The organism is Chryseolinea serpens (assembly GCF_900129725.1).
In the GTDB taxonomy this organism is placed as follows: Bacteria; Bacteroidota; Bacteroidia; order Cytophagales; family Cyclobacteriaceae; genus Chryseolinea; species Chryseolinea serpens.
The window spans coordinates 461,371-576,713 of sequence record NZ_FQWQ01000003.1 but is presented as its reverse complement, the minus strand read 5'-3'; the positions used below and the strand labels follow the sequence as shown (position 1 = coordinate 576,713).

Annotated in this window: 101 protein-coding genes (2 of these 101 only partly in view); 52 read left to right on the top strand and 49 right to left on the bottom strand. The window is 51.8% G+C overall.

Going from position 1 to position 115,343, the window contains the following annotated elements; all coding sequences use genetic code 11:
- On the top strand, nucleotides 1–108 hold the 3' portion of the coding sequence (locus tag BUB30_RS22190) for a hypothetical protein (protein ID WP_073138306.1). It extends 195 nt beyond the left edge of the window; 108 of the gene's 303 nt are visible here — the last part of the coding sequence; the start codon falls outside the window, past its left edge; it ends in the stop codon at nucleotides 106–108.
- A gap of 81 nt (nucleotides 109–189) precedes the next feature.
- On the top strand, nucleotides 190–366 hold the full coding sequence (locus BUB30_RS35245) for a hypothetical protein (protein ID WP_178377170.1): 177 nt from the start codon (nucleotides 190–192) through the stop codon (nucleotides 364–366).
- Nucleotides 367–522: 156 nt separating this feature from the next.
- Here the strand turns inward: BUB30_RS35245 and BUB30_RS22185 are convergent, their stop codons facing one another.
- Nucleotides 523–897, bottom strand: coding sequence for a SnoaL-like domain-containing protein (locus BUB30_RS22185; protein ID WP_084138312.1), 375 nt, complete (start codon nucleotides 895–897; stop codon nucleotides 523–525).
- A 463-nt stretch (nucleotides 898–1,360) separates the two neighbouring features.
- On the opposite strand from BUB30_RS22185, the gene BUB30_RS22180 reads away from it, so the two are divergent.
- From BUB30_RS22180 to BUB30_RS22170, 3 genes are all read left to right on the top strand, one after another.
- Nucleotides 1,361–3,070 carry an ATP-binding protein gene (locus tag BUB30_RS22180; protein WP_073138304.1) on the top strand — a complete coding sequence of 570 codons (1,710 nt, stop codon included), beginning with the start codon at nucleotides 1,361–1,363 and terminating at the stop codon, nucleotides 3,068–3,070.
- A 165-nt stretch (nucleotides 3,071–3,235) separates the two neighbouring features.
- A complete protein-coding gene (locus tag BUB30_RS22175) occupies nucleotides 3,236–5,596 on the top strand; it encodes an ABC transporter permease (RefSeq protein ID WP_073138302.1) in 2,361 nt (786 codons plus the stop codon).
- A 189-nt stretch (nucleotides 5,597–5,785) separates the two neighbouring features.
- The gene (locus BUB30_RS22170) at nucleotides 5,786–6,616 is read left to right on the top strand and encodes a hypothetical protein (RefSeq protein ID WP_143165035.1); all 831 of its coding nucleotides are present in this window, start codon (nucleotides 5,786–5,788) and stop codon (nucleotides 6,614–6,616) included.
- Nucleotides 6,617–7,206: 590 nt separating this feature from the next.
- Here the strand turns inward: BUB30_RS22170 and BUB30_RS22160 are convergent.
- Nucleotides 7,207–7,995 carry a hypothetical protein gene (locus tag BUB30_RS22160; protein ID WP_073138296.1) on the bottom strand — a complete coding sequence of 263 codons (789 nt, stop codon included), beginning with the start codon at nucleotides 7,993–7,995 and terminating at the stop codon, nucleotides 7,207–7,209.
- Nucleotides 7,996–8,519: 524 nt separating this feature from the next.
- Between BUB30_RS22160 and BUB30_RS22155 the strand changes: the two genes are divergently transcribed.
- Nucleotides 8,520–9,083 (top strand): YciE/YciF ferroxidase family protein, encoded by a 564-nt coding sequence (locus BUB30_RS22155; protein WP_073138294.1) that lies wholly within the window; start codon nucleotides 8,520–8,522, stop codon nucleotides 9,081–9,083.
- Nucleotides 9,084–9,389: 306 nt separating this feature from the next.
- Here BUB30_RS22155 and BUB30_RS22150 read toward each other — a convergent pair whose 3' ends face one another.
- Nucleotides 9,390–10,271: an AraC family transcriptional regulator gene (locus BUB30_RS22150; RefSeq protein WP_073138291.1), complete on the bottom strand. Its 882-nt coding sequence runs from the start codon at nucleotides 10,269–10,271 to the stop codon at nucleotides 9,390–9,392.
- Between the two features lie 186 nt (nucleotides 10,272–10,457).
- Here BUB30_RS22150 and BUB30_RS22145 point away from each other — a divergent pair, with 186 nt between their 5' ends.
- Nucleotides 10,458–11,582, top strand: coding sequence for a PfkB family carbohydrate kinase (locus BUB30_RS22145; RefSeq protein ID WP_073138289.1), 1,125 nt, complete (start codon nucleotides 10,458–10,460; stop codon nucleotides 11,580–11,582).
- Nucleotides 11,583–11,639: 57 nt separating this feature from the next.
- Here the strand turns inward: BUB30_RS22145 and BUB30_RS22140 are convergent, their stop codons facing one another.
- Nucleotides 11,640–12,854: an aromatic ring-hydroxylating oxygenase subunit alpha gene (locus BUB30_RS22140; protein ID WP_073138287.1), complete on the bottom strand. Its 1,215-nt coding sequence runs from the start codon at nucleotides 12,852–12,854 to the stop codon at nucleotides 11,640–11,642.
- Nucleotides 12,855–13,089: 235 nt separating this feature from the next.
- Here BUB30_RS22140 and BUB30_RS22135 point away from each other — a divergent pair, with 235 nt between their 5' ends.
- The 3 genes from BUB30_RS22135 (at nucleotide 13,090) to BUB30_RS22125 (ending at nucleotide 16,257) form a co-directional block, all read left to right on the top strand.
- Nucleotides 13,090–14,271: a Gfo/Idh/MocA family protein gene (locus tag BUB30_RS22135; protein ID WP_221408776.1), complete on the top strand. Its 1,182-nt coding sequence runs from the start codon at nucleotides 13,090–13,092 to the stop codon at nucleotides 14,269–14,271.
- Nucleotides 14,272–14,340: 69 nt separating this feature from the next.
- Nucleotides 14,341–15,084: a glucosamine-6-phosphate deaminase gene (locus BUB30_RS22130; RefSeq protein WP_073138285.1), complete on the top strand. Its 744-nt coding sequence runs from the start codon at nucleotides 14,341–14,343 to the stop codon at nucleotides 15,082–15,084.
- A gap of 6 nt (nucleotides 15,085–15,090) precedes the next feature.
- Complete coding sequence (locus BUB30_RS22125) at nucleotides 15,091–16,257, top strand: MFS transporter (protein WP_073138283.1); 1,167 nt, start codon at nucleotides 15,091–15,093, stop codon at nucleotides 16,255–16,257.
- 3 nt (nucleotides 16,258–16,260) lie between these two features.
- Here the strand turns inward: BUB30_RS22125 and BUB30_RS22120 are convergent, their stop codons facing one another.
- A complete protein-coding gene (locus BUB30_RS22120) occupies nucleotides 16,261–17,139 on the bottom strand; it encodes an AraC family transcriptional regulator (RefSeq protein ID WP_073138281.1) in 879 nt (292 codons plus the stop codon).
- A gap of 168 nt (nucleotides 17,140–17,307) precedes the next feature.
- Between BUB30_RS22120 and BUB30_RS22115 the strand changes: the two genes are divergently transcribed.
- The 4 genes from BUB30_RS22115 to BUB30_RS22100 all read left to right on the top strand — a co-directional run bounded on the left by BUB30_RS22115 (nucleotide 17,308) and on the right by BUB30_RS22100 (nucleotide 28,604).
- The gene (locus tag BUB30_RS22115) at nucleotides 17,308–20,361 is read left to right on the top strand and encodes a SusC/RagA family TonB-linked outer membrane protein (protein WP_073138279.1); all 3,054 of its coding nucleotides are present in this window, start codon (nucleotides 17,308–17,310) and stop codon (nucleotides 20,359–20,361) included.
- 18 nt (nucleotides 20,362–20,379) lie between these two features.
- Nucleotides 20,380–21,858, top strand: coding sequence for a RagB/SusD family nutrient uptake outer membrane protein (locus BUB30_RS22110; protein ID WP_073138277.1), 1,479 nt, complete (start codon nucleotides 20,380–20,382; stop codon nucleotides 21,856–21,858).
- 78 nt (nucleotides 21,859–21,936) lie between these two features.
- Nucleotides 21,937–25,257 carry a VCBS repeat-containing protein gene (locus tag BUB30_RS22105; protein ID WP_073138275.1) on the top strand — a complete coding sequence of 1,107 codons (3,321 nt, stop codon included), beginning with the start codon at nucleotides 21,937–21,939 and terminating at the stop codon, nucleotides 25,255–25,257.
- Nucleotides 25,254–28,604: a VCBS repeat-containing protein gene (locus tag BUB30_RS22100; RefSeq protein WP_084138311.1), complete on the top strand. Its 3,351-nt coding sequence runs from the start codon at nucleotides 25,254–25,256 to the stop codon at nucleotides 28,602–28,604. The genes BUB30_RS22105 and BUB30_RS22100 overlap by 4 nt, the downstream gene beginning before the upstream one ends.
- Here BUB30_RS22100 and BUB30_RS22095 read toward each other — a convergent pair.
- The 4 genes from BUB30_RS22095 to BUB30_RS22080 all read right to left on the bottom strand — a co-directional run bounded on the left by BUB30_RS22095 (nucleotide 28,571) and on the right by BUB30_RS22080 (nucleotide 31,100).
- Complete coding sequence (locus BUB30_RS22095; RefSeq protein WP_073138273.1) at nucleotides 28,571–29,191, bottom strand: hypothetical protein; 621 nt, start codon at nucleotides 29,189–29,191, stop codon at nucleotides 28,571–28,573. The two genes, BUB30_RS22100 and BUB30_RS22095, sit on opposite strands and share 34 nt — an antisense overlap.
- Nucleotides 29,192–29,261: 70 nt before the next feature.
- Complete coding sequence (ypfJ, locus tag BUB30_RS22090) at nucleotides 29,262–30,119, bottom strand: KPN_02809 family neutral zinc metallopeptidase (protein ID WP_073138271.1); 858 nt, start codon at nucleotides 30,117–30,119, stop codon at nucleotides 29,262–29,264.
- A 144-nt stretch (nucleotides 30,120–30,263) separates the two neighbouring features.
- Nucleotides 30,264–30,665, bottom strand: coding sequence for a DUF1761 domain-containing protein (locus tag BUB30_RS22085; RefSeq protein WP_073138269.1), 402 nt, complete (start codon nucleotides 30,663–30,665; stop codon nucleotides 30,264–30,266).
- A 42-nt stretch (nucleotides 30,666–30,707) separates the two neighbouring features.
- Nucleotides 30,708–31,100, bottom strand: coding sequence for a VOC family protein (locus BUB30_RS22080; protein WP_073138267.1), 393 nt, complete (start codon nucleotides 31,098–31,100; stop codon nucleotides 30,708–30,710).
- 125 nt (nucleotides 31,101–31,225) lie between these two features.
- Between BUB30_RS22080 and BUB30_RS22075 the strand changes: the two genes are divergently transcribed.
- Nucleotides 31,226–32,278 carry a sensor histidine kinase gene (locus tag BUB30_RS22075; protein ID WP_084138309.1) on the top strand — a complete coding sequence of 351 codons (1,053 nt, stop codon included), beginning with the start codon at nucleotides 31,226–31,228 and terminating at the stop codon, nucleotides 32,276–32,278.
- Nucleotides 32,279–32,317: 39 nt separating this feature from the next.
- Nucleotides 32,318–33,061 (top strand): LytR/AlgR family response regulator transcription factor, encoded by a 744-nt coding sequence (locus BUB30_RS22070; protein WP_073138265.1) that lies wholly within the window; start codon nucleotides 32,318–32,320, stop codon nucleotides 33,059–33,061.
- A 119-nt stretch (nucleotides 33,062–33,180) separates the two neighbouring features.
- On the opposite strand, the gene BUB30_RS22065 is transcribed toward BUB30_RS22070, so the two are convergent.
- Genes BUB30_RS22065 through BUB30_RS22055 form a run of 3 tightly spaced genes read right to left on the bottom strand, consistent with a single transcriptional unit; the run spans nucleotide 33,181 to nucleotide 37,575 of the window.
- Nucleotides 33,181–34,479, bottom strand: a complete 1,299-nt coding sequence (locus BUB30_RS22065) for an amidohydrolase family protein (protein WP_073138263.1) — start codon at nucleotides 34,477–34,479, stop codon at nucleotides 33,181–33,183.
- A 9-nt stretch (nucleotides 34,480–34,488) separates the two neighbouring features.
- On the bottom strand, nucleotides 34,489–35,859 hold the full coding sequence (locus tag BUB30_RS22060) for an amidohydrolase (RefSeq protein ID WP_143165034.1): 1,371 nt from the start codon (nucleotides 35,857–35,859) through the stop codon (nucleotides 34,489–34,491).
- A gap of 21 nt (nucleotides 35,860–35,880) precedes the next feature.
- Nucleotides 35,881–37,575 carry an amidohydrolase family protein gene (locus BUB30_RS22055; RefSeq protein WP_073138259.1) on the bottom strand — a complete coding sequence of 565 codons (1,695 nt, stop codon included), beginning with the start codon at nucleotides 37,573–37,575 and terminating at the stop codon, nucleotides 35,881–35,883.
- A gap of 332 nt (nucleotides 37,576–37,907) precedes the next feature.
- On the opposite strand from BUB30_RS22055, the gene BUB30_RS22050 reads away from it, so the two are divergent.
- From BUB30_RS22050 to BUB30_RS22035, 4 genes are read left to right on the top strand one after another with little or no spacing between them, the layout of a single operon-like run.
- Nucleotides 37,908–39,377 carry a hypothetical protein gene (locus BUB30_RS22050; RefSeq protein WP_073138257.1) on the top strand — a complete coding sequence of 490 codons (1,470 nt, stop codon included), beginning with the start codon at nucleotides 37,908–37,910 and terminating at the stop codon, nucleotides 39,375–39,377.
- A 36-nt stretch (nucleotides 39,378–39,413) separates the two neighbouring features.
- Nucleotides 39,414–40,520, top strand: a complete 1,107-nt coding sequence (locus BUB30_RS22045) for a sensor histidine kinase (protein WP_084138308.1) — start codon at nucleotides 39,414–39,416, stop codon at nucleotides 40,518–40,520.
- Nucleotides 40,517–41,566 (top strand): histidine kinase, encoded by a 1,050-nt coding sequence (locus tag BUB30_RS22040; protein WP_073138253.1) that lies wholly within the window; start codon nucleotides 40,517–40,519, stop codon nucleotides 41,564–41,566. Before BUB30_RS22045 ends, BUB30_RS22040 begins: the two co-directional genes overlap by 4 nt.
- On the top strand, nucleotides 41,566–42,345 hold the full coding sequence (locus BUB30_RS22035; protein WP_073138251.1) for a LytR/AlgR family response regulator transcription factor: 780 nt from the start codon (nucleotides 41,566–41,568) through the stop codon (nucleotides 42,343–42,345). The genes BUB30_RS22040 and BUB30_RS22035 overlap by 1 nt, the downstream gene beginning before the upstream one ends.
- A gap of 7 nt (nucleotides 42,346–42,352) precedes the next feature.
- Here BUB30_RS22035 and BUB30_RS22030 read toward each other — a convergent pair whose 3' ends face one another.
- The 5 genes from BUB30_RS22030 to BUB30_RS22010 form a co-directional block, all read right to left on the bottom strand.
- Nucleotides 42,353–42,898: a hypothetical protein gene (locus tag BUB30_RS22030; RefSeq protein WP_073138249.1), complete on the bottom strand. Its 546-nt coding sequence runs from the start codon at nucleotides 42,896–42,898 to the stop codon at nucleotides 42,353–42,355.
- A gap of 95 nt (nucleotides 42,899–42,993) precedes the next feature.
- Complete coding sequence (locus BUB30_RS22025; RefSeq protein ID WP_143165033.1) at nucleotides 42,994–43,551, bottom strand: hypothetical protein; 558 nt, start codon at nucleotides 43,549–43,551, stop codon at nucleotides 42,994–42,996.
- Nucleotides 43,552–43,633: 82 nt separating this feature from the next.
- A complete protein-coding gene (locus BUB30_RS22020) occupies nucleotides 43,634–43,981 on the bottom strand; it encodes a translation initiation factor (protein WP_073138245.1) in 348 nt (115 codons plus the stop codon).
- Nucleotide 43,982: 1 nt separating this feature from the next.
- Nucleotides 43,983–44,780, bottom strand: a complete 798-nt coding sequence (locus tag BUB30_RS22015) for a J domain-containing protein (RefSeq protein WP_073138243.1) — start codon at nucleotides 44,778–44,780, stop codon at nucleotides 43,983–43,985.
- Between the two features lie 89 nt (nucleotides 44,781–44,869).
- Nucleotides 44,870–45,727 (bottom strand): universal stress protein, encoded by an 858-nt coding sequence (locus BUB30_RS22010; protein ID WP_073138241.1) that lies wholly within the window; start codon nucleotides 45,725–45,727, stop codon nucleotides 44,870–44,872.
- Nucleotides 45,728–46,024: 297 nt separating this feature from the next.
- Between BUB30_RS22010 and BUB30_RS22005 the strand changes: the two genes are divergently transcribed.
- Nucleotides 46,025–46,942, top strand: a complete 918-nt coding sequence (locus BUB30_RS22005) for a cation diffusion facilitator family transporter (RefSeq protein WP_073138240.1) — start codon at nucleotides 46,025–46,027, stop codon at nucleotides 46,940–46,942.
- Between the two features lie 38 nt (nucleotides 46,943–46,980).
- Here the strand turns inward: BUB30_RS22005 and BUB30_RS22000 are convergent, their stop codons facing one another.
- From BUB30_RS22000 to BUB30_RS21985, 4 genes are all read right to left on the bottom strand, one after another.
- Nucleotides 46,981–47,307, bottom strand: a complete 327-nt coding sequence (locus BUB30_RS22000) for a DMT family transporter (RefSeq protein WP_073138237.1) — start codon at nucleotides 47,305–47,307, stop codon at nucleotides 46,981–46,983.
- A 72-nt stretch (nucleotides 47,308–47,379) separates the two neighbouring features.
- Nucleotides 47,380–48,420 carry a DUF4421 domain-containing protein gene (locus BUB30_RS21995; RefSeq protein ID WP_084138307.1) on the bottom strand — a complete coding sequence of 347 codons (1,041 nt, stop codon included), beginning with the start codon at nucleotides 48,418–48,420 and terminating at the stop codon, nucleotides 47,380–47,382.
- Nucleotides 48,420–49,211 (bottom strand): META domain-containing protein, encoded by a 792-nt coding sequence (locus BUB30_RS21990; protein ID WP_084138306.1) that lies wholly within the window; start codon nucleotides 49,209–49,211, stop codon nucleotides 48,420–48,422. Before BUB30_RS21990 ends, BUB30_RS21995 begins: the two co-directional genes overlap by 1 nt.
- A gap of 120 nt (nucleotides 49,212–49,331) precedes the next feature.
- Nucleotides 49,332–51,107, bottom strand: coding sequence for an outer membrane protein assembly factor BamB family protein (locus BUB30_RS21985; RefSeq protein ID WP_073138234.1), 1,776 nt, complete (start codon nucleotides 51,105–51,107; stop codon nucleotides 49,332–49,334).
- Nucleotides 51,108–51,316: 209 nt separating this feature from the next.
- Here BUB30_RS21985 and BUB30_RS21980 point away from each other — a divergent pair, with 209 nt between their 5' ends.
- Complete coding sequence (locus BUB30_RS21980; protein ID WP_073138232.1) at nucleotides 51,317–51,790, top strand: FKBP-type peptidyl-prolyl cis-trans isomerase; 474 nt, start codon at nucleotides 51,317–51,319, stop codon at nucleotides 51,788–51,790.
- A 99-nt stretch (nucleotides 51,791–51,889) separates the two neighbouring features.
- Here the strand turns inward: BUB30_RS21980 and BUB30_RS35240 are convergent, their stop codons facing one another.
- The gene (locus BUB30_RS35240) at nucleotides 51,890–52,405 is read right to left on the bottom strand and encodes an MmcQ/YjbR family DNA-binding protein (protein WP_073138230.1); all 516 of its coding nucleotides are present in this window, start codon (nucleotides 52,403–52,405) and stop codon (nucleotides 51,890–51,892) included.
- Between the two features lie 30 nt (nucleotides 52,406–52,435).
- Entirely contained in the window at nucleotides 52,436–53,479 is a 1,044-nt protein-coding gene (locus BUB30_RS21970; RefSeq protein WP_073138228.1) for a PorP/SprF family type IX secretion system membrane protein, read from the bottom strand.
- A 296-nt stretch (nucleotides 53,480–53,775) separates the two neighbouring features.
- Between BUB30_RS21970 and BUB30_RS21965 the strand changes: the two genes are divergently transcribed.
- Nucleotides 53,776–59,106 carry a PKD domain-containing protein gene (locus BUB30_RS21965; RefSeq protein ID WP_073138226.1) on the top strand — a complete coding sequence of 1,777 codons (5,331 nt, stop codon included), beginning with the start codon at nucleotides 53,776–53,778 and terminating at the stop codon, nucleotides 59,104–59,106.
- A gap of 72 nt (nucleotides 59,107–59,178) precedes the next feature.
- Nucleotides 59,179–59,538: a peptidase associated/transthyretin-like domain-containing protein gene (locus BUB30_RS21960; RefSeq protein ID WP_073138224.1), complete on the top strand. Its 360-nt coding sequence runs from the start codon at nucleotides 59,179–59,181 to the stop codon at nucleotides 59,536–59,538.
- A gap of 68 nt (nucleotides 59,539–59,606) precedes the next feature.
- Here the strand turns inward: BUB30_RS21960 and BUB30_RS21955 are convergent, their stop codons facing one another.
- Complete coding sequence (locus BUB30_RS21955) at nucleotides 59,607–60,095, bottom strand: DUF456 domain-containing protein (protein ID WP_073138222.1); 489 nt, start codon at nucleotides 60,093–60,095, stop codon at nucleotides 59,607–59,609.
- A gap of 35 nt (nucleotides 60,096–60,130) precedes the next feature.
- Here BUB30_RS21955 and gloA2 point away from each other — a divergent pair, with 35 nt between their 5' ends.
- Nucleotides 60,131–60,520, top strand: a complete 390-nt coding sequence (gloA2, locus tag BUB30_RS21950) for an SMU1112c/YaeR family gloxylase I-like metalloprotein (protein ID WP_073138220.1) — start codon at nucleotides 60,131–60,133, stop codon at nucleotides 60,518–60,520.
- Nucleotides 60,521–60,529: 9 nt separating this feature from the next.
- Nucleotides 60,530–61,135 carry a DapH/DapD/GlmU-related protein gene (locus BUB30_RS21945; RefSeq protein ID WP_073138217.1) on the top strand — a complete coding sequence of 202 codons (606 nt, stop codon included), beginning with the start codon at nucleotides 60,530–60,532 and terminating at the stop codon, nucleotides 61,133–61,135.
- A 3-nt stretch (nucleotides 61,136–61,138) separates the two neighbouring features.
- Here BUB30_RS21945 and BUB30_RS21940 read toward each other — a convergent pair whose 3' ends face one another.
- From BUB30_RS21940 to BUB30_RS21910, 6 genes are all read right to left on the bottom strand, one after another.
- Nucleotides 61,139–62,035 (bottom strand): SMP-30/gluconolactonase/LRE family protein, encoded by an 897-nt coding sequence (locus BUB30_RS21940; RefSeq protein ID WP_073138215.1) that lies wholly within the window; start codon nucleotides 62,033–62,035, stop codon nucleotides 61,139–61,141.
- Nucleotides 62,036–62,097: 62 nt separating this feature from the next.
- Nucleotides 62,098–62,454 carry a group III truncated hemoglobin gene (locus tag BUB30_RS21935; RefSeq protein WP_073139615.1) on the bottom strand — a complete coding sequence of 119 codons (357 nt, stop codon included), beginning with the start codon at nucleotides 62,452–62,454 and terminating at the stop codon, nucleotides 62,098–62,100.
- A gap of 142 nt (nucleotides 62,455–62,596) precedes the next feature.
- Nucleotides 62,597–63,175 (bottom strand): T9SS type A sorting domain-containing protein, encoded by a 579-nt coding sequence (locus BUB30_RS21930; RefSeq protein ID WP_073138213.1) that lies wholly within the window; start codon nucleotides 63,173–63,175, stop codon nucleotides 62,597–62,599.
- A gap of 328 nt (nucleotides 63,176–63,503) precedes the next feature.
- Nucleotides 63,504–64,088: a hypothetical protein gene (locus BUB30_RS21920; RefSeq protein WP_143165032.1), complete on the bottom strand. Its 585-nt coding sequence runs from the start codon at nucleotides 64,086–64,088 to the stop codon at nucleotides 63,504–63,506.
- 241 nt (nucleotides 64,089–64,329) lie between these two features.
- Nucleotides 64,330–64,917, bottom strand: a complete 588-nt coding sequence (locus BUB30_RS21915) for an LON peptidase substrate-binding domain-containing protein (RefSeq protein WP_073138207.1) — start codon at nucleotides 64,915–64,917, stop codon at nucleotides 64,330–64,332.
- Nucleotides 64,918–64,949: 32 nt separating this feature from the next.
- Nucleotides 64,950–65,498, bottom strand: a complete 549-nt coding sequence (locus tag BUB30_RS21910; protein WP_394334005.1) for an adenine phosphoribosyltransferase — start codon at nucleotides 65,496–65,498, stop codon at nucleotides 64,950–64,952.
- A gap of 162 nt (nucleotides 65,499–65,660) precedes the next feature.
- On the opposite strand from BUB30_RS21910, the gene BUB30_RS21905 reads away from it, so the two are divergent.
- A complete protein-coding gene (locus tag BUB30_RS21905) occupies nucleotides 65,661–66,293 on the top strand; it encodes an ABC transporter ATP-binding protein (RefSeq protein WP_073138203.1) in 633 nt (210 codons plus the stop codon).
- Complete coding sequence (locus tag BUB30_RS21900) at nucleotides 66,290–67,405, top strand: hypothetical protein (protein ID WP_073138201.1); 1,116 nt, start codon at nucleotides 66,290–66,292, stop codon at nucleotides 67,403–67,405. The genes BUB30_RS21905 and BUB30_RS21900 overlap by 4 nt, the downstream gene beginning before the upstream one ends.
- 128 nt (nucleotides 67,406–67,533) lie before the next feature.
- On the opposite strand, the gene hutI is transcribed toward BUB30_RS21900, so the two are convergent.
- A complete protein-coding gene (gene hutI / locus BUB30_RS21895) occupies nucleotides 67,534–68,778 on the bottom strand; it encodes an imidazolonepropionase (protein ID WP_073138199.1) in 1,245 nt (414 codons plus the stop codon).
- 109 nt (nucleotides 68,779–68,887) lie between these two features.
- On the opposite strand from hutI, the gene BUB30_RS21890 reads away from it, so the two are divergent.
- Entirely contained in the window at nucleotides 68,888–71,164 is a 2,277-nt protein-coding gene (locus tag BUB30_RS21890; RefSeq protein WP_143165031.1) for a patatin-like phospholipase family protein, read from the top strand.
- Nucleotides 71,165–71,278: 114 nt separating this feature from the next.
- Here BUB30_RS21890 and BUB30_RS21885 read toward each other — a convergent pair whose 3' ends face one another.
- From BUB30_RS21885 to BUB30_RS21865, 5 genes are all read right to left on the bottom strand, one after another.
- Nucleotides 71,279–71,494, bottom strand: a complete 216-nt coding sequence (locus tag BUB30_RS21885) for a DUF6728 family protein (RefSeq protein ID WP_073138194.1) — start codon at nucleotides 71,492–71,494, stop codon at nucleotides 71,279–71,281.
- Nucleotides 71,495–71,508: 14 nt separating this feature from the next.
- On the bottom strand, nucleotides 71,509–73,482 hold the full coding sequence (ispG, locus tag BUB30_RS21880; protein WP_143165030.1) for a (E)-4-hydroxy-3-methylbut-2-enyl-diphosphate synthase: 1,974 nt from the start codon (nucleotides 73,480–73,482) through the stop codon (nucleotides 71,509–71,511).
- 81 nt (nucleotides 73,483–73,563) lie between these two features.
- On the bottom strand, nucleotides 73,564–74,928 hold the full coding sequence (locus BUB30_RS21875) for a Gfo/Idh/MocA family protein (RefSeq protein ID WP_073139608.1): 1,365 nt from the start codon (nucleotides 74,926–74,928) through the stop codon (nucleotides 73,564–73,566).
- Between the two features lie 287 nt (nucleotides 74,929–75,215).
- Nucleotides 75,216–77,651 (bottom strand): ABC transporter permease, encoded by a 2,436-nt coding sequence (locus tag BUB30_RS21870; RefSeq protein ID WP_073138192.1) that lies wholly within the window; start codon nucleotides 77,649–77,651, stop codon nucleotides 75,216–75,218.
- A gap of 231 nt (nucleotides 77,652–77,882) precedes the next feature.
- The gene (locus BUB30_RS21865) at nucleotides 77,883–79,259 is read right to left on the bottom strand and encodes a glucuronyl esterase domain-containing protein (protein WP_073138190.1); all 1,377 of its coding nucleotides are present in this window, start codon (nucleotides 79,257–79,259) and stop codon (nucleotides 77,883–77,885) included.
- 146 nt (nucleotides 79,260–79,405) lie between these two features.
- Here BUB30_RS21865 and BUB30_RS21860 point away from each other — a divergent pair, with 146 nt between their 5' ends.
- The 3 genes from BUB30_RS21860 to BUB30_RS21850 all read left to right on the top strand — a co-directional run bounded on the left by BUB30_RS21860 (nucleotide 79,406) and on the right by BUB30_RS21850 (nucleotide 81,048).
- Entirely contained in the window at nucleotides 79,406–80,137 is a 732-nt protein-coding gene (locus BUB30_RS21860) for an AraC family transcriptional regulator (protein ID WP_073138188.1), read from the top strand.
- Nucleotides 80,138–80,258: 121 nt separating this feature from the next.
- Complete coding sequence (locus tag BUB30_RS21855; RefSeq protein ID WP_073138186.1) at nucleotides 80,259–80,648, top strand: VOC family protein; 390 nt, start codon at nucleotides 80,259–80,261, stop codon at nucleotides 80,646–80,648.
- Between the two features lie 16 nt (nucleotides 80,649–80,664).
- Nucleotides 80,665–81,048: a helix-hairpin-helix domain-containing protein gene (locus tag BUB30_RS21850; protein ID WP_073138184.1), complete on the top strand. Its 384-nt coding sequence runs from the start codon at nucleotides 80,665–80,667 to the stop codon at nucleotides 81,046–81,048.
- Between the two features lie 25 nt (nucleotides 81,049–81,073).
- On the opposite strand, the gene BUB30_RS21845 is transcribed toward BUB30_RS21850, so the two are convergent.
- The gene (locus BUB30_RS21845; protein WP_073138182.1) at nucleotides 81,074–81,970 is read right to left on the bottom strand and encodes a serine hydrolase; all 897 of its coding nucleotides are present in this window, start codon (nucleotides 81,968–81,970) and stop codon (nucleotides 81,074–81,076) included.
- A gap of 91 nt (nucleotides 81,971–82,061) precedes the next feature.
- Here BUB30_RS21845 and BUB30_RS21840 point away from each other — a divergent pair, with 91 nt between their 5' ends.
- The 9 genes from BUB30_RS21840 (at nucleotide 82,062) to BUB30_RS21800 (ending at nucleotide 91,740) form a co-directional block, all read left to right on the top strand.
- Nucleotides 82,062–82,496 (top strand): nuclear transport factor 2 family protein, encoded by a 435-nt coding sequence (locus BUB30_RS21840; protein WP_143165029.1) that lies wholly within the window; start codon nucleotides 82,062–82,064, stop codon nucleotides 82,494–82,496.
- 11 nt (nucleotides 82,497–82,507) lie between these two features.
- A complete protein-coding gene (locus BUB30_RS21835; RefSeq protein ID WP_073138180.1) occupies nucleotides 82,508–83,416 on the top strand; it encodes an SPL family radical SAM protein in 909 nt (302 codons plus the stop codon).
- A 145-nt stretch (nucleotides 83,417–83,561) separates the two neighbouring features.
- Complete coding sequence (locus BUB30_RS21830; protein WP_073138178.1) at nucleotides 83,562–85,973, top strand: ABC transporter permease; 2,412 nt, start codon at nucleotides 83,562–83,564, stop codon at nucleotides 85,971–85,973.
- A gap of 133 nt (nucleotides 85,974–86,106) precedes the next feature.
- Nucleotides 86,107–87,735, top strand: coding sequence for an amidase (locus BUB30_RS21825; protein WP_073138176.1), 1,629 nt, complete (start codon nucleotides 86,107–86,109; stop codon nucleotides 87,733–87,735).
- Between the two features lie 211 nt (nucleotides 87,736–87,946).
- The gene (locus BUB30_RS21820; protein WP_073138174.1) at nucleotides 87,947–88,303 is read left to right on the top strand and encodes a hypothetical protein; all 357 of its coding nucleotides are present in this window, start codon (nucleotides 87,947–87,949) and stop codon (nucleotides 88,301–88,303) included.
- Between the two features lie 263 nt (nucleotides 88,304–88,566).
- Complete coding sequence (locus BUB30_RS21815) at nucleotides 88,567–89,436, top strand: alpha/beta hydrolase (RefSeq protein ID WP_221408775.1); 870 nt, start codon at nucleotides 88,567–88,569, stop codon at nucleotides 89,434–89,436.
- 196 nt (nucleotides 89,437–89,632) lie between these two features.
- Nucleotides 89,633–90,250 (top strand): SRPBCC family protein, encoded by a 618-nt coding sequence (locus tag BUB30_RS21810; RefSeq protein ID WP_084138303.1) that lies wholly within the window; start codon nucleotides 89,633–89,635, stop codon nucleotides 90,248–90,250.
- A 66-nt stretch (nucleotides 90,251–90,316) separates the two neighbouring features.
- Entirely contained in the window at nucleotides 90,317–91,402 is a 1,086-nt protein-coding gene (locus BUB30_RS21805; RefSeq protein WP_073138170.1) for an endonuclease/exonuclease/phosphatase family protein, read from the top strand.
- Nucleotides 91,399–91,740: a hypothetical protein gene (locus BUB30_RS21800; RefSeq protein ID WP_073138168.1), complete on the top strand. Its 342-nt coding sequence runs from the start codon at nucleotides 91,399–91,401 to the stop codon at nucleotides 91,738–91,740. The genes BUB30_RS21805 and BUB30_RS21800 overlap by 4 nt, the downstream gene beginning before the upstream one ends.
- Before the next feature lie 54 nt (nucleotides 91,741–91,794).
- Here the strand turns inward: BUB30_RS21800 and BUB30_RS21795 are convergent, their stop codons facing one another.
- Both BUB30_RS21795 and BUB30_RS21790 read right to left on the bottom strand, forming a co-directional pair.
- Nucleotides 91,795–92,274, bottom strand: coding sequence for a DUF6232 family protein (locus tag BUB30_RS21795; RefSeq protein WP_073138166.1), 480 nt, complete (start codon nucleotides 92,272–92,274; stop codon nucleotides 91,795–91,797).
- A gap of 28 nt (nucleotides 92,275–92,302) precedes the next feature.
- Entirely contained in the window at nucleotides 92,303–92,515 is a 213-nt protein-coding gene (locus BUB30_RS21790) for a hypothetical protein (protein ID WP_073139600.1), read from the bottom strand.
- A 323-nt stretch (nucleotides 92,516–92,838) separates the two neighbouring features.
- Here BUB30_RS21790 and BUB30_RS21785 point away from each other — a divergent pair, with 323 nt between their 5' ends.
- Complete coding sequence (locus tag BUB30_RS21785) at nucleotides 92,839–94,611, top strand: chloride channel protein (protein WP_073138164.1); 1,773 nt, start codon at nucleotides 92,839–92,841, stop codon at nucleotides 94,609–94,611.
- Between the two features lie 371 nt (nucleotides 94,612–94,982).
- On the opposite strand, the gene BUB30_RS21780 is transcribed toward BUB30_RS21785, so the two are convergent.
- From BUB30_RS21780 to BUB30_RS21770, 3 genes are read right to left on the bottom strand one after another with little or no spacing between them, the layout of a single operon-like run.
- On the bottom strand, nucleotides 94,983–96,233 hold the full coding sequence (locus tag BUB30_RS21780) for a hypothetical protein (protein WP_143165028.1): 1,251 nt from the start codon (nucleotides 96,231–96,233) through the stop codon (nucleotides 94,983–94,985).
- 51 nt (nucleotides 96,234–96,284) lie between these two features.
- On the bottom strand, nucleotides 96,285–97,145 hold the full coding sequence (locus tag BUB30_RS21775; RefSeq protein ID WP_073138160.1) for an anti-sigma factor family protein: 861 nt from the start codon (nucleotides 97,143–97,145) through the stop codon (nucleotides 96,285–96,287).
- Entirely contained in the window at nucleotides 97,135–97,764 is a 630-nt protein-coding gene (locus BUB30_RS21770; RefSeq protein WP_245804150.1) for an RNA polymerase sigma factor, read from the bottom strand. The genes BUB30_RS21775 and BUB30_RS21770 overlap by 11 nt, the downstream gene beginning before the upstream one ends.
- Before the next feature lie 426 nt (nucleotides 97,765–98,190).
- Between BUB30_RS21770 and BUB30_RS21765 the strand changes: the two genes are divergently transcribed.
- Entirely contained in the window at nucleotides 98,191–98,961 is a 771-nt protein-coding gene (locus BUB30_RS21765) for a class I SAM-dependent methyltransferase (protein ID WP_073138158.1), read from the top strand.
- Between the two features lie 21 nt (nucleotides 98,962–98,982).
- Here the strand turns inward: BUB30_RS21765 and BUB30_RS21760 are convergent, their stop codons facing one another.
- Nucleotides 98,983–99,291, bottom strand: a complete 309-nt coding sequence (locus BUB30_RS21760; RefSeq protein WP_073138156.1) for a hypothetical protein — start codon at nucleotides 99,289–99,291, stop codon at nucleotides 98,983–98,985.
- 605 nt (nucleotides 99,292–99,896) lie between these two features.
- On the opposite strand from BUB30_RS21760, the gene BUB30_RS21750 reads away from it, so the two are divergent.
- The gene (locus BUB30_RS21750; RefSeq protein WP_073138147.1) at nucleotides 99,897–100,907 is read left to right on the top strand and encodes a lipid A deacylase LpxR family protein; all 1,011 of its coding nucleotides are present in this window, start codon (nucleotides 99,897–99,899) and stop codon (nucleotides 100,905–100,907) included.
- Nucleotides 100,908–101,089: 182 nt separating this feature from the next.
- Here the strand turns inward: BUB30_RS21750 and BUB30_RS21745 are convergent, their stop codons facing one another.
- The 3 genes from BUB30_RS21745 to tilS form a co-directional block, all read right to left on the bottom strand.
- A complete protein-coding gene (locus BUB30_RS21745; RefSeq protein WP_073138145.1) occupies nucleotides 101,090–101,452 on the bottom strand; it encodes an SMI1/KNR4 family protein in 363 nt (120 codons plus the stop codon).
- Between the two features lie 298 nt (nucleotides 101,453–101,750).
- Nucleotides 101,751–102,680 carry a malate dehydrogenase gene (mdh, locus tag BUB30_RS21740; RefSeq protein WP_073138143.1) on the bottom strand — a complete coding sequence of 310 codons (930 nt, stop codon included), beginning with the start codon at nucleotides 102,678–102,680 and terminating at the stop codon, nucleotides 101,751–101,753.
- 249 nt (nucleotides 102,681–102,929) lie between these two features.
- Entirely contained in the window at nucleotides 102,930–104,267 is a 1,338-nt protein-coding gene (gene tilS / locus BUB30_RS21735; RefSeq protein ID WP_073138141.1) for a tRNA lysidine(34) synthetase TilS, read from the bottom strand.
- 86 nt (nucleotides 104,268–104,353) lie between these two features.
- Between tilS and BUB30_RS21730 the strand changes: the two genes are divergently transcribed.
- The 8 genes from BUB30_RS21730 to recN all read left to right on the top strand — a co-directional run bounded on the left by BUB30_RS21730 (nucleotide 104,354) and on the right by recN (nucleotide 112,114).
- Nucleotides 104,354–105,940 carry an OstA-like protein gene (locus tag BUB30_RS21730; protein WP_084138301.1) on the top strand — a complete coding sequence of 529 codons (1,587 nt, stop codon included), beginning with the start codon at nucleotides 104,354–104,356 and terminating at the stop codon, nucleotides 105,938–105,940.
- Nucleotides 105,941–106,123: 183 nt separating this feature from the next.
- The gene (locus BUB30_RS21725; RefSeq protein WP_073138139.1) at nucleotides 106,124–106,828 is read left to right on the top strand and encodes a T9SS type A sorting domain-containing protein; all 705 of its coding nucleotides are present in this window, start codon (nucleotides 106,124–106,126) and stop codon (nucleotides 106,826–106,828) included.
- Nucleotides 106,829–106,913: 85 nt separating this feature from the next.
- Nucleotides 106,914–107,729: an outer membrane protein assembly factor BamD gene (locus BUB30_RS21720; protein WP_073138137.1), complete on the top strand. Its 816-nt coding sequence runs from the start codon at nucleotides 106,914–106,916 to the stop codon at nucleotides 107,727–107,729.
- 4 nt (nucleotides 107,730–107,733) lie between these two features.
- Nucleotides 107,734–108,057, top strand: a complete 324-nt coding sequence (locus tag BUB30_RS21715) for a DNA-directed RNA polymerase subunit omega (protein ID WP_073138135.1) — start codon at nucleotides 107,734–107,736, stop codon at nucleotides 108,055–108,057.
- Nucleotides 108,058–108,069: 12 nt separating this feature from the next.
- Nucleotides 108,070–109,272 (top strand): bifunctional phosphopantothenoylcysteine decarboxylase/phosphopantothenate--cysteine ligase CoaBC, encoded by a 1,203-nt coding sequence (gene coaBC / locus BUB30_RS21710; protein WP_073139591.1) that lies wholly within the window; start codon nucleotides 108,070–108,072, stop codon nucleotides 109,270–109,272.
- Complete coding sequence (gene porD, locus BUB30_RS21705) at nucleotides 109,265–110,170, top strand: type IX secretion system protein PorD (protein ID WP_073138133.1); 906 nt, start codon at nucleotides 109,265–109,267, stop codon at nucleotides 110,168–110,170. Before coaBC ends, porD begins: the two co-directional genes overlap by 8 nt.
- Before the next feature lie 66 nt (nucleotides 110,171–110,236).
- The gene (locus tag BUB30_RS21700; RefSeq protein WP_073138131.1) at nucleotides 110,237–110,461 is read left to right on the top strand and encodes a hypothetical protein; all 225 of its coding nucleotides are present in this window, start codon (nucleotides 110,237–110,239) and stop codon (nucleotides 110,459–110,461) included.
- Nucleotides 110,462–112,114, top strand: coding sequence for a DNA repair protein RecN (recN, locus tag BUB30_RS21695; protein WP_073138129.1), 1,653 nt, complete (start codon nucleotides 110,462–110,464; stop codon nucleotides 112,112–112,114).
- A 17-nt stretch (nucleotides 112,115–112,131) separates the two neighbouring features.
- Here the strand turns inward: recN and BUB30_RS21690 are convergent, their stop codons facing one another.
- From BUB30_RS21690 to BUB30_RS21680, 3 genes are all read right to left on the bottom strand, one after another.
- Nucleotides 112,132–112,857 (bottom strand): YdcF family protein, encoded by a 726-nt coding sequence (locus BUB30_RS21690; protein WP_073138127.1) that lies wholly within the window; start codon nucleotides 112,855–112,857, stop codon nucleotides 112,132–112,134.
- A gap of 4 nt (nucleotides 112,858–112,861) precedes the next feature.
- A complete protein-coding gene (locus BUB30_RS21685; protein ID WP_073138125.1) occupies nucleotides 112,862–114,796 on the bottom strand; it encodes a RecQ family ATP-dependent DNA helicase in 1,935 nt (644 codons plus the stop codon).
- An 86-nt stretch (nucleotides 114,797–114,882) separates the two neighbouring features.
- A protein-coding gene (locus tag BUB30_RS21680; protein WP_073138123.1) for a substrate-binding periplasmic protein crosses the window boundary here: on the bottom strand, nucleotides 114,883–115,343 show its 3' portion. Its footprint extends 394 nt past the window's final position; the window shows 461 of its 855 coding nt (coding positions 395–855); the start codon falls outside the window, past its right edge; the stop codon is at nucleotides 114,883–114,885.

The window sequence follows — 115,343 nt, the reverse complement described above, 5'->3', positions numbered from 1 at the left end:
TTTAGTTTATCTGAAAAATTATATGTGCTTATTGGGGGGATTGCTGTCGTCTGGAACGCCGTTATTTCATTGTCCAAAATTATTACCAAACCAAAAGCCTTGGGTTAATTTTGTCTTCGGCCGACCTATTGCCGCTATTCTTAAGAAATAACTAAACAAAAGATCCTACCTCGAAACCCGCTTTCGTCTATGCGTCAGATCATAGGCAACGATCCCCAGCACGGGAACGGCAACGACGACGAAGGCCCAGCCTCGTTTGCGTTGGCATCTGCTTGTTTTGAAGACATCATTCAGGACAATCGAAGAAACGCAGCCATGCACAACGGCCGCCGCACTCAGCGCAAAACCTATCATACCACAGTTTAAAAAATTTGAACTTCGGAAAATTGAATTTCGGAAGTCAAGATTAACTGATGGCGAACGGCAGGTTAATAAATCTTTACGTGTAAGGTATTCATAAAAAAGCGCGGGTTTGCAAACCCGCGCCTGGCATTGGTTACTTAAAAAAAAAACGCTTAAAACTTAAAAGAAGAATTGCTCCAGAACAATTTTACCATCGCGCACCTCGTAGACGGCGATCTCGTCCATCTTCATCCGCGGCTGGCCCTTCACGGTCACGTCCATGCCCATCACACACGAGAAAAAGTTGCCTGCCACTTGCGGTTTGTTGGTGTAGCCGCCGTGCATTTCTTCCACGATGGATTGCCATTGCTGGGCTTTCTCTTTCACCTGGCCAAGGCCTTCCACATTCTGCCAGGTGGACGTTTCGGGCTCAACGCTTTTTACACTTTCGTCGTACAGCTCGTCCTGGATCACATCGAATTTTCCTTCCTGGGCCAATTCGAAGAAGCGATCGGCAACCTCCTGGGTTGTCATTGTTTTTTCTTGCGTTGTCATAAATATTTGGGGTTTTTATTTACTCAGGGAAGGTAGTCATAAACTGCGATTAAGCGGATGAAGTCTTTGTTAACGTTAAAGCCAAGACCGTATTCTGGGGAATGATCTCTACAACACCGGACCGAAAGGCTTATGGCTTTATAATCCTTGAGCACTTAATCCTAAAAAACGGCTCGCAATTATCGCTGGATCATGTTGCCCGTCGTGACGATAACGTGGCTCCAGAGATCCGGAGCACTCCTACAAAAAAACTATCCCCAACATTCACGCGCCAACACCAGGCCGCGGATCGACGGGATAGCCACCTTCGGAATGGGATGGCTGCTTATCGCTTCGCAACCTTCCCGGCCAAGTCTGTTCGCTAAAACTTCGCGCCGGAAAAAGCCATATCTTCCATTTTTTATAGCTAATTTTTATAGCTAACTATACTTGGTTAGACGCCTCAAGGGCGCACTTGACAAAAATGAACGGACCGAAGAACCGAGACGAGACACCGGGGGTATCGGGTAGAAATAGCCTGTCGGATATTCTGAAAAAGTTAACCGACTGGATTGCACCCCCTCCTACCCAAAGTGAAGAAATTTCAAGAAAGGCCAGACTCCTGGCGAAGATCGTTCTTTCTATTTTTGTCACGAACACCATCGGTTTTGTCGGGGCCCTGTTGGAGCCCAAGAATAAGCTAAGTGTAACGCTCATTTTCTATGGACTTGCTTATACCGCCATCATCGGGTTTGTGATCGTGCTCCGGCAGGGAAAGATCAAACTCGCGGGCTGGTCTTTAACCGTCTTCATGTGGTGCATCGTTGCGTTTGCCACACTTTTTTTTGGAGGACTGCAGAGTCAGGTACCGGTTGTGTTTGTGGTGGCGATCATGTTTATAGGCAGTTTTTTAGGCGGACGCTCTGCCGTGATCCTCGCCCTGGTGACCATTGCCTTTCTGGGGTTCGTCGCTTTCCTGGAGGTCAATCATTTGATGCCGGCGCAGCTTGGTCCGGAGTATTCCCCGATCAATGCATGGGGTGGTTTGTGCGTCGCCCTTCTGCTCATGGCCATGTTGCTTCAAAATTCGCTTGCTTCCATCAAGGAGAGCGAGGAGCGGTACCAGTTGGCCGTGCGCGGCTCGGCAGCCGGACTGTGGGATTGGGACATCAAGACCAACGAGGTCTACTACGGCCGGGGGCTCAAAGAAATACTCGGCTATGAACCCACGGAATTTCCGTACAATTCCGCCACCTTCAATGATGCCATTCACCCGGAAGATCTTCCATTAATAAAAGCGTCGCTCGACAAGCACTTTCTTTCCCCGGAGAATCGTTTTGATGTTGAATTCAGATTGCGGGTTAAAAACGGTGATTACCGCTGGTTTAATTCACAGGGCGAAGCGGTGCGAAATAAACAGGGCCAGCCCTATCGCATGGTGGGATCCATTGCCGACATCACCAAACGAAAACTCGCCGAAGAATCCATCACGCAAAAAAACGAAGAGCTGATAAAAATAAACGAGGAGCTGGACCGGTTTGTCTACAGCGCCTCGCACGACCTGCGCGCGCCCATAACATCGCTGTTGGGCCTCATCGAAGTGGCCCGCCTGGAAGACGACATCCTGTCCATCAAAAAGCTATTGAGCATGCAGGAGCGAAGCCTGATGAAGCTCGACAGTTTCATTTATGACATCGTGAGCTACTCGCGCAACAATCGGGTGGGCATCGAAATAGAGAAGATCGACTTCCGGTCATTGTTGGATAACATCTATGATCTACTCCACCATATGGAACCGGGCAAAGGCATCCGGAAAGAAATCGAGATCGATCCTGATCTTTGTTTTTATAGCGACAAGAAACGGATCTACGTGGTGCTCAACAACCTGATCTCGAACGCCATCAGGTACAGCGACCCCACAAAGGAGGATCCGTTCATTAAAATACAAATTGCAAATTCCGGAAATGGCGTCACCCTCCGCGTGATCGACAACGGCGGAGGAATCGACATGGAGTTCATCCCGAAGATCTTTGATATGTTCTATCGGGCCTCGGAGCGCAGCGGTGGCTCGGGCATCGGTTTATATATTGTTAAAGAGGTGGTTCAAAAACTTCACGGGACGATAGAAGTTTTTTCGCAGCGATACCAGGGAAGCGAATTCATTGTGCGGCTGCCGGATATGAAGGGGCGGTGATAGGCTTCAGACAAAGATGCTTGACCGAATCTGCCCGATAGTGAACAAAAATTCCCGATTGCGTACTGGTACAAAAAACGTTGACGCGAGCCCAGGCTTTCTGGATGGTATAGTGTGGCATTTCCTTTGGTACGCCTGGCACGTTGCCTAACCACTTTCCCGCCTATGCTTACCAACTATCTGAAAATTGCCATCCGCTCTCTGCTCAACAATAAAGTCTATTCCTTCATCAACATCATGGGCCTCTCCATGGGCATGACCGTGAGCATCCTGATCCTCATTTTTGTGGTGCACGAATATCGCTACGACCGCTTCCATGAAAAGGGCGACCGGATCGTTCGCGCAGAAAAACAGTTCTCGCGCGATGGGCGCTACAGCCTCTATGCCAACCCCGAGTTTGGGCCTACCATGATGCAAACCGATCCCAGCGTGATCAACTATGTCCGCACCTTTTCCATGGGACGAAAAGTGGTGAAGACCGACAACACCCACAAGTTTTTTGAAGACCGCTTTCTCTTTGCGGACACTTCCTTTTTTAGCATCTTCTCCTTTCCGCTCATCCAAGGCCAACGAAGCTCCCTGGCGCGACCCCTCACCGTGATCATCACCGAGCAGACGGCGTCGCGCTATTTTGGAAAAACCGACCCCATCGGCAAGTTCATCACCCTCGATGGGACCTATACCTTCGAAGTTACCGGCGTTGCCAAGAATCCTCCTTCTCATTCGTCTGTCCAGTTTGATTTTATCGCTTCCTTTCCGTCGCTGTTAACCATGCCCAACGAGCGGAACATCGTCTTGAACAATTCGTCGGGTTTTCCCACCTATCTCCTGCTGGCCAACGCGGATGCCATCACCGGGGTGCGGAAATCGATCCTTAAAACAACCTATACCAACGACCACATCACCTATTCCCTCCAACCGCTTTTTACCAATCACTTCAATCTGAATTTTGGCGACGTCGCCAACACGCGCTATGTTTTTATTTTTCTTTGCATCGCGTTGCTCATCCTGGCCCTGGCACTGATCAACTACATGAACCTCACCACGGCACGCGCTACGGCACGCGCCAAGGAGATCGGAGTGCGGAAGGTGATCGGGGCGAATCGAAAAACGCTTTCATTCCAATTCTATCTGGAGTCGGCATTGACCACCATCGTTGCCTTTGTGTTGGCCATTGCGCTGATCCAGGTTTTTAAACCCATCTTTCTAAATGTCCTGCAGCAAACTATCGACACAGCGTTCCTCACTTCGCCGGTGTTCCTGACTGTGGTGGCCGGCTTGCTTTTTTCCTGCGTCCTTTTAGCGGGTAGTTATCCGGCGCTTGTCCTCCCCCAGTTCAAGCCCGTCGAAGTACTGAATGGAAAATTCAGCAGCGCCAACAAAGGTGCGGGAATACGAAAAATGCTCACCCTATTTCAGTTCACCGTGTCGATCGCCTTAGCCATTTGCACGCTGGTGATGAACCACCAACTTCAATACCTGCAATCAAAAAACACGGGACTTCAACGCGACCAGGTAATGGTCATCCCGGTAGAACAATTTTCCAACGCTGGTTTAACCGCATTAAAAAATGAACTTCAACAACAGACCGGCATTGAAGGACTGGCGATGGCATCCGTTCCACTCTATCGCTCGACGATGCCAGGGCTCTCGATGGTCACCTCACCCGTTTCCCAGGAAAAAGCCGGACTAAAATGGATCATGGCCGACGAGCGTTTCTTTTCCGTGTTGGGCATCGCATGGCACGCGAAACCAGAGGCATCAACGCTCGAAGGAAGTCACATCGTCAACCAATCGGCAGCAGAAGCTTTGGGGATGACCACCTTTCCCAGCGCAGACGACCTGACCATGGGTGGAGATCACGCGCCCGCCGTCACGGGGAAAATCCTGGGTATGGTGAATGACTTCAACTTTGAGACCCTGCGCTCGCCCATCCAGCCTCTCATTGTCAGCGTGGTGGCGGACAGCTTTCTGGTTAAAAATGAAAGTCCATCGTTATACCTGCGCATCAACACCCACAGTGGTCTTCCCGATAAAATCGCGGCCGTTAAAAAATCATATGAAACTTACGCAAACGACACACCCTTCTCCTACTATTTTCTGGACGACGCCTTCAACGAACTACAGAAAGGAGAGCATCGCCTTAGCAAGATATTCACAGTGTTCACCGGCATATCGTTGTGCATCGCTTGCCTGGGGCTTTTCGGCCTGGTCACTTTTTCGGCAGAAAACAGGACGAAAGAGATCAGCATCCGGAAAGTGCTGGGCGCTTCTATGGCCAACATTCTTATGTTGCTCTCGTCGGAGTTGATTGTATTGCTGTTGCTGAGTATTGTTATAGGCGTGCCAATAGCGTGGTTTTCTATGAAAGACTGGCTTAGTCAGTTCTATTATCAAACCAACATACCGCTATCTTCGATCGTGGCGCCGGCTGTGGCGATCATCGCCATCTCCCTTTTTGTGATCTGGGCGAAGGTGGTACGGGTGGCGTTGGAAGATCCGTCGAAGAATTTGAAGCGTGAATGAAGCTTGGCCCCAGGCAACAACGCGGAATCAAAATATTAATCTGACGGTTCCAAATACATTATTTCTATCCCTCCGCAAGGATATGTTGACCGACGGGGTATGCGTAGCGTTGCATTTGTCCTTTCATTTGTGTTTATTGGTATACCGCTTAAAAGCGTTTTAGACATTCTCCACCCTCGCTCGTTACCTATGACTCATCCAGAGCCCAAAAAAAATCGCCTGCTGTCCCCGGTTGCACTCAGCATATTTAGTTTCGTTTTAGTGGTTGTCTTGTCGCAGTGTAGCAGCGATGATGACAAAACCTCCATTTGCTCGCCGGCCAATGTATTTACCGGAAGCGATTCGATAGTCTATGTTTACGATGGCAACAACCACCTGGCCGAGATCCAAACCTTAGGCGGGAAAACAGTCTCAGAGCGCTATGTGATGACCTACACCGACGGCAAGCTTACGCAGTGTACCCATAGCTTTCCCCAGGTCTCCGGCCCCGACCTCACGACCGAAACCTTCACGTTCAGTTATGGCAGCAATGGAAAGCCCGCCACGCGTACGTATGCACAAGGCAGTGGCCCTACGTTCGAAACCATCGTTTATTCCTATGACGAAAAAGACCGGCTTACCCAGCGGGTAACCAAAGTCTTTGACTCACCGATCATGAGCACGCGATATGAATACAACGGCGACAATGTTTCAAAAATATACTATGTACAATCCCCGGGAGATGACGAGATCCTGGGCGCTGAATTGCTGAACTTCGACAATCACCAGCGATTCTTTGCCGGATCGCCCGATCTCATCCTGGTGGAGACTTATATTTTCAATTATGAGCCCAGCATCAATAATGTCATGGCGATGAAGATCTCGGCTACCCCTGGAACCACTTATGGTGTAGCTTTTTCCTACACCTGGCAAATAGGTTACAACGAGCAAGGCTATGTAAAGTCCATCACCACCGTCAATTCAAACGGATATCTTTTTCCGATATTTACATTTTCGCGGATGAACTATACGTGCCGCTAGTCTCAGGGACATCGTCACAACGGTGAGGTTTTTGTTGATTGGATCTGTACCATCTTAAGGATGTCTTAGCTATTAATCTTATACATCAAGACTATAAACAAATAGGTCACCGGCCACCACAATATGGGAGGAACTAAAATCCACAACCATTTTGCTCGCTTTGAAAGATCCGACTCACCAACTACGATTGCTCCATAAAGGTACAATGGGAAACCCAGGACAACGGTGTAATAAAAAAGGGAGATCAGAAACGCGATTATGATGAACACTATTCCCACCGTTGGCTTTTTTTGTTTGTGTTGTGACGTCATTTTTTGTTTCGTTAAAACTCGGTCCTTTCGGTGGTCTGCGTAAAGGTAGGTCAATTTGGGATTTGGCGGACGTTGGAGTGGGTGGGGATGGATAGGTGGACTTGATTTTTATTGTTTGTTTTCTTGACCCCCGGGTCCGTCTTCGTCGGACCCACCCCCTTTGGGAAGGGGGTTGTTGGGGGGGGACGATGCCGGGGGAGTAGTGGGTGGCTCTCCACATTGTGGGTTCCCATCGCCCCGGCATAGTCTTCCGTCTTGGGGACTATGCTGCCGACAGTGTCACTGATATTTATACTGCCGCTGAATAATCGTACTCGCATTCGCATCGATCTGCGTATACGCCGACCGGTCGGGATAGTCCTGGTTGTTATAAACAAATATCGTGGGGGCATTGTATTGCGGCACGCCGTCCTGGATGAGTTCGGTGCTGATGATGTTGTTCAGGGAAAGCACTTCTTCAAAGCCTCCTACATAGGCAAACACCATGTTTTGTTTGGCAGGATTGTGTTTGTTGTCGTAGGTGTAGTTGTAGGTGGAATACAATTGTCTTTTGTCGTCGTACACGAGATAGCGGTCGTTGCGGGTCACGTTGCCGGCCTGCCATTGGTATTCAAACTCAAAGTGAAAGGTTGCCGGCTGACCCGCATTGTCTTTTGCGGGACTGAGTGTCTTGAGGATGACGTTGCCTGCATCGTCGTAGGCATAGGTGTTGGTGGAGTAAACTTCTTTTTGTCCCGATGCCGGGAAGCGGTATTCTATTTCTGAAACACGTTTGCCTTTATCGTCATACGTCAACTCGATCCGGCTGGCCACAACATCGCTGCTGATTACCTCGACGGAGACAAGGCGGTCGCCGTCGTAGTTGAATTTTGTGTAGGTCTTGGCGTCGGAGCTTATTTTAAAAGTGCTCAGCCGGTCGTTGTCGTAAGTATAGTATTGCGAGTAATTGGAACCGGCGATTTCGACGAGCTGGTTTTTCATCGGCGCATCATCATGGTTCTGACAACTAAAACAGATCAGGCAAATGCTGAGCGTCAGAAAAAAGAGATAGGGGAATCTTTTTGTCATACGAGTATCCCTAAACTTGTGGGATGTTGTGGTTAGCGAGCGTGGGGAGAATTGGGGTGCTCTATACAAATATAAACCATTTTAGTACTTATCAAAGGGGGGAATCAGTAGTCAGTAGTAAGTAGTAAGTAGCCAGCAGTCAGTAGTTGAAAGTCATATGTCTGGAAAATGTTCTCGTCATAAGACTTGGCTTCTGAATACTTGAATATCGAGCATTGAAGGCTGAGTGATTACCACAATTGGTCATTGAATGCCGAGTATTGAATACCAGCTGCCGATCACCGAAGATTGAAATTCTGGCTACTGACTACTGACTACTGGCTACTTACTCCTGGATTCTGGCTCCTCCCCAGGGGAAATAAGACATTCTTTGTAGAATAAATTCTACTGGCCTCACCAAACAATCCCTGTACTCGAATTTACAAACGGTGTTACAGGGTCCACGGAGCCGTTTACATTCTCCTTTTTTCCTGGCATCATAATGCCTGTAGGCTGGACATACATTCATTTAAACCACTGATATTATGTCAACAAAAACAGGAAAAACCACCGCCAAAAAAGGAAATGCATCGCAGTCGCAGGAAGACATCGATTCATCGTTGTTGAAATTCTTCACCGATGAGATCAAAGACATCTATTGGGCCGAGAAGCACCTGACGAAGGCGCTGCCTAAAATGCAGAAAGCGGCTACCTCCGAAGAGCTTCAAGAAGCCTTTGCCACCCACCTGGAACAAACCCAGGAACATGTTGTGAGATTGGAAAAAGTTTTTGAGCTCCTTGACGAAAAAGTCCAGGCAAAAAAGTGCGAGGCTATGGAAGGTCTTTTAAAAGAAGGAGATAGCATCGTTGAAGACACGGAAGATGGCACCGCCACCCGGGATGTGGGGCTTATTTTAGCGGCTCAAAAAGTAGAGCACTATGAAATAGCTACGTATGGAGCGTTAACGCAATTGGCAAAGACGCTCGGCCGTGAGGATATTGCTAATATTTTGGGCGAAACATTGGGCGAAGAAAAAGAAACGGACGAGCTTTTAACCGAGATCGCGGAGAACGATGTGAATTATGAAGCGAGTAAGGAGGAGGCTTAGGCTTTTTTTCTTCTTCGCCGCTGACTCTAATTGGAATACTGCTGAGGTTGGCGGGTTATGTTTTGGAGTGGGCTGCAAAGCTTCAGGATTTTGCCGGATTTCGTTTTACTAAGGACGAAGCATATCCGGTTATAGTGCGCTCGGAATTCGGGATGTCTTGAATTGCGAGCGCATTTCTTTAGATAATTTGTGCCTGCGACATGACGCTCAGCAGCCACTGGCTCCTGGACACCGAACACTAAATATTGAATTCTGAATACTAACTACTGGATACCGAGCCTTGAATTCTGGCTACTGGCTACTGTTTCACGCCACCATCGTCACCGCCGACTGCAACGTCTTCTTCGCCTTCACCTGGTATTCCTTCGGCGTGAGCTTCACGATCTTTTTGAATTGCTTGTAAAACGTCGACGGATTATTGAACCCGCACGAGAAACAAATCTCCTCGATGTCGTGGTTGCCGAATTCGATGAGGAGTTTGCAGGCGTTGGCGATGCGGATTTCGTTGAGGTATTGGAAATAGCTTTTGCCAGTGTTGAGTTTGAAGTAGCGGCAGAAAGAGGTTTCGGTGAAGTTGAGCAGGTTCGAAACTTGTTCGAGGGAGATGGTTTCCTGGAAATGTTCCTGGGTGTAGTCGAATACTTTGTTGATCTTTTCGAGATCGGACTCTCCCATCGCATCGTGTGTGAATTGAATGGAGTTGAGGGAGTCGAAGCGTTCTTTGCTCAACAGGTCCAGGGCCTTTAGGACGGAAACAACCGGAACGATGCTTTTGCCGGTGGTCATGGCCATGAACACGGGCAAGAATTTTTCTTTGTCGACTTTAAATTTCAGCCCCCTGCTGCTTCGCTTGAGCAGGTCTTCGACGGATTTGAATTCGCGGCTGTAGAAGAAGCGCTTGCCCAGAAAATCCTGGTCAAATTGCAGACAGATGAGGTTGGCTTCTTCGGACGTTTGGATGAGGGCGTGGGGCAGATTTTTGCCGATCATGAACAGGTCGCCTTCGCCAAAGGAATTCACGTAGTTGCCGGCCATGATGGTGCCGGTGCCGTTCAGGCAAAACAAAATTTCGATCTCGGCGTGGAAATGGAATGGCAGATTACACCCCGTAATCGCATTGATCAAAAAGGATTTCCCCGGGTGTTGGAGAAATATTTCTTGTGGTTTGCTGGTGGACTTCGCTTTCATACGCACTTAACCCATTCGATTTTACAACGATTGCATTGCAAAAGAAAGCCTTTCATATAAAATTGCAAAGAATTGGATAAAATAGCGGAGGAGTGTGAAAAAATGGCACAATACAAACTAGCCGTTAACCCCTACCTTGAATTGGCGTGAACGTGAAGAATCATAAGCCCCTGCTGAAACTACGCTATGCAAAAAATTTCTGAGAATGACATTTCAAGGTACGAAGAACGAATTCGCAACATACTTTCCACCAAGAAGGCAACCCTGGGATTCGATGGTTTTATAGATTCGATCGTCAAGGTAATACGTCAAAGGAGTTCGCCATCGGACACTTATTTTGAATCCAGTCGCGATTTCGCACAGTATATCCTGGAGAAAAAAAACAAAAATTTCTCCATCGAACTAAAGGAGCAAACGCTGAAGCTTGGTGGCAACATGCCCATCATGGCCAATGCGCTGGCCCGCCTGGGACCGCAACTGTCTTGCATCGGCGCCTTAGGTATGCCCAAGATCCATCCCGCATTTCACAAGCTGCCCCAAAACTGCACGCTCTACAGCATTGCGGAACCAGGGATCAGCACCGCACTGGAATTCCTGGACAACAAGATCATGATGGCCGACATGAAGGAAGTGGACAGTGTGGACTGGAGTCTGCTCAAAGAAATCATCGGCACGAAAGAACTGATCGAGCTTTTCTCGCACCGTGATCTTTTCTGTTTGCTCAACTGGAGCGAACTCCTGTTTTCGACCAGCATTTGGAAAGGCTTGCTGGAAGAGGTGTTGCCCTTCACCGCAACAATCACCCCTCCCATCGGTTTCTTCGATCTCTCGGACTGTTCGCGCCGGGACGATAAAGAAATTGCGGAGGCCCTGACCTTGTTAAAAGCTTTTTCAAAATACTGGCGCGTCACCCTGGGACTCAACCTGAACGAAGCCGATAGAGTTTATGACGTGCTGGTCAAGAACCGCAACCCGGCATTGGACGTGTGGGAGAAAGGTCAGCATATTTACGAATCACTGGGCATCCAAAACCTGGTGATCCATTGCGCTTCGAAAGCCGTTGCCTGGGACGATCAGGGAAAACATTCCTGGTCAAATACCCTGATCAGTACACCCAAAGTGCTGACCGGTGCGGGCGACAATTTTAACGCCGGCTTCTGCCTGGGATTACTGCTGGGTTTGGGAGGGACGGAGTGTCTGGAACTGGCGCACACGGTGTCCAAATATTACCTCCTGAATGGAGAAAGTCCAACGCTTCAACAATTGAATACCATACTAAACCGGCCCCTTTTGGTGGGCGAAATGCACTAGAAAAAAAATAACCCGGATCGATGGTCCGGGTTATTTTTTTATCCGCCTTCTTTTGCTTTAAGGAAGTTCCACGATGCTGGTGGCCTCAACACCTTCACGCAAACGCTCGACGTACCACTCCACAAATTTTGCTACTTCCAGTTCCACCGGTGCATACGGACCGGGCTGATAGCGGCTGGACTCAATCCCGTTGAAATTATTTTCGCAGAGCTTCCAATCTTGTTCGCCGGTGATCTTCCAGAATTCGGTCAATCGTTCGATATTATAATCTCTTCCTTCTTCTGCTTTTCCATCGACCAGCCAGGTGAGATCGATGCGGCATTGCGAAGCGCTCTCGGCGGTGATGCGCATCGTCCATACATAATCGCCCACGGCATCCATCCAGAAGTTGGGATAGCATACCAGTCCTACGACGCCAGCATCATAATCTTTGTGCGCACCCATGGGAATGGCGACGGCCTTTCCGTCGAGGCTGTAACTTTCCACTCCATCGCGAAGGGGATAGCGGGTGGCAAAATGGAACGTGTCGGTTTGAAAGTCTACGCCTTCTGTCACCAGTCCTTTGCTCTTCCACGAAGCACGGCGTTCCACCAGGATGTCGTCGACGGATTCGCGGAGGTTGGCGCCCACTACGGCTTTGCAATATTCGGGGTGTGCGGGGCCGCAATGATAACATTCGCGGAAATTTTCAGCGATCAGTTTCCAGTTCGTACGGATGGTATAGCTTTTTTTGAAGGCTACTTTTGATTGATCAACCTGATACGTCTTTACATACGGCGCCAGGTCTCTCACCACGGGATCAAAGTCTACAGGCTCTTCGGCCAATGAAATAAAGATCAGGCCTTCGATGAGTCGGATGTGTACGGGATGCAGACCATACGATGCCCGGTCGAAGTCGTCGGGCATGAGGCGTGCTTTGAATAAGCTGCCATCGGTGTTGTAGACCCATTGGTGATAGGGGCACATCAGTTTTGGGGCGTGGCCTTTTTCGTCCTGGCAGATGGTGGAGCCGCGGTGACGGCACGTATTAAAATGCGCATGCACTTTTCCTTCGCGCCCGCGGATAATGATCACCGAGTCGTGACCGACGGCATAGGTGATGTAGTCCCCTTCCTTTGGAATTTCGGCGGTGACGCCCGCAAAAAGCCAGTACTTTTTCCAGATCAATTCGCGGTCGAGGTGAAAGATGTCGTCGCTGGTATAAAAAGCTTGTTCCAGGCTGTGACCCGGAAGATAGTTGTTCAATAGATTCACAATTTCAGCAGCTTTCATATGTCTCTATTTTAAGTATGCTCCGAAGGAACGGGATCGCGGAACCCGTCATACTTCAAAATTAATGGGTCCCGGCTGTCAAATTCTCTACTTCCTTTGCCAATGGTTACAGTATTTTCGCCAGAAAAGCAATTTTCCCCCCAAACGTTTGCCGAAGTTCATGTTGTTTGCAAGTTTTGTTTACACCGGGTCGCGGCTGACCCGGATTTGAACCAGACACTAAACATTATTTAACATGAGCAGTTCGGATAAAATTTCGCGTAAAAAATTCATCTACCAAGCAGGACTATTAGGAGCCGCTGCTTCCCTTTCGCCCCTGGTATCGCCGGCAAAGAATTCCGTTCAGCAAAAGAAAATCAAGGTAGCGATCATTGGCTGTGGCAGTGTTTCCACCCAATACCTCCCCCACCTTTCCAAATCGCCGTACGTTGAATTGGTGAGCACGTGCGACATCATTCCGGAACGCGCCGTGAATGCTGCGAAAAAGTATTCGATCCCCAACAATTTTCCGTCCATCGAAAAGTTGCTGGCCGGTCCTGCATTCGACCTGATGGTGAACCTCACCAACATGCAGGAACACGGACGTCTGAACAAGATGGCGATCAACGCCGGCAAAAATGTTTGGAGCGAGAAGCCTATGGCTACCACCTACCAGGAAGGAAAAGAATTGCTGGAGCTGGCCAAGAAAAAAGGCGTTCGCATCTGGGGTGCACCCGCCGTGGTAATGAGTCCTCAATTTGCGTTCATGGCCAAGGCCATCAATGAAGGCAAGTTGGGCAGAGTTTCTGCAGCCCATGCCCACTATGGTCACCTCGGTCCGGATTGGTCTGCTTTCTTTTATGAAAAGAACGGCGGTAGTATGCCCGACCTGGCCGTGTATAACATGGTTACGTTGACCGGCTTGCTCGGTCCTGTAAAATCCATTGTCGCCATGTTGAACATCATCACACCCGAGCGCAAAGTGAGCAATCGCCCCAACCCCATCAAGGTGGAAGAAGAAGACAACTCGATGGTGTTGATGGAACACGCCAGCGGTGCCCTCTCGCACGTGCAAAGTGGTTTCAATTATTTTGATCCCTACGGCCACGCCGGAAAAGGACAAGACAAACCCACCGTTTCCATTTGGGGAACCGAAGGCAACCTGCAATTGATCGGCTACGACTGGGCGCCTTTCGGCGTAGACATGGCCACAAAAGATAACGAAGCCACCCAACGCATGGCCACCGACACGGGCACCTACGTTTGGCAGCAAGGCGCTTCCGCCATCTGCGAAGCAATGGCCACCGGCAAAGAACCGATCATCACCGCACCACATGCCCTTCACGTGTTGGAGATCATTGAAGCCGCGCGTCAGTCGCAAGCCACCGGACGACGCATTACGCTGCAGTCGACCTTCAATTATCCCGTCATTAGTTAATGTAAATATTGCCCATCTATCCACTAAAGTTCTTCCTCGCTTGAGGGAGAACTTTTTGCTTTCATCCCGATGCAAACTTTTATCGCTTCCAATTCAAAAGAATTTGCGCAACAAACAGCAGATTTTTTATTTCAACGCTTCGTCCAGAAACCCGATCTCATCGTGGCGCTGGCCGCGGGCGAAACACCGTTGCTTCCCTATACCCGGCTCGTAGAAAAACTGATCCACGAACGCGTGGACCTCTCGCGCTGCACCTTTATCGGCCTGGACGAATGGGTGGGCATTCCACCGGACAATCCCGGGAGTTGTGCCTACTTTTTGCGCAACGTTGTTCTTGATCCATTAAACATCAAAAGTGATCGGTTCAAACTTTTCAATTCCCAGGCAGCCGACCTGCAGCAAGAATGCCGCAACATGGACGCGTTCATTCTTTCGCGCGGGGTGCTCGACGCCATTGTCGTGGGCATCGGCATGAACGGCCACATCGGTTTTAATGAACCGGGGGTGTCCGCAAAAAAATATTCCCACGTGATCGATCTCGACGCCAACACAAAAAACGTTGGACAAAAATATTTTTCGGAGCACACCGCCCTTTCAAAAGGTATTACCTTGGGACTGCAAACTTTACTGGACGCCAAACAAGCCATCCTCCTGGCCAACGGCGCCCGCAAAGCAACGATCATGAGAAAAGCGTTGGAAGGGCCTCTCTCCATTGAAGTGCCGGCCTCCATTATGCAACAACACGCAAACGGGTTTATCTTTATGGACGAAGCAGCAGCAGGGGAATTAACCATGAAACAAAACGGGGCATAGCAATTTATGCGGCTTACAGAGGTCAACCGTTTACGGCTACTTTATTTTCTCATCCTGAGCTGCACCGCTTCATGGCTTCCTTTGTTTGCCGACAACCTGAAGTCGCGCGGTCTTTCGGGGATCCAGATCGGGATCATCCTCAGCGTGACGCCCATCAGCATGTTCCTCGTCCAACCGTTTGTGGGCATGCTGGCCGACCGGTGGGGTTTTCGAAGGAGCATGATGGTCTATAGTCTCATGGCCACGATCGCTTTCTTTTTGCTGCAACTCGATGCCTCGTTTGGCATGCTGGTGGTGATGACGGTCTTTATGTCCGTTTTCTACAACGGCCTGCAGCCCGTTATGGACAGCCTCACCCTGCAGCTCACCCAGCGCGATCCCACGTTTAGCTATGGCAGCGTGCGATTGGCAGGCGCGGCGGGATGGGCGGTAACCGGAATTGTGATCGGTTACTTTATCGACGCCCTGGATACGCGGGTGATCTTCCTGTATTCGGGGGCTTCTTTATTGCTGGTCTTCCTCCTGTCGACCACGATCCCGCATGAATACACAAAAGAAAAATCAACGGAGGAATTTTCGTTTGGATCGGCCCTTCGCGAAATCGTCACGCCGTCGTTGCTGGTTATTTTGATGGCCTTCTTCCTGGTGTCGGCCGCGGCCACCACGATCTGGAATTTTTATTCGATCTACATGAAGGAGAATGGCGCTTCGGCTTCGCTGGTTGGGTTTGGGCTGTCGTTGCAGGGTTTGTGCGAGATCCCGTTCTTTTATTTTAGCGACGCCATCATTCGCCGCATAGGCCTTCGCAACACGCTGTTGCTCACGACGGCGGCCACGGCGCTCCGGTTGTTGTTGTACAGCCTCGTGACCGTGCCGGAAATGGCGTTGCCGATCGAAATTCTGCATGGCCTTTCGTGGTCGTTATTCTGGGTAGCGGGCGTGGAATATACCAACCGGCTGGTGGCCGTGCGCTGGAGAGCTACGGGGCAATCGCTTTTGTATGCGGCTTATTTTGGTATCGGCCAGATCACCGGAAATTTCTGGACGGGATTTTTATACGATCAACACATGCCGATCGCCTCCATTTTCTTTTTAAACTTTTTTGTGGTGGCCCTTATCGTGGTGCTCCTGGTATTCACGGTGAAGTCGGCTCCGCGCCCAGCGACTTCCTAACACTCAGAAGAATTTGTCCTTGTGTTCCTTCCGGAATTTTAACGGCGAAACACCCGTCACTTTTTGAAATTGCTGATAGAAGTTGGAAACATTTTTGAATCCGCTGTCGACGCTGATCTGGTCCACATTGAGTTGTGTTTCCGTCAGCATTTTGTGGGCGTGTTCAATGCGGATCTCGTTGAGGAACTGGATTGCGGTTTTGTTGGTCCGGTCCTTGAAGTAACGACAAAACGCGTTGACCGACATGTTGGCCACGCTGGCCACGTCTTCCAGTTTGATATCGTTTTTGAAGTTGATCAGTAAGTAGTCCAGCACGCTGTCGAGCCGGTGCAGGTCGGAGGCATCCAGTTTTTGTTTGTAGTGTTCCGAACAGAGGTAGGAGTAGTCCGTGCTCTCCGAGAGAATTTGCAGGATATCCATAAACAAAAAGAACTGCTCGGTGCCTTTCAGCGTGAGCGCTTCCTGAAATTTGGACACCATTAGTTTTTTTGTGGCGGCCCCAAATTTTATTCCTTTCTGCGAACGCATCAACAAGTTTCTCACTTTGTCCATTTCCGGAACCGAAAAGAATTCCTTCCCGAACGAATCGTTTGTAAAAACAATATAGATCGCTTCTGCCAGGCTGAATTGATTGCCTTTGAAATGGGTGTCGTCGCTTTTCCACACGTGTGCCAGGTTGGGGCCCAGCATCACCAGGTCGGTGGCCTCGAAGCGCTCCACGCTGTCGCCGACAAAGCGCGTGCCCTGTCCTTGCGTGACCAGCATGATCTCGATCTCGGGATGAAAGTGCCACGGCACTACGAAATAAGGACGAACCACCTTGACCACGTCGAACGACCGGTTTTCGGGAAATTGGATTTTTATAAATCTGGGAACCTTCATGCGGGGTTTAATTTCCTAAAAACTTCTGATACCACAGCGATAACGGCCCCGCAAACCATTGAAAAATGATAAGATTCAGAAAGAAATGGAAAAATTCCACTACTGAAAGCCCGCCCAGGAGAGGGAAATTATGCAGGATTTAGTACCACTTTATTAAACACCGATCTTATGTTAAAATTCTATCACATTTTTAAAAGCATGCTTTGTCTGCTGATCCTGCTTTCTCCAGGCTGGACGCTCGCGCAAGAGCGGACCATTACCGGGAAAGTTACATCAGCCGATGACAATATGCAGCTTCCGGGGGCCAACATTTTGGTGAAAGGCTCGTCGTCGGGGACGGTCACCGACGCGGAGGGTCATTTCAGTCTGGCGGTTGGAGAAAATACCACACTGGTGATTTCCTTTGTTGGGTATGTTAGCCAGGAGGTTGCGGTAGGCAACCAGACCAGCATCAACGTCAGTCTCGTTCCGGATGCAACGTCTTTGGCAGAAGTTATCGTGGTGGGCTATGGCACGGTTCAGAAGAAAGACCTCACTGGCTCAGTCACCAACCTGTCGCAAAAAGATTTTAATGCGGGGATCAACCCCAACCCGCTGCAAGCCATTCAAGGGAAAGTGGCCGGTTTAAACATCACGCAGCCTTCCGGAGATCCCAATCAAGCGCCCACGGTGCGACTGAGAGGCTACACGTCGCTAGCCGGCGGGAGCGATCCGCTCTATGTTGTGGACGGCGTGATTGGCGTGCCCATCAACAGCATCTCTCCTTCTGACATTGACAAGATCGATGTGTTGAAGGATGCCAGCGCCTCTGCTATCTACGGCTCGCGCGCTGCCAACGGTGTGATCATGATCACCACCAAACGCGGCAAAGACGGCAAGCCCACCATTTCGTTCAACAACTACATCGGCATGGAAAACATTTCCAAACGCCTCGACCTGATGAATGCCGATGAATACCGGGCCGAAGTGACGCGTATCAAGGGGGCGGCATCTTTGAGCGACGGTTTAAAATTCCCCACCGATGCCAACGGGAACGGCTACAACACGGACTGGATGAAACAGATCACCCGTACGGGATACACCAACAACCACGAGCTAGCGGTCGCGGGCGGTACTTCCCAGCTTTCCTACCGCGGCTCTTTAAACTACATGAAGCGTGAAGGTATCGTGAAAAACACGGACTTCGAGCGGATCACGGGTCGTATCAATGTGGATCAAAAAGCGCTGAATGACAAATTGCAGATTCAGTACAACCTGAACGTCACCCGTATCAATTCGAATCTGACCTACTCCGACGTTATCAATCGCGCCATTTTGTTCTTGCCTACTCTGCCGGTGCAAAATGCTGACGGAAGTTACTATGAGGTGCCCGGCAGCTTCGATCTCTACAATCCTGTAGCGATGCAGAAGAACTACAAAAACCCGAATTACAGCACGCTTCTGGTAGGTGCCATAAACGCAAAATACGAGGTCGTAAAGGGACTTACCCTCGGCGTGAACGGCGCCTTGCAGAGTGAACAGGCCCGCAACGCAGAAGCGTATAACGTGAACACCAAAGCCTTCCTGGGCATGTTGGGTCAAGTCTCTCAAAACTACGCGCAGGCCAACAACAAGCTCATGGAATTGACCGCACAGTATAAGATGAACTTTGGCGCCTCCAATAACCTGACCGTGTTGGGTGGGTATTCTTATCAGGGCTTTGTCAACGATGGCTTCGGTGCGTCGAACAATATCGGTGATGCCTCGCTGGCCGATATCGATCACTACAATCTATACGGGTACAACAATATGGGAATGTACCCCGGGACACTTATCAGACCACAGAACAACTATGTGTCTTCGTATAAGAATACCAGCGCGATCATTGCATTTTTTGGACGCGCCACCTTGAACCTGAGCGATAAGTATAATATCACGGCGACCGTGAGACGCGATGGTAGTACAAAATTCGGGGCCAACAACAAATGGGGCACTTTCCCGTCGCTGGCGGCGGGATGGACGCTCTCCAATGAGGGCTTTCTTTCCGGCGGCACCACACTCAATTATTTGAAACTGCGCGTCGGATGGGGCCAGACTGGAAACGCGGAAGGTATTGGTCCCTATAGATCGCTACTCCTCTATGGTAATCCGGGGAACGCCACGGATACACAGGCGCCAGTCTATTATGACCCGATCTCAAAACAGTTCTTACCGGGTGTTGACATTACACAAAATGCAAACCCCAACTTGAAATGGGAAGTGTTGTCGCAAACGAACATCGGATTGGACTTTGAACTTTTCGATGGAAAAGTTACCGGAACGTTGGAAGTCTACGACAAGCGTACCAAGGATATGTTGTATAACTACACCGTGCCGTTGGATGGCAAGAACTACTTTGTGAATACGCAGTTGGCCAACGTTGGCGAGATGTCGAACAAGGGCATCGAGTTGTCGATGGGTGGCGATGTGATCAGCGGCGATAACTTCCGGTGGAATACACGGGTGGTAGGCTCGGTCTTCAAAAACGTGGTGGAGAAATTGAGCAGCGACAACTACAAGTCCGGTCAAATTGTATACAACGCCTTCAACGGTCGTGGGTTGGGTCTGATCACGGCTTCCCAATTGCGTGAAGGCCATCCCATGGGTGAATTTTATATTCCTCATTTCAGAGGCTATGACGAAAACGGCCTCATCCAGTACGAGACCGAAGACGGCGGTGTGACCACCGATTATGCCAGCGCCAAGAAGTTTGAAAAAGGTTCGGGCATTCCCAAGGCCACCGCATCGTGGATCAACAGTTTCACCTATAAGCATTTCGACTTTTCCTTCCAGTTGCGTGGTGTTTTTGGAAACAAGATCATCAACAACATGCGGTCTAACCTGACCCTTTCGGGAAGCATCCTGGAAAACAACATGCTCCGCGACATCAATCAGTATCCGGCAAACTACAGCATACCCGGTTTGTCTGACCAATGGCTGGAAAGCGGCTCGTTCGTTCGCCTCGACAATTGGCAATTCGGCTACAACATCCCTGTAGGCGGAAGTACCATTAAAAACGCCCGCGTGTATGTGGCCGGAAACAATCTGTTTGTGATCACGGCCTACAAAGGAATAGACCCCGAATTGGAGGTTAAAGGCGACCTGGGCGGCAATTACATAACGCCAAACAGTATTGGCATGGACTATAGCAACGTCTATCCCAAAACCAGATCCTTCCAGCTTGGTGTTAACCTTACTTTTTAACGCTCAAAAATGACGACTATGAAAAATTTTCTGGCTATCAAAAGAAAAGTTGCCTACGCTTCGATACTGTTGATCGGCTTCAACCTCGGCTGTACGGACCTGGGTGAAACGGTCTATGACCAAGTCCCTCAAGACCAATACGGAAAGACCGAAGGGCAGCTGAACACCCTCATCGGCCCGCTGTATACCGGGTTGGGGAGCTATTTTTCTACATTCGAGCTCTTGAATTGCGTGACCGACGAAGAGCTTGCTCCCACGCGTGGTGGCGACTGGGGCGAACCGGAATGGAAGTTCATGACCGAACACACGTGGCCCACCAACTTCTATGGCTTCGACAATATGTGGAGCTTTGTTTATGGAAATATTGCCAAGGTAAATCAAAAGATCACCAACCCTGGCTTTCAAAGTCCCGAGGCACAGGCCGAGCTAAAAACCCTCCGCGCCTTCTACCACTATGTGGCCCTCGATAACTTTGGCAACGTGCTTATCGCCGACGAGACCGCTGGTGACACTCCTAAGCAAAGCAGCCGCAAAGAGGTTTATGATTATGTAGAGAAAGAATTGCTGGCAGCGCTGCCCTACCTTTCTACGGATGTGCGGGCAAAGTATGGTCGCATGTCGAAGTATGTGGCGCACATGATCCTGGCCAAGCTTTATCTCAATGCGGAAGTCTACACCGGCACCCCACAATGGGCCAATGCGATCGCGCAATGCGACAGCATTATCCAGCCGGGAAAATTCATCATTGCTGGCGATTTCCTTTCTACGTTCAGTGTGAACAACGAAAACTCGCCTGAGATCATTTTGTCGACGCCGTTTGACAAATCCAAACGCACCGGCCTCTACCTACAAATGTCCACCCTACATTATCTGCATCAGTTAACCTACGATCTGGGTTCCGCTCCCTGGAATGGCTATTGCACCTATGCCGAGTTCTACGATACGTTCGAACCGGACGATGTACGGAGACAAATGTGGCTGACCGGTCAGATCTACAGCTCCAGTGGCGAAGCGTTGTTTGACGACACGCAACCCGCCATCCTCACCAAGGAAATTCCTTCTTTCAAAATGCCCGCGGGTCCCGATGCCCGTCTGGCAGGCTATCGCAGTGTGAAATATGAAGTGGAGCGCGGTGCTACATTTGATATGAGCAACGACTTTGTGATCTTCCGCATCTCGGATGTATACCTCATGCGTGGTGAAGCCCACCAGCGATTGGGTCACTTAGGAGAGGCCTTGGATGATGTGAATGCCGTACGCACAAAAAGAGGTGTAGACGGTTTCTCAACCCTCACCCTCGACGACATCCTCGCCGAGCGTGGTCGCGAACTCGCATGGGAATATCACCGTCGCCAGGACTTGATCCGCTTTGGAAAATTTGAGAATGCCTGGGGCTTCAAACCTGTTACACAGGACTACCTGCGGCTTTTCCCTATTCCACAAAGCCAGATTGCGCTAAACCCCAACCTCACTCAAAATCCGGGCTATCCGCAATAATTTGTCTCTCCTTTCCGATCGAATAAATGCTTACAAGAACCGGGATTCTCCCGGTTCTTTTTGTTTTTTGCTGCTGCTATGAAACTTTGGAATGCGATCATTTTTCTCTCCGGACTCTTGTCTATCGGCATGTTTCAGCGCTGCGCTCCAGAGCGGAAAGAACCCACTCTATTTGAACGCGTGGATTCATCCGCGACACACATCGGCTTTGTGAATGTTGTGCCCGAGCAACTCGGCAAACTGTCGGTGGTGGAGTATCTTTATTATTACAATGGCGGTGGTGTCGCTACCGGCGACATTAACAACGACGGACTGGTCGACGTATTCCTGGTGTCCAACCACGGCGCCAACAAGCTTTATCTGAATAAAGGCAATTTCAAATTTGAAGATATCTCGCATGACGCCGGCATCGAAGGGTTTTCCGAATGGAAGACGGGCGTTACCCTGGCCGATGTGAACGGCGACGGTTGGCTTGACATTTATGTTTGCGCCCTCGGGAACTTCAACGGCCTGGAAGGTTCCAACGAACTCTACATCAACAACCACGACAAGTCTTTCACCGAACAAGCCGATCGCTATGGCCTCGACTTTTCGGGCATGGCCACACAATCTGCTTTTTTTGACTATGACCACGACGGCGACCTCGACCTCTATCTCCTCACCCACGCTAAACACGTTGCGCGTTCCTATGACCGTGCGATGGGCCAAACGTTAACCGATCACGCCGCCGTCGATCACCTGTTCAGAAATGACAACGACACATTCAAGGACGTGTCTGTTGATGCCGGCATCGACACGGCATCGTTGAGTTATGGGTTGGGATTGTCTATCGGCGACCTGAACAACGATGGATGGGAAGATCTCTATGTGGGCAATGATTTTTATGAAGGCGACGAAGTCTATATCAATCAGCAGAACGGGACGTTCAAAGAGCAGGGCAAAAATTTCTTTGATTATTTCTCGCGCTATACCCGCGGCAGCGACATCGCCGATATCAACAACGACGGATTCGACGACGTGATGACCCTCGATATCCGGGCCGACGGCGACGCCCTGGAGAAAGTGACGATCACGGAAGATCCGTGGGAGCTTTTCAGCTATAAAAAAAGTTACCACTATTCACCCCAGTTCTCGCACAATGCTTTGCAAATCAACAACGCCGGAAAAAACTTTTCCGAGCAATCCATTTCCGCAGGCGTTTATGCCACCGGCTGGAGTTGGTCGACACTCCTGGCCGATTTTAACAACGACGGGCAAAAAGATATCTTCGTCACCGCCGGCATTCCCAAGGCCTTGAACGACCTCGACTATCTCGACTTTGCCCACAAAGATTCTCTCCGTTATGCAGTGGACCTGAGCGACGTCCATCGAAAAAAGGCTTTCGACATGATGCCCGACGGCCGCGCAACTTCCCGTATTTTTGAAAATATCGATGGCACACATTTCCAGGACAGGAGTCAGCCGTGGGGCACGGATCTTCCCGGTTATGCGAGTGGGGCAGTGTATGCAGACCTCGACAACGACGGCGACCTGGATGTGATCACCAACACGATCAACGGCCCGGCGGCGGTCTATAAAAATCATACACGCGAAAACGGAAATTCCAATTACTTAACGGTTCGACTTGCGGGTGAAGGCAAAAACACAGCCGGCATTGGCGCGGTTGTGCATCTCTTTGTCAAGGGCACACAGCAGAAGTTACAGGTCATGCCGACGCGTGGGTTTCTCTCGGCGGTTAGTACCGATCTCTTTTTTGGTTTAAAAGACAGGGCGACGGTGGATAGTCTCATCGTGCAATGGCCTTCGGGAAAGACTCAAAAACTGGAAGGACTGAAATCGAACACAACGTTGGTCATCGATGAAAAAACGGCAAGCCTGAAGAAACCTTTATTACCGCGTGTGACTGAACGGGGTTTATTTGAAGAAGGTCCAACCCAACCCTACCGGCATAAAGAAAACGAATACTTCGATTTCTATCGTGAGCCGCTGATTCCTTTTCTGGTGTCACGGGAAGGACCTGCCTTAGCGGTGGGGGATGTGAACGGTGATGGCAGGGAAGATTATTATGTGGGGGGTGCCAAGCACCAGGTCGGAGCGCTGTTTCTCCAGCAAGGTGATGGAAGTTTTCAACCTCATCGGCAACCGGCCTTTGACAAGGACGCCGTATTTGAAGATGTCGATGCGACTTTCGTCGATGTCGACAACGATAAAGATCTGGACCTCTATGTTGTCTCCGGCGGCAATGAGTTCTACGGCACGATGGAAAATCAGCAGGACCGGCTTTACCGGAACGACGGTCAGGGCAATTTCAGTCGCGATGAGGCCGCCCTCCCCAAGCTCCTTCAGAATAAAAGTTGTGTGCGGCCGTGCGACATCGACAAAGACGGCGACATCGATCTTTTTGTGGGCGGAAGAATTGTTCCCTTTCAATATGGCACACCGGCGAGTTCATTCATGCTCATCAACGACGGGCACGGAAAGTTCACCGACCAGAGTATCCACTATCCTGGGATGGGTGCCCTGGGCATGATCACCGACGCACAATGGCTGGACATCGACAAAGACAACGACGCTGATTTGATTGTGGCTGGAGATTGGATGCCGGTCAGGCTGTTCATCAATGAAAACGGAACCTTAAAAGAATCTTCCCTGCTGGACGACACCTCCCCGATCAAAAATCTCAATGGGTTTTGGAAAGGCCTTGCCGCCGGCGATTTTGACAACGATGGGGATGTGGATTTTGCCGCAGGGAATTTAGGCTTTAACTCCGTGTTATACGCCGGTTATAAAACCCTGTGGCTCTTCCAAACCGACATTCAACTGCCCGGCAAGAGAAGTCTTTCCATCACCGCACGCGAAACCTTCGACGGCAAGGTTTATCCCCTGGCGCAATGGAGCGAAATGATGAGCGTGATGCCCGACAACTTTAAAGAGATCTTCCCCACCCATAAAAGCTATTCCAAGATCACGATGGAAGACTTGTCGAAGCAGATCGGCTTTTCGTATCCCGCGAAAGCGAGCGTCGACCAGTTTGCATCCTTGTATTTCGAAAACAGAAATGGGAAATTTATAGCCAAGGCTTTACCCGATGCCGCACAGCGCACGAAAATATTTTCCATCGTGGCGAAAGATCTCAATGGCGACGGACATGAAGATCTGCTTCTGGCTGGAAACACCACTGCCGCAAGCCCCCTGCAGGGCGCCTATCTTGCTGGCAGAGGCACAGTGCTGTTGGGCGATGGAAAAGGATCCTTTCTTGCCGCCACGGCAAACGCTACAGGCTTGACCGACAGAAAGGAAGTCAGAAACATAAAACCCATCCTGTTGGGAAATGGCCGCCGGGGCTTTCTCTTCGCCCATAACAACGATTCCCTGCAGTTGAGAATTTTAGCAAAATGAAAACACCACTAAAAAAAGTAATACGTCATCTCGCGCTCATACCCATGCTATTCCTGTTCGCGTGCAGCCATCAGGAGACTAAGAAGATGGACGACCCGCTGTTCGAGGAAATCGCGCCCGAACGTTCCCATATTCAATTTCAAAACAACATCGCCAACTCCGAGGCCCTCAATATCCTGACGTACCGGAATTTCTACAACGGCGGCGGCGTGGCGATCGGTGATATCAACAACGACGGACTTTCGGATATCTTCCTCGTATCCAACATGGCCGACAGCAAACTTTATCTCAACAAGGGAAATTTTACTTTTGACGACATCACCGACAAAGCCGGCGTCAAAGGCAAACGGGGATGGAGCACCGGGGTGACGATGGCCGACGTTAATGGCGACGGACTTTTAGATATTTATGTATGCAACGCCGGAAATCTTCCCAACGACGACCGCGCCAATGAGCTGTTCATCAACAACGGCGACCAAACCTTTACGGAATCAGCCCAAGCCTACGGCCTCGACGACCGTGGCTTCTCCACCCACGCCGCGTTCTTCGACTACGACCGCGATGGCGACCTCGATGCCTACATCGTGAACAACAGCTTCATGCCCATCGCCAAACTGGCCTACCGAAACCTGCGCAATGAACGCGATCCCCTGGGAGGACACAAACTGCTTCGAAACGATAATGGCAAGTTTGTCGACGTCAGCGAACAAGCCGGCATCTATGGCAGCGTGATCGGGTTTGGGTTGGGCGTAACGGTGGGCGACGTAAACAACGATGGCTGGCCCGACATGTTTATCTCCAACGATTTTTACGAACACGACTATCTCTACATCAACCATCACGACGGCACGTTCTCCGAGCAGCTGAAATCCAGCATGGGCCACATCAGTCACGCGTCTATGGGCGCCGACCTGGCCGACATCAACAACGACGGCTTCCTCGATCTGTTTGTGACCGACATGCTGCCCGGCGACGATAAGCATCTCAAGCAGGTGATGAGCTATGAAGGCTATGACCTCTACGCATTAAAATTATCCCGCGACTATCATCACCAGATCACCCAAAACATGCTCCAGGTCAACAACCAGGATGGGACCTTTAGCGAAGTAGCGCGCGCGAGTAAAGTAGAGGCCACCGATTGGAGTTGGGGAGCACTCATCTTTGACATGGACAACGATGGCTGGAAGGATATTTTCGTCGCCAATGGAATTTCCAAGGACCTAACGGACATCGACTTCCTGAAATTCCTGGCCGACGAGACGACAGCCATGCAACAGCGCAGGGAAGGCAAGATAAACTACAAGGTGATGGTCGACAGCATGCCGTCGCGCCCGGTGCCAAACTATTGCTTCCACAACCGTCACGATCTTCAATTTGAAAATGTCTCCAAACCATGGGGCTTGGAAGGACCTGGATTTTCCAACGGCGCCGCCTATGGTGACCTGGACAACGACGGCGACCTCGATATGGTGGTGAACAATGTGAATGCTTTTGCTTCCGTCTATAAAAACAAAACACGCGAACGTGGTCTTGGGCATTCGGTGAGCATGACGCTGCAAGGCTATTCAAAAAATACGTTTGGCATTGGCACGCGCATCGATCTGTTTGCCGGCGACCAACACCTCACCTTTGAGCAAATGCCCAGCCGCGGGTTTCAGTCTTCTGTGGACAACAAAATCGTGGCCGGCGTGGGACAATTCATCGTGATCGATTCGATAAGCATTCGGTGGCCGGATAATCTTGTGCAGACCCTTCGTCACGTACCGGTGGATACCTTGTTGACGTTTTCTCATGCCAACGCCGTCGCGGGATCAAAAACAATCCCGACGACGCCAGAGCATGTGCTTCTGGAAGACATCACCGAAAGATCAAAATTGAACTATCGCCACCATGAAAACGAATACGTGGATTTCTATCGCGACCCCCTCCTAAAACAAAAGTACTCCACCCCAGGCCCGGCGGTGGATTGTGGTGACTTGAACGGCGATGGTCTCGTCGACGTGGTGTTTGGTGGAGCGGTGGGTCAACCCATCAGCGTTTGGTTGCAGCAAGCCAATTTCACATTCCGCGAAAGCAAACCAAAAGTCTTCGACGCCTTCACACAAACAGAACCCGCAGACTTGTGTCTGTTCGACGCCGACAACGATCACGATCTCGACCTCTTTGTAGCCACCGGCAGCAACGAATTCGATCGCGACAACGCAAACCTTGCCGACCAGCTTTTTATCAACGACGGCAAAGGAAACTTTACGGTCTCCCAGGAACTCCCCCCGCTCCTCGCCAGCGGCTCGTGTGTGGCCCCGGGTGACTTCGACAACGATGGTGATGTAGATCTGTTTGTTGGAAGCAGACTTTTGCCCGGTGAATACGGCCTGGATGCCCCAAGCTATCTTCTCGTGAACAACGGCCACGGACAATTTAAGAACTACACCAAACGCTACTTCTCCCCCGGCGTCACCGGCATGATCACCGGCGCAGTGTGGGACGATGTTGACCGCGATGGCTTTCTTGATCTCATGGTGGTGGGCGATTGGATGGACGTCACGCTCTATAAAAACATGAAGGGCAAGAGCTTTTCAAAAAGCAATCCCATCCCCGCTGCCGATGGCTGGTGGAATTGTATCGTGAAAAGCGACATCGACCAGGATGGTGACCAGGATTTTATCCTCGGAAACGCCGGCGTGAACAGCCGCTTGCGCGCAGACTCGCTCCACCCCGCAGAGTTATGGGTGGCCGATTTTGATCACAACGGTGCCGTCGAGCAAGTCATCACCTGCGTGGGGCAAGACGGCAAGAACTATCCCATGGTTTTGAAGCAGGACCTGGAAAAGCAACTGCCCATTATCAAAAAGCGATTTGTGAAGAACAATACCTACGCCGGCAAGAACATCCACGAAATTTTCCTGCCCGCCGAGTTGGAGGCAGCGACCAAAAAAACGGTGCATCAATCACAGACCGGCATATTGCTGAACAACGGCGCAGGATCTTTCTCCTGGAAAGTCCTCCCCTTCATGGCCCAACTCTCACCGGTGCATGCCGCCATCGCGACGGACCTTTCGGGCGATCAGCAACCCGAACTTATTCTCGGTGGAAATTTTTATGATGTGCTTCCTGAACTGGGTCGCTACGACGCCAGCCATGGGCAGGTGTGGCAGGGTGTTGGAGAGCATCATCCCAGTCTCATTCCGTCCTCGCATTCCGGCTTCTTTTTAGAAGGACAAATCCGTCACATGAAGCTGATTGAACAGGGGGGCAAGAAATATGTGCTCGTGGTAAGAAATAATGAACAGGCCAGGTTGTTCGAAATAAAACATCAGGACAACACTACAGCCATCTCCGGCAAATAGCCTGCCCGAAAAGCATTGACGACCGATTTTGGTGTGAGCACGGATACTTTGCCCACTTGTGGGAAAGGGATGCCCTGCAGATAGCCGGAGGGTGACCATGGCAACAACATTTTGTTGAGCACTAAAAATGGGCCATCATTATGCAAGACAAAACAACCATTAGGAAGGCTGTGGACGTCTTCTTCAAAAACTACTTTTGATCCCTGGCGGTCTATTCTTTCGCCGTGCATGATCTCATCGATCTTTTGGATGGAAGTTTTTTTATCGAAGGCATACTCGGGATTTCCCTTTAGCCAAAACGTTTTGAATTTGCCAGCATCTTCTCTGCGGCATTCGAAACAGGGACGATGGCCGGCAGCAAAGGCCGTGGCTTCGTCCAGGAAAAAAAGTTCTGTCCACCGGTTGGGCGACATGATCTTTCTGTGTCTTCCTTTAAATTGAAGTTTGCAGATTATCCATGCTTTTAATTTGAAGGGACGAAGGATCTCCTGGTTTTCATTATGAATGACGCCACGATTCCCCATCCATGCACCGCGTGCTTTGGTTTTGATGAGATTGCCAAATGGGTCGACGCGGTTTTGGAGCATGCTGATTTCTGTAGTGGCAATACCTAAGCTATTGCCCTGAGCATTGCAAACGGAGCCCGCGAGAACAGGGTTACAGGTTATTTGTATTGAACGTGTCTCCTTGATTTACATCGCCCGTTTCAAAACCTTTCTTGAACCACTTCATCCGTTGCGCAGAGGTGCCGTGGGTGAATGAATCAGGGACGACGTAGCCTTGGGCTTGTTTTTGCAAACGATCGTCGCCGATGGCGCTGGCGGCGTTGAGGGCTTCATCAATGTCTCCCGGGTCAAGGATCTTGCTCATACTTTGGGCGTGGTTGGCCCAGACGCCGGCGAGGAAGTCGGCTTGCAGTTCAAGTTTTACGGAGAGCTTGTTGTATTCTTCCTGGCTCAGGCTGCCTTGCATGGAATGGACTTTGTCGGTGATGCCCAAAAGATGTTGCACGTGGTGACCTACTTCGTGGGCGATGACATAGGCTTGAGCAAAATCGCCTGGGGCTTCAAAACGGTCCTTCAGTTCCTGGTAGAAACTGAGATCAATGTAAACGCGCTCGTCTTCGCTGCAATAGAAGGGACCGGTGGATGAACTCGCCGTGCCGCAAGCGGATTGCACCTGGCCGGTGAACATGACCAGTGTGGGCTCGCGATAATCTTTCATGATGCTGTGCCACACATCCTCGGTGTCGGCGAGCACAACTTTTACAAATTCGCTGAGTTCTTGTTCTTCGGCCGTGGGCTGATAGTCGGGAGACGTTTGCTCCGTGGTGACGCCACCATCGGTTCCCTGCACTTGCGATAGTAGTTCGAGGGGGTTTTTCCCCATGATGAGGCTGATGATCAAAACGATCACCACCGTTCCAAGTCCTCCTTTAACCGCCATGCCGCCACCGCCACTGCGGCCGCGTTGGTCGTCTACGTTCGAGCTTTGTCTTCTGCCTCGCCATTGCATAATCGTTGGGGGTTGTTGTATTGTGCTTAGGAAAATACGAAAGACATTCAAGCCCTGCAACGAAAGCGTGCATTAGTTTTTTGAAACATCCTTCCACCCGGCACTGCTGGTGTAACAGGACCCGGGCGGAAAAGTTTTGGGGAATTATCTCCAGGCGGCCAGGATCACACCCATGAGCGTGAGTGACACCACACTGTAGCCGGCATTGATGAGAAACAACGTGAACGATTTCCGTTCAAAAAGATAGTGCGTGCCCACAAACGTAGCCACCCAGCCAAAGCCAGCGGCAAAGCCCCACAACGCACCCATGGCCGGGCGATTTTCGGGTCCCAGGAACATGGCCAGGTTGATGGCCGAGATCAGGGCGAGAAAAAACGCAAGACCAAAGATCTTGGCCATGCTGCGTCCTTTCATGCCCTCTTCCGTGAATCCGTTCTCACGCATCCAGGCTTTTCCAAAAAGCGCGGGCGAATACCAGAGACCGCCGACAAGAAACGTGGACAGGGCCGCAACGATCACGGCCAGATAGTTGGGTTGAACTTCCATAGTTTGTTAAGGTTTAGGTTTGAGTATATATACTGGGAAGGGTCAGGATTTCATTTGCACCACGATGATCTCGTTGCCATACAGATCGCGAAAATGGAGGAACTGATAATCGGCCATCACCACCGGTTCCTTCGCGATCTGCACCGCATGTTCGAGAAGGCGTTTGTAGACCGTGTCCAGCGATTCGGTGTAGAGCACAAACGCGGGTTGGCCATCGGTTTGTTTGCCTACGCGCGACTGTTCGCGGGGGTTCTCGGCTTTCAGGAACCAGATGCCGCTGGTGTCCGCCTCGTCAAAGCCGATGTGCAAATAACGCTGGCCGTTGGGTGTGGTGTTGTCGTGAAGGACGCGGGCGTTCAGCACATTTTTGTAGAACAAGAGGGCTTCATCATAGTCTTCCACGAGAACGACCATGCGGCCGAGAGAGATTTTCATAGCTTGTAGGGTAGTAGTTTCCATGTAAGGTATTTAAATATTGTTGGCAAAGCGTGTAAGTGCTCCCTGAAATTGTCATTTTTATAGTTGCAAAACCTGTCCGCTAAACCCAAACGGAAGAAAACGTGTCTCAACCGGAAAACGCCCTGCCCGAACCCCAGGTCGAGCTGAATGATAAAACCATCCGGCTCATCGGCATTCCGTTTTTTGGCATCGCCATCCCAAACCTGACGGGCATGTTTGGTACGCTGGGCATTCGCGATGGCGCCTATTGGTTGGGTTATGTCTATTTCATTTCGTTGGCCGCCCTGATCTGGCACGGCAACCGCTACCTTCTTTTCCGCACCCGCAAGCGCTTCACGTGGTTCGACCGGCCCATCGAAAAGTTGATCCTCCTTTTCATGAACAACATCTTCTATACATCGCCCCTCACCATTGCCTGGCTCTGCATGTGGTATGTGTGGGTGGGGTTCGATGTAAAGTGGAACACGATCCTCATCGTGACCCTGGTGAATGTGATCTGTGTCCTGTTTGTGACGCACGTTTACGAAACTGTCTTTATGGTGAAGGAACAACAAGGTGAACAAGTCCGTAACGCACAACTTTCCAAAGCCAAAGCCGAAGCTGAACTGGAGGCCCTGAAAAATCAAATTGATCCGCACTTCATGTTCAATTCCTTGAACAGCCTCTCCTACCTCATCTCCACCCATCCTCCCACGGCCAAACTCTTCACCGAAAACCTCGCCGATGTGTACCGCTACATTCTTTCTCAAAAAGACCGGAGCTTAGTGGTGCTGGAAGATGAGTTTGCTTTCATGGAAAAATATGCGGAGCTCCTGCGCCTCCGATTTGGAAAGGCACTTGACTTGCAGAAACATTTCAACGGGTCAACCGAAAAAGAATTCCTCATCCCTCCCATCTCCGCGTTCGTCGCGCTTGAAAATGCCGTAAAACATAACGAGATCTCGGAGCGCGTACCGTTGCGCATCGACTTCCATATGGACCATGACGTTTTAAGGATCGAAAATCATCTTCAACCCAAACGAAGCCTACAACACTCGTCTCATATTGGGTTAAAAAATTTGGACGAGCGTTTTAAGATCCTCACCGGAAAGGGAATCGAATCCGGAAAATCGGCTGAGGTATTTTATGTGCTGCTTCCCTTGATCCGGATTTAGAATAAAAGTATGGGCTAACCTATCTTACGTATCGTACACATGAAAGTCATTATCATCGAAGACGAATTGCTTGCCCAGGCGAAGCTGGAAGCCATGTTAACGACCCTGGACGATCACATCGAGGTGGTTGCCAAGATCACCAGCGTGAAAGAAGCACTGCAATGGCTGCCATCCCACCCCTCGCCCGACCTGGCCTTCGTAGACATCCAGCTTTCCGACGATCATTCCTTCGAGATCTTTAAGAAACATCCCATCGCTTTCCCCGTGATCTTCACCACGGCCTATGACAAATACCTGTTGGAGAGCTTTGCTTTTAACGCGATCGACTATCTCTTAAAACCCGTTACAGAAGAAAAGCTGAAGCGGTCGCTGGAAAAAGTAAAAACACTGGAGCGTCATTTTCTTCAGGGCAACGTATTAAAGTTCTTACAGCAACAGCAGGCACCGGCCAAGAACAGGATCGTGGCGCGAAAGGGCACCGAGTTCATTGCGTTGGAGTTGGATGAGGTGGCCTACTTTTATACAGAACACAAAATCGTGTTTGCACGCGATTTTTCCGGGCGACAGTTGATTGTCGATAAAAACTTAGGTGAACTCGAGGCAATGGTGGACCGGAACAAGTTCTTCCGGTTGAACCGGAAATTTTTAGCACACTTAAAATCTATTGAGCGGTTTAAGCCGGACAACGGAAAGATCCGGATTTTTATAAAGCCCGAGATGCAAGAGGAGATTTTCGTAAGTAAGGAGACGGCGCCGGAGTTCAGGGCTTGGATGGGGAGTTGAGGAGCTACAAGGTATAAACCGCTAAGACGCAAAGGACGCAAAGAAATTCCTTTGCGTTGACTTTGCGTCTTTCTTGCCCGCTGAAGCTTTAGCGAAAGCGGGGCGGTTCAAATCTGCATTTAATTTTTCGTCACCCCCGGATCACGATGCAAGAACTCATCATACAATAATGTCTGACGGCTCACCATCGGCACCTGCCATCCATCGATGTACACCTGCAAGATGTTGGTTTTGGTCTCGAAAGGATCGCCATCGCTTACCAACACGGTAGCGTTCTTACCCACCTCGATCGACCCCAGTTTATCAGACACACCAAAGATCTCCGCCGGCACGATGGTCACAGCACGCAACGCTTCTTCCTTACCCAATCCATAGGCAGCCGCAAAAGCCGCGTGATACGGAAGGTTGCGTACATTCGAAGCTTGTGCAGTGCGCAGTGCTACTTTGACACCGGCCTTTTTCAGCAAGCCGGGATTTGCATACGGTTTGTCATAACGATCGTAGTCACGCGTAGGAAGCTCTTGCACAGGGCCGGCCACCACGGGAATATTGGCCTTTGCAATTTCATCAGCAACACGCCATCCCTCGGCCACGCCGGTCAGGATCACTTTTTTCACTTTATGATCCTTCACCCACTTCAGCGCCGCTTGTATATCCTTGGAAGCATTGGCTTCGATCATCAAAGTCCGTTCGCCTTTCACTACCGGGAGCAACGCCTCCATTTCAGGGTAGTAGCCCACGCCTTTTGATTTCGTGGCAGAATCGAGTTTGTAATATTGCACCGCCATCTCCCAAACCGAGTTGATCCGTGTCATCGCCTTCTCAGCAGCCTTCTTGATGTCCTCATCCGTGCGACGGTCGAAGAATCCCTTGCGGCCGGTGTTCGGGAAATTCAACACCACGCCCTCAAATCCGGCATACATTTGATCCGGCGTATAGCCATACAGGTTGATCAGCGCCGCCGTTCCCGGAACGAGATCGCCTTCCGGCGCAGCAATGACCGTGGTCACACCACTGATGCGGGTTACGGGGATCAACGCTGAGTTCGGATTGACTGCCGTGAGCGCTTTCATCTGGGGAATGACATCACCCACTTCATTGAAATCTTGTGTGCGGGAATCGGAGCCCACCTCACTCAAGCCCAGCGTCGTGCCGCCGTCGATGAGGCCGGGATAGATCCACTTGCCTTTGCAATCCACCACTTCCGCACCGGCAGGGATGGATACGTTGGCGCCCACCGCCGTGATCTTGCCCTGGCTGAGAATGACGGTGCCATCCTGGATGATCCCTTTGGTCACCGTTTGAATGGTAGCGTGCGTCAACGCGAACGTGGCGTATTTTCCTTTTGGCTGTTGGGCCTGCACGGTCATGCTGATGAGCACGGCCAATGCGAGTATATATTGAATTTTTCGTTTCATGAGTTCTGCTTAGTTAAGGCCAAACAATTTACCAAACGCATCTTCCGCGCCGTCCATGCAATGATCTTCTTGCTCGCCGCCCTGGATGGTGGCGATGTCAACTGCCTGGGTGGGGTCCACATAGATGCGCACGTCATCGGCATCCTTCTCGCGATCGAAGCGTACGACGCCGTCCACCACGGTGATCATGGGGATGGTGTAGGATGAGAGCGGATGCGAATTGAAGATGGCGATGTCTGCTTCCTTGCCCACTTCCAATGAACCTACCCGCGCATCGATGCCCAGTTGCTTGGCGGGATTCAGCGTGATCAGGGCCAGCGCCTCGTCGTCGGAGAGGTTGCCATACTTTTGGGTTTTGGCGGCTTCATGATAGAGGTGGCGCATCAGCTCGGCGTCGTCGGAGTTGATGGAGGTCACCACGCCGTTGCGCGTGAGGATGGCGGCGTTGTAGGCCGTGGAGTAATACACTTCAAATTTATAGGCCCACCAGTCGGCAAACACCGATGCCATGGCACCGAACTTTGCCAATTCGGGGGCTACTTTAAAACCTTCGTTCACGTGCTGGAAGACCAATCGTTTTACACCGAAATCTTTACACACGTTCAACAGCATATTGATCTCGTCGGCGCGATAGCTGTGACAGTGAATGATGATGTTGCCTTTCAGGATCTCCGCCAGCGTTTCCAAACGGAGGTTGTAAGCGGGCGGCGTGCCACGAAAGCCTTTTTGTGTTTTGGCTTTGTTGTACTTGTCCCACGCCTCCATGTATTCCTTGGCTTTGCTGAACGACTCGCGGATCACAAACTCCACGCCCATGCGGGTGCGCGGCACAATGCTGCTGCCACCGCCGTGAACACGGGTAGGGTTTTCGCCGAGGGCGAACTTGATGGTACGCGGCGCGCCTTCCATGCGAAGACCGTCGCCGTCTTTTACCCCATAGCGCAACTTGATCGTTTCACACTGGCCGCCGATCGCATTCGCCGAGCCGTGCATGGCGTGAATGGTCGTTACGCCGCCGCCGAGTGCACGGTACAACGTAACTTGGAAAGGGTTCAACACGTCGCCGGTAAATACTTCTGCCGTCACGGGGCTGGTGGCTTCGTTGATGGCGTCGAGGCCGGCGTGGGAGTGTGCATCGATGATGCCGGGCATCACAAATTGTCCCGTAGCATCGATCACTTTCACGCCTGCGGGAGCGGCGATGTTTTTGCCGATCTGGGTGATCTTGCCGTCTTTCACCAGCACGTCTGTATTTTCAAATGTGCCTTTGGTCACCGTCAGCACGGTGCCGTTTTTTATCAGGAGGTTGCCACGCTCCACCTGCGCATGGGCGAAGGTGACCAGGGCGAGCAACGCGAAACTGTAGAATATCTTTTTCATGGTGTTCATGAGGTTTAAGTCTTAGCGATTGGGATCCTTTGTGCCCTTGGTGGGAAAGCTTCCATACTGAGCGGTGGTCACGGAGCCCTCGAAGGTATCGACGTCAACGGTGACCGCAGCGTCTACGTTGACCGTGCTGCCTTCAACCTGGAGCGAATAGGAATACGTCAATTGATTGTTGTCCAGCGATACCGTTTTCAGTTCAACCTCTTTATCAGCATACTGTGAGGTGATGGTGCCGCTGTAGTTGTCGCCTTGCTTCTTCAACTTCAGTTTACCGGTGTTCGCACCTTGTGGTGTCTCGATAGAATAGGACCACGTGCCGCTGACGTCAATTTTCTTTGCGTCCGCTTTCTTCTCCTCTTTCGGCTCATATTTATAGACTACGCCATCCACAAACACATAACGCACTTGCGCTTTCTCATTGAAATAAGGTTTACGCGTGATGACGAGGTTGGCGATCTTGCCATTGTCGATGGAACCCAACCGGTCGGACATGCCCAGAATTTGTGCTGCGTTTATCGTGAGTGCGGCCAACGCCTGGTCTTCGGTGAGACCTTCCTTGATCATGCGCCGCAAATTGGCGGGAATATCTTTTGTTTTGGCAGTGAGAGTGGAGAACCCGAAAGGAACACCGGCCTTTTGAAAAGCCGTGGGTTGTGCGGCATACAGGGTCACAAATTCAGCCTTGCGTTTTTCCAGTTTGTCTTTCTCCGGATCAGGCTTTGCCTTCTCTTCTTTCTTCACATCTTTCTTGTCGTCCTTTTTCTCATCTTTCTTTTCTTCGGGAAGATCGAGACTCAGGAATACTTTCACGTTGCCGGATTTTATTTTCGGGAGCACATCCCATCCTTCTTTCACGTTGGCCGCCACCAGGGAGAAACCTAAGTCAGTCTGAAGGGTGATGGCGCGTTGAACGTCGAGTATTTTTTCGGCTTTGAACAACACGGGTTCGCGCTTGTCGATGACGGGATAGAACGCTTCCAGGATCCGGTCGGGCGAAGGACGCTCAAGTCCGGTGCGATTGGAGGCATAGAGCGATTCATAGGATTTTGCCTGCGCTGCCTGCCGGTACAATTCACGATACTTGGCCATCACACCCAGCACGGTGGCGGGATAGATACGTTCGGCTGTAGTAAACTCCGAATAGAGTGCGGTCTTCGAAGCCAGCACCATTTCATCGGCCGACTTTCCGCCGAGCGACACCACCGCGGCATTGCCGGGCAGCATACCTCCATAAGGAACCACTTGCGCGGTAGTGAAACCCAGGGCGCGCAGATCTTCCACCGTTTTATCGGTCGGGCTCAGAAAATTGCGCACGTCGTTTTGCGGTGTGATGCCCGCGCGATCCGGGGGCGGGTTGCCCGGATCCTTTACTTTCTCTTTTGTTTCTTCTTTGGGTTTGATGACGCCCGTGCGGGAGAGACCGTCGATAAAGCCGGCGTACACAAAGAGGCTGTCGCCTTTAATGACGATGGCTTCGGGTGGAACGGCGATGCCTTTTCCAACGGCGGTGATGATCCCGTTTTTGATCACCACAGTGCCCATGTCCAGCTTGCGTCCGGGGGCCTGGATAACGGTAACGTTCGTGATGGCATACGTGCCGGAAACGGGACCCAGGGTTCGCTCCTCCTGGGCGCGAAGCAGGGTTGGCATTCCCAGTCCCAACACCAGCACCATAGCGGTAAACAGGTGTTTCAGGTAAATACTCTTCATTCGGAATAAAGTTTAGGTTAATGATGGGCGTCAATATAGGAAGGTTTGTCACAGACAATCAACCGGAATACACGGGTGGCGTTTAAAAAGTACATGAGGGAAGAATGCTTCCCAAGCGCGCAAAAACGGTCTCTGGAGCTGGATTAGGCTGGTTGCCGGGCAACGTTTGCAGCGACGCGTCCGTTTTCGATCGCACCTTGGACCGCACCATTTTCCAGGGAGCAACGGTTCAGTACACCCGTCTTACAGTTCGCTACATATCCCTTTCAAGGGGTGTATCTTCTCCGGATACTTGTACCGTAAACACGCCTAGAAACAAACGTAAACTTGCTATGACGACGCAATCTTGGTACCGGTGGATCTCTTCTTTTATTTTTCTGGCCTCCCTTTCGATCCCGGGCCTCGCGCAGGATGAAACCACGGTTTCCTCCTCCAGCGATAAATCCAACATCAGTATTCATTCGTCCAACGGCGTACAACGGTGGAAAACCTCTACCGGTGTCACCAACTTCAACGTGGAGATCCGCGGCAAAATCGAAGTGACCGACGACGACAAAGACATCAAAAGCCTTTCCGAAAACGGCTATCTCGAGATCACAAAAACCGTCTTCGGCAGCAAGCGCGCCATCGTGGTGGAGTCGCTGGGCGGCGGCAAGATCAAGAAGGAATATTATGAAGGCCGCAACAAAATGGAGTGGGAACCCAACGGCAAAACCTGGTTGGGCGAGATCCTGCCCGAACTGGTGCGCACCACCACACTGGGTGCCGAAGGACGTCTGAACCGGTTCTACAACCAGGGCGGAAGCGCTGCAGCGGTTGCTGAAATAACACGGCTGGAAAGCGACTATGTAAAAGCACACTACGCAAAGCTTTTGCTGGAAAAGAATATCCCGCCCAACGAAATGGCGAACGTGGTGACCAAGATCGCCTCGGCCATCAACTCGGACTACTATTTATCGACGGTATTACAAAACAACATCAACAAGATGATGGCCACGCCGGAGTCGGCGGATGCATTCTTCAAGGGCACGCAAAAGATCAACTCCGATTACTATAAGTCCGTGGTGTTGAAAGAAGCGTTGAAAAAAGTCTCGGCGTCGCCCGCACAGATCAAGGTGGTGCTGCAATCGGCTGCGGAAATAAAATCGGACTACTATCTCTCCGTCGTGCTCACCACGTTATTGGAAGAGGATGGCGTGAAAGAAGAATCGCTGAATGAAGTAGTGGTGGTATCCAAAAACATTCCCTCCGATTATTATCGCACGCAAGTGCTCACCAAAGCCCTGAATAAGCCCGGCATCTCGAAGGTGATGTTGAAAAACACCGTGAACGCCCTGGCCGACGTCGGTTCCGACTATTACAAAACGTCCGTCTTCAACACCATGGCCACACGCAACAACATGGATCCTGAAGTGCAGGCGCAAGTGGTGAGCCTGGTGGGCAGCTCGGTGGAGTCAGACTACTATGCTTCCGGAACATTGAAGAATATCCTGGAGCATCAAAAGTTCTCCGACGAATCGTTCAAGCAATTGATCACCGTGGCCGGGAACCTGGGATCGTCCAACTATGCCAGTGAAGTGTTGCGCACCGCCGCCCGGAAAGACCTCAGCCGAAACCAACTGATCGACATCCTCAACGCCAGCGCCAACATCGACAGCGACCATTACCTCACGGAAGTACTGATCTCCCTCTCCGAAAAGGTGAAGAACAGCGACAGCTCGGTGAAGGACGCTTATCGCGCCGCCGCGAAAAAGATCGACTCCGAGACGTACTATGGCAGAGTCATGAAAGCGATTGACTGACCTGCGCGTGAGCCTTTTTATGTGTACCTTAGTTGCATGAGTTCTTCATCCCGATCCTACTACATGAATGCCTTGTTTCGAAGAACACTCCTGGTCACCTTCATCTCCGGAGCCTTGGGATGGTTGCTCTTTGCCTACCTGCATTTCAGTGAAACGGATTCCTTTCCCTCGCTCCGCGAAAATTTCACGGGCATGCTGGCCGGCATCGGCATCGGATGTCTCAATGGCTTCGCCCTGTATTATGCCAACGGCCTGTTGGACCGTGCGTTGCCGTGGAGAAATTATTACGCGGCGCGCTTTGTTGTGGGCTACCTGGCCAACTATGCCGTAGCCCTGTTCCTTACCCTGGCCCTCGTTCAAGGTTGCATCGCACTTTTTGGAGCGTATGTTTTTTGGGAAGGGTTTTCCCTACAGGATGTCGACCTGAAAGTGAAGCTGGGCATTCTGTTGCTGGCCACCTTATTTATCTACAAGGTCATCTATGCCCTGCTCTACTCCTACCAGCACTATGCCGTCGCCCAGATCGAAAATATCCAACGCGAACGCAAACAGCTGGAGTTGCAGTTCGAGGCGCTGAAGAGCCAGATCAGCCCGCACTATTTGTTCAATAGCCTGAATACGATCTCGTCCCTTCTCTATAAAGACACGGCCTCCGCCGAACAATTTATTCGGCGACTGGTACAAACCTATCAATACATTCTATCCACCCAGCACAAGCAGTATGTGACGTTGCAAGACGAGATCGACTTTGTGCAGTCGTATTATTACCTGCTCCGGATCCGTTTTCAGCAGCTTCTGACGGTGGAGATCAATCTGCCCCACAACATCATGCACACCAAGATCCCACCCCTCACCTTGCAGATCCTGGTGGAAAATGCCGTGAAGCACAACAACCTCAACACCGACAAAAAGCTTTTTATCTATATCACCGCCCAGGACAACATGTTCCTGAAAGTGATCAACACCAAAACCGGAAACCTCACGGGTGTTCCGTCGTTCCGGGTAGGGCTTGAAAATATCCAAAAGCGATACGAATTCTTTACGGACAAGAAGATCGAGATCAAAGACGACGACAAGTTTTCGGTCACTTTACCCGTCATTCATTTGAAACCACGTGAGCAAGAACAGAAACACAGCGCATGAAGCGGTATTTTATCCATAATCCATTCTTCCGGCTCCTCACCCCCCTGGTGTATGGTGTGATGGCGTATTTGCTCGTCCTGCTCATCAACAACAACGTGTCGCAGCTGAACGACTTCTTCAGCAGCCAGGAAGTGTATGTGTTCATTGTGCTGATGTATCTGTCGCTGGAGTCCATGCGGATCGTCATCATTCTGCTGGACAAATTTCTTCCCGAGCGATACCTGCCCATCCGGGTCCCCGTTCAATTTATCATTACCACGTTGCTTTCCGTTGCTCTGGTTTTCCTGGGCTTGCATCTGTATTTCAAATATGGCGTCGGCTTCAGCATGAGCGGCGTGCAGACGCTGATCTTTCTCATCCTGTTCACGGTAACGGCCTTGCTATACAATATCCTGTATTTCAGCAACCATTACCTGCAAAAAGAAAACACCCTAAAGCTGAGCATCGAAAAACAGCAGCAAGAAGTGCTGGAGGCAGAGATGGTAGAATTCAAAAACGACGTAAATCCGGAACTGCTCTACGAAAGCCTGGAGAGCCTCATCACGCTGATGTACCGCGACGTGGAGCAAGCCGAAGAATACATCGATTGCCTGGCCAGCGCCTACCGCTATGTGCTCAGCAACCGTCACAAAGAACTTGTGCCCGTGGCCACGGAATTGGAGGCCGCCAAAAACCTGGTCAAACTGCTCAATGAAAAACATTTCGGCCAGCTTCGGTTGGAATCTTCCCTGGAGGATGCCGAGCTCGACGCCATGCTCATCCCCGGGTCGCTGCCCATCATCATCGAAAGCCTCGTGCGCAACACCATCATCTCGCGTTTCGAGCCGATGATCATCCGCTGCTACTGGGAAGACGACTATATCACCATCCAAAGCAAACTGAACGACCGCCTCTTGCAGCACCCCAATACCGAGCTGGCCATGAACCGGCTGCAACGTTCCTATTCCCTCTACAGCGACCTCACCCTGATCAAGGTGAAGGCCTACGAAGAAAATTATATTAAATTGCCCGTGATTCGCGTGGCGGAAGAAATCACGACATATTGATGAAGGTTTTAATTATAGAAGACGAAATACCGGCTGCCGAAAAACTGGAACGCTACCTGTTGAAGTACGACGCCACCACCACCGTGGCCGCCATCCTCGATACCGTAGAAAGCGCCGTCGCATGGCTGCGCGACCACCAGAACGAAGTGGACCTTATCTTCATGGACATTCAATTGAAAGACGGCCTCAGCTTCCAGATCTTTCAACAGGTGCCCGTGAAGAAACCCGTGATCTTCACCACAGCGTTCAACGAGTTTGCCCTCGACGCCTTCAAAGTGAGTAGCATCGACTATTTACTGAAACCCATCACGTTCACCGACCTCTCGGCCGCCCTCAAAAAACTGGAAAGCCTCCGCGAACAGCTCCATCAACCCAAAGATCAGCCTGAGCGCATGCAGGCGCTGGTGGCCAACCTGAAAACGAAGGAGTATAAAACCCGCTTCATGGTGAAACTGGGCGAACACATCCGCTCCATCACCACTGACCAGATCGGCCTTTTCTACGCCGACGGCCGCGACGTCTATTTAGTGACCACCCAAAACCGGAAATTCATCATCGACTATACGCTGGAGTCGCTGGAAGACATTCTCGATCCGAAGATTTTCTTCCGGCTGAACCGGACGTTCATCTTGAACATCAACGCCATCAAAGATGTGCTGGTCTACTCCAACAGCCGGCTGAAGATCACGTTGGTGCAGGAGTTCGATAAGGAGATTATTGTGAGCCGTGAAAAGGTGGGAGATTTTAAAGAATGGTTTGACGGGCTTCAGAATGCCTGACCAGCGGCTAAGCCTGGCCCGTTTTCATTTTTTTGTCATGTATTCTATTTATTCTTGGTTGAATCCACCAGATACAGAGAGGCCAGCAAAGTATTTGAAATGAGTCGGCGACGTATTCCCAAAGCCCTGCTTCTCTTTTTAATTCAATCGAATTAATCGTTCGACTCGGAAATTGAATAAATTTAAGGTACGCTAAAAGTGCAACTATCCTAACGATAACGCTTGGTGGATGCATTTCCTGCTGACTGTCCTCCATGCCTATTTGACTCTTCAGCATTTCATTGCAAAAAAATGCTACTGTCCAGATACTACAGAATATTATAAATGTCTTAAACTCTTTAACTGCTTTTTCACTGGCAGACACAACATACTTGTACAAACCCAGTCCAAGCAGCAATGGGTAAACGGTCATGGTGATCCAGGAAAAAATGAAATTCTCAGGTATTTCTGGCAACTCAAACTGGGTCAAAGTCAGAAGTCCGATAATCGCAAAGTAGAAGGCCAATAGCAGCAGGAATATTTGCCAATGCCTCAACGTCAATATCACTCTCATCCTGTCTTTGATTTGTATGCCGTCAGCAAATTGTCGGTATCCCTACTGCCGCGTTATTCATTTCATTTGGCTTTCTGAATCTCCTGTAGATGCCGCTATTTTTTTCGCACAAAAGTCATGTCATCCGCATAACAATCATAAAACTCGGATGCACAATGAAATACTAAAGAGTCCCCGTAGTTTGTACCGGTATAAGTCAGTCGAGCATCAGAGGACCCTCCACCTTGACCGTCAAATTTGTCCTTATAATTGTTGAGGGTAATTTGTGTCGTGAACACGTCTCCCTGCACAAATTCAAATGCAATCTTTGAACTATCAGCTTTAACTTTTTCAAGATCAGCTCTAAAAAAATAAAGACCATGTTCTTCCGCTGGGACCGGGCCAAATATCTTACCGCTTAAGCTGTCATGGTCACATCTGAAGATTATTGTAAAAAGATGCTCTGGAAGTTCAATGTCGGGCAAATATTCATAAATCACTTCGCCCTTTGTGCCCTCGCAGATTGAAGCTTGCTTCTCTTTCTGAGGTTTGGTTTCAGGCACTGAAATTCGCGGTTCCGTTTTCATATCAGCCCCGGCATCAACAACTTCTTTGTCCACCTTCTTACAGCCCAAAACTGAAATCAACATCAATAGTAATAACGGTAGTCTCATTTTATTCACTTAATTACTCCTTGCCAATCGAATTGGCCTTAAACCACATCCCAAAAATTTTCGGGTATCTCAAATTGATCGACTAACCAACCCGCTTCGCTTTATAACCTTCCTTCTGCAAGATCTGCACGATCTTATCCCGATGATCCCCCTGAATAATCACCTCACCATCTTTCACTGACCCGCCCACTCCACATTTCGATTTCAAAAGTTTCCCCAACGTTTCAAGATCATCACCTGTGCCAACAAACCCTGTCACCAGCGTCACCTGTTTTCCAGCGCGCATGCTTTTGTCCAACTGCACTTTCAGATTTTGTTGTTGCGGGGGAAGCGTTTGGGCTTCTTCGCCTTGTTGGTAGGAGAATTCAAAATCGGAAGACGTGGAGTATACCACGCCATCGCGTTTCTTCCAGTCGTTCTTTTTGCTCATGCTACAAAGATAAGATTATCAGGGTCATCATCACCAGCACGATGGTGCTGGTCACCCCGAAATTGAAACCGGCCTCGATCTTTTTGCGCTGGTACACACCCAGTGCCGAGATGACGAGCAAACTCAACGGCAAAAAAAGAAAATTGCCATACAGCGACATGCCGACGTGGTGAATATAGCCACCGGATATCACCTTGCGGGGAACATTGAACAGGCGCGACGAACGGAAGGTGATCGGCTGACCCACTTGAAAGAATTCCGTCAACTCGGCAGGGAAGTCGAGGGTGCGGCCTTGGTCGGTCTCCACCAACCAGCCCTGGTACGCATAGCGTCCCCCGGCTTTTTCCACCGTATTGGCATAAACGATCTTTTCCTCCGTGACCCGGTTTGGCAAAAAATAGTCGATAAAGAGCACGAGGGAAATGGCCAGGCAAAACTGAGAAGCCTTCGAAGCCCAGGGGAGATATTTTTTCATGGACTGCCGCAACGTGGGCCTTCCATTCTTCGGCGGCGGCGCGGCCTGATAGCCCCGGTAAGCCGGGTCGCGATGGCGCGGCCGCACCTCTGGATTTGGATGGACGACCACCGCATATTGACTATAGCGCCGTTGATCGTAGACGCTCTTTTTCACGGGATCGCTCAACACATCATAAGCGGCGTTGATGTCCTTGAAGAGCGCATGCGCTTTGGGATCGGGATTCTTATCGGGGTGATAGGAAACGGCAAGCCTCCGGTAAGCCCGCTTGATATCGGCTGCACTGGCTGAGTAGCTAACGCCCAAAATTTGGTAGTGATCCATAATGATAACCTATAAAAAAGCCCGGCTTGCAACAACCAGGCTTTCTAATACTTTCTTCTCTATACCGTCAACGTGTTTAGGAGAACAAATTATTTTCTGCGTTTCGTCACAAACGTTAGCACCGGACGTCTGGAGTGGCTCACCACTTCCTCGGCGATGCTGCCGGCCAATACGTGCGCAAACCCGGTGCGACCATGCGTGGCCATGGCAATCAGGTCGGCGTTGATGCTGTCGGCGAAGTAAACAATGCCTTCTTCCTCGCTCACGTCGTTGAATACATTGATGGTATAGTTTGTCAATTGCAATTTCTTGGCGAAATCCTCCATGGTCTTTTTCACCACGGCGTCGCGTTGGAAATTGCCCGGGGTGTTGATGCGCACAAGGTGTACGGTGGAGTTATACAGTTTTTGAGTCGTTCTCACGATGCGAGAAAACACTTCCTCGTCTTTTTCCATGGCGGTGGCGTATACAATGTCCTTGAAATTTTTGCTGGCCGGTTTCTCATGCACGGTCAACACGGGACAGTTGGAAAGACGCACCACTTTTTCCGTGTTCGATCCAATGATCATTTGCTCGAGGTCGGAGCGACCGGCGGTACCCATCACCACGAGGTCCACTTTCTTTTCGGTGATGATCGCGTTCATGCCATGATAGGGCGAACCGATCCGAAGGGCCTGCTTCACCCGCACGCCTTCCAGTTTAGGGTCTTCCACCAATTTGGACATTTGCTTTTTTGCTTTCTCGATCAGCTTCAGGGTGAAAAGTCTTTCCTCCCAATCGCCCTCCACATTTACCTGGCCTTCCACGTTCAGCGAGTTGCCGGTGGCTTCTTCGATAACGTGCAGAAAGGTGAGCTCGGCGCCTGATTTGCGGGCAATGTCTGCGGCCACAGTGGCGGCGATCTGTGCGGGTTTAGAGAAATCGGTTGGGACTAGTATTTTTTTCATGCGTTGTAAAAATTTATTTTTTTAGCGGACAAAGGGTGTGCACCCGTCTGTTTCATTTTAAGTGTTCTTAAAATTAAAATAAATCCGTAAACAAATGATAATCCTTGTTTGTTTTCGCTTTCCGGACTCCCCGTTATCCTGCAAAGACCTCCTCCTAATCCAGCCCTAAAATCCTTAATTCCAATAGTTTACCCTGAATTGGTTGCCCCGCACCCGTTCACCGCAAGTTTGCGACGCTGTGCCCAAAAATATGCCATATGAAAACCTGTTGCACTACCCGCCGACCTACCTTTGCATATGCACGATCATCAACACGATCACCATCACCACGCCCTCGATATCACCCACGTCAGCCGGATGCTGGTGATGGGGATCATCCTGAACCTGGTGTTTGTGGTAGTGGAGTTTGCGGCGGGATTTTACTCAAACGCCTTGTCGTTGCTTTCCGACGCCGGACACAACCTCAGCGACGTGGCCAGTCTGGCACTGGCCTTGGTGGCGTTCAAACTGCTGGCGGTGAAGCCAACACAAAAATACACCTATGGCTATCGCAAAGCGTCCATCCTTATCTCGCTGCTCAATGCGGTGATCCTGCTCATCGCCGTGGGCAGCATCGGCTATGAATCCTTCTATCGCTTCTTTTCGCCAAAGCCCGTGCATTCCAGCACCATCATTTGGGTCGCTTCCATCGGCATCGTCATCAATGCGCTGTCGGCCCTGTTGTTTTTCCGCAACAAAGAACACGACCTCAACATCAAGGGCGCTTACCTCCACCTCCTCGTGGATGCGTTGGTCTCGGTAGGCGTGGTGGTGTCGGGTGTTGTGATCTACTACACCCAGTGGCTGTGGATCGACCCGCTCATCAGCATGGTGATCATGGTCGTGATCATCTCCAGCACGTGGCGGCTGCTGCGCGATAGTCTTTTGCTTTCCATCGATGCGGTTCCCCGCGAGATCGACATGAACGCCATTCGTGCCGCCGCCCTGAAATTGCCGGGCATCAAAGATATCCATCACATCCATGTGTGGGCCATCAGCACATCAGAGAATGCACTGACTGCTCACCTCGTGCTGGGCGAGGCCCTTTCATTGAAAGACAGCGCTGAGGTGAAACGAAAACTGAAACACGACCTGGAGCACCTGGGCATTCAACATGCCACCTTGGAGACGGAGGTGTCGGATTGCCACGACGAATGCGGCAGCACTACCGTGTAGATCGATGAACAAAAAAAATCCTCGGGCACGTCGCGCGGTCAGTGTGACACAAATTTCAATCCGACAATAGACGCAATCAGCGTGGTCATAAAAAACATCCGCCAGAAATCGGCGGGTTCCTTAAAAAGAAGAATCCCCACAATCACCGTCCCCACGGCACCAATGCCGGTCCAGACGGCGTAGGCCGTGCCGATCGGCAGGGTTTGGGCGGCTCTGTACAACAACACCATGCTGATGGTGAGCGACACAAAAAATCCACCCAACCAAAGCATCGACGTCGTGCCGCTGGTCTCTTTGGCTTTACCCAGGCATGTGGCAAACCCTACTTCAAAAAAACCCGCGATGATCAGGATGATCCAATTCATTTTTTATTTCTTTCAACGGGCGAATATACAATTTTTGTCTGGCGCGATACAGGAGCGGCCTCGTTGATTTTATTACCCCACCCTGTCGATATACTTCAACATCCGCTTGGCTTTGCGGCTGGGTTTGAAGCGATATACAAAATTCAAACGGGCGTTGCCGGTGTTGAGCGTCACCTCTCCCTCGCCTTTGGCGTGCAGGTGGACCGCGTTGGTCAGATAGATGGCGCTGACGGCCCACACCCGCGTGTTGTATCCGCAAAAGACCCGAAAAAATGTGTTGGGACTAAAACCATACACCCAATAGTCCTCGGAGTTTTGGACGATCTGCGTGCCGCTGTAGTCGAGACTCACCGCCGCAGAGCCCGTGATATAAAAATGATTTCGGATAACGAGGCTATACGCATAACCGACATTCGGGCCGAATTCAAAAAACTTCAAGCGATCGGCGTTGCCCGTGGCCACAGGTTTGTCCACGGCCGTGGGCACAATGGTGCTGTCGGCCAACACCGTGCCATAGAAGGCTTCGAGTCCTGCGATGAACGTGCCGGCAGATTTCTTTTGCCACTCGTTTTGGTGAAAGGCCGCGCGGTAAGAAAACCGGTCGTGGTTAAAAATATACTGCGTAGAAACACCGACGAGATTCACCTTCAAATCGGGACGCAGGTAATAGCTGTTGTCGGTGGTGATGTCGGTACCGGCCAGGTAAAATCCGCGATAAAACTGTCCGAACGCGTCGAGTATGATCTTGCGACCATAGGTGTGGAACTGAAGATCAAGGTAGCGTGTCTTGCCCTGGCCGCGTTCGGGGTTGAGAAAGCCAAAGCCATAAGCCAGGTTTAGGGTGGCCCATCGATAGGTGGCACCTACACCCATGTTCAGGGTCGTGTTGGGCCGGTATGAAAAGCTGTAGCCTTCGGCAAAATTCCGAAAGCGCAGGAGCGTATACTTCTTGGAAAAATAGAAGCGGCCCGTGATCTGGTTTTCGTAGGAAACATAGTAGGTGGTGTCGTGCAGGTCCGGCGTATGCTTTTTTTGTGACGGCGATTGCGCCTGCATCGCGACGGCAAGCAAGGCAAACGCCAAAGTCGCGAGAGCACGAAATATGGCGAGCATCAATCAACCTTTAAAAATTGACACAACAGGATGCTCCCCTTGAACAACCTCAATCGTCTCTCGCCCCATTCAAACCGGTCAGCATCCTGCAGCGCTTTCATAAAAAGCGCTTCCACCGACGAGGTACACGCTACCTTGGTGCGGGTGAGCTGTTGAAAGGTGATCGCATTTCCTTGTGTGATCAGTTTACCCGAAAATTCATTGCACCCGGTGAAGCCCATAATGGTGCCTGCACCCGGATTGAGCTCCATGCGGGGTTGCTCCCGGGGATAATCTTTTTCCGTCACAGCAACATCCCCCAATTCCTTTAACACCCAAAGGTCGTGCAGTTTATAATCCACGAGGTAGTGTCCGCATCCCTTGAATGTTTTATAATCCGAGGCTGCATTGTGTTTTACATCAACGCTCACCACATAAGGGAATGTCTCGTCCGACAGATTATCGTGACACTCTTTTTTCTCGATCTGCACGATAAGCTCCACCGATGTGCCCACGCCGCGGTAGCGCGTCACCTTGGTGTCTTGCGCTGATTGCGGTGGCGGCACGGGGGTGGTGATCGCCGCTTCGTCGCTGAAGGATTTGAACATCATGGCACTGTCAAAATCCACGTCCAGGGTCCAGGAAGGCTCGTTGCCGGTGGCCACAAAGTCGATACCTTTTTGAAAGCGCACGATGTCTGCTTCGGGGTTGCGCTCCGGCAAGACCACGGGCTTGGGCGCCGGAACGGATTTCACGGTTGAGCAGCCGGCAACAACGACACATCCGGCAAGAAAAGAAAGGGCGGGCTTCATGTACTGGGGATTGAGTTCACTGCCTTCTTGCGGCTTGCGCCGCTATTATAAAGATAAGAAACAGATACCCCAATAACACGGGCCGGGCCGGTATTGTTATGCTCGCGTTCTACTAACGCTTTATGGCCGGAATTGCGCCACATCCAAAAGCATATCCAGGTCGCGCTGCCCAATTTCATTGCTCCACGTCCGCCATTGAATAAACCGCCCTGCACCTAGTTTTTTCACCCAACAAACCGACCGGCCATACTCATTCACCGCAAACGTCTCGTTCACCGCACCAGGCTTCACCGAAAAGTTGGCCACAAAAAAATCACTCAGCCCGTAGCGCCTGCCGGCAGCCGTCACCTCGCACGAATATTCACCGCCATCGTGCACCAGGTCGAAGTCCACATCCAGCAAGGCATTGGCCACGTCGGGTTTCTCGCCTAAAAAATTTCCCTTGTCATCAAACGCGACCAGGTTGGGTGCAAAGCTGGTCCAAACCACGGTCCCTCCCGCCTCGATGTATTTTCTGAACGTTCCCGACTTTTCATTCGGCGTCAGAAGACTGTGGGGCACGGTGCTGTGATTGAAGATCAATACGCTGGACGCTTTATCCTGGATGCGGTCGCTCATAAATTTTTTCAGTCCAGCCGAATCCAGCGCCTGAATTTTTTCCGCCTGCAAGAAGGCCGTGATCTTCGGGTTGCCTTTCAGGTAATCATGACCGAGGTCGGTCGCAAAAAACGCCAGGTGTTGCACGGGCTCACGGGAGCTTCCCCGCAAAGCGTACATCGCACCATCGTCGCTGCCAATGTACACGGTCGCACTGTCGAGCACGGGTGACGAGTAGATGCTGCCTTGCGTCTTGAACGTCCATTGCACCTTGCCGGTAGCAGCATCGAAGCCGTAGAGCTTGTTGTCGCCACTGCCAACCATCACCGTGTTTCCGGCAACGACCGGAGACGAATACACATAGTCGCCAGCTTCATATTTCCATACTTCCTTACCCGTCTGCAGATCGACGGCGCAGAACAGCTTGTTGTCCGACCATCCCACAAACACTTTTCCCTGGTGCACCAACGGGGAGGATATGCTCCAGGTGGGGCCGTAGGTAAATTTCCAGAGCAACGCTCTTGTTTTCATGTCGACCGCATACAAACTTCCATCGCGCGAGCCCAACACCAGCTTGCTGTCGGTCACAACGGGTGTGGCATCAATGGCATTGCGGTCCCATCCGAAGTCATCGGATTTGAGGTGGGCGCCTTCGGTTTCGTAGCGCCATTGCAGCGTGCCTTTGGATTTATCCAGGGCGTACACAACACCGTCATAGCTTGCCACCAACACACTCTGGTTCTGGATCACAGGCGTTGAGCGGATGCGACCATTGGTCTTGAATTTCCACAACACTTTGCCATCCGAAGCCTGCAGGGCATAGCACACCCCATCTCCGGCGCCGACATAGAGGATATCGTTCTCGACCACGGGTGTCGACTGGAAATATTCCCAGCCCCAAAAATGTGGCAGGAGGCTACCGGTTTTGAAGTTCCATCGCTCCTTACCCGTCGCTGCGTCCACTGCGTAGAGATGAAGATCGCGGCTCGTGAAGTAGAGCGTACCTTTGGCAAAAGCCGGTGTGCCACTGATCGCTCCGTTCGTTTTAAACTTCCAGACCACGTCGCCGCTTTTCCGGGTCACGGCGAAGAGATTTCCATCAGCACTTCCAAAATAAACGCGGTCGCCTGCCGCCAGGGCGCTGCCGCGGATGCTGCCCTGCGTTTGCACTTTCCATTGCACGGCGGCAATGGATTTGAACCAGGCATCTTTTAAGGTACGGCTTTGCGCGCTCGCCGGATTCCCGGCGAACACGATAGAAACAAGGACAAATAAGGCAATGGCTCTAGAAAATCTCATAGGGTAAGAAAAGGATTATCAAACAAGTATCGCATTAAATTCCAACTTATTAATCCCCCGGCACTCGTTATTTGGAGTGTCCGGGACCAACCAGTTTTGGCTAACTTTATTACCTTTGCCCCAATCAAGTCGAGGTAAGCCTTTCTGCTCGGTACGCATGGCTCAGCACAATTACTGCCTCTTTATTTATCATTAAATCTCAAAAGACTATGCAGATCACCAAAAACAAAGTAGCTGGCATTCACTATACGCTACGCGACAACGAAGGCACCATCATTGACACCAGCGACGGCCGTGACCCGCTATACTATCTTCACGGTGCAGGCAATCTCATCATCGGGATGGAAGAAGGGCTGGAAGGAAAATCGAAGGGCGACAAATTTCAACTGAAGATCGCTCCCGAAAAAGGCTATGGTCAGAAAGATCCCGCCATGACCCAGAAAGTTCCCCGTTCCGCTTTTGGCGATCAGGATGTACGCGTGGGCATGAAGTTCTCCACCGACCGCGGCGATGTGGTGACGGTGACAGAAGTGGGCCTGGATTCGGTAACGGTAGATGCTAACCACCCGCTGGCCGGCGTGGAGCTGAATTTTGCCGTAGAGGTCATGGAAGTGCGCAACGCCACCGAAGAAGAAATCACGCACGGCCACGTGCACGGCCCGGGCGGACATCATCATCATTGATCCTGGAGGGACAGACGCCTTATTCAGCGTCCATCCTTAATTTAGCCATGTTTACAAAAAGAAAGAGGCTGCCTGGGGTAGCCTCTTTCTTTTTTGCTGTTATTTCTTTTTTGTGGGTTTCTTTTTGGCCGTCGCTTTCTTTTTGGCCGGGGCTTTTTTGCTGGCCACCGTCTTTGTCTTTGCCGGCAGCTTTTTCTTTGCCGCTACTTTTTTTGCTGCGGGTTTCTTTTTTGCGGGCTTTGCTTTTGCCGGCTTTTCCACCCCGGGAGCTTCAACACCCAATGCCACTCTCGCCTTGCGGGTCAGGTTGGCTTTTATCAATTCATAGGATTGGCGGACGAAATATTCCCAGTCCTTCTGCTTCACCCGGTCGGGATTTTCGATGGAAACCCATTTGTTGCGAGCCATGTAGGGTGCGGGTATAAAGCCATCGCGCGCGGATACTTCTTCGAATTCTTCGTCGGTTACCTTAAATGAAAAACGGTGTGGCGGCTCCAAGCCAACAACGCAAAACATTTTTTCGGCGATCGTAAAACACAGGTCGTTGCCCCACTTGATGTCTTCGCGAACAGCAGGAAGGGCGTTGCAAAAATTCCGGAGGGTTTCTACGTCCATAACGGGTTTGTGCGGTTAGAAAGAGCGCCCTTAAAAATCAGGGCAGGGAATGATGAGTTTATCTCTCGGTGGTTTGCGGGGGTTGCGCATAGGCCAGGTGTAGACGAGGCTGATCTCGTGCGCTCCACCGCTACCAATCCCCAGCTTCGAAACGGTATAGTCAAAGCTGTAGCCAATGTTGATGGCATCCTTGGCACCCAGTTGCGTGAAGCCGATCAGCAACACAATCGATTCGTTGTTTACAAAGCCGTTGACCGACTTGAAAGGTATGCCGCGATACCAGGCGCCCAGCACGATCGGCGAGGCGGTAAAATAGAGGCCAAAGTCCGCCTGGTCGAATTGTCCCTGGTGGCGGTACTGGAAGGCGGGGGCAATGCTGCGTTCGGTTTTCTTGGCGTATATGCCTTTACCTGTGGCGCCCTGCCTCAGGTAAAATTTAAAACCGCCATGGACGGAAAGTTTCAGCGGCAGCGGGGTGTTTTCCCCGATCAGGCTTTGATTGGGCTGTGTTAAATGCCAGGCCGACACCCCAAGCCAGGCTGTGCGGGTAAAAAACACGCCTCCCATCGACAAGTCGACAAACGTCTTTTTGAAATTGGTATTGAATTGTTCGGCCGTGGGCTTATCCAGGAACTGGCCCGTGGTGGGGTCGTACTGGTCGCCAAAAGTGAGCTTGCCGAAGTTGATATCACGGTTGTAGAGCGACACCTGGATGCCCGGGCGAAAGCCAAGGTTTTCGTTGATCTGGAGCTCATAGGCATATTGGAGCCCGATGTTCAGGGAACGCAGCCCGGCAAGTCCCTCGCGGTCGCGGGTGATGATCATCCCCACAGAGCTTTTATAATCTTCGATATAATAGTCGAAGAAAGCCGACGTGGTCGTGAAATTTGCATCGATGGCGGGCCATTGATTGCGGTAGTTGATGCCGGCCCGGGCCTGACCCGTGGCCCCTGCCAACCCCGGGTTTAGGTAGAGCGGCGCAGCATAAAACTGTGAAAATTGAGGGTCCTGGGCAGTTACCGTCCCCTCAAGCGCCAGTATTAACAGACTTATAAGCAGGCATATCCTGTACATCAACTTCGGTGATTTTAAAGTACGCAATCAAGGCAAATTAAAAGTATATCGGAAATTTATGAAATAGTTTGTCGTTTCCGGTATCCGTTGTCAGTTATATGGTCATTAGCAATCGCTGAACGTTTCGTCTCTTGATTTTCCCGTTCGGTAGGGTTAGCCTACCATGATGACGACAGATACATAGTAACGGTCTACGGATAACGATATTTTATGCAAATTGTATACTTTAATTAGCCCTTGGCGTTTTACATTTGTTCAAGGATAGTTTTGAGCGTAAGTTGAAGCGTGAATACCCTATGAAGAAACTGAATACTAAATTATTACGATCGTTCTTGCTCCTGCTGCTCCTGCCCGTCACACTGACGGCGCAGAACTTCGCGAACTACAACTGGTATTTCGGGAATAGCCCGCAGGGCGTTCGATTCAGTCGTTCCAACAACACGGCCTCGCTGGTGAGCAGCCAGGTCGTTCCCTTTGGCACCGGCGGCAGTGCCGTAGCCAGCGACCAAACCAACGGCGACTTGCTTTTTTACACGGATGGCGCCAACATCTATGACATCACCAACGCCGTCATGCCCAACGGCACCGGCCTCAATGGTTTCACTTCCGGCAACCAGCCCGTTACCGTCGCCAAAGTGCCCGGCCAACTCAATCAATTCTACGTCATCACCAACAACGCTAACTTCACCACGGGTGGTTCGATCGAGTACCGCATCGTGGACATGGCGCTGTTTGGCAACGCGGTGTTCCCCACCCCCGCGCTGGGTGACGGCACCAACAACACCAACACGGCCATCGCCGGACTGACCAATCGCTCGGAAGCGATGATCGTTGTTCCCCACGACAACGGCGACGACTTCTGGCTCATCACCCACGCCAACGGCAGCCCTGACTACGCCGTGACCCTGGTGACCACCACCGGCCCTTCCACCACGACGACCTTTGCAGGTTTAGGATTGATCAACGTGGCCGCAAACTTCGCTTACCATCCCGGCACCAACCGCATCGCCGTATCGCCACAAGAAGGCACACGCGATGCCGAGATCCTGGCCTTTGATCCCGCCACCGGTGCACTGTCTTTTCAACAACGCATTCTCAACTCCGGGTTGCCCAGCACCACCAATCAATCCATTTACGACGTCGAGTTTAGCCCCAACGGCGACCTGGTATACTTGTCGCGTTCTGGCGAGCCCGGTGTGCAAGCTGATGTGTTGCAGTACAACCTGAATGGCGGCACCACGATCTCGCTGGCATCAGTATTGCCCACTCCCAACACGATCGCCAGAAGCTACGGCTTGCAGATCGGACCCGACAGCGCGATCTATCATCTTTACCAGGCCACCACGAACGGACCGTTCCTGCTGGGCAAGATCACCGATACCGACTCCATCGCACCAAAGGCGCTCTACACAAAACAAGCCTTCCCCGGCAACATCGACTTTAAAGGAACGCAGTTCCCTTCTTTTGCACCGCGCGACACCGTGGACCTGAAAGTGACCTTCACGGCCGACGGTCTTTGCGCCAACTCGCCCACTTCCTTCTTCCCAACGGTAACGCCCAGCGCAGACAGCCTGCATTGGGACTTCGGCGATGGCGCAGGTGCCAGCAGCGACTGGAGCCCGGTCTATACCTATGCCAAAGACGGAACCTACCCGGTGACGGTCACCGCCTACCTCAACGGTCAGAAAGCGACCTATACCGCGCCCGTTGTCATCACGCCGTTCGATACCAAGATCACCCTCGTGCAAGACACCACGGCCTGTAGCTGCGAGCTGCCTTTTCCGCGGGCAAAAAATCCTCCGCCCAAGTGCGGATCGTTTAAGGTCACGGCGAAAGTAGCAGGCACCGGCACACCGCAATTGCAGTGGTACGGCCCTGCTGGTCTTATGGCCGGTGCAACGTCCGCGACACTTACTCCAGACTCGGCCGGATATTATTATCTGGTGGCTACCGTGGGTGGCTGCTCGACTTATGCCGGCGTGAACATCAAAGAATATTCCGTACAGGATCAACGCGCCAACATCTGGTTCTTTGGCAAGAATGCGGGACTCGATTTCAATCCCCTCCCGGAAAAACCGGTGGCCCCCATCAAGAATGGTGTCATGGATGCACCCGAAGGAACGTCTACCATTAGCGATCGCAATGGACAGGTGATCTTTTTCACCGATGGCGATAAGGTGTGGAACCGGCAGGAACAACTCCTGGGTTCCGGCATTGGCGGCGATCCGACCTCCGCACAGGCAGCGCTCATCATTCCCGTGCCCAACGACGAAACTTTGTATTACATCTTCACCACCCAGGCCGTCTATGGCAGCTATGGATTTGAACTGCGCTATACACTTTTCGATCTCAAGCTCAACAACGGTACCGGTGGACTGGTCGATCCCGATGGCAACCCCGCCACGACTTCGTTCAGTACATTGCTGTTCACGAAGAGCACCGAGCGCATTACAGGTAACGCCAATTGGCTCATTGCACACGAATACGGAAACAATTCCTTCCGGGCCTATAAGATCTCCCAACAAGGCATCGGCAACCCCGTGATCTCCAGCATCGGCTCCGACCACGCCTATTCATCGGCAGAGAATGGTCAGGGCTATATGAAGCTGGGCGCAAAAGATCGTCTGGCGGTGGCGCTTTCCACACCGGGTGTGTCGAATGTGGTGGAAGTATTCGATTTCACGGATTCCACGGGAACGGTTTCCAATTTCAGATCGGCAGATCTTAAAAATGCCAACGGCCAGGTTTACGGCGTAGAACTCTCCCCCGGGGGAAATAAAATGTACGCCACGTTACAAGGTTCCGGTACCTCGCAGATTGTCGAGTTCGCGTTCGATTCGCTGTCGGTTCCCTATCTGAAGAAACCTCCCATCCCCCCGGTAAACCAAACGCTGGGCGCCATTCAGTTGGGTCCTGATGGTTCGGTGTATGTGGCGGTTGACGGGCAAACCAGTCTCGGTGTGATCACGGTAGTGGAAGACACGGCCAGCGTATCTACGTTCAACGTAAGTCAACAACCATTGCTGGCGGGAACCAACAGCCGGTTGGGATTGCCAAACTTTATACAACACTTGTCCGATCCCACGCAGGGTCCGGGCATATCCATCGTGGGTACGTGCGTACAAGATTCGATTGGTTTCAACGGCACGCCTACCGATCCCATCGATAAGTTTGCATGGCAAATTTTATCGGCCGGAACGGTCATCAAAACATCAAAAGATCAAAGCTTTAAATATTTGTTCACCGCGCCAGGGCTATACGATGTCACGCTTCGCCTGACTAACCGGTGCGGACTGGATACACTGATGACGCAGCAATTGCAGATCAATGGTGCACCGCCGGATCCCACCACCTCTGTGGTGCTTTGCAAAGGGCCGGTCGTGATCGACGCCAACCCCAACGATCTGACGGGCCTCACCTACGCCTGGTCAACAGGAGCGGTGACGGAGACGATTACTGTGAACAAGAAAGCCTTGTACAAAGTGACCGTTACCAACGCTTCCGGTTGTACGACCGACGGTGAGATCTTGGCCACCGATAATCGCCCCGTGATCGAGTTAGGACCCAACACGACCATTTGCCAGGGCGTGTCCATCGGCAGCCTGGATGCCCAGAACCCCGGTATGACCTACGCATGGACGATCAACAACGTCCCTTCGGGAACAGCACGGCAGCAAGCGGTGAGCACTGGGGTACCCAGCCCACCTACATACGAGTATGAAGTGACCGTTACTGACCCGCTCACGACGTGCTTTGCAAAAGATTCTGTGATCTATACCATCAACCCGATCCCCACGATCAACGCCCCTACGATCATACCTCCTTCGAGTTGTGGTGTGGCCGATGGTCAGATCACGAACCTCAGCTTTAGCGTTACACCGGCTTCCAGCAACCTGTTTTCTTACTTCATTGTAGGACCTTCTACGTCGGTTTCCGATACGGACTTAAGCGTTGGACCTATACCCAATGTTACAGGTCTTGCTGCCGGAACGTATGGCATCACCGTGGCCGACCAGGTAACGGGTTGCGCAGCGTCGACAACGGCCAGCGTAAACGATAAGGCCTTCACCATATCGGCAACCCAGCTTGGAACTTGCGATCCTATACAGCTCAATGTGTTCGTCGCACCGGTTGCGCCCTCACCGGCACCTACGCTTCCGATGCAATACCGTGTGATCAACAAGACAACCCTTGCCGTCATCGAGAACAATGTATCGGTGTCTAACCCTGCTAATTTCCAAACGTTACCCGCAGGTTTGCCCGCCAGCAGTTTTCAGGACACGCCGTATACGGTAGAGGTCAAAGCAGGTGCTTGTACGGCCAGTGGTGATGCGATCATTCGAAAAGGCCCCACGGTACCGACGACATTGTCATCCAATGTGTGTACCACGCCGGCCAACCCGAATATAACCCTGAACGCCAGCAGTCCAGCAGGAGCAAACTATGCCTGGACAGGACCGAACATTGTGGGACCTGCAACAGGGGGGCAGATTGTTGCAAACCCTCCGGCGGGAAGTCAAACGTATAACATAAAGATAAACCTGGTTGGTTTCTGCGAATTGGATACGGCGATGAGTGTAGTCGTCGACAAGCCCCTTTTGGCCAACTACACACAAACCGACCCTTGTGCAAACCAGGTGACATTGAATGCCACACCGAACGGATCATACCTCTACCGTTGGTTTGTGAATGGTGCCGCAACACCCGATCCCAATCTGGCAGGGCCACAGGTCATGGTTGGCCTGGCCAATGATAACATGCCCTACGCCGTGACTATCTATAGCCCCATAACTGGCTGCACCAGCACATTCTCCAATGTCGTGCAGGTAGACGGCACGTTGACCGTGACGCTAACCGGTACGCCAGCGTGCGAGGGGACACCGTTCACATTGACCGCCGTGCCGAGTCGCACGGCCGCAGTGTCGTGGGCCTTTGACGGCACGACGATTCCTAACCAAAGCAATGCCACCTTACAAGACACGCGCGGTGGAAACTATACCGTCACCGCGACTGCAGCCACCTGCGTGGCTACGGCCGACATGGACGTGACCGTTAACCCCACAACATCCGGCCTCTTGAAAGACGAGGCCTGGATCTGCCCTGACCCGGCCAACCCCGATCCCAATACCCGCGTAGCCGTGCTGGATCCGGGCGAATTCACATCGTATCAGTGGTTTAAAGACAATGTACAACTCGTCGATACTTCCCCAACCTATACAGCAATTGAGGTTGGATTATATTCGGTGAATCTGATCAATGGCTTTGGTTGCGCCAGCAGCGACAAAACCCTGGTGAAAGAACAGTGTGATCCGGTCATTGTCGGCCCCAACGCTTTCCGTCCTACCAGCGCAGTGCTGGGACAAGGCGGTGATTATGTGAACCAAACCTTCGCGCTATTCACCTTCTTTATCGACGACCAGAATTTCCAGGTCTTCATCTTCAACCGTTGGGGTGAGATGATCTACCAGTCCAATAAGCGCGACTTCAAGTGGAACGGTGGTTACAATAATAATGAAGGACAGCAGGCCCCGCCGGGCACGTACACCTACCTGGTGCGCTATCAGAGCTCCTACCGCCCTGAAAAAGGTGTCCAGGAAAAACGCGGTGGAGTGGTGCTGCTTCGCTAACTTTACTACCGGAGCCTTGTTAGTACAGGGCTCCGGATTTTTTTATTGTAAAGCCTCAAAACGTCTGATCTTATGAAAGCATCTCTCAAAATCTTTTCTGTACTCTTTCTCGCACTAGGGTTCCTGGTGATTTCCTCAGGCTTCCAGATCATCAAAACCCAACTGTCGGTCACCGTGCGCGACGAACTGGGCAACACCGTAGAAGGCGCCTCCGTACAGCTTTATGAAAACGAAGACGACTACGCCGCCGAAAAAAATGTGGCCGCACAGGGCGTTACCGATGCGAAGGGCGTCTTAAAAATGAAGGAATTGAAAGCGATCTCCTATTACGTGATCGTTCGCAAAGACGATAAAGACAACGTAGGCGGCGGCGAACAAACGGGGAAGCTGGATGCGAATCGGATCAACAAAGTGACGATCGTCATTCAATAGGCGTCCGTTCCCTGCACTGAAATATTTTAACATAAATTCTATCCCGGTGGATCTCCTACCGGGATTTTTTATTGGACGATGTAGTGATAGACAAACGCCCCAAAATACCACGCCATCACAAAACACACGATAAGCTTCAACAACGTCCCAAACAAAAATCCCGCAAAGGAGCCCAAGGCCGACTTGAACGCGCGGTGTGCGTTGTTGCTCGCCATCATCTCCCCGATAAATGCGCCCACGAAAGGCCCTATAATAATGCCAAACGGCCCAAACCAAAGGCCGGCGATCAAACCGATCGTGCAGCCCCACATACCCCATTTACTGCCCCCAAAAGTCTTTGCTCCGTACACCGGGATAAAGTAGTCCAGCACGGTCACAACGGTTGTAATGCCCGCCCAAGTCCATAGAAAGCTTGCCGAAAAGGGCGGGTCTGAATTCAGTTGCTGCACTAGCAATCCGACAAAACACAGCGGCGGGCCAGGCAGGAACGGCAAAACACAACCGGCGAGGCCGACCAGCATCAACAGCGCACCCAAGATCATCCAGAGTATATCCATGAATAGGTTTTCAACGAAAATACATAATTTCGAACATGCTTACCCTTCGCGCAGTTCACCACGTGGCCATCATCTGTTCTAACTATGAGGCATCCAAAAAGTTTTACACCGACGTGCTGGGCTTTCGCGTCATGGCCGAGCATTATCGCGCCGAACGCCGGTCCTACAAGCTGGACCTTGCCCTGGGCGATCGCTATTGCATCGAGTTGTTTTCGTTTCCCGATCCCCCGGCCCGTGTCTCGCGACCGGAAGCCTGCGGCCTGCGTCACCTCGCTTTTGAAGTGAGCAATCTCGACGAAGCAACGGCATGGCTAAAGCAAAAAAACATTGCGTTTGAGCCGGTTCGAATCGATGAATACACGGGCAAGCGATTCACATTTTTTGCCGATCCCGATAATCTACCACTCGAATTTTACGAACAATAAATCCTCTCTATGCTCTCCGTATCACACTATCTCCAGAATTTTGCCGCCCTTTTTCCCAGCCACGTAAACGTCGATCCCTGGACATTTTGCGCCAACATTCAATCCTTGTTGACGGAACGCCTGAAAAGCCTTCCCTCCGACTATGTAGTAAAGGGACACGTGGCCATTCACAAGAACGCACGGATAGAAGAGCATGTGGTATTGAAGGGGCCCGCTATCATCAGTGACGGTTGCTTTATCGGGGCGCACGCCTATTTGCGTGGCGGCGTTTTCCTGGGAGAGAAGGTTTCGGTGGGGCCGGGATGCGAGATCAAATCGAGTTACATTTTGCCGGGCAGTGCACTGGCCCATTTCAATTTCGTGGGCGATTCCCTGTTGGGTTCGGGCGTGAACATGGAGGCGGGAAGCATCATCTGCAATCACTTTAACGAACGGGCAGACAAGGCCATTCACGTGATGGTGGACGGTCAGAAACTGGCCACGGGCGTCACCAAATTTGGAGCGCTGGTAGGCGACAACGTGAAGATCGGGGCCAATGCGGTGTTATCGCCCGGCACGATCCTGGCGCCGGCGAGCGTGGTGAAGCGGCTGGAGTTGGTGGAGCAGGTTCAATAAAAACTATAGTCCCTTGAGCTTGCCGGCAACGTCGTTCCGGAAACGCTCCATGCCTTTGCGGTCTTGCAGCGTCACGAATACGAGTTTGCCGTTGAGGCCGCCAAACACGAGGTTGCTGCAATTCTTCCCTTTCAAGTTTATCTCACGGATCAAATCACCTGCAGGCGACAACACGGCCACGGCGCCTTTGCCATAGCGCGTCACATACAGGTTGCCTTGTTCATCGCATTTCATACCATCGAAACCGAAGTCCGGAAATTCGGCGAAGAGTGTTTTGTTGGAGATGTTTCCTTTCCCATCCACATCGAACTTCCAGATCTTGCGTTGCACGCTTTCGTTCACGTAGAGGGTGCGTTCATCGGGACTCAGCTCGATGCCGTTGGTGGTGCCCATCTGGTCGGTGAGCAACACAGCCTTTCCCCCACGATCAATGCGCCACAACTGGCCCGTGCTTTCTTTCCAATTGGGGTCCGACACAAAAAGCTGGTCGCGCGAATTGATGCAGAAGTCGTTGGGTTGATTGAATTTATCATTGTGAACATAGACGCCGATCTTCTTCGTTTTCATGTTCACCTGCAGCACGTTGTGGCCTTTGAAGTCGGCCAGCAACATCTTGCCTTTGCTGGTGAACTGGATGCTATTGGCCACACTGCCTTCCGGCAGGGTCAGAAAGAGCGTCACCGTGCCGTTGGGCTTCACCCATCCGATGGTGCCATCCTTTTGATAGTTCACCACATAGAGGTTCCCCTGGGCGTCGAATGCGGGGCCTTCGATGTTGTTGGTGAAGAGGTTTTCCTGGGTGAAGTCTTCGGCTTGATAAAGGCCGTAAACATCCTGGGCCACAAGCCCGGCGGAGATGGTTAGCAACAGGAAGGTGAGTGAGAGTGTCGGGCGCATCATTTCGTTCTTTTTGGAGAACGTTAAAGATACGGCAGGCCCTTGAAATAACGAAACCGGATAGATCAGGCCGTAAGCCCCAAACGGTGTTGGAAAAGGGTGGCAATGCTGGCAGCACGGCTTTTGGCTTCATCGGCCGTAGGGCCGGAAAAGTGTTCGTCCATGGTAGTGTAAAAAAGATGGAGCCATTGATCAAAATGCTCCCGGCCGATGGGCAGGTGAATGTGCTTCTGAAAGGGGTTGCCGCGATACGATTGGTCGCCCAGCAACATAGAAGACCAAAAGTTGACCATGATGGGCAAATGGTGTGGCCAGTCGACGTGGCTAAACACAGGCGCCAGCAAGGCGTCCTCCGAAACCCGCGCGTAAAAAGCGCTGATCAGCTTCTCTACCTGCTCTCTTGAACTCAGATCCGGCTTCATGGACATTTTCGTTTTATGATCTCAACAGGGAACGGACAAAGGTAGATCATTTCAGACCGATTCTTTATTTCGGAAACCCCATAAAAGACAAAAAGCCGTCGCGCGCACGCGAAGGCTTTTTGTTTCTCGAGAACCTGAGGTCTTAGAAACGTACGGTTTTAGTGTTACCGGCGTTGTCCGATACTTCGAACGTATAAGAACCAGAAGCTTTGATCGTGTACAGTTGAGCGAAGTCACCCGTTACCGTTCTGCTTTCGCTGTGCACCAGGTTGTTGGCTTCGTCATAGATTTTTACGCTTACTTCAGAACCAGCAGTCTTCGAAACGGCCAGGAGGAATTTACCTTCTTCGTTGGCAAGCTTCGATACGTGGATTGCGCTAGCTACTTTTGCAGGTTGGAAGTTGATCTTCTCAGTTTTCTTGCCAGCAGCGTCGATTACTTCTACAGTATATTCGCCGAAAGGCAGGCCAGAGAAATTCAGGGGGCGGATAAAGCCTTCTGCGTTGCTCAGGGTTTCGGTGAAGATCATTTTCGAAGCAGCATTGTAGATGTTGAGTTTTACTTTGCTTGCTGATTCTGATTTATAGATCAACTTGAATACTTCAGATCCTTTGACAGGTACGATGGCCACACCAGCAGTACGGGGTTCATCTTTTCCGACCGCGGCTACAGCTGCACTGATAACGATAAGTGCTGCGAGGTAAAGAGACTTTGTTTTCATAATTCGTGTTTGTTTGTTTTTGTTTTGTGATACAAATGTAACGGGACGTTGCGCAACAAAGCCGGAAGTTGTAAGGAAACCTGTTTTAATACTTGAAACAACGTTTGCGGAAAAAATTGTGGGGGAATCGGAGAAAACCTCCCGTCGAAAGTGCCCGCAAACGCAATCAGTAAAAAAAAATTTAAGCCAACGTTTGCAGTAGGGGTCAATTCCACCCAAAACCGACCCAAACCGAACCTCAAACAAACAAAAAAGCAGCCCAACGGATGGGCTGCTTTTTTGTATTTCTTCTGCGCAAAAGGCGCATCACAAAATGTTATTATCCCTATTAGTAGCGTAGCGTCTTCGTTACACCCTTGTCATCGCTGATCTCGAATGAAACTTTGCCGGTGATCTTTTCCAGGTTATAGATCTTGGCAAAATCGCCTTTGATCTTTTCGTTGCCCGAATAAATCAGGGTTTGGTCTTCCGTGTAGATCTTGATCTGCAGGTTTTCGGAGTCTTTATTAGACACGGTAAGGATAAAGCGCTCCGTATCGCCATTGAGACGTGATAAATGCGCCAGCTTCTGTACGGAACCGGTGTGATAGCTCACTCTTTCGATGCGTGTGCCGGTTTCATCGTTCACTTCGATGGAATAGTCGCCTTCGGGGAGGTTCACAAAATTGTAGGGGCGGGCAAAACCGGCCGTATTTTTTACGATCTCTTTATATATGATTTCTTTGTCGCTGTTGAGGATCGTCACCTTGACTGTATTTTCTTTGGGTCCTTTATAAAAGACCTTAAAGATAGAACCGGTCTTCATTACCGCCATGCCGGAAGCTGCAGCTGCAGCGGGCGTATCGAGTCTTCGCGCAAAGGTCAACGTGCTCATCACCATCAGCACAGCTAAAAGAGATACTGTCTTTTTCATAAGGATGTTGTTTTGTATATGTACCTAAGACGTCTGCTTTCGATTGAATGTTGCAGTGCAAACGTTAATTTTTGTTAACATGCGATTCATGAAACAAAAATGTGACACCAACGGCATGGCTAGTGCAAGCGTTTTCTTCAGGGGCGTATGAAACGGGAAGAATGGAAAGTGGATACAAAAAAATCAATAAATCTTCACACAACGATTTTATGTGAATAGGGTTTCGCAGAAGCAGGTATATTTAATTCAGGTGAAAATTATCCTTGCTTCGTTCTTCTTGTTCCAGGATGTGGACCTGGAATTTCATCCGGTTCAACAAAAAAGCCTCCCGGCGGTCTTCGGGAGTGGTCAGGAATTTATAGCGGTCACCCAAATCCAGGTTCAATTCGTTGGCCACCTGGAAAAGATTGAAAACATTAAAGTGCTGGGTGATGTTGCGCAGCTTTAAATAGTGCAGAAAAAGGTCGTAGAGCTCATGATCGGGGAATGCGTTCACCTCCACGTTCCAAAACCGGACATGGCCACCGGGATACAGCTTGGTTTTATAGGTGCGCAGGAGCATGTCGAGGCTAAAAATATCCTCGCACCGCACAATGATGTCCGTTTCACCACCCGGATATCGCTTGATGATGCTTTCCAGCTTCATGAGCGACCCGATTTTTTGTTCGTTGGTTTCATGGCTGAAATAGATACCGAAGGAGACGTCGTTCACCTCCGCGTCGTGCAAAAGCTGCCGGTACCGGGGCTCGAAAATATGGAGCGGCACCAATTCCCCCGGCAAGGGTAAGATGGACAAGGGAAACACGGGGATGTGAGCAACTTCGGACATACTATGCTTTAACAGGAATGATTACCGTATGGTTAATAGCTGGCCAAATAATGCGGCGCCAGCCCAAAACGTTCCGTCAGATTTTTTTCCCCCGGCAAAAAACTGAGGTTAATAATAAAGGAGAACCCTGCCACCACGCCTCCCAGGGCCTGTACAAGATCGGCGGTAGCGCCGGCGGTGCCGCCCGTGGCCAACAGGTCGTCGTGTACCAGCACGCGCCAGCCGGGCTGTATGGCGTCGGTATGCATTTCGATGCTGGCCGTGCCATATTCCAGTGCGTAGCTTTGCGACCGGGTTTTGTAGGGAAGCTTACCGCTTTTGCGGACGGGCACAAACGGGCAACCCAACTCATAGGCGAGAACCGATCCGAAAATAAAACCCCGCGCTTCCGTGGAAGCAATGGCGTCGATCTTTTGACCCGAGTAATCCTTGATGAGTTGCTGCACCATTTCCCTCACCAACACCGGGTTGGCCAGCAGCGGCGTAATGTCCCTGAACAGTACGCCCGGCTTGGGATAATCCTGGATGTCGCGAATGGAATGTTTGATCTTTTCAGAAAGCTGCATACGGTTAAGGGAAATGGCTCGGACCAAAAATAGAAGAGTGGCCCCGGTAATCAAATATATTGTAAGTTTAATACCGATTTAAGACGATTTGAATATTCACCCCATCATCGGCCACTCGTCACCCCATCGCCACCCTCGGTCTCATCGTTTCAGGGGGGCTTCACGTTTCCATTCTCTATGCTGACCCTTCAGAATTTCTCGAAGCACTACGGCGATGCGCTCGCCCTGGCCATCCCAAGCCTGCAACTGGAACCCGGCATCTATTGGATCAAGGGCGAAAACGGTTCGGGAAAAACGACCCTGTTCCGCTCACTCACCGGTCTGCTCCCCTGCGAAGGTCAAGTGACTTTCAACGGCAACATCTCGCTAAAAGATACGCCCCTCGCCTACCGCCGCCTGGTGAACTACAGCGAAGCCGAACCGTTGTATCCCGACTTTCTCACCCCAAAAGAATTGGTGCGTTTCATCGGCCAGGCAAAAGGCGCCAGCCGCGAACAGCAAGACCAGTTGTCGGCCCGGTTTGGTATCGACCAGTTTTTTGACAAACCCTGTGGTGCCTGTTCCAGCGGGATGCTGAAGAAGGTATCGCTCACGTTGGCCTTCCTGGGCGCTCCGAAAGTGATCATCCTCGATGAGCCGCTCATCACACTGGATGAAGCGGCACGACGGATCTTGTTTACGCTCATTCAACAATACAACGAGAAACAAGATGTCATATTTCTGTTGTCGTCGCATCAATTGTTAGAAGACGCGCAACTGTTGCTGAAAGGAATCTTCACCATACGCAACAAAACCATTCACCCGGCATGAAAGCCGTCGCGACCATATTGAATAAAGTCCTGGTGAGAGAATTCTATCTCGCCAACGCCACGTTCTTCCTGGTCGTGGTGGGGCTGGCCGGTGGGTTCATGCGCTCCATCGACCATATCATCCTGGCAGAGCTTTTGGTGAGTTCGCCCTTACTGATGCTCATCCCCATCAGCGTGTGGACGGTCTATAGTTTTAAAGTGACGCGTTTCAATCGCGCGATGTTGAAACGCGGGGAAAACGAATTTCTCTATTATGTTTCTACCCTGCCTGCCAAGCTGCAGGTGGTGGCGTTGACAAGGGCATTGGCCGTGCAACTGGTTCCAGTCTTTTTATATGCCGTGTTCCTGGCGGCTACGGCTGCAAAACACAGTTTGTATTTTACGGTGCTCCTCGTCCCCCTGGCTTGTGTTGTGCTTTTGTGCCTGTCGGTAACTGATTTGTTCGTGGCTTTGTTGAAAGGACATCGCGAACAAAAACTCTCTGCCCTGGCGCGATGGATCCATGCGCGCTTCACCAAGCCTTATCCGCTGTTCTTTCCGGAATGGATCGTGCGCCGTTCTCCCTGGATGGCCATCGGCACAAAGCTCGCGGGCGGATTTCTGCTTTTTGGTGTTGCCCAGGTGTACAAATCCGATACCTACGATGCGCGGCTGCTGGGCATGGGGGTTGTCTTTGCTTTCGCGGCCAACGTGAATATAATTTGGGAAATGCACCGGTTCGACAATCATCACTTCGACATCAACCGAAACCTGCCCATCCCCTTTGTTCGGCGCTTTCTCTATTTTATGATCACCCTGGCCATCCTAACCCTGCCGGAAGCGGGGTTGCTCATCAGTCATTTCAATACCGCAGTTTCCTGGGTCGAATTGGCGGGGGCGCTGCTGTTTGGGTGGAGCATCGCGCTCTTTCTTTATGGCTGGCTTTTCAGACATACCTACGGGCCCGATCAGCTGCACTCCATTGTTTTCTTTACGTGTATCCTGTTGGTTGTTCTGATCCTTTTCAAAATCCCTTTTTTCGTATTGGCCTTCGTCAACATTGCCGGGGGACTTTATCTGTGGCGAAAATATTTTTATACGTTCGAAATTCCCATGAATGAGGAGAAGGCGTAGCCTGCCGTGTGATGTGCCCGATGCATGTTGGTGAAGAACACCAACATGGGCGACCGGGCGACCCGCCGTTGTTGGTGTTCTTCACCAACAACATTCGCATCACGCATATCCTTGCGTGAAAAACGGCATCAGATCGCGCTCATTATTTTTCCCTGAAGGATCACCTGCTCCACAAACGGGCTTCCAAAAGCATAGGGCAAATGCGCGACGGAAGGGACGGGTTTAGAGATGAACACATTGGCCACTTTGCCGCGTGTGATGGAGCCGTGTGTACCCTGCAATTCCAGGGCCGCCGCCGTATTGATCGTGGCGGCGTTGATCGCTTCTTCCGGCGTGAGTTTCATGCGAATGCAGGCCAACGCGATCATCAGCGGCATGTTGCCACTGGGTGCGCTGCCGGGATTGTAGTCGCTGGCGATGGCCAACGGCAGACCCGCTTGCAACATGGCCCGCGCCGGCGGGAACGGCAGGTTCAGAAAGAATGCCGCGCCGGGCAAGGCCGTGGGCATCACGCCGCTGTTTTGCAACAGGCTGATCTCTTCATCGCCGATATTCTCCAGGTGATCGACGCTGATGGCCCGGGTCTTCACCCCCACCTGCACACCACCGGAGCGGTGCAATTGGTTGGCGTGAATGCGGGGGCGCATGCCAAAGCGTTTACCAGCCTCCACGATCATTTCCGTTTCCTCCATCGTAAAGAATCCTTGTTCGCAGAACACGTCGATGTAGTCGGCCAGTTTCTCTTCGGCTACCGCGGGGATCATTTCGCGGATCACCAGCGACACGTAGTCTTCGTGCGTATACGCTTTGGGGATGGCATGCGCGCCAAGGAACGTGGTCTTCACCGTAAGCGGTGTTTCTCTCCCGATGCGGCGGGCCACGCGCAGCATTTTCAGTTCATCTTTTACCGTGAGACCATACCCGCTTTTGATTTCCACGGCGCCGGTTCCGGTGGCGATGATCTCGTCGGCACGTTTACGCGTGCGTTCAAACAATTCATCTTCCGACAGCTGTTGCAACTTGTGCGCGGAGTTGAGAATGCCTCCGCCTTTTGCCGCGATGTCGGCATAGGAAGCACCTTTTATTTTCATGACAAACTCTTCTTCACGGGACGCAGCAAACACCAGGTGGGTGTGGGAGTCGACGAAGCTGGGAAACACAAAGCGACCGGAAGCATCCAGGGTATGTTGGGCATGGTGGACGAGGAGCGCATCCATGTTGCCATAGTCGGCAATGACACCGTCTTTGATGGCGAGATAAGCGTTGGGAAGTATGGGCAAGGTTGCCATGGCATCGCCCGCAACAATTTCTGTTCCGGGTTCGCGCACCTGGACAAGTCCTTTGATGTGGGTGATGAGAATGTCCCAGGACATGGAGGTTCGTTTTTTTCGTTCGGGTAAAGATAGACATTTTGGTTTAGGTTGATGTTGTCCAAAAAAGCCTGGACGCCGCGAGGGATCTGCAGAAAAAGCTTGGGGCAGAGTGGCTAAAAAATATTATCTTGATCCGTTCACCAACCCTTTCTGTCACCGGCGTATGCGCTATTTTCTCATCCTGCTATTTTGTTGCTTGGCCAGCGTGATGCTGGCACAAAAGCCGCCACGCGTGGGACTTACCCTAAGCGGTGGCGGCGCAAAAGGGCTGGCGCATATCGGGATACTGGAGGCCATCGACAGCGCAGGGTTAAAGATCGATTATATCACGGGTACGAGCATGGGGAGCATCATGGGGTCGTTGTATGCGGCAGGGTATTCGGGGAAAGACATCGAGCGCATCGCACGAACCATCGATTGGGCCGCGCTGTTCTCGGGGCGACCTTCGCTGCGCAACGTGAACATCGACGAGAAGGATGAGGTTGAGAATTATGCGCTGGAGTTGCCCCTGGAGAAGGGTAAGATCAAAATATATTCCGGCATCATCGAAGGACAGGAGATCTGGCTGAAGTTCCAGGAGCTGCTGTTGCCCGTGTATGACGTGAAGGACTTTTCAAACCTCAGCATTCCCTTCAAATGCGTCGCCACCGATGTGGGAACCGGCAAGGCCGTGGTGCTCGACCAGGGTGAATTGGTAGCCGCCATCCGCGCCAGCATGGCCATCCCCTCCGTGTTCACGGCGATCGATTACAAGGATACCAAGCTCGTCGACGGCGGGCTGGTGCGCAATTTTCCGGTGAAAGACGTGGTGGAAATGGGTGCCACCAAAGTGATCGGTGTGAACCTGTCGCAGGGTCTGTTGCAGGCCAAAGACCTCAACTCTGCCATCGATGTATTATACCAGATCGGGTTCTATAAAGACGCCGACGATTTTGAAAATCAGCGCAAACTCTGCGACGTGTACATAGAGCCCCCGTTGAAAGGCTTCTCCGCCGCCAGCTTTGGCAGCAGCGACAGCCTGATCCACATCGGCAAAGTTACCGGCGACAAATACTATCCCATCTTCAAAAGAATGGCCGACTCGCTAAAACTGTTGTATCCCGACTACGCGTTTGCCAAAGAGCGCCTGCCCAAATCAACCTATGTCATCCTCGACGACATCCGCATCGACGGCCTCAAGCGCACGACACGCACCGGCTTCACCAACCGGTTGAACCTCGAAAAAGGACAAGCCTACAACGGTGTGGACGTGGCCGAGGCCATCCGGAAAGTGTATGGCTCGCGAAACTACAAGCGCATAACCTATAGCTGGGAACCGACCACGCCGGGGCACGCCGTGCTTGTGTTCAATGTTCTTGAAAGTCCGCTCACCTTTCTGAAGGCCGCGTTGCATTACAATACGTACAGCGACGTGGCGCTCATTGCCACGGTCGAGTCAAAGAACCTCGTGTTCGACCGCTCCAAGTCAACGGCCAAAGTCAACATCAGCGAAAACTTCAGGATGTATTTGGAACAGAACCAAACGTTTGGCAAAAAGGAAAACAACAACCTGGTCCTTTCATTCTATCATGAGCGGATGGGGTTTCCGGTCTACCAGGATTTTAAAAATTCTTTTCTCTACCGCACGTCGTTCACGAAATTCGATGCACACATCCAACACAACATAAAGTCCAATGCCACCTACGGACTGGGCACGTCGCTGCAGGATATCAACTTGAAGCCTAAGATCGCCGCCGACGCGACGGTGAAGGCGGGCAACAAATTTGCAAACACGTATGTGTTCCATCAGTTCAATACGCTCGACAAAAAAAACTTTACGACGGCGGGTTGGAACATCTACACCGAAGCCGGGTGGGTGTATCATCAGCGTCCCTCCGATCGATACTACTCCAACGGCTCCATCGAGGCCTCTAACGACAGTTTATCATTTGCCGGGTACGGTCAGATCAAAATGAGGGTGGAGAACTACGCGCCCTTGACGGCACGTGTCACCCTTTTGTCCCAATGGCATGCCGCCGCCAACATTCATTCGGACGACGCTTATCTCAATTTCTATAATGTAGGTGGGATCACCGATTTTGTGCGCAACCAGTTTACCTTCTCAGGATTAAATGAGTTCCAGGTGACTTCCAACAGCGTAGCGACTTTGTCGCTCGGCGTTCAATATGCGGCGTTTAAAAATATTTATGGGATTGCGCGGGCCAATGCTGGGGTGTATGATTTCTCGGGAAGAAAGTGGGAAGGGATCAACTCACACAATTTCCTGAGCGGGTATAGTCTTACGGCGGGTTATGATTCAGGGATCGGGCCGATCACGATCACTATCATGTATAGTGACCAGGCGCAGAAAGTGTATGGGTATGTGAATGTGGGATTTCACTTCTGATGGTGCGTGACTTCATGTTGAACCGCCTCACCTTCGCTAAAGCTTCGGCGAGCAAAGAGAGGCGTCCTCCTTTGCTAAAGCTTCGGCGGGCAAGCAAAGAACGCACAAATGCTTTTACCGCAGCACCAGCTTCCAAATCAGGTAGATAACTCCCAGCAGGAATATAACGATCGAGAGCTTGTTGATACCGTGCATCATCTTGATGTTGATGTTGGATGGACGGTTGGGGTCCTTCTTGCGAAAGAAATAATTGCCCACTTCACCCAGGGAAAAGAACTCTTTTACGCCGGTCTTTTTTTCCCCGTTTGTCTTCCCTTTATTCTCTTCCATAATCTTTTTTTGTTTTAGTGTGCGATCGCACCATTGCCATCGGGCTCCAGCCAGTCGCCGTGCTCGCGGATGAGGTTGATGAGTTCGTCGACGGCTTTGGCGGTGGGCACGTTCTTGCGCACCACTTCCTTGCCCTTGTAGAGTGTGATCCTGCCGGGGCCGGAGCCTACGTAGCCATAGTCGGCGTCGGCCATTTCGCCCGGGCCGTTCACGATGCAGCCCATGATGCCGATCTTGATGCCTTTGAGGTGGCTGGTGCGCGATCGTATTTTACCTGTTGTTTCCTGCAAATCGAAAAGCGTGCGTCCGCAGGAGGGACACGAGATGTATTCGGTTTTCGATATCCGCGTGCGTGTAGCCTGCAGGATGTTGAAGGCGGTTTCATTCACCTTCTTGTCGGGCCCGCAGTTTTCGGCGGCGATAAAAATGCCGTCGCCCAGACCATCCACCAACAGGCCTCCGAAATCTGTGGCGGCGTACAGTTGCAATTGTTCAACTTCCAAATCAGCATAGGCCCGGCCGATAATCACCGGCACATCGCATCCCTTGTTCATGAGCGTCACAAACAGGCGGCGTTGTTCGGCCATGCCGTGCGCGTTGTAGGTGTCGATGAACAACACGGCGGTCTTGTCTTTTTGCAGGGCATCCACCAGCGCATCGTTCACGTCGGCCAGCAAGGCGTATACAAAATTCAACGTACTCGATCTCTCAACGCCTTGCAGGTAGTGTTCGGCACGAATAAACGGGTAAGCTTGCGGTCTTGCCTTTTGCGTTAGCCAGGTCTTGTGATTGTAGATCAATCCCAGCGTGCCCGGGATCTCGAAGTCAACTACGGTATCTCCCAGAAAAACATAGTCACACGCCATGTCGGTGATGTTCCACTTGTCCAGGGGTACTGAGTATTGATAGCCCACGCCAAAGAGTGACGCGGGGGTTACTTTTTGCTTTCCCGAAAAATCGGCGACGACGCGGGGCACAAAATGTTCGCCACCGATATTCAACACGGCGTGCGTTTTTCTGCGGTTGTATTCGAACGGTGTGATCGGGTAATGATCGATCGGCGGAATGGGATCGTGCGGCGCGCGCTTGTCATAGCGGCGGGCCAGTTCGAACGCTACGGGCACTTCCGCTTCGGGCTCCTCGGTGAGGGACACGCGAATGGTGTCGCCCAAGCCATCTTCCAACAACGTGCCGATGCCCACCGACGATTTTATACGGCCGTCTTCCCCATCGCCCGCTTCGGTCACGCCGAGGTGGAGCGGATAGGGTTTGAAGCCCTCCTCATCCATCTTTTGCACCAGCAGGCGATAGGCTTGCACCATCACTTGCGGGTTGCTCGACTTCATGGAGAGCACGATGTTGTAATAATTTTCGTCCTCACAAATGCGCAAAAATTCCAGCGCCGATTCCACCATTCCCACCGGGCTGTCGCCATAGCGGCTCATGATCCTGTCGGAGAGCGAGCCGTGGTTGGTGCCGATGCGCATGGCCGTGCCGTATTCTTTGCAGATGCGGACGAGGGGGATAAATTTTTCGCGAATACGATCCAGTTCGGCCTGGTAAGAAGCCTCGGTGTATTCGATGGTCTCGAATCGTTTCTTGTCGGCATAGTTGCCGGGGTTGATGCGCACCTTTTCCACGATGCGGGCGGCCAGTTCGGCCGCGTTGGGCGTGAAGTGGATGTCGGCAACCAGGGGTACGGAATAGCCTCGGTTGCGAAGCTCCTTTTTTATTTCCGCCAGATTTTGCGCTTCCTTGATGCTGGGCGCGGTGATGCGCACATATTCGCAGCCGGCCTCCACCATACGGATGGTTTGGGCCACCGATCCGGCGGTGTCCATGGTGTCGATGGTGGTCATGGACTGGATGCGGATGGGGTTGTTGCCTCCCATCGGCAAGTCGCCGATCTTTACTTCAACGGTCTTTCTCCGGCTATATTCCACCAGGCTATTGCAATACTGCCTGATGCCAGCAATTTGGTCGTTCACGGTGTGCAGATTTCCTGCAAAGTTAACCTGAAAAAGCGGAATTTTGTTCACCCCGCTCTAGGCGTCCTTTGAGCAAAAAAACTATACTGTAGGATGCACCCAAGGCGTCCGGTAAGCCCGCTGCAACAGTGCGGTAGCCTCCGCATCGCCTTTCACCTCGCGCCGCGCGGCGTCATAAGAAACCGGCCGGCCCAATTTCATCGAAATGTTTGCCAGGATGCAGCTGGCCGTGGAAATATGGCCTTCCTCGATGTCGGCCACGGGTTTTCCGTGTTCCTCGATCGCCTGGAGGAAATTGAGCATGTGCAGGCGGGTGGCCGGTGCGGCGTTGAGTTCGATGTCTTTTTCCTTGAGGTCTTCGGGATATTTTTCTTTTTCGTAGACCACGTCCTGGTGGATGGTCTTTCCTTTGGGGTCTACCGGTATAAAATCATAGCGCATGGTGCTGGCTTTCAGCGTTCCTTTTTCGCCATAGATAAAAAGCGCCCATGGGTAGTCCGGATCGGCGGGTGTGCCCCAGGCGCGGTGCTGCCACACACAATTCAGGCCTTCGTATTCGAACACAGCCGTTTGCGTATCGGGGATGTTGGATTTGCCGGTTTTATCCACGTAGATGCCGCCTTCGGAGCTGATGCGGTTGGGCCATCCCAGTTTAAGCATCCAGCGCGCCGTGTCGAACATGTGAACGCACATGTCGCCTATGATGCCGTTGCCATACTCCGTGAAGGTGCGCCACCAGCGCACGTGAGGCAGGCCATCGTATGGACGCATCGGCGCGGGGCCGGTCCACATTTCGTAGTCGAAGAAATCGGGCACGGCTTGGACGGGCGGGTTGCCATTGTTGCGCATGTGATAGTAGCAGCACATCTCCACGTGCGAGATCTTGCCCAACATGCCGGTGTCGATGATATTTTTCTTGGCTTCAATGAGGTGTGGCGTGCTTTTGCGTTGCGTACCCACCTGCACCACTTTGTTATATTTCCGCGCAGCCGCCACCATGGCTTCCCCTTCAATCACATCGACGCTGATGGGCTTTTGCACATACACATTCGCACCCGACTTCAATGCTTCGATGGTCTGGAGGGCATGCCAGTGATCGGGTGTCCCCACCAATACGATGTCCATTTGATTTTCGGCCAACATCTTCCGGTAGTCACCATACAATGCGGGTGCTTTGCTTCCTGCTTTGGCGCGTTGTTTCACCAGGTCGGCAGCGCCTTGAAGTTGGTGTTTGTCCACATCGCAGAGCGCCACCACATCGACGGGCGCCACTTGCATGAGACGGAATAGATCGCTTTTACCATACCAGCCGGTGCCGATGAGGCCTACCCGAAGGTTTTTTGCGGGATTGATAATGTCCATGCCCTGCGCACCAATGGCGGTCAGCGCAAGGGAGGCAGTTGCCGTGCGGAGAAACAATCTCCGGTTGATGTTGAAGTTTTCCATTTCGTCGGGTTTAGGATGGGCCGTCATCGGGGTTAGTGTTCTTCACCAACCTGGATGAGGCAGCCTGACGAAAATATAATGAAATAATGGGTGGCGCAATGGTTTAAATGATGGGTGGTGCGAGGGTGGTTGGTTTGAAGGCGAAGTTCGTTGAGGCAGGTATCTAAAACGGGGCTCGCCGCCGATCTTGTTGGTGAAGAACACCAACAAGGGCGATAGGGCGACAAAAAAACCGACACAAAGGATTCAGACCTCGCGCCGGTTCTTTTTGGGGAGCGGAAGTAATTTTATTCTGTGCGCAAGATCTTCGCCGGGTTGATGTTTGCCCCGCGGAAAATTTGCAGGCTTATGGTGCCCAGGGACAGCAAGGCAAGAATGACGACGGGCACAACGAACATATCCCACTGCATGCCTATGCGAAACGCAAAGCCCGCCAACCACGCATCAATGCCATACCAGGTCAATGGGATCGCGATAACACTGGCAATCAACACCAGCTTAAAGAATTGCCACGACAACAACGACATGATGCTACCAACCGACGCACCCAACACTTTCCGGATGCCGATCTCCTTCAATTTCTGCGCCGTTGTAAAAGACGCTAATCCCCACAATCCCAAACAGGCGATGACGATGGCCAGCATCGAAAACATGCTGAAGATCTTACCGAACTGTTGCTCTGATTTGTATTGGCTGTTAAAGAAATCGTCGAGAAAATAATAATCGAACGGATTGCCGGGGAACGCTTCCTTGTAGAGGCTTTCGATCTTGGCGATCGTCGTCTGCATGTTGTTGCTGTTGATGTGGATGGAGTAGTTGTGACCGGAGATCGTATCGGCTTTTAACAGCCAGGGACTGTGTTCCGTTTTCAGCGAGTTCCAATGATAATTTTTTAAAACGCCAAGGATTTGCACCGTATCACCGCCCAGCAACAGGCGTTCTTCGAGCGCATGCTCGGCAGTGCCCAACCCAAAGGTGGTGAGGGCGGCTTCGTTGACCAGCACCGACCGCATATCGGAGGCAATGGAGGGATTGAAGGAGCGACCGGCCAGGATCGTGATGCCATAGGTGGATACGAAATCGGGATCGACCCAAACCACTTTACCGTCCTTGCTTTCCTGTTGCTCCGTCCCGGAACGCCGCATGCCCGTACCCCAGTTATAGCCACCGCCGGGAATCGCTGCCGACGTTGCCACACCGGTAACACCGGGTACTTCTTTTATTTGATCCTTCAACGACATGAGCCGCATCTTGGCACTCTTTCGATCCAAAACACTTGGGCCGTTCACGATCAGCATCTGGTCCATGGTCAGACCTTTGTCCTGGTTCTTCATAAAGATCATTTGCCGGTAGATCGCAAACGTGCCGGCGATGAGGATCAGCGACGATGCAAACTGGAACACGACCAAAGCTTTGCGCAACGAAAATCCGCCGGTCATCTTCTCCACTTTGCCCTTCAGCACTTCCGTGATCTTGAACGACGACAGGATGAAGGCCGGGTAGATCCCCGAAACAAACGACCCGATGAGGAACAAGGTGGTCAACACCACCCAAAACCGATAATCACCAAAGTCGAACGTCAGATCCTTTCCAACGATGTCGCCCAACACGGGCAACAAGCCCACGGCCAGCAGCGTCGCCAGCACCACGCTGATGAAATTGACCAGCACCGATTCAAAAATAAACTGGCCGATCAGTTGGCTGCGATGTGCTCCCACCGATTTCTTGATACCCACTTCGCGCGCGCGTTCCATAGCCCGGGCGGTAGACAGGTTGATGTAGTTCACCCAGGCAATGGCCAGCACAAAAATGGCGATCACCACAAAAAAGTAAATGGTGTTCACACTCACCGTCGCGCTTGACTCATAGTCCAGGCCGGGGCTCAGGTGAATATCCAATATAGGCTGAAGCTTCAACACATTTTTGCTGTTGGATTCGGCCAGGTCCTTGCCGCGATATTTGTCCACAAAGGCGGGCAATTTAGCTTCCACTTTTTTGGGATCGGTATGATCATGGAGTTCGACATAGGTCACAAAATTATTCCAGCCCCACCCGTTGTCGTGGGTGTATTGTTCATTGCGCAGGAGATTGTGCGTGGGAAAAAGAAAATCAAACTGAAAGTGCGAGTTGCCGGGAACTTCTTTCAGGACGGCAGTCACTTCATAATCGCCATCGGCCCAGCCGCCGGAGATCTTCAATATTTTTCCCAGCGGATCTTCACCCGGTTTGAAATATTTGTCGGCCATTTTTTTGGTGATCACGACGGAGGCGGGATTGTCCAACGCGGTATTCAAGTCGCCTTCTAACGCCGTGTAGGTAAACACATCCAGAAAGGTAGAGTCGGCAAATTGCATATTCTCCTCGTGAAAGGTCGACGGGTCGCCGTTGTCGCGTTTGTAGATGACCACCGCGCCACCATACATGGGGTGCGTACGAATATAGCGCTTCACTTCCGGCACGTCGGCCAACATCGCCGGACCTTGCGCATACCCGGAAATAATGCTGTTGCCCCGGAATTCGCCGGCGCGGTACGACATGGTGGTGGTGCGATAGACGTTTGCTGCGTTGGGATGAAACGTGTCGTAGCTCAACTCAAAATCAACATACTTCAGGATCACCAGACACACGGCAACGCCGATGGCCAGGCCGAAGATGTTGATGAACGAATACAGCTTGCGCTTCTGCAAGTTCCGGATGGCCAGGGTGAAGTAATTTCTGATCATGATGGGTTTGTTTTTTTATCGCCTACGAACTCGATGACTATATCTATCCGATGCAGGGCAAGCAATTTAAGTTGTACAAAGACTTCCCTTTTATCCGCTGTCGCGAGCTGTCATTATTCTGACCTCAAGCCTATGTATTCTGTAGCGGATAGCACTACCGTCTCCAGGATACTTCGTGATCTGAAGATGGTTACACGAAAAAAGAAAATCCCGCTATCGAACGTTACTGTTCTATTTATGGCTATAACGGTCGGCATAGCCGAGAAAGGTTGGCCAGTTGGGACCGGTCGTGTGCCCACCGGCATGTTGACGAAAAGCAATGTCGCCATCCAACAACCCGGTTTCCATAGGCGGAAAAGTAGCAGTACCCAGGTCCTTTTTACCCAAGAGTTTATAGACCGGTCCCGCATGCACGCCGGCCAGAAACATTCCCCGGGCATCGACCCATTGCCCTTCGACCGTCGGGGAGCCAACACTGATAAACACCGGCCGTGGGGCACAGAGATCAATCAGTTCATGGGCATCTACGGGCAGATCGTTTGGCGTGAGCGGGCCGGCATATTTTATAAAATTGCCCGCAAACCAATGATATTCCCCCGATCCGGCGAGGTTCTCCACCTGCTCTCCAAAAACACGTCTCAATATTTTTGCACCCCCCGCGCCGGAAGACCCGATAAAGCCAATGAAAAAGCGAGGATCATAGGCCATTGTCACCAGCGCAGCTTTTCCAAAACGCGACAGTCCCTCGATGCCCACGCGTTTGGCATCGACAGCTTTATCGGTCTCAAAATAGTCCAGCGCGCGGCTGGCGCCCCATGCCCAGGCGCGCAGGGCGCCCCAGTCGTCGGGTTTACGGGGTTGGCCTTGGTTGGTCAGGCCGATGACGCCCTGGGTGAGGCCCCCGCCGTTGTCGGCCTGGAAGCTGGTGGGGATGATCTGGGCATAGCCCCAGCCCTTGGCAAGCAGCTGTTGTTTCCAGTCGGGTTCGGGTTTGGTGCCCGCGGGTGGCGCCGGCGGGGCAAATCCGGGAGGGAAGACAAAACTCAATTCCATCATCACCGGCACCGGCCCCCTGGCTTGGGCTGGGGTGGTCAGGGTGAGGTCGATGTTTACGGTAAGGGACGGATGGGCCGTATTGTCCACGTGACCGAGCAGTTTTTTGGTGACCACGGCGATCTCGCCGTTCATTTCGTTGACGGTACTCACAACCTCCCAATGCACCTTGGGCACATTCGCCGGGACACGTCCATACACTTCGCGGTCAAAATCCTCCACGATCTCCGGCCGCCGTTTCTCCCACCACAGCGCCGGAGAAGTGACGCGTTTTCCATTCTTCAGCACCAGTGGATCGGGCAAAACCTTGTAGGGCGACGCCTTTGCTTCGTCTGCGTTGGCCGCGTTGGGCGCTTGCGGGTTGCCGGAGGGTCCGCGGCGGGTGGAGTCGATGTGGAGTTTGGCCAGCATCGTTTTGTAGTCCTGCTCCGTGATCCGCTTCAGGCTGTCCCAACGGGCTTGCTCGGCGGGTGTCAGCTTGCGCTGGGCGTGGGCGCAGAGCGCGCTTGAAATAAGCAGGAAGCAAACGATGACCTTAGAAGAGCGTTCTTTCATGATGGGGTTGATTTAGGATGTCCATTCGTCCGCCGGGATCATCTTTACGTTTAATATTCAACATAATCATCCCCCGATGAAATGAATTTACATCGCCGGCGCGAGGCCATCACCCGGTTCCCACCAAAACCTGTAAATTTGAACGTATGTCGTACCAGGAATTCACACCCCATCCCTTGCTGCTGCCGTACATTGTCTGCTACTGGTCGTCCAAAACGGGTCGATCGTCTGCGGCCAGCAACATCTTTTCCGACGCCTGCTCCGATATTATCTTTTCGTTAGGCGCCGACGTGGCGGTTACCGGCGGAACACTGAAACACGGACATCAATACCTCGTCGGCATTATGACGCATTTTCACCAGGTTCAGACACCAGCCGAGTCCCATCTGCTAGGCATTCGCTTCAAGCCGTTTGGCATCTATGCCTTGTTGGGCATTCCGCTCCAGGGCATGGCCGATCAAACCGAGATGCTCACGCCGTCCGATTTTTTCTTCCCCGGGATCAACCCAGCCGCCACGGGCGTGGTCCAAAAGCTGGACGCGTATTTTCTGCAGCGGCTGAATGACAAGAACCGGTTGGTGGTCTCACTTTCTGAAACGATCCTGGCGGTCAACGGCAATATATCCGTGCAACAGCTGGCATCCCGTCATCACATCACCGAGCGGCAAATCGAGCGTCTCTTTCAATCGCGTGCCGGCGCTACCGTGAAGGAAGTGTGTAAACAGGTTCGGTTTCAAAGTACGCTAAAGAAGATCGAGGCCTGTCCGAAGGCAAGCTTTGCACAAATCGCTTTTGACATGGGGTATTATGATCATGCGCACATGCTGAAAGATGTGAAGCGTTATTCCGGTCTCACGCTGTCGCGGATAGCATCCTGAAATTGTCGGGTTTTTACTAAAAACTTTTTATTTTAAAACGGCACCTTTGTTAGCTTAACGGACCGGTGAACTAAACGGTTGGTTCGGGCTAACAGGAAACATTCACACTAACTTATTTTTTATGATAAAATTCGGCTACACCATTCTCTATGTGAAGGATGTTGAACGCTCCATTGCCTTCTATGAAAAAGCTTTTGGATTGAAACGGAAATTTGTAGCGGGTGATGCTTATGGCGAACTGGAAACGGGTGCCACCACGCTTTCTTTTGCCAGCATCCCACAAGCACAAAGCAATTTGAAAAGCGAAATTCAAATCAGCAGTTTAAAAGAAAGACCGTTTGGCATCGAGATCGGGTTCACGACCGACGATGTGGAGGGGACTTACAAGAAGGCGATCGCGGCCGGGGCTACAGAGGAAGCTAAGGCAGCTCATAAGTCACACAGCCAAACGGTGGCGTATGTGAGGGACCCGGATGGTTTTTTGGTGGAGATTTGTACACCTATGGGATGATCAAATTCTTTTTGTTATGAATGATAAACAGGAAAGTCTAAAGGCCTTGCAGCAGATTCCAGGTGTAGGGAAGGCGGTGGCGAATGATCTTTGGCGGATGGGGATCCGGGCGGTGGCCGACTTGAAGGGGAAGCGTGCGGAGGAATTGTATGTGTTGCATAACGATGAGCGTGGGCAGGTGCAGGATATTTGTATGTTGTATACGTTTCGGTGTGCGATCTATTTTGCGAATACGGTGAATAAGGCGCGTGATCCGGAGAAGTTGAAGTGGTGGAATTGGATGGATAAAGTCAAGATGAGTAGTGTGGAGAAGGATCGTGCGATACGAGAAGGACTAAACCGCCCCACCTTCGCTAAAGTTTCGGCGGGCAAGAAAGACGCTAAGGCGCAAAGAGTTTAGGAAATCTAAAATAGTGCGTTTCGGTTTATTTCTTTTTTGATACCACGTAATCATATAGCGTTTTTGATACGTCGTTCAACGCTTCTACAGCGGCCTTTTCATCTTTGAGGTCTTTCGATAATAACACTAATACATATTGCCGTCCATCCGGTAGCATGACGAGGGCGGAGTCGTGGTGGAGGCCTTTGATCCAGCCGGTTTTGTGGGCTACTTTGACATCGCGCGGGAGTTTGGCGGGGATGATGTCGTTGTATTTTTGGTCTAGTAAAATAGCGATCATGGCTTTCGAGGCTTCGGGATTTACGGCCTCGCCTTTGGCCAGCTTTTCGAAGATGAGCATGAGGTCGTAGGCGGTCACGCTGTTGTTTAGCTTTTGCTCAAAGGCTTTGTCGTCTTCCACGCCGCGCAACACCTGGATGTCTTTTGCGCCGAGGTCGTGCATAGTTTGTGTTACTTTTTTGGCGTCAACCCATTCGATGACGATGTTGGTGGCCAGGTTGCTGCTCACGGTGATCATTTCGTAGACCAGCGATTGCAGGGTGCGCTTCTTTCCCACTTGCCGGTACAATTCAAATTCGCTGTCATCATCTTCCGTGAGGTGGTAGGGGCTGCCGTCGACGATGCTTTTGAATTCATTTTTTATGAGGATGGAATCGGTCAGGGAAAATTTGCCCTCGGCGGCTTGTTTGAACACTTCGATCATCACGGGCGTTTTCATGGTGCTGGCCGCATGGAAGGGCATGTGCTCGTTGATGAAGAGCTCTTCGCCGGTCGACAGGTCTTTGAAGGCCACGGCAAAGGTTCCCTGCTGGCCGGCCAACGCTTGGGTTATGGTTTCTTTGACTTTATCGTGATCGGATTGACAGGAAGAGAAGGTGGCCACTGCTGCAACCAGGAGCACGGAAATTAGGCGTTGGACCATACAGGTTGTCGACGAAAAGGTTAAGGTCTCTAAATTTAGCAATACAAAACCGTTTCAAATCACTATCTTGAAATTTAAATCGATTACCCGCATGAAACGAATTCCGTTCCTGTTCCTTGTTGGCGCCTTGCTCGCCTTTGGCTGCGCGCAGAAGAAAGAAGCACAGACTTCTGTTGACCAGGCGCAAACCCGGTCCGTCATCGAACACCATTGGCAATCGTTCCAGGACCGCGACCTGGATGCTCTCATGTCGGACTACACCGACGAGTCCATCCTCATCACCCCCGACAAAACCTTCCGGGGCTTGGCAGAGATCCGCGAAAGCTATGCCCAGGCCTTTATTGTTTTCCCAAAAGATTCCACCTCCATGAAGGTGAATAAAACCATCGTGGAAGACGACCTGGGATACATCCTGTGGGAAGCCACCGTGCCGAAATTCAAGCTGCCCTATGCTTCGGACACGTTCGTGATCCGCGACGGCAAGATCGTGCGGCAAACCTTTGCCGGCTCGGCCGAACAGCTCTAACCTCCCCCACGTTGCGCCAGGTTGTCGTCAAGTCTGTCCTGAGCAAGACCAAACGCCGCGATGCCTGGTTCCTCGACGACTACACGGTGAATCCCTTTAGCGGGTGCGCCTTCAATTGCCTGTACTGCTACATCCGCGGCAGCAAATACGGCGAGCACATGGAGGAGAAGCTAAGTCTCAAAAGCAATGTGCTGGAGGTGCTGGAGAAGCAACTCAAACTCCGCGCAAAGAAAGGACAGTACGGCATCGTGGTGGTCTCTTCGGCCACGGATCCCTACTTGTCTGTGGAAGAAGATTCGCAGGTGACCCGCCACCTCCTGGAAATGTTGTTACACTATCGGTTTCCGGTGCACGTCATCACCAAATCAAACCGTGTCGTCCGCGACTTCGACATCCTGAAACGGATCGACCGGGAAAGTATCCTCCCCACCGACCTCCAACCCCTCCTCTCCCACGCGGCCCTCATCACGTTCTCGTTCTCTACGTTGGACGATGCGGTGGGCAAACTTTTTGAACCCGGCGCCCCATCGCCCACCCTACGCCTGCAAGCGTTACGGGAAACCCTGGCGGCGGGCTTTCATAGCGGAGTGAGTCTGATGCCCCTCATACCCTACGTGACCGACACGGGAGAAAATCTCCACCACATGTTCTCCACGTTTGAAACGGTTGGTGCAAAATATATTTTCCCGGCCACACTCACCCTGTTCGGCGACGGACCCGCCGACAGCAAGACGCTCGTCTTGCGGGCCATCGAAAAACATTATCCCCATTTGACCGAAAAATACCGGAAGCTTTTCGCCTCCGGCGGACAGCTGCCCCGTTGGTATCGTGATGCATTCGCTTCAAAAGTGAAGTCGCTGAGCGAAGCTCACCGGTTGAAAAACACCATCCTGGAACAGTCCGGTAGCGTACAGGGCTGACCGTGGTTGAACAAACATCGCAGGGAAAACGCGTTTTTCAGCGTTTTCTGGCACGCTGCGGTTTTGGTGTGAATTTGGAAGAGCCATTAGATAGATCACTGAAAGATGCCAGGCCTGAGCCTGCAAGTCCATAAAAAATAAGTCTATGACCCTCAAGCCCATCACCCTGGCCTGGCGCAATCTGATGCGTCACAAATCATTCACCTTCATCAACCTGCTGGGGCTTTCCATCGGCATCACGTGCTGCCTGGCCATCACCATCTTCATCCGCTACGAGAAGAGCTTCGACACCTATCATCAAAAAGCTTCGCGTACCTACCGCGTGGTTGAAAATTTTAAAAGCGCCGAAGAGGTGCTACATTGGAACACCACGGCCTATCCGCTGGCCGAAGCGCTGCGAAACGACTTCAGAGAAATCCCCCTCGTCACACAAGCTGCGGGCCCTCACCATCGCCTTTTCAAGATCGAAGACGAACATGGCAATGTGGCGCGCTACGAAGAGGATCGTGTGCTCATGGTCGATCCTTTCTATCCGCAGGTGTTCGACTTCACTTGGCTGGCCGGCAACCCGGAGGCAGCACTGGTTCAACCTAACGCTGTGGTGCTGACCGAAAGCGTCGCCCTGAAATATTTTGGAGCCTCCATGCGCGAAAAGCAATCCATCCTTGGCAAACACATTCTGCTGGAAAATAAAGATGAACTCACCGTGACCGGCCTCATCGCCGATGCACCACCCAACACGAGTCTGCAATACAGCCTGCTCATTCCCTATGAATTCTTTAAAAGGAACAATACCTATTCCGCTAACAATTGGTCCGGAAATTATCAGGGCACTACATTTGTGACGCTACAGGCGGGTCAATCCGTTCAAGACCTGGAACATCGCATTGCCAGCTGGAAGAAAAAATACCTCAAGCCCGAAGACGACCGCCGCATTACGTATGCGCTTCAACCCATCACTGAAGCGCACAATGATATAGTTTATGGTGCGGGACCGGGCAGCTATACGATGCCGCAGAAATTCATTTATGCCGCCACAGGCATCGCATTTTTTATTTTGTTGATCGCCTGCGTGAATTTTATCAACCTCTCCACGGCACAAGCGGCCAACCGCGCAAAAGAAGTCGGCATCCGCAAAGTGATGGGCAGTTCGAGGTTTGGGTTGGTAATGCAGTTTTTGCGTGAAAATCTTTTGTTGCTCGGATTCACGCTCACCGCCTCACTCGCGCTGACGCAAATGGCGCTCGGATATATCAACCAGGCGCTTGCCATCATCAACCTTCATTTGGCAATGGATGCTCAGGCGCTGCTCACGGCGTTGGCGATCGGCGTCTTGGTAATGATGCTGGCGTGCGTTTATCCGGCGGTGGTCATGGCATCGTACCGGCCCATCGAGGCACTGAAGCGCAAGTTTAGTAGTGGAAGCGAGCAGGGCATCACCTTCCGCCGCTCGCTCATCGTCTTTCAGTTTGCCATCGTACAGCTCTTCATCATCGGCACGATCGTCGTGGCAGCGCAAATGAAATACTTCAAAAACAAAGACCTGGGTTTCTCTACCGATGCTATTGTGACTACCTACCTGCATGACCAGGAGCATTACGAAACGTTGCGCGACCAATGGCTGACGCATCCCGCTATCGCCGATGTCAGCTTTTCATCGAGCAGTCCCCAGGCCAGCTATCAATACCGCTATGGCACCAGCTTCCGCCTGCCCAACCAGCCGGAAGAAGAAGGACAGGAAGCCGAGATGAAGGGTGCAGACCTCAACTATCTCTCTTTCTACAAGCTCACGCTTCTGGCAGGTCGCAACTTCACGAAGGTGGAAGACGACCTAAAAGAATTTATCGTAAACGAGAAACTGATCACCGCCCTGCACTGGACACCCGAACAAGCCATCGGCCAACGCCTCACGATCAACGAAGGCGAAGGCACCATTGTGGGTGTTGTCAAGGATTTTCACAACGAGTCGCTACAAGAAGAGATCAGTCCTTGCGTGCTCATCAATTGGAAACCCTTCCTGGAACTGGCCAACATCAAGATTGCAAAAGATCAAAACATGGACGAGGCCCTGGCCTTCATCAAAAAGACCTGGAAAGCCGGATCGCCCGACGGCATCTATTCTTATGTATTTCTTGACGACGCCATTGCGAGAAAATATGCGATGCAACACCTGGTATACCAAGGATTCACGGTCTTTGCATTGCTCACGATCAGCATCGGATGTCTCGGGCTTTACGGGCTGCTTTCGTTCATGGCCTTGCGCAAAACCAAAGAGGTCGGGATCCGGAAAGTGCTGGGCGCTTCGGTCGCGCAGATCGTGGGATTGTTCAGCAAAGAATTTATCACGCTGCTCTTCATCGCCTTTGTTATCGCCGCGCCACTGGCAGCCTATTTCATGGATGGGTGGCTGCACGACTTTGCCTATCGCATCTCCCTTTCATGGTGGATGTTTGCACTGGGAATGGGGTTGACCGTAGTCATTATGCTGCTCACCATTTCCTACAAAAGCATTAAATCGGCCTTGGCTAACCCGGTGGAAGCCTTGCGCAATGAATAGAGCTTCCCGATAATCTTTTTTCGCTTTTACGTATAGAAACCCGTGTCCCCAACACCGGTTTCTTTTGCCGGCTTGTTATATTCGTCATCGATCCGGTGAGGGCGTGTAGCCAGCACACGGCTCAACCTAAACCATGAAAAGAAGAGATTTCCTCAAAACCAGCGCCTTGGCGGGAATAACTCTCCCGGTCTTGTTGCAAGCGGCCTGTCAGTCGCATACCTCCCCAACCAGCGCCGCCAACCCGGAAACAGACACCGCGTTCCCGCTGGAGGAAGCGACGCTTGAGATCTTGCAACAAAAAATGCAACGCGGCGAATACACGTCACGGGCCATTGTTGAATTGTATTTGAAACGCATCGCGGCCATCGACAAACAAGGCCCGGCCTTGCGCTCCGTTTTAGAATTGAATCCCGACGCCCTTGCCATTGCCGATGCGATGGACAAAGAACGCAAAGACGGCAAAGTGCGTGGCCCCCTCCACGGCATCCCCGTGCTGGTGAAAGACAACATCGACACTGGCGACAAAATGATGACCACCGCCGGATCGATTGCATTGATCGGCAACCTTGCCACGCACGACGCTTTTATCATTGCGCGTCTTCGGGAGGCTGGTGCAGTGTTGCTGGGCAAGACAAATCTTAGCGAGTGGGCCAACTTCCGGTCCGAACGATCGAGCAGCGGGTGGAGCAGTCGCGGTGGACAGACCAGGAATCCTTATGTGCTGGATCGCAATCCTTGTGGTTCCAGTTCAGGGTCAGGTACCGCGGTAGCGGCCAACCTTTGTGCGATCGCCATCGGCACGGAAACAAACGGCTCGATTGCCTGCCCGTCGTCTCTCAACGGCGTTGTGGGCATCAAGCCAACGGTGGGGCTGTGGAGCCGATCGGGCATCATTCCCATTTCCAGCACACAGGATACGGCCGGTCCCATGACCCGCACCGTAAAAGATGCCGCCATCCTGCTGGGCGCTTTATGCGGGGTTGACGCCGCCGATGCCGCTACTGCCACAAGCCAGGGCAAATCCCATACGGACTACACCGCTTTCCTGGATGCCAAGGGACTTCAGGGCAAACGCATCGGTGTTGAAAAAACATTGTTGAAAGGACACGAAGCCGTGGACACCCTTTTTCAAAATGCGATCGACCTGATGAAGCAGGCCGGGGCCACCGTCGTGGAAGTAGACGTTCGCTCACAAATGAAAGATCTGGGACCGGCAGGCTACAACGTCTTGAAATATGAATTCAAACATGGCCTCAACCAATACCTGGCCGCAGCCCCGGCGGCAAAAGTGAAAGACCTGAAAGCGCTCATCGCTTTCAACCGCGAGCACGAACACGAGGCTATGCCTTTTTTTAAACAAGAAATACTGGAAGCCTCCGAAGCCCTGGGTGACCTCGACAACCCCGAGTACAAAGAATCGGTAAAGAAAACGCTGACCCTTGCCAGAACAGCGATTGACAACACATTACGCGAAAATAAACTGGACGCTGTCTGCGGACCCGCCAATGGTCCTGCGTGGTGTACGGACCTCGTGAACGGCGATGCCTTCAATGGCTATGGCGCCTACAGCACCGCGGCCCGGGCAGGCTATCCGCACATCACCGTTCCGATGGGGACCGTTGAAGGGTTGCCGGTGGGACTTAATTTTTTTAGTACAGCCTATGCCGAGCCGGTCCTCATCACGATCGCCTTTGCCTATGAGCAGTTGTCGCACAAAAGAACGGTCCCGGCGTTCCTGACCACCTTCGCCCCCGGCAACTGACCATCCTCATTCGGCATTCTTCATTTTTTACTGTAGAGATTTCTCAGCAGACCGTTTCCGAACTTCGCAAATCCACAAAACGTTGCGACGGCCCAGTGGGCTGAAATCGGCATTTTTCATCGGCATTTCAGTGTTCCGCTTTGGCGGATAAATTGGCACGCGATTGTTAGGCGTTCATCAAAATGGATTTCTTACCTAAAAACCGAAAGCCATGAAAAACCTAAAAATTACCTTACCCTTTGTTGCCGGAATGTTCCTGGTGAGCATGTCCTGCGCTTTTGCACAAATCGCTGCCGACACGACCGAAAATATTCGTGAAGGCAATCCGCAAGTTATCGAACCGCCGTTGGCGCAAAGCACGAACTACACCAAAGACATGGTGAGGATCAAGGCGGCCGACGTGCCGAAGCCCGTGCAACAAGCGCTTCAAAGCGCCATGTACAAAGGCTGGGAAAATGCCGCCCTCTATCGCAGCAAATCCAGCGACATGTACCTGGTGGAAATGAAAGAAGGCGACATGACCAAAACCTATCGTTTCGATCGCAACGGCAAACCCATCAAAGAATAGTGGGTCAGCCAAATCGTTTCTGTTTGATTGACGCACAAGAAAGGAAGTAACTGATCGGTTCCTCGGAAGGGCTCCTTCTCACTCCTCCCGGGATCATACAGAATCAGTTTCTTCAGCCCACCCTGCCTCGCAGACCTTCCCGCCGGAAGCACAGCGTGCAGCGTGGGCACTTTCATTTTATACCGACCCTGTATCCTCCCTACCAAATCAATTTTATTTTAAATACATTGTGGTTCTACAATCCTGAACCCTACTGTATGCGCATGAAAAAACTCTGTTACCTCCTCTTGCTTGTCACCACTACCACCTTTGCTCAACAAGGCCTGGTGAAAGAAAGTCTGAAAGTAAAAAGCGCCGCGCTCGGCAAAGACGTGGAATACAACATTTACCTGCCGGCCGACTATGACAAATCCAACCGCCAATATCCCGTGCTCTACCTGCTCCACGGCTATGGCGACGACGAAACGGGATGGACGCAATTTGGCGAAGCCCAGATCATTGCCGACAAACTCCAGGGCGAAGTAGCGCCGATGATCATCGTGATGCCCGACGCGGGGGTGAGCTGGTACATCAACAGCTACGATGGCAAAGTGAAGTATGAAGACTTCTTCATCAAAGAATTCATTCCCTACATAGACGCCAACTATCGCACGCGCCCAACAAAACAATACCGCGCAGTCGCCGGCTTGTCGATGGGCGGCTACGGCACGCTCATCATGGCCACCAAACACCCTGAACTGTTCTCTTCTGCCGCACCCCTGAGTTCCGGCGTTTTCACAGACGAAGAGATCATCAACGGCGACCCCAACATGTGGAACAATGTGATGGGCAATCTCTATGGCAAAAAAGACCTCACCGGCAAAGACCGCCTGACGGAGCACTACAACAAAAACTCCATCCTCAAGATCATCGAAACCGCCAACGCCGACGAACTGAAAAAAGTCCGCTTCTACATCGACTGCGGCGACAAAGACTTCCTCATCAAAGGCAACATGGCCCTCCACGCCGCCCTCATCGACAAAAAAATTCCCCACGAATTCCGCGTCCGCGAAGGCGTCCACAACTGGACCTACTGGAGAACCGCCTTACCCGAAGTACTAAAATTCATCAGCGTAAGCTTCCACCAGCAATAACATTTTAAGGCGGAGAGGCAAGCAAAGTTCCACCCCAACTTTGCTTGCTTGCTTGCCCGCCGAAGCTTTAGCGAAGGCGGGCCCGCCGTCACGTTAGCGAAGGTGGGGCGGCTATTTTGATCTGAGCAAAACACTCCAAATCTACTGACACACTGCTGACACATCCGTGGCTTTCTTTTACAAAAAATTCAACCCCATGGCCAAGCAAAAAGAAATCCACCAACTCGCCAGCGTCACCAACGAAGCCCTGAAAAAAGCCACCGGCAAAACCTGGGCCGCCTGGATCAATTCCCTCGACCGCAAAAAAGCCGACACCCTCTCCCACCCTGAAATCGTAAAACTCCTCGCCCCAAAAATCGAAAGCCCTTGGTGGCGTCAAAAAATCGCCCTCGGCTTCCGCGAAGCAAAAGGCAAACGCATCACCGGCCAAATCGCCGGCGGTTTCCAGATCGGCGTGCGCCGCGCGTTCCCGATGTCGAAAGACGAAGCCTGGGATTTTCTTGTTTCCCCCGAATGCATGAAGGTCTGGCTGGGCAAAGCGCTGGCCTTGGATGGTCCCCGACCCTACAAAGTAAAAAAAGGACTGGCTGCCGAGCTCAGGGTGTTCAAACCCGGCTCTCACCTCCGGATGGCCTGGCACCCCGACAACTGGATCTCTCCCTCCCTGCTCCAGGTGCGCGTGGTCGCCAGCGGAAAAAAGACAGCCCTGAGTTTTCACCATGAAGGATTGCCCAGCGAAGCGGCGCGCGAAGAAATGAAAGCCCATTGGACGGCCGTGCTCGACAAACTGGAGAAGCGCTTCGAAACGCGGTGACGCCCCGGCGGCCAATTTCTTTTACCAGGAAATCAACCTAACTTAGCCCGCTAAAATCCGAAGCGATTGAGCCACTTTAATTTCTTCACGGCGCTCGTGCTGGCTGTATTGTATGCGTTGGCCCGCGTGCAGCCGACGGAAGAAAATTATCTGTGGTTGCTTCCTTTTCTGATCCCGGGTGTGCTGGTCGTCAATCTCTTGTTGCTCCTGTGGTCGCTGATCCGGCGTAAACTGTCCGGGATCTACTATTTAGTGGCCTTGGGTATTGGAAGTCCCTACCTGGCAAGTACTTTCCCCTGGAAAGGTTTTGTTCACCGGCCATCACCCTCCGCTCAAAGTTTCTCGGTGCTCAATTACAACGTCTCCCTTACCGGCTTCCCCTATGTGCAGGACTGGGCCTTTTATGCACCGCCGCCGCTGGCCTTTCAACTGAAGGACTGGATCCTCCAACAAAATGCCGACGTGCAATGCTACCAGGAATTCATGACCTTCGACGGCGACAAAAACTTTGACATGCTCCGCTATTTCAAAGCGAAGGGCTATCACTATTATTTCTCCGCCGACATCAAACAACCTCATTATCCCGTGGTGGGCGTCCTCATCGTCACAAGATTTCCCATCCTGAAAACGGGCGACGTGGCGGTGAGTGAGAACGCCTTTAACCGCATCGCTTTCGCGGATGTATTGGCCGGCAAGGACACGGTGCGCATCATCGGCGTGCATCTCCAGTCGATGGGACTAAAACAATACGACCCCAGCAAGGCGTGGGATCTGCCTTCCGCGTTCGCCAAGGTCGGCCTCATCCTAAACCAACTGAAAACGGGGGTGCAAGACCGCCGGGTGCAGATCGAAAAGCTTTCGGCGTTCATCCAACGGTCGCCACACCCGGTGATCTGTGTGGGCGACTTCAACGACCTGCCTTATTCATATTCCTACCAAGCCTTGAAAAAAAATCTCGACAATACGTTTGAAGAAGCGGGCAATGGGTTTGGGTTCACCTACAATGGAAACACGTTGCGCACGCTGCGCATCGACAACCAGTTCCACGCTCATCGCATCCAAGCCTTGCAATTCAAGACCCTGAACACGGTGGGTTACACCGACCATTTTCCCTTGCTGGGAACGTATAACATCATCCCGGCGCAACCATGAGAAAGGAACTAGCCAAGCGTGAAGGCGAACGAAAGAAATTCACGGCGGTGTTTGTGCGCCTGGGGAAGAAAGTGAACTACAAGGGCTACTCGGAAGAAACGATCCTGCTGCAGCACATCAAAGATGCCGAAACGCAGCGCACGGTCACCGATCACGTTTGGTTCAGCTTTACGAAAGGATTCCAACAACTCACACTCTCGGAAGGCGCCGTCATCGAATTCGAGGCGCGGGTGAAAGAATATACCAAGGGCTATGTGAACCGCCGCTATGGCATCGACAAGAGCAAGCGCGACTACCGGTTAAGTCACCCTACAAAAATAAAAGTGATACAAACGTAAGTACCCGCCGGATGTGGCGGGTACTTTACTTCAGAAAGAAAATGTTCAACGGGTCTAACGCAAATCTGCTGTGTTGGTATACACCGCGTGCACATCATCGCGACGAAAAGCCTCATTGAGCGCATTCACGATCTGCGCAATGTATTCCTTTTTATTGCTCACCACGGCATTCTTCTCACCCTCCGCGGTGGCAATGCGCACGGCATAGCGCTCGCGCACAATGAGCATCGCGATCAGACCGAGCATCATCAAGCCACCACCAATCCACAAAGCGACATAGTTGGCTGTGTAGTAGGTGCCGTTGATTTGAATGTCGGCAATCACGGTGTTGGGAATGAGCTTAAACATTCCGAACAAACCCAGCAGGATGCCGATGCCCGCCAGAAAGATGCCCGGCAGTCGTTCCGGCTGGATGGTGAGTAGGCCGTGTTTTGTAATCCCGTTTAGTCTATACGACATGTTCTTCACTTGAAAAGTTGAATCGGTGACCGTGATGCCACGACCATCCGTGTAAAGCACTTTATCAGGTATCATAATGGTTAATTTTTTAGTGTCTAAAGATTTAGATCTTTCGCTTCCCTGCTACCAGGACGATCACACCGGCCACCAGCAGAATGCCACCTGTGATAGGCGACCAGTAGACAGGGGTCTTCTCCTCTTTGTTGATCTCTACGGGACCCAAATCGACCACCTTCTTTTTGGTGACGATGTTGAACCCTGTGAACACGGTCATGACGAGTCCCAGGACGAGTAGCGCAATTCCTAAAGTCTTCATATTTTTTTGGTTTGTGCCGGAAGTATAGCAATTAACCCGCCACCCGCTTTTCTTGAAGAATTGGCCGGTTTTGATCTTTTTTGTTGTGTACTTAACTCCACACTCGTCCACAAAGAGATCACCCTAAGTCAACGGTCCGCAAATCTCGTTTTGTTGCACAATCGCAACATGATCGGCACCAAACGCATGTGACAACACCCGGATCGTTGACCCACGAATAGTTTAAAACCGCTGGCCGATAAAACTTATTAATATCCGTTGGGTTGTTAGAGCAGATAGCGATAAAAGGGACTTACCCATTATCTTTATGCGAAGCTGCACTCATGAAACAACTCCTCAACATCATCCAGTCGCCTGTCACCTACCTGCGCGAAAAATTATCGCAGCGGCAATTCTTTGTACTGTCTGCTATTCTTGTCGGGCTTTCCTCGGGGCTTGCGGCCGTGATCCTGAAATATATCGTGCATTCCATTGAGGCGTTCGTCACCTACTACAGCAACTATTACGAGCGCTTCTTCCTGTTCGCCATCTTCCCCATCGTGGGCATTCTCCTCACCGTGGTCTACGTCTGCTATGCCTTGAAAAACCAGTTCAAAAAAGGAAGCGCCGAGATCGTGTATACCATTGTCAAAAAATCCAGCAACATCGAGCCCCAGCAGATGTACTCGCATCTGGTCACCAGTGCGCTCACCGTTGGGTTTGGAGGGTCCACCGGGTTGGAGTCGCCCATGGTCAGCACCGGCGCTGCCATTGGTTCCAACTATGCCCAGACCTATAACCTCTCGTATAAGGACCGCACCATCCTGTTGGCCTGTGGCGCGGCGGCCGGCATCGCGGCGGCCTTTAATTCACCTATCGCCGGCGTGCTCTTTGCCGTGGAAGTTTTGCTGGCCGACATCAGTGCCACAGCTTTTATCCCCCTCATCATCTCTGCCGCTTGTGGTGCTTTGCTCTCCAAGATCATCCTCAAGCAGGGCGTCGTGCTCACATTCTCGCTGCAGCAGCCCTTCAATTATCACAATATGCCGCACTATGTGGTGCTGGGTATCCTGGCCGGCTTCCTTTCCCTTTACTATGCCCGGGCCTTCACCTGGATCGAAGGAAAAATGAAAGGCATTGCCAACCGTTGGATCAGGGTGGTCACGGGTGGTTTGTTGCTCTTCGCCTTGCTTATTCTCTTTCCGCCGCTTTTCGGCGAAGGCTATGAGACCATCAAGGTGCTGGCCTCCCTGCGTCCTTCCGAACTCACCAACGCCTCGCTGTTGCGAAACTTCATCCATAGCGACGGCGAAATCCTTGTTTTCCTCGGTGCGCTCATGTTCCTGAAAACGCTGGCGGCCGGCATCACCATCGGCAGCGGCGGCAATGGCGGCAGCTTCGGTCCCTCTTTGTTTGTGGGCGCTTATATGGGCTATATCTTTTCACGCATCGTCAACCTCCTGGGCTATACCCATATCCCGGAAGTGAACTTCACCCTGGTGGGCATGGCAGGAATTCTCAGCGGTGTTTTTTATGCGCCGCTGACAGCCATCTTTCTCATTGCCGAAATCACCGGCGGGTATGGTTTGATGATCCCGCTTATGATCGTGTCGGCCCTCAGCATCACGGTGGCGCATTATTTTGAACCCCTTTCGATGGAGGGTAAAAAGCTTTCTTCGATGCTTGATATCTCTATTGAGAACCGTGACAAATTTTTATTGAGCAAACTCGACCTGGGTTCGTTGATCGAAACCAATTTCTCGGCGTTGAAACCCAACGACAACCTGCAGTCGCTCATCAAGGTGATCTCCACCTCCAATCGCAACACGTTTCCCGTGATCAACGATAAAAATGAATTACAGGGAATTATTCATATGGATCATGTCCGGAGTATCATCTTCAGCCCGGAGAAACATGAAAAAACGGTGATGAAGGATTTGATGACAAAACCGGCAGCGATCATTAAGACCACGGAGAACCTGCATAGCGTTCTCAAAAAATTCGACGACACAAATCAGTGGAGTTTGCCCGTAGTGGAGGATAATCAATATCTCGGATTTGTATCGAAGTCTAATGTGCTGACAAAATATAGATCGGAGTTGTTGAAGTCTGTGTAAGTTCTAAATCAATGGACCACCGAGTCTTAGAAAATTAACAAGCCTGAAAGGCTTCCCTACCATAGCCCCCAGTGAAACTGGGGGTATAGTTTTGTATGGGATTCAACCCCGGAGGGGTTACCCTATCCGACGTTGCACATTAAATTCCCCCATCACAACGCGCCGATTTAGTCTGTCAATGGGATGCCGTTATTGTCCCACGCTAGTGTTCCATTCAAATTCCTTTCTTCACGGTGAACTCTGCTGGAAAACGCCCTATAGGTAACCCCTCCGGGGTTGACTCGCCCATAAACAAATAGCCCCCAGTTTCACTGGGGGCTATGGTAGAGAAGCCTTTCAGGCTTGTACTATATTCTAAGTTGGTAAGTCCGTTATTGATTGTTCCCCTTCTTCACGGTGAACTTTGATAAGACTGCGTTCCGGTCAATTTTTCCAGCGTTGAAATCCTTCAGCACCGAGGCTTTCAAAGTGTACTCCAACGAGGACGGAATATCGCATTTGTTGCAGCGGGTGATCTTCACCTGGAAGACCAGCACCTCGTCGTCCTTCAGGCTCTTCAAGGTACGGCCGTATTCGACGATGTTGTCCTTAAGTTCTGTTTCGAATTTCGGGTAGATCTCTTTTGCTTTTTTGTCGCGGGTGGCTTGGTCCACGTCGTTCAGGCCCAGGGTGGGCATGATGTAGCGGCGGCTGTCGCGTTCGCGTTCAATGCCGCTGTAAGCTTGCATGTAGTAGATCACGCCGAAGTCTTTGAGGCGTTCGAAATAGATGTTGTCTTCCGTGAAATAGGTTTTCGACAAGTCGGGGCTGTAGAGCCGGCTGAAGATGCTCGCCAACAGTTCCAGGTCGGGCGCAACTTCTTCTACGGTCTCGGTGTTCACCACTTTCAGTTTAGCGAGGGCTTGTTCGCGGGTGATCTTGCCCAGGCGGAAGGCGGTGATGTCCGACTTCAATCCTTCTACAGAAAGATGGGTGCGGTTGGGGGCGTTAAAGAATTGGTTCACCCAAACGCGCGGGTTGTTGCCCTGGTTGGAGACCACCACACGCTCCGTGGGTTGCAGTTGCGCGATCATGTCGCCATAGTCGAGGATAAAGGTCTTGGCAGCCTCGACCACTTTCGCGTTGTAGGCGTCGCGCACGCTGTCCATGTCGTTGTTGCGCTTTTTGGTCTCTTTTGTGATCAGTTTAAATCTTTCTTTGTCGTCCGGGTCCGGGGGCATGACTGGGGCATCTTCCTCCTCCAACTCATTCTCATCGCCAACATAGTTGTTACCTACGTTCAGGTCATTACCATATACTTGCACGCCCGGGGGATTGTTGCCGCTGCCGTAATAGGTGATCGTGGTGCTGCCATTGCCATCGTTCCATACCATGGGTGTTGTGTAATCAGCCGGTAGGGTAAAGGTCACGCCATAACCCGACTGGTAGCTGCCCTTCACTTCCAAAGGAAAGAAAGTGCGTTGATTGCTGATCTGTTGTTTTATAAGCGTGCTCAGCACGTTCTCGGCCACGGCGATGTCGCGCTGCATCCGCTCTTCGTCAAACTTCTGTTGGGCCCAGGCGGGGGTCAGCATCGCCGTCATCATCAGGCTCACTACCCCAGCATACCATCTACTTTTCATATGTGTTGCCATTGCGTTCTTTTCTCGTTAATCGTTGTCGTTCAAAAAATCTTAGTTTGCCATGCCGACGCTGCTCCTTGTATTCACCTTGCTGATAATGCTGGTTAAGATTTGTTCGGTCTCTTTTCTAAACACGTCGTTGTTCTGTTGAAGGCTGTTGATCTGTGTCCGCACCACCTGCAGGTCGTCGTTGCGTTGTTGCTGCAGATATTTGGCAAAGTCCACCAGGAGGCCTTCCACATATTGTTTCTGTTCGTTGGCGCTCAGCTGGAAGTAGCTCTTCACCATTTTCGCGTTCTCGGTTTGCATCGAGGCCACAAATTCGCGCACCTGCGCCTCGGAAGCGGTGGAAGCTTGTTGCACCAGCTTGTCGATCTTGCCCGAGTTCAAGGCCAGGCTTTGATTGATGGACGCGTTCAGTTTCTTTTGCGTTTCATCCAGGCTGGCTTGCAAGGTCGCATTGTTTTGTTGCAGCGAGTTGTTGATCATGTCCTGCACTTGCTCCGGGGTGAGCGAGGCCACCGTGGGTTGAGTGACGGACGATTCAGTCTTCACTTTAGGCACATCGCCAAAGCTGATGCGCAATTCTTGTTGCTGATACCGTATGTTAAGTCCCGAAAGTTTAGCCACCAGGATCACCACCAGCAGCGACGCGGCAATGCCCATGATGGTCTTCATGTAGGGTGCCTGCCAGAAGCGTTGCGACGGGTGTTCGCCCACAAAAATCGGCGGGGCAATCACTTCCTTGTCTTCCACCTGGGCCAACATCCGGCGCAAGCCGTTCATTCTTTCCAGCTCCAGGCGGGCCGTGGGATTTTCCAGGAGATATTGCTCCAGCTTTTCGCGCTTGTCGTCTTCCAGCTCGCCATACAGGTAAGCCATCAGATCCTGTTCACTGGGTTTATAGCTCATAGCCTATGGTATCTTTGTTGATATTCTTACGTTCCAAAATTTTGCGCAGGCCATCCAGCCCATAATACATGCGCGACTTCACCGTGTTCTCCGAAATGTTCAGCACCTCCGCAATCTCCCTGAACTTCAGACCCTCATACTCCTTCATGATCACCACCTCGCGCTGCTCCACGTTCAGCTCGTGCAAAGCCTGCTGCAACACATCCGACAATTCGGCTTGCTGCAACTGGCGCTCGGGATTGTCAAACCGCTGCGATGAAGTCTCCCACGCCGGCGAATCCTCCGCCTCGCGATTCCAGACCACATCAAATGAAAGGGACCGGTTCCCTTTTCGCTTGCGGGCCTCCTCACGGCAGTAGTTCACGGCAATCTTATAGAGCCACGACTTAAAACGGGCGTTGTCTTGCAGGCTTGGCAGGCTGCGGCACATGGAAATAAAGGTCTTTTGCGACACTTCCATGGCCATGTCGTGGTCCATAAAGAACTTATAACCAAAGTTATAGATCCGCTTATACCAAAGTTGCACCAGCTTGCCTTGCGCAGCCTGGTCCCCCTCCTTCGCGCGGGCCAGAAGGGTGTCAGAGTGCATCATGGCAATGTCCAGTAAAGTCTCGGTCACAGATCAGGAATTTCAGGTTATTTATCGTTCGATGCCATAAAGATGGGGACCTCCAGCAAAAAGTTTTAGCCCCCAGAACAATATTTTGGCGGCCCCCGTCGGAAGCCTCCGGGCCGGGCTATCCGTTCCAAGTCCTCACCCCACCCTCCACCCAACCCTTCGCTGTGGGCTTTCCACTCCTATCCCTGGCCGGATGTCTCCCCCGTAACCAGACGTTCCCCAAAAGCCAGCCTACTTATGGCCAGTCCACCCAAATCTCAAGTCCCCCATTCCCAAAACCCCCACACCCATTTGTTGGTGTCCCACCAACAAATCACACTCCCTTTCGACCCCACCCCATTCATGCCTCCCCTCAAAAACACCCCAAAAAACCAAATATTTCTACCACACCAACAAATTACCGCCAACCCTTAACTTTGCGCCCGCATGAAAAAAATTATCGCGTGGCTCATCCGCTATGTGCCCCGGAAATACCTCCAACGGGTAAGCGGAGTGGGATTAAAAGCCGTCAGCCTGTTTTATATCGGAAACAACGTCACCTGCCCCGTCTGCAGCCGGGGTTTCCGCCAGTTCCTTCCCTATGGCCGCATCAACCCGCGACCCAATGCGCTGTGCCCTAATTGTTTGTCGTTGGAACGTCATCGCCTGATCTGGCTATACCTCCAGCAGAAGACCACGTTTTTCACCGCCACCCACCACGTACTCCACATTGCCCCCGAAGCCTGCTTCATCAAACGCTTCGAAGCCCTCCACGGCGACCGCTACATCACGGCCGACATCGAGTCGCCCCTGGCCAAAGTGAAGATGGACATCCACCAGATCCCTTTCCCCGGCAACACGTTTACGGTGGTGCTCTGCAACCACGTGCTGGAGCATGTGGCGGATGATATCAAGGCCATGAGCGAAATCCATCGCGTGCTACAACCGGGAGGATTCGCGATCATGCAGATCCCATTTTTCAATCCCATCCCCGATGTCACTTTCGAAGATCCTACCATCACCGATAAGCGCGAACGCGAAAAGATCTTTGGGCAAGATGATCATGTGCGGAAGTATGGCCATGACTATACACAACGCATTGCCCGCGCAGGACTAACGCCAGTGGCTGATGAATTTGTGAATCAACTTCCAGAGGACGTGCGAAAGAAGTACGGGTTGGTAAAAGGCGAGACTATTTACGTGGGTCAAAAAAAGTAAACCGTTCGATCAACCAGTCTGTTAATCCTCTTTCCGTTTTGCGGTGATTCTGTAGGTAAAAGTTATTTTATTAACCGGCCCCGGGTGTCTCAGGAGCTGGCGGTCAACCTCCTCGCGGAAATGCTTTTTATAGGATCGGATATTCTTCCTCGATACCTTTCCTTCCTTTGTTATTATGATCTCGCCCATCACACCTTTTTCATCCACCGAGGTAGTGAATGTGACAACGCCAATAGCCGGAGAACGCTCGCGAGTTCCATAAAGCGCCTTCGCGTCGATCGTCGTCTTTTGTGCGACCGAATAAAGCGGCAGGCTCAGCATCAAAAGCATTAAAAAAAATGTTCGCACAGGAGTCTAAAATTATGCCAGCCAAGATAGCTGAAAATAATTTGCAATAGGAATACCAGGAAGACTGCAAGGCCCATCACACTAACTCCCTCCGGTTCTCATCGTGCATTGCGATAGCACGTATCGTGCGCTTATGTTCGCGATGCATTACATAGCTCCGCTCCGGGGCCGGGGACCCCCGCATGCGGACAAACTCATATTCGCCCAAAAATTTTTCATATTCTTTCAAAGTCTTCGATACGAGGATGGGGCCCGCGCCTTTAAAGATGTGAACGGCAACAACAAACCCACTTCATACAGAATAGATCACTAGAGCCTGGCAACGACTTGAAGTTGAAAGATGCCACGAGGCTCATTTCAGATTCTGTTGAACCGAAAATGTTTGAGTGAAGCTTGAACGCTTTGCTGAGTGGCTTGAACGACCTTCGGATTTGTAATTGTCCCGATGGGTGAAATTTTGTCTTGCAGGTCGTGCGTGTACCGGGTTACAAAAAGGTAACTGAAACACATCTGTGCACACGCTACTTTTTAAAACCGTTTTCGTATACATCGGTTGAATTTGAACAACTGTTTAATGTAGCGACTTTATGAAGTCTTTCACCATATGCGCCAGTTTTGTACTGAGCTTTCTGCTTTTGTTTACGGCTCATGTACATGCCCAGTCCACGGCACCGAGTAAGTTATTCCGGTTCTATGAAGACAACGATTTTCTAAACGTCACGGGCCATGGAACAGACCGCGCCTATACCAACGGCACACGCATGGACCTCTTCTACCAACGTAAAAAGCAGCATCATTTTTTTCTCGATAAACTGTTGCCCAAAGCGGGAGAAGGCAGTGTCGACGTCTACGGCTGGAGCGTGGTGCAACTGATGGTGACGCCCAACAACATCAGCATCCCGGAATATCAACCCAACGACTATGCATACGCCGGCGCGCTATTCGCCATGCGTTCTCATTATTCATTCAATCCCACGAAGAAGTTCAGCTACCAGACGGAACTCGTCGCGGGCGTGCGCGGGCCGGCAGCGTTGGCACAACAAACGCAAACCGCCATGCACAAGCTGATCCATTATCAAAAGCCGATGGGCTGGGATAACCAGCTTGACACGCAACCACTGCTCAACGTTAACTTCGCGGCCGAAAAAAATCTGCTTTCATGGCATAACGTCGTCGAGATCAATGCAGGCGCCCAAGTCCGGGTTGGCAGTATGATGGACGCACTAGCCATTTACCCCATGCTGCGGGTCGGGCGCATGGCCCCCTACTTTAATGGATACCTGAGTCAGTACAGTGCGTTTGTGCGGAACAATAAACAGGTAAGAACGCAGTACTATTTTGTGTTCAAGCCCATCAACACGTTTGTGGTCCACAACGCACTATTGAAAGGCGACCGCGAACATTATCCCCGCTCCGCGACCGATCGCGCCGACAACACATCCGAGCGCATTGCCCACCGGGTTATGGATTTGCAATTTGGAGTAGTACTCTCCCATGGCAACTTTAGCGTTTCTTACCTGCAAACCTACAGCACGACGTATCGAAAAGGACTCTACAAACACACCGTCGGCACGCTAACGCTCCATTTCCTTTGGTAAAAAAAGGGATTGAGAATTGCGCTGGCTTCCATTCGGGCAGCTTTGAAAAATCCTGCCAAGGCTTTGAACAGAGTGATCTTTAAACTACGCGCACTTAACGTTTCAATGCGCGTGAGCCTATCGCCCGCCCAACAAACGCATATTCATTAAAGATTATGAACACAATATTTTAGTCTGAACCTTCAGGCCCTATCAATAAAATCATCAAAATCCTTTGCCACCCACGAAGCTTCTTCCCGCGACATGCCAATAAATGGCATTTCATACAACGCTCCTGTTTGTTTATCCACAGCATATGAAGTGCCTCCACCATCAGATCCGATGATGAAGAATCCGGGAGCGTACTCCTCAACCCGATAGCCTTCGTTGTGGGTGAACAAGTCTTCTATCGGCCAAAGTATAACGTAAGCGTTTTTCAGAAAACCTTCTGCTCCGTTTGAGCTCCGGATAAATCTCTCGTATCCTTCTGGCAAAGTAAAGTCAACGCGTGATAAGAATATTTCCACGGCTTCTGAAAGCGGCGGGGGATTCATCGTCAGGGACATGGTTCAATTTAACTGTTTCATTCTGAAGTAAACAAAAAAAGCTGGGCCATACGCCCCCGCATAGTCTCCGCCTCGGGACTATGCGGATTCCAAGGGGCATAACACTCTCGGTGTTTACCAGTCTTCGTTTTATCTCGTGCTTAGCATATCCGCTCTCCGTGCTCTCGAAACTCGGGATGTCTTGAACTACTGGCGTAGTTCCTAAGAGCATTCGTGCCTGCGACATGACGAGGGCTTCCCCTAAACAAAAAAAGCCGGGCGCAAACCCGGCTTTTCATTTTATATACCTTAAGAAAAATTATCCCAATTTCTCCAACACGTCCATCACTTCTCTCACCGCCTTGCGGCTGGATTCCATCAGTGCTTTCTCTTCGCTATTCAAGTCAAGCTCAATGATCTTCTCCACACCGTTCTTGCCCAACACTACAGGCACGCCCAGGTAGCAATCCTTGATACCATACTCACCTTCCAGCTTAATACAAACCGGGAACACGCGGCGCTGATCCTTCACGATAGCTTCCACCATCTGCGCAGCAGCGCTTCCAGGAGCATACCATGCCGAAGTACCCATGAGTTTCACCAGTTCTCCGCCACCCACTTTGGTTCTTTCCAAAATGGCGTTGAGTTTATCTTTATCGATCAATTCCGTTACAGGGATACCAGCAACCGTTGTGTAGCGAGGCAGCGGCACCATCGTATCGCCGTGGCCGCCCAACAGGATGGCTTGGATATCTTTGGGAGAAACGTTGAGGGCTTCAGCCAGGAACGCACGATAGCGTGCTGTGTCCAGGATGCCGGCCATGCCCATGATGCGGGTGCGGGGCAGACGCGAGGTGAGGTGCGCCTGGTAGGTCATCACATCCAACGGGTTGGATACTACGATGACGATGGCGTTGGGAGAATAGCGGATGATGTTTTCCGTTACCGACTTCACGATGCCGGCGTTGGTCCCGATAAGGTCGTCGCGGCTCATGCCCGGTTTGCGCGGCAGGCCCGAGGTGATCACCACCACATCCGAGTTGGCGGATTTGGAATAGTCATTGGTGGCACCTACCGTACGGCTGTCGTACAGGTCGATGGGGGCTTTCTGCCAGATATCAAGAGCCTTGCCTTCGGCCAGTCCTTCCTTGATGTCCACCAACACGATTTCGTTGGCCACTTCGCGGTAGGCCAGCACATCGGCACATGTAGCGCCCACATTGCCAGCGCCAACTACAGTTACTTTCATTGTTAGAATATGTTTAAAGTTATGTTTAAGAAATGATGCTCTTTCCTGGGGGCCTTTCTGAATAGGCGCGGCAAGTTATACATAAGGCAGGATTTTGGAAATATTTTCTTGCAAAAGGCGACACTCCCAACCGGCGGGCCCGACGCCTGACAAGCATGTCCCGGGACACTGGGGGACGATTGATAGACAGGCGGTTATAAACACACACGACACATTCACACACCGTGTGTCATCCCCATCAAAGTGATATTAAGCTCGTGGTTTTTCCGCGTGATCGGTCAGGACAAACCGCAGTGCGCGTTGGGTCTGGGGGGTCACTTTGAAGCGGTCGTCGATCCGGTGCCCGACCACCCAAACGATCTGCCCGGCCGACTCCAACACGGTGATCGTCTCTTTGTCGGCCACACTCAACTTCTTGTCGATAAAAAAATCGCTCAGCTTCTTTTTGTGATCCATGCCCAGGGGATGAAAGAAATCGCCTGCCCGCCACTTGCGCCACACCAGGGGAAACTGCAGGTGTGTGGCATCGAGTACGGCTTCGCGCGGATCGTTGCCCCGCACCGCCGGCGCTGTATTTTCCAGGCTCAGCTCCCACGGCCCGAGGGTGTGGCGACCGGCCAGGGTGCCAATGTGCTGCTCATCCCAATCTTCGCTTCGCGGCGTGATGAAGATATTTTCTCGGTCCACGACCAACAGAAAAGCAGGCGCTAAAAATTTCTTGCCGGGCTGGCCATTCAACGCGTGGATGATCTCGCGCGTCTGTTCATAGTTGAACCCATACGTTTTTATGAAGCGCCACAGCAACGCGTTGACTTGCGCACCATGGTTAAGTCCTTTCTTATCGATGGCGATCTTATCCTGCGTTCGGGTGATGTTCTTTACACACCAGGCGTCAAATGCATCGTGCAGGATCGCCAGTTCGCCTTGTATTTTTTCGATGCCGTTTTGCCAGGTGGTCTCCAGGGAGGGGTTGAGCTCCTTGAGTTGGGGGATGATCTTGTGGCGGATAAAATTTCGCTGGTAGTCGTCGGTCAGGTTGCTCTTGTCTTCGCGCCATTTCAGGCGATGTTCGGCGGCATATTTTTCCACTTGCGCGCGGGTAGCAAACAACAGCGGGCGGATCACGCGGCCATTCTTGACCGGGATGCCGGCCATGCCGTCGGTGGCAGCGCCGCGGGTGATGTTGAGGAGGATGGTCTCCATCGAGTCATCGAAATGATGGCCGGTGGCCAGGGCCGAGTAGTAGTGGATCTCCATCAGGTCGTCAAACCAGGCGTAGCGCAATTCGCGGGCGGCCATTTGGGTGGAGAGCCCATTCTCCCAGGCATAGGCATCTGTTTCGAAGCGGTGCACAAACACGGGAACGTTCAGGGTCTTGCAGGCCTGGACGACAAAATCCTCGTCGCCATCAGAATCTTTGCCCCGCAGTTGAAAATTGCAGTGGGCGACACCCACGGTGAAGCCTGCCGCGGTGAACAGGTGGAGCATGGCCATGGAATCCACGCCACCGCTCACGGCCAGCAAAATGGGATCTTCGCGCCGGCAGAGCGCGAACCGTTCAATGTGGTTCAGAAATTGCTCCAGCATGGCAGCAAAGGTACGACATCACCCCCGATAACTAGGCCCGGGGGTTACGATTTTCGCGTTTAGCGTCGTAGCTTGCAACGTTTTTTATGGACCTACGCTATACTTCGCGCGCACGCTTTTCCTGGGGGATGAAATGCCTCGTCCTGGTGGCTATTGCCTTGTTTTCGGGCATGAATTCGGCGTATGCCCAGAAAAAAGTAAAGCTGAAACAGGCCGACCGGCTCCAAGGCGGCAAGGCCGGCGAGGACCGTTTCGACCGTGTGATCGGCAACGTGATCTTCGTCCAGAACACCACCACCATCTATTGCGATTCCGCCCACTTTTTCAAGAAAAGAAACTACATCGAGGCCTTCGGCAAGGTGCGCATCCTGGAGGGCGACTCAGTGACCATCACGGGCAACAAGCTGGAATACGACGGCAATCTCAAACTGGCCAAACTGCGCAACAACGTGGTGTTCACAAAACTGGCTACCTCCACGCTTTATACCGACTTCCTGGATTTTGACCGCCCCAAGAATACGGCCTACTATTACAACAACGGCAAGCTGGTGGACAGCATCAACGTGCTCACCAGTGTGAAAGGCTATTACAACCTGACGTCTAACATGGCGTCGTTCAAAAAAAACGTGCACGTGAAGAACCCCGACTATACGATGACGTCGGATAGTTTGCAATACAATTCGCGCAGCAAAGTCCTTTACTTCCGCACCCCGACTACGGTGGTGGACAAGGACAGCGCCACCTTTGTGTACAACGACGGCGAGTACGACACCAAGACGCGTCGTTCGGACCTGAAGCTGGGCGAGGCCGAGTCGGTCGACTACAAATTGGAGGGCGACGACTATGCGCTCGACGACATCCGCAAAGTATACAAGCTGCGCGGCAACGTGATCATGACCTCAAAAAAGGAGAACATCATCATCTACGGACAGGCCTCCGACTATTATAAACTTAAGGGCGTTTCCAAGGTGTACAACAATCCCTACCTCGCCAAGATCACCGACAACAACGACACCCTTTTCATCTCGGCCGATACCCTGGTGTCGATCGACAGTCCCGATCCCCAGAAGAAAAGATTGCTGGCCTACAACCATGTAAAAATTTATCGCGGCGACCTGCAGGGTCTTGCCGACTCGCTCGAATACCGCTCGGCCGACTCCACCATCTACTTCTACAAAAGCCCGGTGTTGTGGACAGAGGGCAACCAGATGACGGCCGACACCATCCGCATGCTCATCAAGAACAACACGATCGACCGCCTCTTCATGAACGTGAACAGCTTTGTGATCTCGCAGGATACGCTACTCAACTTCAATCAGATCAGTGGCCGCAAGATGACGGCCACTTTCCAGGACAAGAAGATCAGCCGGGTGTATGTCGAGGGAAATGGCGAAAGCATTTATTATGCGCTCAGCGAAAAGAAGGCCGACAAGCCGGTGGGAGCCATGGGCACAAACCGCATCATTTGCAGCAACATTCTCATCCGCTTCCGCGAGGGCAAAGTGAACAACCTGAGTTTCTATACCCGTCCTGAAGCGCGGTTTATTCCGCCTCACGAATTGAAGAAAGAGGACATGACGCTAAAGGGTTTCTCCTGGAAAGGCGACAAGAAACCCAAGCGCGAAGACGTGGTGAAACCCTTTCACCGCAAGAGCCCGTCCATCCAACCCTAAGGTTAACATTCTGGTAACAACAGATTTCGCCACCCCCCGGAGACAGGGGATGCAAAACCGTTATGAAATGGCGAAATCGTTTGTGTGGAAAAAAAGTCGTGTCCGGCAACGAAAAAGTTCTGTTTCTATTATGAGGTCCGGTTAAAATGTTTAAATTTTGTGAAATACATATAGACCCTGGGTATGAAGCGTTTCTGGTTGTTGGCGATTCTGATTTCTGCCTCCCTTGCGGGGTTCGGGCAGGGATTCGAGCTCACTAGCATCCAGGAGTCCTACAAGGGCATCATCGGCGAGACCATCAAGGCTCCCCTCCGCTTCCGCAACACCACCGAAAAACCCATCACCCTCATCATCCGCAAAGTGACCGGTCAGATCGGCGGCACCCAAAAGAACTATTTCTGTGTCGACAACAATTGCCTGGATTCGAAGGTGGAGGATTACATCGTGAAGGTGGAACCAGGTCAAACTCTGAACAACCTCAACATTTCCCTGGAGGCCGGCTTTGTGTCGGGGCCCAGCACACTGAAATACATCGTCTACAACAAGTCAAACCCAGGCCAGCCCGTGGAATTCGTGCTCAACTTCGATGTGGAGGAAAAGCCCGAAAAACAGAGCCTGTACACTTCGAAATTCATCACCCTGCACGACGTCTACCCCAACCCCGTGGTGGATCATGCCCAGGTGGAGTATAAGATCCTGAACGACCAGATTAAGGCCAAGATCGTGGTACACAACCTGTTGGGTAACACGGTGGGCGAATACCAGCTTCCCAGCCTGGAAAACCTGATCCGGATCAAAACCGACGATTTGAACGCCGGAATCTACTTCTACACCCTGTATATCGACGACGAGGGTGTGATGACGCGAAAGCTCATCGTGAAAAAATAAATCAACTTTTTGGGCCGCCCGTGCATCTACAGGCAAAAAAATGACGTTTTCCAGTTCTGGCTTCTTATGCTATATTTGCGGGCTTATGCAACGAGTATCCTCCATTCTTTCCCTTGCGCTGATCCTGATCGTGGCGGCTTCCTGTAGTAAATTCCGCAGGATTGAAAAAAGCGCGGATTGGCGCGTGAAATACGACGCGGCGTTGAACTACTACAACAACAAGAAAGACTATTATAAGGCTTCCGTGTTGTTCGAGCAGATCATCCCCATCGTTCGCGGTCTCCCGGAGGGTGAAAAAGTGCAGTTTTACCTGGCCTATTGCCAGTTTTACGACAAACTGTACCTGTTGGCCTCCGAGCAGTTCAAGACCTTCTATGAGACCTACGGCCGCAGTGCCATGGCCGAGGAAGCGCGGTATATGTATGCCTATTCGCTGTACGAGTCATCGCCAAACGCCAACCTGGACCAATCCAGCAGCAAAGACGCCATGGCGGCCATGCAGCTGTTCCTGAACCGCTATCCCCAAAGCAGTTTCCGCGACAAGGCCATCGAGGTGATCGTGGCTACCCAGGAAAAGCTGGAGAAAAAGGGCTTTGAGAATGCCTACCAGTACTACCGCATGCGCAGCTACAAGGCCGCCATTGTGGCCCTGACCAACTTTAAAGACAATTTCCCCGATTCGAAATACCTGGAACGCACCTACTACCTGGTGATCTCGTCGGAATACCGCCTGGCCGAGCAAAGCATTTATTCCAAGCAATTGGATCGCTACAAAGGCGTGGTGGATCATTATAAAGAATTCGTGGACCGCTTTCCCACCAGCACTTACCTGGAAGACGCAGAGAAGATGTATGGGGACAGTTTGGCCAAGATCAGTAAATCAAAAAACAATAATCTGTAAGAATATGGCAGTTCAATCATCTGTAGTTACACGCGATGTAGAGAAGATCGCAGCCCAGACCGGCAACATCTATGAGTCGGTAGTGGTTATTTCGAAGCGCGCGCGCCAGATCGCCGTCAACATCAAGGAAGAGCTCAACAACAAGCTGGCCGAATTTGCCACCACGGTAGACAACCTGGAGGAAGTGTTCGAGAACCGCGAGCAGATCGAGATCTCCAAGTTCTACGAGCGCATGCCCAAGCCTACCACCACGGCAACTGAAGAATTCCTGGAAGAAAAACTGAACTTCCGTCTCCGCGGCGAAGACGACACGAAGGTCGAACTTTAATTGCGCGAAGCCATGCTGAAAGGCAAGCGGATCGTGGTCGGAGTATGTGGGGGCATTGCGGCGTATAAGTCGGCCGTGCTCGTGCGCCTCCTGGTCAAAGCCGGGGCCGACGTGCAGGTGATCCTGACGCCCGACGCCCACGAATTCATCACGCCGCTTACACTGGCTACGCTTTCCAAAAAGCCTGCCCTCACCCACTTCCAAAAAGCCGACACCGGCGAATGGAACAACCACGTTGACCTGGCCCTGGCCGCCGACGCCATCGTCGTCGCCCCCGCCACGGCCAACACCCTGGGCAAAATGGCACACGGCCTTTGCGACAACCTGTTGCTGGCCGTTTACCTGTCGGCGCGCTGCCCGGTTTTTATGGCCCCGGCCATGGACCTGGACATGCTGCAGCATCCGGCCGTCAAGGAAAATCTCAAAAGACTCAAAAGCTTTGGCAACCACATCATCGACTCCACGTTTGGCGAGCTCGCCAGTGGGTTGGTGGGTACGGGCCGCATGGCCGAGCCGGAGCAGATCGTGCAACACCTGGAGGATTTCTTTCGTCCCCAGCAAAAACTGGCGGGCAAAAAAGTGCTGGTCACGGCCGGCCCAACCTACGAGGCGTTGGACCCCGTCCGTTTTATCGGCAACCACTCCAGCGGCAAGATGGGATTTGCCATCGCCGAAGCCCTGGCCAACGCCGGCGCCGACGTGGATTTAATTGCGGGCCCCACGCAACAGCATACCGAAAATCCCCGCATCAGCGTTAAGCATGTAACTTCCGCCGAAGACATGTACAACGCCTGCACCACCCTCTTCTCCGCTGCCGACATCACCGTGTTGGCCGCCGCCGTGGCCGACTACCGCCCTGCGGTGATCGCCGATCAGAAGATCAAAAAGAAAGACGACGTCTTCAACCTCGAGCTGGTGAAAACGCGCGACATCGCCGCGTCGCTGGGCAAGCTGAAGCACAACGGACAGATCGTGGTGGGCTTTGCCCTGGAAACGGAACACGAGCAAGCCAACGCATTTAAAAAGCTGGAGTCGAAGAATTTTGACCTGATCGTGTTAAATTCGTTGCGCGACAACGGCGCGGGCTTTGGTCACGACACGAACAAGATCACGATCCTGGACCGGAACAACCAGGCCAAGGCATTCGACCTGAAAGACAAGAATGCCGTAGCACAAGACATTGTAGAGGCCATCATTGAAAAACTGCATGACTAAGCGTGCTTTTCTTTTGTGTATCACCCTTTGCTCATTCGGTTTCGGATGGGCGCAGGAACTGGCCTGCACCGTCACCATCAACTCCACACAGATCGCCACTTCCGACCGCGGCATCTTCCGCGACATGAAGACCGCCATCGAGCAGTTCATGAACTCGCGCAAATGGACGCCCGACGCCTATAAGGTCTATGAGAAGATCAACTGCAACATGCTGATCACCATCACCAAGATGCCCTCCGTGGGCAACTTCACAGCCTCCGTACAGATCCAGGCTGCGCGGCCGGTGTATGGCACGAACTACTCCAGCCTGATCTTCAACTTTGCCGACCGCGATTGGGAGTTTGAATACATCGAGTCGCTTCCCCTGGAATTCAACGACAATACCTACACCACCAACCTCACCTCCATGCTGGCGCTGTATGCCTACCTGATCGTGGGTGTCGATGCCGACACGTTTAGCGAATTGGGTGGCACAGCGTATTTCCAGAAAGCGCTGGCCGTGGTCAACAACGCGCAGCAATCCAACCGTGCGGGTTGGCAAGCCCTGGGGGGCAACAACCGGAGCCGCTATTGGATCGTGGAGAACTATAACAACGCGCAGTCGGTCGATGTCCGCAAGGCCCTCTACTCCTATCACCGCCTGGCGCTCGACAACTTTGAGAAAGATCCCGACAAAAGCCGTGAGATCATCCTCAAAAGTTTGCGCGACGTAAAGAAAATGCGCGATATCAACCCTGCGTCTATCCTGGTGATCAGCTTTTTTGACGCCAAGGGCAAGGAATTGTCCAACATTTTTTCCAGCGGCAACATCCAGGTCCGCCGGGAGGTCTACGACATCGTGACGGCCATCGACCCGTCCAACACCCGGGCGGGATACAGCAAGATGATCGAGAACTGATCTCCCCTTGCCCGTGTTTGGATTCATGCCCCGATTTCGGCAGTTTTACCGATCCTAAATTTTCTCATGAGCACCAAACAACTCCGCCTCAGCGACGCCGTGCAAATCCGGAAACGGGTGGCCGAATTTCTGGGTAAAAAAATTAATATTGTGCTCACAGACAACACCGCCATGTTTGGCGAACTTACCGACGTGAACGCCACCGAGATCAAGCTCCTGAACATGCGCCGCAAAAAAATGACCTACCGGATCGACACCATTGCCGAACTCTATTTCGACACCTTTGCCTGAATGCTGAAGCATATCACCATACAAAACTATGCGCTCATCAAACACCTGGAGCTGGAGCCCTCCCCGAGCCTCAATGTGATCACGGGCGAAACGGGTGCGGGCAAGTCCATCATGCTGGGCGCCATCGGCCTGCTCATGGGCAACCGCGCCGACACCAAGGTGTTGTGGGACGAAGAACAGAAGTGCATCATCGAAGGCTCGTTTGCCATCAAGGAATATAAACTCAAATCCGTCTTCAAAGCGGAAGACCTCGACTACGACGAAATCACGGTGATCCGCAGAGAGATCAGCCCCGGTGGAAAATCGCGGGCATTCATCAACGACACGCCCGTGACCCTGGAGGTGATGAAACGCATCGGAAATCTGTTGATGGACATCCACTCGCAACATGAAACCCTGCAACTGGGTCAGCAAAGCTTCCAACTGCGGTTGATCGATGCCTATGCGGCCAACCATACGCTACGCGAACAGTATGCAACGGACTGGCAAGCCTACGTCAAGGCCCGCAAAGATTTCGAGAATCTGAGTGCAGAGGCCGACACGCTGCGGCAGGAAGCCGACTATGTGCGCTTTCAACTGGACGAACTGAACCAAGCCCACCTGGAAGAAGGCGAACAGGAAACGCTGGAGTCGGAAGTGAAGGTGATGGATCATACCAGCGAGATCAAAAGCAGCTTCAACCTGATCCTCGACGCCGTGACGCTTTCGGATTTTGCCGCGCGCGTCAAGCTGAGCGAAGCGCGCGCCGCGTTGAGCAGTGTCTCTTCCTACTCGCCCGCCTATGCCGCCTTGTTGCAGCGCCTGGAAAGTGTGCTCATCGAACTGGACGACATCATGAGCGAAATTGAAAGCGAAGAAGAGAAGATCGAGTTCGATCCGCAACACGCCGAGTTTGCCAAGGAAAGACTGAGCACGATCTACAAATTGCTCAAAAAACATAAAGCCGAAGACCTCAAGACGCTGCTGGCCATCCAGGAAAGCCTGTCTCAAAAAGATGCGCTCACCTCCAACCTGGACGAGTCGCTGGAGAGAGCCAAGCAAGATTTTGAAGCGGCACTCAAAGTGGTGACGGCCACGGCAAAAAAGCTCACGGACTCGCGCACGAAAGTTTTCATCCCGCTGTGCAAACAACTCACTGCCTTGTTGCAAGAGCTGGGTATACCGAATGCCACGTTGCAAATTGACATGCAACCGGCCGAGTTGTCGGCGCAAGGTGCAGATCGCATCGATATTCTTTTTAGCGCCAACAAGGGCGTGGCCCCGCGTCCGTTGGCCCAGGTGGCATCGGGGGGCGAGTTCTCGCGGCTCATGTTCAGCATCAAATATGTGATGGCCGAAAAGACCGCCATGCCAACACTCATCCTCGATGAAATTGATACCGGCATTTCTGGGGAAGTGGCCATGAAGCTGGGCACGCTCATGAAGACCATGGCGACACGCCACCAGTTGATTGCCATCAGTCACTTGCCACAGATCGCAGCCAAGGGCGACGCGCATTACTTTGTCTATAAAGACAACACGTCATCCAAAACCATCAGCGCCATCAAAGTGTTGAGTGCAGAGGACCGCGTGCAGGAGATCGCCAAGATGATCGGGGGTGCCAAGCCTTCGAAGGTGGCCCTGGAAAATGCGCAAGAGCTGTTGGGAAGATAGGACACCCAACGCTTCCGCTACTCGTTTGTGGACACGGGTTTCTTTCCTGCTTCCCTCTCGAATTCCTCTTCCATGCGACGTTCCTCTTTCACACGGCGACCTAAGGTTCCCTGAAAGCGTCTCCAGAATCCTTCACGTTTCACGATCGATACAAATTCCGGGCGATAGGCTTTCGTCGTATCGATCAGCGGCAGTGGCTTGACTTCGCGGTTCAGGATATCATAGACCACGGGGATGGCCGTCACGCCGGGACAATACTTTTTTGAAAAGCTCCCTAACACGCGCGACTGGAACGGGTCGGTAGCCAGGGCAATTTTTTGAAAGCCCATTTTCTTGGCCATCTTCCAGGAGTAGTAGACGTTTTCCGTGCTGTGCTCTGCCCGGGTTTCGGCAAAGGTATGCTCCGGGGGAATGCCCAGCGAGTCGGCCATGGTCTTCATCACAATGCCTTCTACAAAATGGGTGTACACGGCCGAGCCGGAGAAAATAATATTTTTGGTGAAACCACTGTCGTAAAGATGCTTGGCCCAATAGACGCGCATGCGCATGATGGACGTTGTATTTTCTTTTTCGTAGGGAACACCGGGCACGATCACCACATCAAACGGTTTGTCCTTCTTTGCCTGTTCATACGATTTCTTGGCGTAGTGCGAGAACGAGCAATGGGTCAATAACAAGGCTGCGGCCAGGAAAACGTGAACGTAAATAAAAATCCTCAAAAATTTCTTTAACTGTCTGTTCATACCTCTATCCATTTATATTTACCCCCCGGCCCCCTCCCAGGGTCAGTCTCCATCCTGTGTCATATTCCAATTCGCCTTCGTCCACCATGTCGCGGATCACGTCCACGAACAGGTCGTGGTCGCGGGGTGCGATGATTTCTTCCACTTCTTCCACGGTGAGGGGTTTCTTTTTTAGCACGGTGAGCACTTCACCATGAAGATCCTCGAAGGCGTGTATATTTTCTTTTTTCCGATTTTGTACGCAAACATCGCATAGGCCACATACCTTAAACGTCACCTCGTCAAAATAATCTTGCACGAACTGCATCCGGCAACGGTGGGTGTTGGTCACGTAGCCGATCATGGCATTCATCTTACCCAGGATGAGCTGGCGGCGTTCTTCCATGCGCTGGAGGTTCAACGGAAGACGGTCGGCATCCTGACGGGGCATCAGGAAGGTTACCTGGGGTTTATCTTTTGCCGGCTCATAAATTAAAACCCGTAAGCCGTGAAGATGTTCTAGCATTTTAAACATTTCGCTAGTGGAAATTTTCAACGCTTTGGCCAGTTGGGCTTCCGATATATTTACAAAACCGGACATCAATTCACCGCCATATAGCCGGAGCAGCATTTTTATGGCCGGATCGAACCTCGCGTTGGCTACCTGGAACTCATAAAGCTTGCCTTTGTCCAGCGACAGGTGCAATCGCGAGGGGCTGTAATAGCTTTCGTTGAATTGGATCAGCCCCTCTTCCTCCAGCTTTTTGAGGCCGGCGTATACTTCCGTGGCCTGCAGGTGGAAACGCTCCACAAACTCGTTCAGTTCGAAATTATAGCTCTGGCCTTCCGCGCTGCCTTCGGCCAATTGATAGTAGTTGGCCAGGGCCTGGTATACTTTTTTCAAATAGGCCGGCGAGGGCTGCGACTGCTCCACTTTTGTTTTGAGGTTCACCAGGTCGGCCTCCTGGTAGATCACGGCCGCATAGGCCCGTTGTCCATCCCGGCCGCCACGGCCCGCCTCCTGGTAGTAGGCCTCCAGGTTTTCGGGCAGATCGAGGTGAATCACCAGGCGGACGTCGGGTTTGTCGATGCCCATACCGAAGGCGTTGGTGGCCACGATGACGCGTTTTTCATTTTTGATCCATTCCTCCTGTCGCCTACCGCGCTCTTCAAAATCGAGGCCGGCGTGATAGAAGGAAGCGGAGATCTTTTTTTTCACGAGCCAATCGGCAATGTCCTGTGTGGCTTTGCGGGAGCGCACGTAGATGATGGACGAGCCTTTCACCTTCGTGAGAATTTCCAACACTTTGCGGTCTTTGTTTTCAGTATGACGAACGACAAACGAAAGGTTCTCGCGGGCAAATGATTTTTGAAAGACGCCAGCCGGTTCTTTAAAGGCCAGCTTCTCCATAATGTCGTTGCGCACCTGTTGGGTGGCCGTGGCGGTGAGGGCGATCACAGGCACGTCGGGTTTCAGCTCGCGCAGCGATGCGATCTTTAAATAGGATGGCCGGAAATCGTAGCCCCATTGTGAAATGCAATGCGCTTCGTCCACGGCGATGAGGCCCACCTTCATGCGCTTCACGCGTTCGATAAAGATCTCGGTGAGCAAACGCTCCGGCGACACGTACAGGAATTTGATGGTGCCATACACGCAGTTGTCCAGCAAGATGTCGATCTCGCGGCGGGCGAGGCCGGAGTGGATGGCGACGGCCTCGATCTGGCGACGCTTCAACTGCTCCACCTGGTCTTTCATGAGGGCAATGAGCGGGGTGATCACAATGCAAACCCCCTCCAACAACAATGCGGGTACCTGGAAGCATACGGACTTGCCTCCCCCTGTGGGCAACAGCGCCAGGGTATCATTGCCCTGCAAAACGGAGTTGACAATATCCTCCTGCAGGGGCCGGAACTGGCTGTGATTCCAGTATCGTTTCAGTATGGTTTGCGGGGTCTCCAACGAAACGAAGATAGCCGAAAGGTTGCGCTATAAAAAAAGACCCGGCAAGTTTCGGCCTGCCGGGTCTTCCTCCTATGGAATGATGGTTATTTGGTTTGCGATTGCATGAGCTTTACGCCCGCTTCGCCCATGTGTTTGAACAAGATGGCTTTGTATTCCCGGGTGTTGGTGTACCCGCCATTAGCCGCAAAGAATTCCTCGAAGAGCGGTGCCCAATCGGAGCCGGAGGGCATGATGAAGCCGAATTGTTCTATGGCTTTGTCGGCCACGGCGTGCCGTTTTATGCTTTTCTTCATCTGGACCGCTTCCAGGTAGAACGCCAGGTCCAGATAGGCAAGACCTTTAGGATCGGCTAGCATTTTTTCGAGCGATTCCTGGCTGGTGGTGGTGTAGGACACCTTGAGATCGGGAAAATATTTTGTTTTCAGATCGGTAATGCGTTGTTCGTTCACGGTGCCCTTGGCCGTATAGGCGGTGAGGTCCGAAAATGTTTTGGGCATATCTTCCAGTTTCGACAAGGTGGATATTTTACCCTGCGTTACCAGGA

Coding starts and splice junctions, on each gene's coding strand:
- mdh (WP_073138143.1), bottom strand. CDS start 102,680: ATGAAAGTAACTGTAGTTGGCGCTGGCAATGTGGGCGCTACATGTGCC.
- BUB30_RS21760 (WP_073138156.1), bottom strand. CDS start 99,291: ATGCTTTTGATGCTGAGCCTGCCGCTTTATTCGGTCGCACAAAAGACG.
- BUB30_RS21840 (WP_143165029.1), top strand. CDS start 82,062: ATGAAACGAATTCCGTTCCTGTTCCTTGTTGGCGCCTTGCTCGCCTTT.
- BUB30_RS21995 (WP_084138307.1), bottom strand. CDS start 48,420: ATGCTCGCCATATTTCGTGCTCTCGCGACTTTGGCGTTTGCCTTGCTT.
- BUB30_RS21810 (WP_084138303.1), top strand. CDS start 89,633: ATGGCCAAGCAAAAAGAAATCCACCAACTCGCCAGCGTCACCAACGAA.
- BUB30_RS21970 (WP_073138228.1), bottom strand. CDS start 53,479: ATGTACAGGATATGCCTGCTTATAAGTCTGTTAATACTGGCGCTTGAG.
- BUB30_RS22080 (WP_073138267.1), bottom strand. CDS start 31,100: ATGAAAATCTCTCTCGGCCGCATGGTCGTTCTCGTGGAAGACTATGAT.
- BUB30_RS21955 (WP_073138222.1), bottom strand. CDS start 60,095: ATGGATATACTCTGGATGATCTTGGGTGCGCTGTTGATGCTGGTCGGC.
- BUB30_RS21750 (WP_073138147.1), top strand. CDS start 99,897: ATGAAGTCTTTCACCATATGCGCCAGTTTTGTACTGAGCTTTCTGCTT.
- BUB30_RS22085 (WP_073138269.1), bottom strand. CDS start 30,665: ATGGAAGTTCAACCCAACTATCTGGCCGTGATCGTTGCGGCCCTGTCC.
- BUB30_RS21935 (WP_073139615.1), bottom strand. CDS start 62,454: ATGAAGCCGGATCTGAGTTCAAGAGAGCAGGTAGAGAAGCTGATCAGC.
- BUB30_RS35245 (WP_178377170.1), top strand. CDS start 190: ATGCGTCAGATCATAGGCAACGATCCCCAGCACGGGAACGGCAACGAC.
- BUB30_RS21850 (WP_073138184.1), top strand. CDS start 80,665: ATGAATGATAAACAGGAAAGTCTAAAGGCCTTGCAGCAGATTCCAGGT.
- BUB30_RS22130 (WP_073138285.1), top strand. CDS start 14,341: ATGCAAACTTTTATCGCTTCCAATTCAAAAGAATTTGCGCAACAAACA.
- BUB30_RS22100 (WP_084138311.1), top strand. CDS start 25,254: ATGAAAACACCACTAAAAAAAGTAATACGTCATCTCGCGCTCATACCC.
- BUB30_RS22115 (WP_073138279.1), top strand. CDS start 17,308: ATGTTAAAATTCTATCACATTTTTAAAAGCATGCTTTGTCTGCTGATC.
- BUB30_RS22015 (WP_073138243.1), bottom strand. CDS start 44,780: ATGGATCACTACCAAATTTTGGGCGTTAGCTACTCAGCCAGTGCAGCC.
- BUB30_RS21870 (WP_073138192.1), bottom strand. CDS start 77,651: ATGATCAGAAATTACTTCACCCTGGCCATCCGGAACTTGCAGAAGCGC.
- BUB30_RS21855 (WP_073138186.1), top strand. CDS start 80,259: ATGATAAAATTCGGCTACACCATTCTCTATGTGAAGGATGTTGAACGC.
- BUB30_RS22155 (WP_073138294.1), top strand. CDS start 8,520: ATGTCAACAAAAACAGGAAAAACCACCGCCAAAAAAGGAAATGCATCG.
- BUB30_RS22150 (WP_073138291.1), bottom strand. CDS start 10,271: ATGAAAGCGAAGTCCACCAGCAAACCACAAGAAATATTTCTCCAACAC.
- BUB30_RS21720 (WP_073138137.1), top strand. CDS start 106,914: ATGCAACGAGTATCCTCCATTCTTTCCCTTGCGCTGATCCTGATCGTG.
- BUB30_RS22140 (WP_073138287.1), bottom strand. CDS start 12,854: ATGAAAGCTGCTGAAATTGTGAATCTATTGAACAACTATCTTCCGGGT.
- BUB30_RS22145 (WP_073138289.1), top strand. CDS start 10,458: ATGCAAAAAATTTCTGAGAATGACATTTCAAGGTACGAAGAACGAATT.
- recN (WP_073138129.1), top strand. CDS start 110,462: ATGCTGAAGCATATCACCATACAAAACTATGCGCTCATCAAACACCTG.
- coaBC (WP_073139591.1), top strand. CDS start 108,070: ATGCTGAAAGGCAAGCGGATCGTGGTCGGAGTATGTGGGGGCATTGCG.
- BUB30_RS21690 (WP_073138127.1), bottom strand. CDS start 112,857: ATGAACAGACAGTTAAAGAAATTTTTGAGGATTTTTATTTACGTTCAC.
- BUB30_RS22105 (WP_073138275.1), top strand. CDS start 21,937: ATGAAACTTTGGAATGCGATCATTTTTCTCTCCGGACTCTTGTCTATC.
- BUB30_RS22040 (WP_073138253.1), top strand. CDS start 40,517: ATGAAGCGGTATTTTATCCATAATCCATTCTTCCGGCTCCTCACCCCC.
- BUB30_RS21745 (WP_073138145.1), bottom strand. CDS start 101,452: ATGTCCCTGACGATGAATCCCCCGCCGCTTTCAGAAGCCGTGGAAATA.
- BUB30_RS21845 (WP_073138182.1), bottom strand. CDS start 81,970: ATGGTCCAACGCCTAATTTCCGTGCTCCTGGTTGCAGCAGTGGCCACC.
- BUB30_RS21780 (WP_143165028.1), bottom strand. CDS start 96,233: ATGAAAAGTAGATGGTATGCTGGGGTAGTGAGCCTGATGATGACGGCG.
- BUB30_RS21790 (WP_073139600.1), bottom strand. CDS start 92,515: ATGAAGACTTTAGGAATTGCGCTACTCGTCCTGGGACTCGTCATGACC.
- BUB30_RS22175 (WP_073138302.1), top strand. CDS start 3,236: ATGCTTACCAACTATCTGAAAATTGCCATCCGCTCTCTGCTCAACAAT.
- porD (WP_073138133.1), top strand. CDS start 109,265: ATGACTAAGCGTGCTTTTCTTTTGTGTATCACCCTTTGCTCATTCGGT.
- BUB30_RS22010 (WP_073138241.1), bottom strand. CDS start 45,727: ATGAAAAAAATACTAGTCCCAACCGATTTCTCTAAACCCGCACAGATC.
- BUB30_RS21930 (WP_073138213.1), bottom strand. CDS start 63,175: ATGAAAACAAAGTCTCTTTACCTCGCAGCACTTATCGTTATCAGTGCA.
- BUB30_RS22110 (WP_073138277.1), top strand. CDS start 20,380: ATGAAAAATTTTCTGGCTATCAAAAGAAAAGTTGCCTACGCTTCGATA.
- BUB30_RS21945 (WP_073138217.1), top strand. CDS start 60,530: ATGCTCTCCGTATCACACTATCTCCAGAATTTTGCCGCCCTTTTTCCC.
- BUB30_RS22120 (WP_073138281.1), bottom strand. CDS start 17,139: ATGAAGGTTCCCAGATTTATAAAAATCCAATTTCCCGAAAACCGGTCG.
- BUB30_RS21980 (WP_073138232.1), top strand. CDS start 51,317: ATGCAGATCACCAAAAACAAAGTAGCTGGCATTCACTATACGCTACGC.
- BUB30_RS22180 (WP_073138304.1), top strand. CDS start 1,361: ATGAACGGACCGAAGAACCGAGACGAGACACCGGGGGTATCGGGTAGA.
- BUB30_RS22030 (WP_073138249.1), bottom strand. CDS start 42,898: ATGAGAGTGATATTGACGTTGAGGCATTGGCAAATATTCCTGCTGCTA.
- BUB30_RS21875 (WP_073139608.1), bottom strand. CDS start 74,928: ATGGAAAACTTCAACATCAACCGGAGATTGTTTCTCCGCACGGCAACT.
- BUB30_RS21795 (WP_073138166.1), bottom strand. CDS start 92,274: ATGATACCTGATAAAGTGCTTTACACGGATGGTCGTGGCATCACGGTC.
- BUB30_RS21860 (WP_073138188.1), top strand. CDS start 79,406: ATGTCGTACCAGGAATTCACACCCCATCCCTTGCTGCTGCCGTACATT.
- BUB30_RS22160 (WP_073138296.1), bottom strand. CDS start 7,995: ATGACAAAAAGATTCCCCTATCTCTTTTTTCTGACGCTCAGCATTTGC.
- BUB30_RS21830 (WP_073138178.1), top strand. CDS start 83,562: ATGACCCTCAAGCCCATCACCCTGGCCTGGCGCAATCTGATGCGTCAC.
- BUB30_RS21785 (WP_073138164.1), top strand. CDS start 92,839: ATGAAACAACTCCTCAACATCATCCAGTCGCCTGTCACCTACCTGCGC.
- BUB30_RS22035 (WP_073138251.1), top strand. CDS start 41,566: ATGAAGGTTTTAATTATAGAAGACGAAATACCGGCTGCCGAAAAACTG.
- BUB30_RS22095 (WP_073138273.1), bottom strand. CDS start 29,191: ATGCTCCAAAACCGCGTCGACCCATTTGGCAATCTCATCAAAACCAAA.
- BUB30_RS21985 (WP_073138234.1), bottom strand. CDS start 51,107: ATGAGATTTTCTAGAGCCATTGCCTTATTTGTCCTTGTTTCTATCGTG.
- BUB30_RS21885 (WP_073138194.1), bottom strand. CDS start 71,494: ATGGAAGAGAATAAAGGGAAGACAAACGGGGAAAAAAAGACCGGCGTA.
- BUB30_RS22045 (WP_084138308.1), top strand. CDS start 39,414: ATGAGTTCTTCATCCCGATCCTACTACATGAATGCCTTGTTTCGAAGA.
- BUB30_RS21725 (WP_073138139.1), top strand. CDS start 106,124: ATGAAGCGTTTCTGGTTGTTGGCGATTCTGATTTCTGCCTCCCTTGCG.
- BUB30_RS21940 (WP_073138215.1), bottom strand. CDS start 62,035: ATGATGCGCCCGACACTCTCACTCACCTTCCTGTTGCTAACCATCTCC.
- BUB30_RS21815 (WP_221408775.1), top strand. CDS start 88,567: ATGAAAAAACTCTGTTACCTCCTCTTGCTTGTCACCACTACCACCTTT.
- BUB30_RS22125 (WP_073138283.1), top strand. CDS start 15,091: ATGCGGCTTACAGAGGTCAACCGTTTACGGCTACTTTATTTTCTCATC.
- BUB30_RS22185 (WP_084138312.1), bottom strand. CDS start 897: ATGACAACGCAAGAAAAAACAATGACAACCCAGGAGGTTGCCGATCGC.
- BUB30_RS21765 (WP_073138158.1), top strand. CDS start 98,191: ATGAAAAAAATTATCGCGTGGCTCATCCGCTATGTGCCCCGGAAATAC.
- BUB30_RS22025 (WP_143165033.1), bottom strand. CDS start 43,551: ATGAGACTACCGTTATTACTATTGATGTTGATTTCAGTTTTGGGCTGT.
- BUB30_RS21915 (WP_073138207.1), bottom strand. CDS start 64,917: ATGTCCGAAGTTGCTCACATCCCCGTGTTTCCCTTGTCCATCTTACCC.
- BUB30_RS21900 (WP_073138201.1), top strand. CDS start 66,290: ATGAAAGCCGTCGCGACCATATTGAATAAAGTCCTGGTGAGAGAATTC.
- BUB30_RS22135 (WP_221408776.1), top strand. CDS start 13,090: ATGAGCAGTTCGGATAAAATTTCGCGTAAAAAATTCATCTACCAAGCA.
- BUB30_RS21990 (WP_084138306.1), bottom strand. CDS start 49,211: ATGAAGCCCGCCCTTTCTTTTCTTGCCGGATGTGTCGTTGTTGCCGGC.
- BUB30_RS22065 (WP_073138263.1), bottom strand. CDS start 34,479: ATGAAACGAAAAATTCAATATATACTCGCATTGGCCGTGCTCATCAGC.
- BUB30_RS22050 (WP_073138257.1), top strand. CDS start 37,908: ATGACGACGCAATCTTGGTACCGGTGGATCTCTTCTTTTATTTTTCTG.
- BUB30_RS22000 (WP_073138237.1), bottom strand. CDS start 47,307: ATGAATTGGATCATCCTGATCATCGCGGGTTTTTTTGAAGTAGGGTTT.
- BUB30_RS22070 (WP_073138265.1), top strand. CDS start 32,318: ATGAAAGTCATTATCATCGAAGACGAATTGCTTGCCCAGGCGAAGCTG.
- BUB30_RS21920 (WP_143165032.1), bottom strand. CDS start 64,088: ATGAAAAAGACAGTATCTCTTTTAGCTGTGCTGATGGTGATGAGCACG.
- BUB30_RS22005 (WP_073138240.1), top strand. CDS start 46,025: ATGCACGATCATCAACACGATCACCATCACCACGCCCTCGATATCACC.
- BUB30_RS22055 (WP_073138259.1), bottom strand. CDS start 37,575: ATGAAGAGTATTTACCTGAAACACCTGTTTACCGCTATGGTGCTGGTG.
- tilS (WP_073138141.1), bottom strand. CDS start 104,267: ATGCTGGAGCAATTTCTGAACCACATTGAACGGTTCGCGCTCTGCCGG.
- hutI (WP_073138199.1), bottom strand. CDS start 68,778: ATGTCCTGGGACATTCTCATCACCCACATCAAAGGACTTGTCCAGGTG.
- BUB30_RS22060 (WP_143165034.1), bottom strand. CDS start 35,859: ATGAAAAAGATATTCTACAGTTTCGCGTTGCTCGCCCTGGTCACCTTC.
- BUB30_RS21775 (WP_073138160.1), bottom strand. CDS start 97,145: ATGAGCTATAAACCCAGTGAACAGGATCTGATGGCTTACCTGTATGGC.
- BUB30_RS22170 (WP_143165035.1), top strand. CDS start 5,786: ATGACTCATCCAGAGCCCAAAAAAAATCGCCTGCTGTCCCCGGTTGCA.
- BUB30_RS21700 (WP_073138131.1), top strand. CDS start 110,237: ATGAGCACCAAACAACTCCGCCTCAGCGACGCCGTGCAAATCCGGAAA.
- BUB30_RS21865 (WP_073138190.1), bottom strand. CDS start 79,259: ATGAAAGAACGCTCTTCTAAGGTCATCGTTTGCTTCCTGCTTATTTCA.
- BUB30_RS21820 (WP_073138174.1), top strand. CDS start 87,947: ATGAAAAACCTAAAAATTACCTTACCCTTTGTTGCCGGAATGTTCCTG.
- BUB30_RS21965 (WP_073138226.1), top strand. CDS start 53,776: ATGAAGAAACTGAATACTAAATTATTACGATCGTTCTTGCTCCTGCTG.
- ypfJ (WP_073138271.1), bottom strand. CDS start 30,119: ATGCAATGGCGAGGCAGAAGACAAAGCTCGAACGTAGACGACCAACGC.
- BUB30_RS21825 (WP_073138176.1), top strand. CDS start 86,107: ATGAAAAGAAGAGATTTCCTCAAAACCAGCGCCTTGGCGGGAATAACT.
- BUB30_RS22020 (WP_073138245.1), bottom strand. CDS start 43,981: ATGAGCAAAAAGAACGACTGGAAGAAACGCGATGGCGTGGTATACTCC.
- gloA2 (WP_073138220.1), top strand. CDS start 60,131: ATGCTTACCCTTCGCGCAGTTCACCACGTGGCCATCATCTGTTCTAAC.
- BUB30_RS21715 (WP_073138135.1), top strand. CDS start 107,734: ATGGCAGTTCAATCATCTGTAGTTACACGCGATGTAGAGAAGATCGCA.
- BUB30_RS21905 (WP_073138203.1), top strand. CDS start 65,661: ATGCTGACCCTTCAGAATTTCTCGAAGCACTACGGCGATGCGCTCGCC.
- BUB30_RS21800 (WP_073138168.1), top strand. CDS start 91,399: ATGAGAAAGGAACTAGCCAAGCGTGAAGGCGAACGAAAGAAATTCACG.
- BUB30_RS21960 (WP_073138224.1), top strand. CDS start 59,179: ATGAAAGCATCTCTCAAAATCTTTTCTGTACTCTTTCTCGCACTAGGG.
- BUB30_RS21730 (WP_084138301.1), top strand. CDS start 104,354: ATGGACCTACGCTATACTTCGCGCGCACGCTTTTCCTGGGGGATGAAA.
- BUB30_RS35240 (WP_073138230.1), bottom strand. CDS start 52,405: ATGGACGTAGAAACCCTCCGGAATTTTTGCAACGCCCTTCCTGCTGTT.